General features: G+C 39.7%; 111 protein-coding genes and 1 pseudogene. 16 read left to right on the forward strand and 96 right to left on the reverse strand.

Going from position 1 to position 102,746, the window contains the following annotated elements:
* Positions 1 to 120: 120 nt before the first annotated feature.
* Positions 121 to 2,445 carry a formate C-acetyltransferase gene (gene pflB / locus N8M09_RS05260; RefSeq protein ID WP_261064285.1) on the reverse strand — a complete coding sequence of 775 codons (2,325 nt, stop codon included), beginning with the start codon at positions 2,443 to 2,445 and terminating at the stop codon, positions 121 to 123.
* Positions 2,446 to 2,682: 237 nt separating this feature from the next.
* Here pflB and dinB point away from each other — a divergent pair, with 237 nt between their 5' ends.
* Positions 2,683 to 3,744: a DNA polymerase IV gene (dinB, locus tag N8M09_RS05265; protein ID WP_261064287.1), complete on the forward strand. Its 1,062-nt coding sequence runs from the start codon at positions 2,683 to 2,685 to the stop codon at positions 3,742 to 3,744.
* 32 nt (positions 3,745 to 3,776) lie between these two features.
* Here the strand turns inward: dinB and N8M09_RS05270 are convergent, their stop codons facing one another.
* Complete coding sequence (locus N8M09_RS05270; protein ID WP_203175561.1) at positions 3,777 to 4,622, reverse strand: undecaprenyl-diphosphate phosphatase; 846 nt, start codon at positions 4,620 to 4,622, stop codon at positions 3,777 to 3,779.
* Positions 4,623 to 4,683: 61 nt separating this feature from the next.
* Complete coding sequence (locus N8M09_RS05275) at positions 4,684 to 6,573, reverse strand: DUF2207 family protein (RefSeq protein ID WP_261064290.1); 1,890 nt, start codon at positions 6,571 to 6,573, stop codon at positions 4,684 to 4,686.
* Positions 6,574 to 6,711: 138 nt separating this feature from the next.
* On the opposite strand from N8M09_RS05275, the gene N8M09_RS05280 reads away from it, so the two are divergent.
* On the forward strand, positions 6,712 to 8,277 hold the full coding sequence (locus tag N8M09_RS05280) for an ABC transporter substrate-binding protein/permease (protein WP_261064291.1): 1,566 nt from the start codon (positions 6,712 to 6,714) through the stop codon (positions 8,275 to 8,277).
* A complete protein-coding gene (locus N8M09_RS05285) occupies positions 8,277 to 9,017 on the forward strand; it encodes an amino acid ABC transporter ATP-binding protein (protein WP_261064293.1) in 741 nt (246 codons plus the stop codon). The genes N8M09_RS05280 and N8M09_RS05285 overlap by 1 nt, the downstream gene beginning before the upstream one ends.
* Positions 9,018 to 9,107: 90 nt before the next feature.
* On the opposite strand, the gene N8M09_RS05290 is transcribed toward N8M09_RS05285, so the two are convergent.
* From N8M09_RS05290 to N8M09_RS05600, 64 genes are all read right to left on the reverse strand, one after another.
* Complete coding sequence (locus N8M09_RS05290; protein WP_001130036.1) at positions 9,108 to 9,323, reverse strand: capsule biosynthesis transcriptional regulator; 216 nt, start codon at positions 9,321 to 9,323, stop codon at positions 9,108 to 9,110.
* Between the two features lie 830 nt (positions 9,324 to 10,153).
* Positions 10,154 to 11,404 carry a threonine ammonia-lyase IlvA gene (ilvA, locus tag N8M09_RS05295; RefSeq protein WP_000952970.1) on the reverse strand — a complete coding sequence of 417 codons (1,251 nt, stop codon included), beginning with the start codon at positions 11,402 to 11,404 and terminating at the stop codon, positions 10,154 to 10,156.
* A 114-nt stretch (positions 11,405 to 11,518) separates the two neighbouring features.
* Positions 11,519 to 12,541, reverse strand: coding sequence for a ketol-acid reductoisomerase (gene ilvC, locus N8M09_RS05300; RefSeq protein ID WP_000290683.1), 1,023 nt, complete (start codon positions 12,539 to 12,541; stop codon positions 11,519 to 11,521).
* Positions 12,542 to 12,606: 65 nt separating this feature from the next.
* A complete protein-coding gene (ilvN, locus tag N8M09_RS05305) occupies positions 12,607 to 13,083 on the reverse strand; it encodes an acetolactate synthase small subunit (protein WP_261064294.1) in 477 nt (158 codons plus the stop codon).
* Positions 13,076 to 14,776, reverse strand: a complete 1,701-nt coding sequence (locus N8M09_RS05310) for an acetolactate synthase large subunit (protein WP_000411736.1) — start codon at positions 14,774 to 14,776, stop codon at positions 13,076 to 13,078. Before N8M09_RS05310 ends, ilvN begins: the two co-directional genes overlap by 8 nt.
* A 199-nt stretch (positions 14,777 to 14,975) precedes the next feature.
* Positions 14,976 to 16,643, reverse strand: a complete 1,668-nt coding sequence (locus N8M09_RS05315) for a DAK2 domain-containing protein (RefSeq protein WP_261064295.1) — start codon at positions 16,641 to 16,643, stop codon at positions 14,976 to 14,978.
* A gap of 2 nt (positions 16,644 to 16,645) precedes the next feature.
* Positions 16,646 to 17,011, reverse strand: coding sequence for an Asp23/Gls24 family envelope stress response protein (locus N8M09_RS05320; RefSeq protein ID WP_033680760.1), 366 nt, complete (start codon positions 17,009 to 17,011; stop codon positions 16,646 to 16,648).
* A gap of 156 nt (positions 17,012 to 17,167) precedes the next feature.
* On the reverse strand, positions 17,168 to 17,356 hold the full coding sequence (rpmB, locus tag N8M09_RS05325; protein ID WP_001140948.1) for a 50S ribosomal protein L28: 189 nt from the start codon (positions 17,354 to 17,356) through the stop codon (positions 17,168 to 17,170).
* Positions 17,357 to 17,461: 105 nt separating this feature from the next.
* On the reverse strand, positions 17,462 to 18,136 hold the full coding sequence (locus N8M09_RS05330; protein WP_261064297.1) for a LiaF transmembrane domain-containing protein: 675 nt from the start codon (positions 18,134 to 18,136) through the stop codon (positions 17,462 to 17,464).
* Between the two features lie 4 nt (positions 18,137 to 18,140).
* Positions 18,141 to 18,587, reverse strand: a complete 447-nt coding sequence (locus N8M09_RS05335; protein ID WP_261064299.1) for a LytTR family DNA-binding domain-containing protein — start codon at positions 18,585 to 18,587, stop codon at positions 18,141 to 18,143.
* Positions 18,588 to 18,699: 112 nt separating this feature from the next.
* Positions 18,700 to 19,203, reverse strand: coding sequence for a phosphatase PAP2 family protein (locus N8M09_RS05340; RefSeq protein ID WP_261064300.1), 504 nt, complete (start codon positions 19,201 to 19,203; stop codon positions 18,700 to 18,702).
* Between the two features lie 95 nt (positions 19,204 to 19,298).
* Entirely contained in the window at positions 19,299 to 21,059 is a 1,761-nt protein-coding gene (locus N8M09_RS05345; protein ID WP_261064302.1) for an ABC transporter ATP-binding protein, read from the reverse strand.
* On the reverse strand, positions 21,049 to 22,818 hold the full coding sequence (locus tag N8M09_RS05350; RefSeq protein ID WP_261064304.1) for an ABC transporter ATP-binding protein: 1,770 nt from the start codon (positions 22,816 to 22,818) through the stop codon (positions 21,049 to 21,051). Before N8M09_RS05350 ends, N8M09_RS05345 begins: the two co-directional genes overlap by 11 nt.
* Complete coding sequence (locus N8M09_RS05355; protein WP_261064306.1) at positions 22,793 to 23,263, reverse strand: MarR family winged helix-turn-helix transcriptional regulator; 471 nt, start codon at positions 23,261 to 23,263, stop codon at positions 22,793 to 22,795. Before N8M09_RS05355 ends, N8M09_RS05350 begins: the two co-directional genes overlap by 26 nt.
* A 408-nt stretch (positions 23,264 to 23,671) precedes the next feature.
* Positions 23,672 to 24,700 (reverse strand): GH25 family lysozyme, encoded by a 1,029-nt coding sequence (locus tag N8M09_RS05360; protein WP_261064308.1) that lies wholly within the window; start codon positions 24,698 to 24,700, stop codon positions 23,672 to 23,674.
* Positions 24,701 to 24,709: 9 nt separating this feature from the next.
* Entirely contained in the window at positions 24,710 to 24,988 is a 279-nt protein-coding gene (locus tag N8M09_RS05365; protein WP_261064310.1) for a phage holin, read from the reverse strand.
* Between the two features lie 2 nt (positions 24,989 to 24,990).
* The gene (locus N8M09_RS05370) at positions 24,991 to 25,407 is read right to left on the reverse strand and encodes a phage holin family protein (protein WP_261064312.1); all 417 of its coding nucleotides are present in this window, start codon (positions 25,405 to 25,407) and stop codon (positions 24,991 to 24,993) included.
* A 9-nt stretch (positions 25,408 to 25,416) separates the two neighbouring features.
* Entirely contained in the window at positions 25,417 to 25,677 is a 261-nt protein-coding gene (locus tag N8M09_RS05375; protein WP_314726054.1) for a hypothetical protein, read from the reverse strand.
* 59 nt (positions 25,678 to 25,736) lie between these two features.
* Positions 25,737 to 27,785 (reverse strand): DUF859 domain-containing protein, encoded by a 2,049-nt coding sequence (locus N8M09_RS05380; RefSeq protein WP_261064314.1) that lies wholly within the window; start codon positions 27,783 to 27,785, stop codon positions 25,737 to 25,739.
* Entirely contained in the window at positions 27,785 to 30,403 is a 2,619-nt protein-coding gene (locus N8M09_RS05385; protein ID WP_261064315.1) for a phage tail spike protein, read from the reverse strand. The genes N8M09_RS05380 and N8M09_RS05385 overlap by 1 nt, the downstream gene beginning before the upstream one ends.
* 2 nt (positions 30,404 to 30,405) lie before the next feature.
* The gene (locus N8M09_RS05390) at positions 30,406 to 31,911 is read right to left on the reverse strand and encodes a distal tail protein Dit (protein ID WP_261064316.1); all 1,506 of its coding nucleotides are present in this window, start codon (positions 31,909 to 31,911) and stop codon (positions 30,406 to 30,408) included.
* On the reverse strand, positions 31,908 to 35,189 hold the full coding sequence (locus N8M09_RS05395; RefSeq protein ID WP_261064317.1) for a tape measure protein: 3,282 nt from the start codon (positions 35,187 to 35,189) through the stop codon (positions 31,908 to 31,910). Before N8M09_RS05395 ends, N8M09_RS05390 begins: the two co-directional genes overlap by 4 nt.
* Positions 35,182 to 35,751: a bacteriophage Gp15 family protein gene (locus N8M09_RS05400; protein ID WP_261064318.1), complete on the reverse strand. Its 570-nt coding sequence runs from the start codon at positions 35,749 to 35,751 to the stop codon at positions 35,182 to 35,184. Before N8M09_RS05400 ends, N8M09_RS05395 begins: the two co-directional genes overlap by 8 nt.
* Positions 35,752 to 35,764: 13 nt before the next feature.
* Positions 35,765 to 36,253, reverse strand: coding sequence for a hypothetical protein (locus N8M09_RS05405; RefSeq protein ID WP_261064319.1), 489 nt, complete (start codon positions 36,251 to 36,253; stop codon positions 35,765 to 35,767).
* 65 nt (positions 36,254 to 36,318) lie between these two features.
* Positions 36,319 to 36,768 (reverse strand): phage tail tube protein, encoded by a 450-nt coding sequence (locus N8M09_RS05410; protein WP_261064320.1) that lies wholly within the window; start codon positions 36,766 to 36,768, stop codon positions 36,319 to 36,321.
* On the reverse strand, positions 36,765 to 37,172 hold the full coding sequence (locus tag N8M09_RS05415; RefSeq protein WP_261064321.1) for a minor capsid protein: 408 nt from the start codon (positions 37,170 to 37,172) through the stop codon (positions 36,765 to 36,767). Before N8M09_RS05415 ends, N8M09_RS05410 begins: the two co-directional genes overlap by 4 nt.
* Positions 37,172 to 37,516 carry a minor capsid protein gene (locus N8M09_RS05420; protein ID WP_261064323.1) on the reverse strand — a complete coding sequence of 115 codons (345 nt, stop codon included), beginning with the start codon at positions 37,514 to 37,516 and terminating at the stop codon, positions 37,172 to 37,174. Before N8M09_RS05420 ends, N8M09_RS05415 begins: the two co-directional genes overlap by 1 nt.
* On the reverse strand, positions 37,516 to 37,887 hold the full coding sequence (locus N8M09_RS05425) for a minor capsid protein (protein ID WP_261064325.1): 372 nt from the start codon (positions 37,885 to 37,887) through the stop codon (positions 37,516 to 37,518). The genes N8M09_RS05420 and N8M09_RS05425 overlap by 1 nt, the downstream gene beginning before the upstream one ends.
* Positions 37,877 to 38,269 carry a hypothetical protein gene (locus N8M09_RS05430; RefSeq protein WP_261064328.1) on the reverse strand — a complete coding sequence of 131 codons (393 nt, stop codon included), beginning with the start codon at positions 38,267 to 38,269 and terminating at the stop codon, positions 37,877 to 37,879. Before N8M09_RS05430 ends, N8M09_RS05425 begins: the two co-directional genes overlap by 11 nt.
* A gap of 42 nt (positions 38,270 to 38,311) precedes the next feature.
* The gene (locus tag N8M09_RS05435; protein ID WP_050091520.1) at positions 38,312 to 38,506 is read right to left on the reverse strand and encodes a hypothetical protein; all 195 of its coding nucleotides are present in this window, start codon (positions 38,504 to 38,506) and stop codon (positions 38,312 to 38,314) included.
* Positions 38,506 to 38,658 carry a hypothetical protein gene (locus tag N8M09_RS05440; protein WP_174226583.1) on the reverse strand — a complete coding sequence of 51 codons (153 nt, stop codon included), beginning with the start codon at positions 38,656 to 38,658 and terminating at the stop codon, positions 38,506 to 38,508. Before N8M09_RS05440 ends, N8M09_RS05435 begins: the two co-directional genes overlap by 1 nt.
* A gap of 10 nt (positions 38,659 to 38,668) precedes the next feature.
* Positions 38,669 to 39,541 (reverse strand): hypothetical protein, encoded by an 873-nt coding sequence (locus N8M09_RS05445; RefSeq protein WP_261064332.1) that lies wholly within the window; start codon positions 39,539 to 39,541, stop codon positions 38,669 to 38,671.
* Between the two features lie 16 nt (positions 39,542 to 39,557).
* On the reverse strand, positions 39,558 to 40,118 hold the full coding sequence (locus N8M09_RS05450) for a phage scaffolding protein (RefSeq protein ID WP_261064333.1): 561 nt from the start codon (positions 40,116 to 40,118) through the stop codon (positions 39,558 to 39,560).
* 145 nt (positions 40,119 to 40,263) lie between these two features.
* A complete protein-coding gene (locus tag N8M09_RS05455; RefSeq protein ID WP_261064334.1) occupies positions 40,264 to 41,412 on the reverse strand; it encodes a phage minor capsid protein in 1,149 nt (382 codons plus the stop codon).
* A 41-nt stretch (positions 41,413 to 41,453) separates the two neighbouring features.
* Entirely contained in the window at positions 41,454 to 43,010 is a 1,557-nt protein-coding gene (locus tag N8M09_RS05460; protein ID WP_261064335.1) for a phage portal protein, read from the reverse strand.
* Between the two features lie 11 nt (positions 43,011 to 43,021).
* The gene (locus N8M09_RS05465) at positions 43,022 to 44,335 is read right to left on the reverse strand and encodes a PBSX family phage terminase large subunit (protein WP_261064443.1); all 1,314 of its coding nucleotides are present in this window, start codon (positions 44,333 to 44,335) and stop codon (positions 43,022 to 43,024) included.
* Entirely contained in the window at positions 44,322 to 44,801 is a 480-nt protein-coding gene (locus tag N8M09_RS05470; RefSeq protein WP_050091514.1) for a terminase small subunit, read from the reverse strand. Before N8M09_RS05470 ends, N8M09_RS05465 begins: the two co-directional genes overlap by 14 nt.
* Before the next feature lie 194 nt (positions 44,802 to 44,995).
* Positions 44,996 to 45,406 carry a hypothetical protein gene (locus N8M09_RS05475; RefSeq protein ID WP_261064339.1) on the reverse strand — a complete coding sequence of 137 codons (411 nt, stop codon included), beginning with the start codon at positions 45,404 to 45,406 and terminating at the stop codon, positions 44,996 to 44,998.
* Entirely contained in the window at positions 45,376 to 46,053 is a 678-nt protein-coding gene (locus tag N8M09_RS05480) for a DUF4417 domain-containing protein (RefSeq protein ID WP_261064341.1), read from the reverse strand. Before N8M09_RS05480 ends, N8M09_RS05475 begins: the two co-directional genes overlap by 31 nt.
* 66 nt (positions 46,054 to 46,119) lie before the next feature.
* A complete protein-coding gene (locus N8M09_RS05485; RefSeq protein WP_261064343.1) occupies positions 46,120 to 46,500 on the reverse strand; it encodes a hypothetical protein in 381 nt (126 codons plus the stop codon).
* A 19-nt stretch (positions 46,501 to 46,519) separates the two neighbouring features.
* Positions 46,520 to 46,804 (reverse strand): hypothetical protein, encoded by a 285-nt coding sequence (locus N8M09_RS05490; RefSeq protein WP_261064346.1) that lies wholly within the window; start codon positions 46,802 to 46,804, stop codon positions 46,520 to 46,522.
* A gap of 22 nt (positions 46,805 to 46,826) precedes the next feature.
* On the reverse strand, positions 46,827 to 47,198 hold the full coding sequence (locus tag N8M09_RS05495; RefSeq protein ID WP_261064348.1) for a hypothetical protein: 372 nt from the start codon (positions 47,196 to 47,198) through the stop codon (positions 46,827 to 46,829).
* Positions 47,188 to 47,607, reverse strand: a complete 420-nt coding sequence (locus N8M09_RS05500) for a YopX family protein (RefSeq protein WP_261064350.1) — start codon at positions 47,605 to 47,607, stop codon at positions 47,188 to 47,190. The genes N8M09_RS05495 and N8M09_RS05500 overlap by 11 nt, the downstream gene beginning before the upstream one ends.
* Before the next feature lie 20 nt (positions 47,608 to 47,627).
* Positions 47,628 to 47,834 (reverse strand): hypothetical protein, encoded by a 207-nt coding sequence (locus N8M09_RS05505; protein ID WP_261064352.1) that lies wholly within the window; start codon positions 47,832 to 47,834, stop codon positions 47,628 to 47,630.
* 1 nt (position 47,835) lies between these two features.
* Positions 47,836 to 48,237 carry a RusA family crossover junction endodeoxyribonuclease gene (locus N8M09_RS05510; RefSeq protein ID WP_000667209.1) on the reverse strand — a complete coding sequence of 134 codons (402 nt, stop codon included), beginning with the start codon at positions 48,235 to 48,237 and terminating at the stop codon, positions 47,836 to 47,838.
* Complete coding sequence (locus N8M09_RS05515; RefSeq protein ID WP_261064355.1) at positions 48,227 to 48,460, reverse strand: crAss001_48 related protein; 234 nt, start codon at positions 48,458 to 48,460, stop codon at positions 48,227 to 48,229. Before N8M09_RS05515 ends, N8M09_RS05510 begins: the two co-directional genes overlap by 11 nt.
* Positions 48,461 to 48,470: 10 nt before the next feature.
* Positions 48,471 to 48,803 carry a DUF1372 family protein gene (locus N8M09_RS05520; RefSeq protein WP_261064356.1) on the reverse strand — a complete coding sequence of 111 codons (333 nt, stop codon included), beginning with the start codon at positions 48,801 to 48,803 and terminating at the stop codon, positions 48,471 to 48,473.
* Position 48,804: 1 nt separating this feature from the next.
* The gene (locus N8M09_RS05525) at positions 48,805 to 48,981 is read right to left on the reverse strand and encodes a hypothetical protein (protein WP_261064357.1); all 177 of its coding nucleotides are present in this window, start codon (positions 48,979 to 48,981) and stop codon (positions 48,805 to 48,807) included.
* Positions 48,982 to 49,353, reverse strand: a complete 372-nt coding sequence (locus N8M09_RS05530; protein WP_261064358.1) for a hypothetical protein — start codon at positions 49,351 to 49,353, stop codon at positions 48,982 to 48,984.
* A gap of 14 nt (positions 49,354 to 49,367) precedes the next feature.
* Positions 49,368 to 50,105 (reverse strand): hypothetical protein, encoded by a 738-nt coding sequence (locus N8M09_RS05535; RefSeq protein WP_261064359.1) that lies wholly within the window; start codon positions 50,103 to 50,105, stop codon positions 49,368 to 49,370.
* Between the two features lies 1 nt (position 50,106).
* The gene (locus N8M09_RS05540) at positions 50,107 to 50,541 is read right to left on the reverse strand and encodes a hypothetical protein (protein WP_003039107.1); all 435 of its coding nucleotides are present in this window, start codon (positions 50,539 to 50,541) and stop codon (positions 50,107 to 50,109) included.
* A gap of 14 nt (positions 50,542 to 50,555) precedes the next feature.
* The gene (locus tag N8M09_RS05545; RefSeq protein ID WP_261064362.1) at positions 50,556 to 51,305 is read right to left on the reverse strand and encodes a DNA-methyltransferase; all 750 of its coding nucleotides are present in this window, start codon (positions 51,303 to 51,305) and stop codon (positions 50,556 to 50,558) included.
* A gap of 10 nt (positions 51,306 to 51,315) precedes the next feature.
* The gene (locus N8M09_RS05550) at positions 51,316 to 51,735 is read right to left on the reverse strand and encodes a helix-turn-helix domain-containing protein (protein WP_261064364.1); all 420 of its coding nucleotides are present in this window, start codon (positions 51,733 to 51,735) and stop codon (positions 51,316 to 51,318) included.
* A complete protein-coding gene (locus N8M09_RS05555) occupies positions 51,732 to 51,935 on the reverse strand; it encodes a hypothetical protein (protein ID WP_261064366.1) in 204 nt (67 codons plus the stop codon). Before N8M09_RS05555 ends, N8M09_RS05550 begins: the two co-directional genes overlap by 4 nt.
* 126 nt (positions 51,936 to 52,061) lie before the next feature.
* Entirely contained in the window at positions 52,062 to 52,607 is a 546-nt protein-coding gene (gene ssb / locus N8M09_RS05560; RefSeq protein WP_261064368.1) for a single-stranded DNA-binding protein, read from the reverse strand.
* Positions 52,608 to 52,609: 2 nt separating this feature from the next.
* Positions 52,610 to 53,257, reverse strand: coding sequence for a Gabija anti-defense Gad2 family protein (locus N8M09_RS05565; RefSeq protein ID WP_261064370.1), 648 nt, complete (start codon positions 53,255 to 53,257; stop codon positions 52,610 to 52,612).
* Positions 53,247 to 53,573, reverse strand: coding sequence for a hypothetical protein (locus tag N8M09_RS05570; protein ID WP_261064372.1), 327 nt, complete (start codon positions 53,571 to 53,573; stop codon positions 53,247 to 53,249). Before N8M09_RS05570 ends, N8M09_RS05565 begins: the two co-directional genes overlap by 11 nt.
* A gap of 2 nt (positions 53,574 to 53,575) precedes the next feature.
* On the reverse strand, positions 53,576 to 53,737 hold the full coding sequence (locus N8M09_RS05575) for a hypothetical protein (protein ID WP_261064374.1): 162 nt from the start codon (positions 53,735 to 53,737) through the stop codon (positions 53,576 to 53,578).
* 2 nt (positions 53,738 to 53,739) lie between these two features.
* Complete coding sequence (locus N8M09_RS11365; protein WP_474104143.1) at positions 53,740 to 53,853, reverse strand: nucleoside triphosphate pyrophosphohydrolase family protein; 114 nt, start codon at positions 53,851 to 53,853, stop codon at positions 53,740 to 53,742.
* Positions 53,850 to 54,011 carry a hypothetical protein gene (locus tag N8M09_RS05580; RefSeq protein ID WP_261064375.1) on the reverse strand — a complete coding sequence of 54 codons (162 nt, stop codon included), beginning with the start codon at positions 54,009 to 54,011 and terminating at the stop codon, positions 53,850 to 53,852. The genes N8M09_RS11365 and N8M09_RS05580 overlap by 4 nt, the downstream gene beginning before the upstream one ends.
* A complete protein-coding gene (locus tag N8M09_RS05585; protein WP_261064377.1) occupies positions 54,012 to 55,001 on the reverse strand; it encodes a DUF1351 domain-containing protein in 990 nt (329 codons plus the stop codon). It abuts the gene before it with no gap.
* Positions 55,002 to 55,003: 2 nt separating this feature from the next.
* Positions 55,004 to 55,702, reverse strand: coding sequence for an ERF family protein (locus tag N8M09_RS05590; protein WP_261064378.1), 699 nt, complete (start codon positions 55,700 to 55,702; stop codon positions 55,004 to 55,006).
* Between the two features lie 81 nt (positions 55,703 to 55,783).
* Positions 55,784 to 56,050: a hypothetical protein gene (locus N8M09_RS05595; RefSeq protein ID WP_261064444.1), complete on the reverse strand. Its 267-nt coding sequence runs from the start codon at positions 56,048 to 56,050 to the stop codon at positions 55,784 to 55,786.
* 73 nt (positions 56,051 to 56,123) lie between these two features.
* A complete protein-coding gene (locus tag N8M09_RS05600) occupies positions 56,124 to 56,342 on the reverse strand; it encodes a hypothetical protein (protein ID WP_261064380.1) in 219 nt (72 codons plus the stop codon).
* A gap of 65 nt (positions 56,343 to 56,407) precedes the next feature.
* Between N8M09_RS05600 and N8M09_RS05605 the strand changes: the two genes are divergently transcribed.
* Positions 56,408 to 56,593 (forward strand): hypothetical protein, encoded by a 186-nt coding sequence (locus N8M09_RS05605; RefSeq protein ID WP_261064382.1) that lies wholly within the window; start codon positions 56,408 to 56,410, stop codon positions 56,591 to 56,593.
* Here the strand turns inward: N8M09_RS05605 and N8M09_RS05610 are convergent.
* The 6 genes from N8M09_RS05610 to N8M09_RS05635 all read right to left on the reverse strand — a co-directional run bounded on the left by N8M09_RS05610 (position 56,586) and on the right by N8M09_RS05635 (position 59,254).
* Positions 56,586 to 57,089 carry a hypothetical protein gene (locus tag N8M09_RS05610; protein ID WP_261064384.1) on the reverse strand — a complete coding sequence of 168 codons (504 nt, stop codon included), beginning with the start codon at positions 57,087 to 57,089 and terminating at the stop codon, positions 56,586 to 56,588. The two genes, N8M09_RS05605 and N8M09_RS05610, sit on opposite strands and share 8 nt — an antisense overlap.
* Before the next feature lie 40 nt (positions 57,090 to 57,129).
* The gene (locus tag N8M09_RS05615; RefSeq protein ID WP_261064386.1) at positions 57,130 to 57,273 is read right to left on the reverse strand and encodes a hypothetical protein; all 144 of its coding nucleotides are present in this window, start codon (positions 57,271 to 57,273) and stop codon (positions 57,130 to 57,132) included.
* A 208-nt stretch (positions 57,274 to 57,481) separates the two neighbouring features.
* Positions 57,482 to 57,745 carry a helix-turn-helix domain-containing protein gene (locus tag N8M09_RS05620; RefSeq protein WP_125446959.1) on the reverse strand — a complete coding sequence of 88 codons (264 nt, stop codon included), beginning with the start codon at positions 57,743 to 57,745 and terminating at the stop codon, positions 57,482 to 57,484.
* A 409-nt stretch (positions 57,746 to 58,154) separates the two neighbouring features.
* On the reverse strand, positions 58,155 to 58,340 hold the full coding sequence (locus tag N8M09_RS05625) for a hypothetical protein (protein WP_125446780.1): 186 nt from the start codon (positions 58,338 to 58,340) through the stop codon (positions 58,155 to 58,157).
* Positions 58,341 to 58,614: 274 nt separating this feature from the next.
* Positions 58,615 to 58,881, reverse strand: a complete 267-nt coding sequence (locus N8M09_RS05630; protein WP_261064395.1) for an Rrf2 family transcriptional regulator — start codon at positions 58,879 to 58,881, stop codon at positions 58,615 to 58,617.
* A gap of 157 nt (positions 58,882 to 59,038) precedes the next feature.
* Positions 59,039 to 59,254 carry a helix-turn-helix transcriptional regulator gene (locus N8M09_RS05635; protein ID WP_261064396.1) on the reverse strand — a complete coding sequence of 72 codons (216 nt, stop codon included), beginning with the start codon at positions 59,252 to 59,254 and terminating at the stop codon, positions 59,039 to 59,041.
* A 57-nt stretch (positions 59,255 to 59,311) separates the two neighbouring features.
* Between N8M09_RS05635 and N8M09_RS05640 the strand changes: the two genes are divergently transcribed.
* Positions 59,312 to 60,019 carry a DUF4145 domain-containing protein gene (locus tag N8M09_RS05640; protein WP_261064397.1) on the forward strand — a complete coding sequence of 236 codons (708 nt, stop codon included), beginning with the start codon at positions 59,312 to 59,314 and terminating at the stop codon, positions 60,017 to 60,019.
* Here N8M09_RS05640 and N8M09_RS05645 read toward each other — a convergent pair.
* Positions 60,016 to 60,147 carry a hypothetical protein gene (locus N8M09_RS05645; protein ID WP_000446473.1) on the reverse strand — a complete coding sequence of 44 codons (132 nt, stop codon included), beginning with the start codon at positions 60,145 to 60,147 and terminating at the stop codon, positions 60,016 to 60,018. The two genes, N8M09_RS05640 and N8M09_RS05645, sit on opposite strands and share 4 nt — an antisense overlap.
* 175 nt (positions 60,148 to 60,322) lie before the next feature.
* Between N8M09_RS05645 and N8M09_RS05650 the strand changes: the two genes are divergently transcribed.
* The 3 genes from N8M09_RS05650 (at position 60,323) to N8M09_RS05660 (ending at position 62,600) form a co-directional block, all read left to right on the forward strand.
* Positions 60,323 to 61,117: a helix-turn-helix domain-containing protein gene (locus N8M09_RS05650; protein WP_261064398.1), complete on the forward strand. Its 795-nt coding sequence runs from the start codon at positions 60,323 to 60,325 to the stop codon at positions 61,115 to 61,117.
* A 1-nt stretch (position 61,118) separates the two neighbouring features.
* Positions 61,119 to 61,319 (forward strand): hypothetical protein, encoded by a 201-nt coding sequence (locus tag N8M09_RS05655; RefSeq protein WP_125446774.1) that lies wholly within the window; start codon positions 61,119 to 61,121, stop codon positions 61,317 to 61,319.
* Positions 61,320 to 61,472: 153 nt separating this feature from the next.
* Positions 61,473 to 62,600: a tyrosine-type recombinase/integrase gene (locus tag N8M09_RS05660; protein ID WP_261064399.1), complete on the forward strand. Its 1,128-nt coding sequence runs from the start codon at positions 61,473 to 61,475 to the stop codon at positions 62,598 to 62,600.
* Between the two features lie 86 nt (positions 62,601 to 62,686).
* Here the strand turns inward: N8M09_RS05660 and N8M09_RS05665 are convergent, their stop codons facing one another.
* From N8M09_RS05665 to N8M09_RS05705, 9 genes are all read right to left on the reverse strand, one after another.
* A complete protein-coding gene (locus N8M09_RS05665) occupies positions 62,687 to 63,403 on the reverse strand; it encodes a YebC/PmpR family DNA-binding transcriptional regulator (RefSeq protein ID WP_261064400.1) in 717 nt (238 codons plus the stop codon).
* 96 nt (positions 63,404 to 63,499) lie between these two features.
* Positions 63,500 to 64,870: an MATE family efflux transporter gene (locus N8M09_RS05670; RefSeq protein ID WP_261064401.1), complete on the reverse strand. Its 1,371-nt coding sequence runs from the start codon at positions 64,868 to 64,870 to the stop codon at positions 63,500 to 63,502.
* 114 nt (positions 64,871 to 64,984) lie between these two features.
* Positions 64,985 to 66,151 (reverse strand): recombinase RecA, encoded by a 1,167-nt coding sequence (gene recA, locus N8M09_RS05675; protein WP_261064403.1) that lies wholly within the window; start codon positions 66,149 to 66,151, stop codon positions 64,985 to 64,987.
* Between the two features lie 54 nt (positions 66,152 to 66,205).
* On the reverse strand, positions 66,206 to 67,462 hold the full coding sequence (locus N8M09_RS05680; protein ID WP_261064404.1) for a competence/damage-inducible protein A: 1,257 nt from the start codon (positions 67,460 to 67,462) through the stop codon (positions 66,206 to 66,208).
* Between the two features lie 86 nt (positions 67,463 to 67,548).
* Positions 67,549 to 68,565: a glycopolymer--peptidoglycan transferase LytR gene (gene lytR, locus N8M09_RS05685; protein ID WP_261044481.1), complete on the reverse strand. Its 1,017-nt coding sequence runs from the start codon at positions 68,563 to 68,565 to the stop codon at positions 67,549 to 67,551.
* A 7-nt stretch (positions 68,566 to 68,572) separates the two neighbouring features.
* Positions 68,573 to 69,091 (reverse strand): GNAT family N-acetyltransferase, encoded by a 519-nt coding sequence (locus tag N8M09_RS05690; RefSeq protein WP_261064405.1) that lies wholly within the window; start codon positions 69,089 to 69,091, stop codon positions 68,573 to 68,575.
* Entirely contained in the window at positions 69,081 to 69,524 is a 444-nt protein-coding gene (gene tsaE / locus N8M09_RS05695) for a tRNA (adenosine(37)-N6)-threonylcarbamoyltransferase complex ATPase subunit type 1 TsaE (protein WP_261064408.1), read from the reverse strand. The genes N8M09_RS05690 and tsaE overlap by 11 nt, the downstream gene beginning before the upstream one ends.
* Positions 69,525 to 69,608: 84 nt before the next feature.
* Positions 69,609 to 70,229 carry a hypothetical protein gene (locus N8M09_RS05700; RefSeq protein WP_261064409.1) on the reverse strand — a complete coding sequence of 207 codons (621 nt, stop codon included), beginning with the start codon at positions 70,227 to 70,229 and terminating at the stop codon, positions 69,609 to 69,611.
* A gap of 303 nt (positions 70,230 to 70,532) precedes the next feature.
* Positions 70,533 to 71,396, reverse strand: coding sequence for a helix-turn-helix domain-containing protein (locus tag N8M09_RS05705; RefSeq protein WP_001093626.1), 864 nt, complete (start codon positions 71,394 to 71,396; stop codon positions 70,533 to 70,535).
* 191 nt (positions 71,397 to 71,587) lie between these two features.
* On the opposite strand from N8M09_RS05705, the gene N8M09_RS05710 reads away from it, so the two are divergent.
* The 4 genes from N8M09_RS05710 (at position 71,588) to N8M09_RS05725 (ending at position 75,806) form a co-directional block, all read left to right on the forward strand.
* Complete coding sequence (locus N8M09_RS05710; protein ID WP_138030392.1) at positions 71,588 to 71,758, forward strand: PhrA family quorum-sensing system peptide; 171 nt, start codon at positions 71,588 to 71,590, stop codon at positions 71,756 to 71,758.
* A 49-nt stretch (positions 71,759 to 71,807) separates the two neighbouring features.
* Entirely contained in the window at positions 71,808 to 72,500 is a 693-nt protein-coding gene (locus N8M09_RS05715; RefSeq protein ID WP_261064417.1) for a hypothetical protein, read from the forward strand.
* 109 nt (positions 72,501 to 72,609) lie between these two features.
* The gene (locus N8M09_RS05720; RefSeq protein ID WP_261064419.1) at positions 72,610 to 74,385 is read left to right on the forward strand and encodes an ABC transporter ATP-binding protein; all 1,776 of its coding nucleotides are present in this window, start codon (positions 72,610 to 72,612) and stop codon (positions 74,383 to 74,385) included.
* Positions 74,386 to 74,420: 35 nt separating this feature from the next.
* Positions 74,421 to 75,806, forward strand: coding sequence for an ATP-binding cassette domain-containing protein (locus N8M09_RS05725; RefSeq protein ID WP_261064422.1), 1,386 nt, complete (start codon positions 74,421 to 74,423; stop codon positions 75,804 to 75,806).
* A gap of 271 nt (positions 75,807 to 76,077) precedes the next feature.
* Here N8M09_RS05725 and ndk read toward each other — a convergent pair whose 3' ends face one another.
* The 3 genes from ndk to rpoB all read right to left on the reverse strand — a co-directional run bounded on the left by ndk (position 76,078) and on the right by rpoB (position 84,027).
* On the reverse strand, positions 76,078 to 76,491 hold the full coding sequence (gene ndk / locus N8M09_RS05730) for a nucleoside-diphosphate kinase (protein WP_261064424.1): 414 nt from the start codon (positions 76,489 to 76,491) through the stop codon (positions 76,078 to 76,080).
* A gap of 214 nt (positions 76,492 to 76,705) precedes the next feature.
* Complete coding sequence (rpoC, locus tag N8M09_RS05735) at positions 76,706 to 80,383, reverse strand: DNA-directed RNA polymerase subunit beta' (protein WP_261064426.1); 3,678 nt, start codon at positions 80,381 to 80,383, stop codon at positions 76,706 to 76,708.
* Positions 80,384 to 80,415: 32 nt separating this feature from the next.
* Positions 80,416 to 84,027, reverse strand: a complete 3,612-nt coding sequence (gene rpoB, locus N8M09_RS05740) for a DNA-directed RNA polymerase subunit beta (RefSeq protein ID WP_261064428.1) — start codon at positions 84,025 to 84,027, stop codon at positions 80,416 to 80,418.
* 478 nt (positions 84,028 to 84,505) lie between these two features.
* On the opposite strand from rpoB, the gene N8M09_RS05745 reads away from it, so the two are divergent.
* Both N8M09_RS05745 and N8M09_RS05750 read left to right on the forward strand, forming a co-directional pair.
* Positions 84,506 to 85,984 (forward strand): AcpB/EbpR/MafR family transcriptional regulator, encoded by a 1,479-nt coding sequence (locus N8M09_RS05745; protein WP_261064432.1) that lies wholly within the window; start codon positions 84,506 to 84,508, stop codon positions 85,982 to 85,984.
* Between the two features lie 113 nt (positions 85,985 to 86,097).
* Entirely contained in the window at positions 86,098 to 89,991 is a 3,894-nt protein-coding gene (locus N8M09_RS05750) for a pullulanase (RefSeq protein ID WP_261064433.1), read from the forward strand.
* A gap of 99 nt (positions 89,992 to 90,090) precedes the next feature.
* On the opposite strand, the pseudogene N8M09_RS05755 reads toward N8M09_RS05750, so the two are convergent.
* From N8M09_RS05755 to ruvB, 9 genes and pseudogenes are all read right to left on the reverse strand, one after another.
* Positions 90,091 to 91,130, reverse strand: a pseudogene (locus N8M09_RS05755) (LLM class flavin-dependent oxidoreductase).
* A 118-nt stretch (positions 91,131 to 91,248) separates the two neighbouring features.
* The gene (gene glmS, locus N8M09_RS05760) at positions 91,249 to 93,057 is read right to left on the reverse strand and encodes a glutamine--fructose-6-phosphate transaminase (isomerizing) (protein WP_261064434.1); all 1,809 of its coding nucleotides are present in this window, start codon (positions 93,055 to 93,057) and stop codon (positions 91,249 to 91,251) included.
* 191 nt (positions 93,058 to 93,248) lie between these two features.
* Positions 93,249 to 94,628: a 6-phospho-beta-glucosidase gene (gene bglA, locus N8M09_RS05765; protein ID WP_261064435.1), complete on the reverse strand. Its 1,380-nt coding sequence runs from the start codon at positions 94,626 to 94,628 to the stop codon at positions 93,249 to 93,251.
* A gap of 98 nt (positions 94,629 to 94,726) precedes the next feature.
* Complete coding sequence (locus N8M09_RS05770; RefSeq protein WP_261064436.1) at positions 94,727 to 96,580, reverse strand: proline--tRNA ligase; 1,854 nt, start codon at positions 96,578 to 96,580, stop codon at positions 94,727 to 94,729.
* 12 nt (positions 96,581 to 96,592) lie between these two features.
* Positions 96,593 to 97,852, reverse strand: coding sequence for an RIP metalloprotease RseP (gene rseP / locus N8M09_RS05775; RefSeq protein WP_261064438.1), 1,260 nt, complete (start codon positions 97,850 to 97,852; stop codon positions 96,593 to 96,595).
* A 21-nt stretch (positions 97,853 to 97,873) separates the two neighbouring features.
* Positions 97,874 to 98,677 (reverse strand): phosphatidate cytidylyltransferase, encoded by an 804-nt coding sequence (locus N8M09_RS05780; protein ID WP_000189860.1) that lies wholly within the window; start codon positions 98,675 to 98,677, stop codon positions 97,874 to 97,876.
* A gap of 8 nt (positions 98,678 to 98,685) precedes the next feature.
* Entirely contained in the window at positions 98,686 to 99,444 is a 759-nt protein-coding gene (locus N8M09_RS05785) for an isoprenyl transferase (RefSeq protein ID WP_000466720.1), read from the reverse strand.
* Between the two features lie 345 nt (positions 99,445 to 99,789).
* Entirely contained in the window at positions 99,790 to 100,362 is a 573-nt protein-coding gene (locus N8M09_RS05790) for a nucleotidyltransferase family protein (RefSeq protein ID WP_261064440.1), read from the reverse strand.
* Positions 100,343 to 101,341, reverse strand: coding sequence for a Holliday junction branch migration DNA helicase RuvB (ruvB, locus tag N8M09_RS05795; protein WP_009014280.1), 999 nt, complete (start codon positions 101,339 to 101,341; stop codon positions 100,343 to 100,345). The genes N8M09_RS05790 and ruvB overlap by 20 nt, the downstream gene beginning before the upstream one ends.
* 133 nt (positions 101,342 to 101,474) lie before the next feature.
* On the opposite strand from ruvB, the gene N8M09_RS05800 reads away from it, so the two are divergent.
* Together N8M09_RS05800 and N8M09_RS05805 are read left to right on the forward strand one after the other, a co-directional pair.
* On the forward strand, positions 101,475 to 101,567 hold the full coding sequence (locus N8M09_RS05800; protein WP_000969509.1) for a type I toxin-antitoxin system Fst family toxin: 93 nt from the start codon (positions 101,475 to 101,477) through the stop codon (positions 101,565 to 101,567).
* A gap of 727 nt (positions 101,568 to 102,294) precedes the next feature.
* Positions 102,295 to 102,486 (forward strand): hypothetical protein, encoded by a 192-nt coding sequence (locus N8M09_RS05805; RefSeq protein ID WP_261064441.1) that lies wholly within the window; start codon positions 102,295 to 102,297, stop codon positions 102,484 to 102,486.
* 108 nt (positions 102,487 to 102,594) lie between these two features.
* Here N8M09_RS05805 and N8M09_RS05810 read toward each other — a convergent pair whose 3' ends face one another.
* Positions 102,595 to 102,729 carry a hypothetical protein gene (locus tag N8M09_RS05810; protein WP_261064446.1) on the reverse strand — a complete coding sequence of 45 codons (135 nt, stop codon included), beginning with the start codon at positions 102,727 to 102,729 and terminating at the stop codon, positions 102,595 to 102,597.
* Positions 102,730 to 102,746: the final 17 nt, after the last annotated feature.

The following is a 102,746-nucleotide window of genomic DNA, read 5'->3' on the forward strand; positions in this document are numbered from 1 at the left end:
TGATTATCAAGCATTATTTTACCTCATCTCTAGTATAACAAAAAAGCCATCAATTTGATGACTTTTTCAGTAGGCTCTCGACTGACAGAGGGTTCCTTATTTCATTACTTAAACACTTGATTAGCTCAATGCATCCAAGGCGTCATCCATTGAAAGAACTTCGTGGAAGACACGTTGTGTCAATTCAGTTTTTTGTTCTGGAGTGAGGTATTTAGTGTTTACACAGTATCCAGAGATACGTACGATAACATCTTCACCTGACATGATCTTTTCGTAAACATCGTTCAAGTCCATAACGTTCAAGTTAACGTGTTGTCCACCGTTTTCGAAGTAACCATCAAGGATTGTTACCAAGTTATCAACTTGTTCGTCACGAGTCTTACCAAGAGCACGAGGTGATACTTGTGTAGTCAATGAGATACCATCAGCTGCGTAACTAAAGTCAAGGCTAGAAAGTGAGTTCAAGTTTTGCAACCATCCACCTTTAGCTTTGTTAGATGGGTTAGCACCTGGTGAGAAGAATTCAAGTTTAGACAAGTTCACAGAACCATCTTCGTTGAGGTATACACCTTTGTGGACTGGTGAGTTACCAGTTTGTTTAGAGTAAGCAACGTTAGATGTGATTGTCAAAAGTGATACAGTAGCTTCTGCGTCTTTGTAAAGTTTGTGGCTACGTAGACGAGTTGTGTAAGCTTCAATCAACCATTCTGCCAATTCGTTTGAACGTGGGTCATCTTCACCCCAACGTGGGTATTCACCGATTGTTTCGTAATCGTAGATGTAGCCATTTTCGTCACGGATTGGTTTAACTGTAGCGTACTTAATAGCTGACAATGTGTCAACAGTGTTGGCAAATCCACAGATACCGAATCCCATGTTAGCGCGTTGTTTAGTTGGCAAGAAGGCCATTTGAACAGCTTCGTAGTTGTACTTATCAGTCATGTAGTGGATGATGTTCAAAGCATCTACATAAGTGTCAGTCAACCAGTCAAGAGATTTTTCAAAGTTAGATTTAACTGATTCAAATTCAAGAACTTCATCACGGATTGGTTCGATATCAAATACTTTGTAGTCTTTGTGTACATCATCGTAACCACCGTTCAAACCAGTAAGAAGGGCTTTCAATACGTTTACACGCGCACCGAAGTACTGGATGTTGTGGCGTTGTTCTTCATTTTCTGGGTCAAGTGGTGACACACAGCATGAGATACAGCTCATTTCACCATATCCGTCTTTAGCCATTGTTGTTACACCTTCGTATTGGATAGAAGAGTGTTTGTGGCTCATGTGCATACAGTAGCGACGGAAGTTGTATGGCAATTTATCAGTCCAAAGAACTGTCAAGTTTGGTTCTGGAGAGTTACCGATGTTGTCAAGTGTGTTCAAGAAACGGTAGTCCATCTTAGTAACACGGTGACGACCGTCGTTACCCATACCAGCCATAGAAGTTGTGATGAAAGTTGGGTCACCTGAGTACAATTGGTCGTAAGCTTTTGTACGAGCAAATTTAACTGTACGAAGTTTCATAACGAAATCATCAACGAATTCTTGGATTTCTGATTCAGTAAATGTACCACGAGCAAGGTCACGTTCTGCAAAGATGTCCAATACGATTGGCACACGTCCTAGAGATGTAGCAGCACCGTTGATAACACGGCAGACAGACATGAAGGCGATGTTAACCCATTGGATAGCTTCTTTAACGTTCATCGCTGGTTTGCGAACATCAACTCCGTAAAGGTCACCCAAGCGAACAACTTGTTGCAATGCTTGGTATTGAAGATTGATTTCTTCACGAAGACGGATTGTTTCTTCATCGATTTCTTCGATTGCATTCCAGTCGTTTACTTTTTCTTGCATCAAGTAGTCTGCACCGTAAAGAGCAAGACGTGCGTAAACACCGATGATACGTCCGCGTGAGTATGCATCTGGAAGACCAGTTACAGTGTGTGCGTGACGTGCGCGACGAATGTTTGAAGTGTAGGCACGGAAGATACCGTCGTTAACTGTTGTTACATATTTAGTGAAGATTTCGTGAACAGCTGGGTCTGGTTCGTATCCATTTTCTTTCAAAGTAGTTTCAGCCATACGGATACCACCTTTTGGCATGAAGTTCAATTTGAAGAGTTCATCGTTTTGGATACCGAAGATAACTTCGTTTTCTTTATCGATAAATCCTGCTGGGATATCAGCGATAGATGTTGGACGAGTGTCCATTGGGAAACGAGTTTCTTCGTAGTGAGCCTTAGTTTCTTCTACAATTTTTTTGATGTGAAGTGAACGTTCTGTTGGTCCTGCAAGGAAGCTTTCGTCTCCATCATAAGGTGTGTAGTTAGCTTGTACGAAGCGTGATACACTTGCTTTTTCTTTCCAATCTACTCCTTTGAAGCCTTCCCAAGCTTTGTCAAAAATATCTTGTGCTTCAACAACTGTTTTAACAACCATGTTAATGTCCTCTTTTTTCTTTCTAGTAACAACCATCTGTTACATTCATGAGACAAGTATACCATACAGTAATCGTTTTCAACAAGTAATAAATCCCTATTTTTACACTTTCTTTTCTAAAACAGTCTATATTTTGTTCCGAACTGTATTATATTTTTGAAAAAATAAAGTCCTTTTTTCTTTTTTTCAGAAAAAAGGGTATAATAAAATAAAATAAGCAGTAAAAAGGTGCTAGGCATGTTGATTTTTCCTTTGTTAAATGATTTGTCAAGAAAAATCATCCATATTGACATGGATGCCTTTTTTGCTGCGGTGGAAATCAGAGATAATCCTAAACTCAGAGGAAAACCTGTCATTATCGGAAGCGACCCTCGGCAAACAGGTGGACGGGGAGTCGTTTCTACCTGTAGCTATGAGGCACGAGTTTTTGGTGTCCATTCAGCCATGAGCTCAAAGGAAGCCTATGAGCGTTGTCCCCAAGCCGTCTTCATCTCAGGAAATTATGAGAAATACAAGGCTGTGGGACTCCAGATTCGAGCTATTTTTAAGCGCTATACAGATTTGATTGAGCCTATGAGCATTGACGAAGCCTATTTGGATGTGACAGAGAATAAACTCGGTATCAAGTCAGCGGTCAAAATCGCTCGCCTCATTCAAGAGGATATCTGGCAAGAACTCCATCTAACTGCTTCTGCTGGCGTTTCTTATAACAAATTCTTAGCTAAAATGGCCAGTGATTATCAAAAACCACATGGTCTGACAGTGATTCTACCTGAGCAAGCTGAGAACTTTCTCAAACAAATGGATATTTCCAAGTTTCATGGAGTAGGAAAAAAGACAGTGGAAAGACTTCATCAAATGGGTGTTTTTACCGGCGCTGATTTGCTTGAAGTTCCTGAAGTGACTCTGATAGACCGTTTTGGCAGACTGGGCTATGACCTGTATCGAAAGGCTCGAGGTATCCACAATTCCCCAGTCAAATCCAATCGCATCCGTAAATCAATTGGCAAGGAGAAAACCTATGGAAAGATTCTCCGTGCTGAGGAAGACATCAAAAAAGAGCTGACTCTTCTATCAGAAAGAGTCGCTCTCAGTCTCAATCAGCAAGAAAAAGCTGGAAAAATTGTCATTTTGAAAATCCGCTACGAAGACTTTTCAACTCTTACTAAACGAAAAAGTCTGCCTCAAAAAACACAGGATGCTAGTCAGATAAGCCAAATAGCCCTGCAACTCTACGAAGAATTAAGCGAGAAAGAAAGAGGTGTCCGCCTGCTGGGGATTACCGTGACTGGATTTTAAAACCTTGAAGAGCTCCCCCTTCAAGGTTTTTCTTATACAAATAAACGAACGAAGCTATAAAGTAGCAAAACACTACCAAGCACGATGCGGTATTTACCGAAAAGGGTAAAGTCGTGTTTTTTCACATAGCTGGTCAAAAAGCGAATAGCCACCATGCTGACTGCAAAAGCTACTCCCATCGCAACCAAGAGCAAGAACAATTGCCCAAAGCTCAAGAGCTGTCCTGCTTTCACAAATTTGAAAATCTTTAAGGCACTAGCTCCGAACATAACAGGAATTCCAAGATAGAAGGTAAATTCTGTCACAACAGAACGACTGGTTCCATTTAACAAACCACCGACAATCGTTGCCCCAGAACGACTGGTTCCTGGTAAAAGGGCAAGAACTTGGAAAAGTCCGATATAGAAAGCTGTCGTATAAGGAAGCTTGTCCAATTCTGTTACACTTGGCTCGATAGCACGCGCTTTATTTCGTTTTTCCAAATAGATAAAGGCAATCCCATAGATAATCAACATAAGAGCAACAGAAACCATATTATGGAAGTGGGTATCAAACCAATCATCAAATTTAAAGACGGCAAGCAAAGGTAAAGTGGCAACCAAGACCTTCAACCACAGTCTCCAAGTCTTACGAACTTCCTGCTTATCCTTTGTCGGTTTGAAAGGATTGAGCTTGTTAAAGTAAATAACCATGACCGCCAAAATCGCTCCCAGCTGAATTACAACATTAAACATGGACATAAAGGCTTCATTCTGATTTTGGTATTGGATAAATTCCTCTGCTAAAATCAAGTGACCTGTACTGGAAATCGGCAACCATTCCGTAATTCCTTCAACAATACCGAAGAAGATAGATTTTAAAATTTCAATAAGATACATAGATTACTCCTTTTTTCTATCTTCCATTATAGCATATTTTTTCAGTCTATGGCAGTTCTCTTTAAAAGGCACCGATACTGCCGCCACCTCCGCCTCCAGAGAAGCCACCGCCAGAACTTCCACTTCCAGAAGATACGGAGTAGGTACTTGCTGTATTTGCGACATTGGCATAATGGCTCATTTGTGCTGTTGAATGATAAAACATACTGTGCCAGCCATAAGCTACATAGAGATTGATATCTGGATTTTCCACTTGGATATGATGAACCTTCATCAAATGACTGACCTTGTCCGCATAGCCAAATAAGGTCGCATAAACCAAGAGGCGATTCCAGACCACAATACTTTCCAATTCAACCTGATCCAATCGTGCAATCTCACGCAACATATTTTCAAAACTGGTCCAGAGATAGTAGACCTCTGCTCCTGCTTCATTTAGGACGCCATCACGATTATCTAGTCGAAGCTTCCAATAATAGAAAACAGCCAAAACCAAACCTAGAAAACCAAGTATTGCCAAGGGGATGTAAAGATAGCCATGAACGTCTAAACTGTACAAGAACAAACCAAATCCGATAAATAATGGTAGGATAGTAGAAAGTCCCATCCCCACTTGCAAGGCCTTTTCTCCACCAGTCAAGGGACGATAATAATCCGGAAGCCCCCAGAAGGAAACTCGATTTCTCACTCCTTCTTGCATCTCTTTCAATACTTCTTCAAAAGAAGATTTGAGTTGAAGCCCTCTTGCTTGAATCCGTTTTTCATCAGAGACTTTTGCCCCACGATAAAGACTATCAGATACCTTGTAATCCGCAAACAAATTGGAAAGAGTTTCTTCTTTTTTGCCTGAAAAAGCCAGATTTAGGCAGTCTTTCTCAAAGCTTGACAAACCATCTTCTTTTACTAGCCTCAAACCAACTGCATCTCCTTCTGAAATGATAGAGACATTCCCACGGTCTATCACATCTAGCAAGGTAGCTTGAATAAGTTGATCAAAGGTGAATTTTCCAACTCCCTTGACCAAGGGACTCACTTCCTCCAAGGAGGTAGAGTAGACAGCCTCTGATAAAACCATAGGCTCTAATTCCATTGGTGGTTCATAGAGACGATGATTTTTGGCATATTTGACTGAAGGAGTGGTCTTTCTTCTATAGATAAAATAGAAGCAGACACTCAATAACAAGGAGATAGAAAGTATGGCAGGAAACACCCACGTAAGGAGTTGTTTACTTTTCTCTTTTTCTTTAACAATCGAGTCTTCTATCTTATTAAACTCGTCTAAACGATTCCCTTTCAAACCCTGATCCCTAGCGCTAGCAAAATCAGTTCGAGGCCAGTATGCATGCAATTCAACTCCACGCTTAGCTGGAAGATTGTCCAAACGAATAGTATAATCAAGGCTACTCTTTTCAATCGTTCCCTCTCTAAAAAGTTTGCCTGTATGGAAATAGAGTTTTTCCGCCCCCTTGTCTCCCCTTACATGAAATTCAAACTTTCCAATAGCCCCTGAACTATCTGTCAGAGGTTGCCAATTTAATTCAGCGATGTCATCATATAGGAAAAGCAAATTTTTTAAGTTCCATGTAAGGTCAACTTCAACTATGTCGCCCTCCTGACCCGGATTGTAGACTTTCACAGTATAACCATCTGCTCCTTCTGTCACTTCGCTAGTAACGTCTGCTAGCTCAGCACCGTTTTTCGCAGCCTGAACCTTTGGATGAGGGTCAATGTCAAATCCACTAGGCATCTTGCCAGCACGTCCAAGTCCCACGATTTGGCCCTTAAAGTCCTCCTCAAACTGGTAAACTATCTTCTGTCTAAATTCTGCTGTATTGTCTGCATGAATATACAAATCCCCTTGGTAAGAGTTTATCTTGAAATCAATGGCAAAAACAGAGAGTGGCAGAAAGCAAAACAAGCCTAACACCAGTAATAAAAAAATTTTTTTCATCAACTAAGCCCCCTTTTTATCTTTCTTATCATTATAGCATTTTTTCGTAAGTAAAGGCTTACTTATGTTGAAAAATTACGCATTTTTCGATAAAATAGGAGACAGTTATTTTTTAATAGATTAGAAATAGGAGAAATCATGAGAAAAATATACTTATCTATTTTCACAAGTCTCTTGCTGATGCTGGGACTTGTCAATGTTGCTCAAGCTGATGAATATTTACGCATCGGGATGGAAGCAGCATATGCTCCCTTTAACTGGACTCAGGATGATGATAGCAATGGGGCTGTCAAAATCGATGGGACCAACCAGTACGCTAATGGATACGATGTCCAAATCGCCAAGAAAATCGCTAAGGACTTAGGTAAAGAACCTTTGGTTGTTAAAACCAAGTGGGAAGGTCTAGTCCCTGCCCTTACTTCTGGTAAGATTGACATGATTATCGCAGGTATGAGTCCAACTGCCGAACGCAAACAAGAAATTGCATTTTCAAGCAGTTACTACACTAGCGAACCAGTTTTGCTTGTCAAAAAAGATTCTACTTATGCAAACGCAAAATCTTTGGATGACTTTAACGGTGCAAAAATCACTTCTCAACAAGGTGTCTATCTTTATGACTTGATTGGTCAAATCCCAGGTGCTAAAAAAGAAACTGCCATGGGAGACTTCGCTCAAATGCGCCAAGCTCTTGAGGCTGGTGTCATCGATGCCTATGTTTCTGAACGTCCAGAAGCTCTGACTGCCGAAGCTGCTAACTCTAAGTTCAAGATGGTTCAAGTAGAACCAGGTTTCAAAACTGGAGAAGAAGATACAGCTATCGCCATCGGACTTCGTAAAGATGACAACCGTATTAGCCAAATCAATGCCAGCATTGAAACCATTTCAAAAGACGATCAAGTTACCTTGATGGATCGTATGATCAAGGAACAACCTGCCGAAGCTACAACAACTGAAGAGACTAGCAGTAGTTTCTTTAGTCAAGTCGCTAAAATTCTTTCTGAAAACTGGCAACAACTCTTGCGTGGTGCTGGTGTCACTCTTTTAATCTCTATCGTCGGAACCATCACAGGTCTCATTATTGGACTTGCCATTGGTGTCTTCCGTACTGCTCCTCTATCTGAGAATAAGGCCATTTATGGCTTACAAAAACTAGTCGGCTGGATTCTCAATGTCTACATTGAAATTTTCCGTGGTACCCCAATGATCGTTCAATCGATGGTTATCTACTATGGAACTGCCCAAGCTTTCGGTATTAACCTTGACCGCACACTTGCTGCTATCTTCATCGTTTCGATCAACACTGGTGCCTACATGACTGAAATCGTTCGTGGTGGTATCCTAGCAGTTGACAAGGGACAATTTGAAGCTGCGACTGCTCTTGGTATGACTCATAACCAAACCATGCGTAAGATTGTCCTACCTCAGGTTGTCCGTAACATCCTACCAGCAACTGGTAATGAATTTGTCATCAATATCAAAGATACATCTGTATTGAACGTTATCTCTGTTGTCGAACTTTATTTCTCAGGAAATACAGTGGCAACACAAACCTATCAATACTTCCAGACATTTACAATCATCGCCGTGATTTACTTTGTCCTCACCTTCACCGTAACACGTATCCTACGCTTCATCGAACGCCGCATGGACATGGATACCTATACTACAGGTGCTAACCAAATGCAAACGGAGGATTTGAAATAATGACACAAGCAATCCTTGAAATTAAACACCTCAAAAAATCCTATGGACAAAACGAAGTGCTAAAAGACATTTCTCTGACTGTCCACAAGGGAGAAGTCATCTCTATCATCGGAAGCTCTGGAAGCGGAAAATCAACCTTCCTACGCTCCATTAACCTTCTTGAAACGCCAACTGATGGACAAATTCTTTATCATGGACAAAACGTCCTCGAAAAAGGCTATGATCTCACGCAATACCGTGAAAAGTTGGGGATGGTGTTCCAATCCTTTAACCTCTTTGAAAATCTCAACGTGCTTGAAAACACAATTGTCGCTCAGACAACTGTCCTTAAACGCGAACGTACAGAAGCTGAAAAGATTGCCAAAGAAAACCTGGAAAAGGTCGGCATGGGAGAACGCTACTGGCAAGCGAAACCAAAACAACTCTCAGGTGGTCAAAAACAACGTGTGGCCATCGCTCGTGCCCTTTCCATGAATCCTGACGCTATTCTCTTTGATGAACCAACATCAGCTCTCGATCCAGAAATGGTTGGAGAGGTCCTCAAAATCATGCAGGACCTGGCTCAGGAAGGCTTGACTATGATTGTCGTAACCCATGAAATGGAATTTGCCCGTGATGTCTCTCACCGTGTTATCTTCATGGATAAGGGTGTAATCGCTGAAGAAGGCAAACCAGAAGACCTCTTCACCAATCCTAAAGAAAACCGTACAAAAGAGTTCCTTCAACGCTATCTCAAATAAAAAGAAAAGGCTGCATCAATCGTGCAGTCTTTTTGCTGTCCTCAAAATGAAAAGGCAGACCCAATTCAAGAATCCGCCATTATTCAAAGATTAATCTTCAAATTTTTCATGATTTTTTTCATAGAAATCAATTAAACCTAGAGCTGTTTCAAATGAAATATTTTTTACTTTTGCACGACCCTGCGCTAGAGCAATGATAGACATTTCACGCGCATTCGTTTCTTTAGAGATACGGTAGCCTGTGATTTTCTTATCACGAACCCAGCCAACAACTGATTCTACTTTTTCAAAGTTTGACTTAGCCATGTTCTTCTCCTATTTTCTTCTTTACGTTATATTATTCTATACGTTTTTATGTCTTTTGTCAATAAAAAAACATATATTCAATAAAATAAATGATTCAGAATCTTCTTACTTCCTTTTTAAAGCCGATAATATATAGGTTTTTGCTTACTATGACCCATTAGTAAGCTCCTAAAGAATAATTGTATTATTAAGCTTTAAACTTGTAAAAATATTCATGTATACTGAATGCCAGTTTCTCAATAGGATAGACAGGATTTACTATTTCATTCTATATATTCCTTTTAAATCAACAAGTCCACTAAAGATAGTCTTTCACTCCACACTATCTCTAAACCATTCCGTTTTTCTTTCTCCTTCTTTGGTTCCTTTCCTGTCCTTATCTATATCTTATTTATTTCACAACCGGTACTACTTACTTTGTCAAATCTTGCACCTTCTGATTACATACCCGCTTTCCAGCTAGTCATTTGAAAACAGCAGCACTTGCCGTTTCGTGTCTAGCGCTATTGTTTATCTCACGAGTTTTTTCAGCCGACTCACCTAGCAACTATCTCACAAACATTGATTATTTTTTCTGATTCCTATTATATTTAGAGAAATTTCAAATTAGGGATATATACATTGGGGATTTCAAAAAATTTCCTTATATATAGTAAGTAATTCTATCGCCTTAATATAAACAGAATCAAAAATAATAGGTGCTATAGTGAGTTGTAGTAGAAATAGCACGATAGATTTCCTAAGTCCATAGGAATCGCCCCCTTTCTTCACCCTCATTATAACACCTATACATCAGTTGTGCAAATAATATGATATTTTTTTATTAGTCCTCAGACAAGCATATTATAGAGCGTTTCATTACCATTTAAGTTAATATAAGCTGGATCAAAACCTTCCATTCGACGAATCAATCCTGCATAATCATGCTTATCTGCTAAAGCGATCCCAATTAATACAGGCCCTGTCCCCTTGCTAGCTCGTTTGATATACTCAAAACGTGTGATATCATCATTTGGCCCCAATATATCATTTACAAACTCACGCAAAGCCCCCGGACGCTGTGGAAAATTAACCACAAAGTAATGCTTGATCCCATCATAAATCAAGGCACGTTCTTCCATTTCAGGCATACGGTTGATATCATTATTTCCTCCAGAAATGATACAACAAATGGTTTTCCCCTTGATATATTCAGCCAAAACCTCTAAAGAAGCGATACTAGCCGCTCCAGCAGGTTCTGCAACAATCCCTTGCTTAGAGTAAAGGTCAATCAAGGTTTCAGAAATCAATCCCTCATCGACACCTACCAAAGTTTGAACATGTTGACGAGTTGCTTCATAGGTCAACTGACCTACCTTTTGCACAGCAATCCCATCCGCAAATTTGTCAATTTCTTTAAGTTTGACTGGACCACCAGCTTCAAAGGCCGCCTTCATGGAACGCGCTCCATTCGCCTCTACTCCGATAACTTCAATCTCTGGACTTATTTCCTTGATATAGGTAGAAACCCCAGCAATGAGACCGCCACCACCAACAGGAACCAAGACAGCATCAAAATCAATCGATTCTTTTCGAGCTTCTTCTAAAATCTCATAAGCAACTGTCCCTTGACCAGCTTGAACATGGGCATCATCAAAAGGATCAATAAAGGTACGATTTTCAGAGACTGTAAATTCTTGAGCTGCTTTGGCTGAGGCATCAAAAGTATCTCCAACTAATTTAATAGTCACGAAGTCCCCACCAAAAAAGCGAACTTGACCAATTTTTTGTTGCGGAGTAGTAATGGGCATAAAAATAGTAGCAGGAATTTTCATCTCATTACAAGTATAGGCAACTCCCTGCGCATGATTTCCCGCAGAAGCACAGACTACCCCACGCTCACGCTCTTCCTTGCTGAGCTGAGAAATGGCATAATAGGCACCACGAATTTTAAAAGAGCGAACACGTTGAGCATTTTCCTTTTTCAAATAAATCTTAGCGCCATACTTCTCCGATAAATAATGGTCGTAATCCAGTGGGGTATTCACAACCACACCATTCAAGACCTTATGAGCCTTGATTATATCTTTTGAACTTAACATCATTTTCTCCTAGACTATTTCATACTTATCGCAATCCATCCTCTTAAAAGTGAGGTGAATTGATTATAAAAGCGAGTTAGTCCCCCAACTCGCCTTCACCTTAATTTCTATCAATTAGTTATAGATTTTAAATGCATCATCGTCGTTTTTACCAACGAATGGCATTGCTTTACGCAATTCTGCACCAACTTTTTCAATTTCAAGGTTAGCTGCTTGTTCACGGTAAGCAGTCAATTTTGGACGTCCAGCTTTATAGTCATTTACAAAGTCATTTGCAAATTTACCATTTTGGATGTCTGCCAAGACAGCTTTCATGTTTTCTTTAACTTGCTCAGTAATTACACGTGGACCTGATACATAGTCACCGTACTCAGCAGTATTTGAAATAGATTGACGCATTTTCTTGAATCCACCTTCGTAGATCAAGTCAACGATCAATTTCATTTCGTGAAGAACTTCAAAGTATGCCAATTCTGGAGCGTAACCTGCTTCTGTCAAGACTTCGAAACCTGCTTCGATAAGGGCGGTCAAACCACCACAAAGTACAGCTTGTTCACCAAACAAATCTTCTTCAGTTTCTTCTTTGTATGTTGTTTCAAGAAGACCTACACGTGCTGCTCCAACACCTTTACACCAGTCCATAGCAATGTTTTTCGCATTTCCTGTTGCATCTTGATATACTGCGTAAAGAGCTGGTACACCAAATCCTTCTTCGTAAGTACGGCGTACCAAGTGTCCTGGTCCTTTAGGTGCACACATGAAAACATCTACATCCGCAGGAACTTTGATAAATTCAAAGTGGATGTTGAAACCATGAGCAAATCCAACTGCATTTCCAGCTTCCAAGTTTGGAGCGATTTCTGCTTCGTACAATTCTTGTTGGATTTCGTCTGGTGCCAAAATCATGATAACGTCAGCCAATTTAGTTGCTTCTGCTACTGTGTAAGTGTCAAATCCATCTTCTTTTGCTTTGTCAAAAGATTTACCTGGACGTACACCGATGATAACATCGCGACCAGAATCACGCAAGTTTTGAGCATGCGCATGTCCTTGTGAACCATAACCGATAACGGCGATTTTTTTACCGTCAAGTGCTGCTACTTTAACATCTTTTTCATATTCCATTTGAACTGCCATAGTTTTTCTCTCTTTTCTATTATTTATTGCCTTTTAGGCTGGTTTAACAAATTTAAGTTGGATTTTTAGTCGCGGGTAAATCCAGTTGCACCCGTACGAGCGATATTGCGAATACCGTATGGTCGAATGACTCGCAATAGAGCTTCACTCTTTTCAGCATTTCCTGTCATTTGAATAGTAATCGAGCTTGGCGCTACGTCTACCACCGTTGCACGGAAAGGTTGAATAATAGCTAGAATCTCAGCTCGCTTCTCAGCTGGCGCTGCCATCTTAACCAAAATCACCTCGCGCTCCAAATGAGGCTTGTCTGTAATATCTCGAATGCGAATCACATCAATCTGACGATTAAGTTGCTTAATGATTTGCTCCACCTCATCATGTGAAGCAACATCAATAATAATGGTGATACGCGATACATTCGGATCTTCTGTTGCTCCAACAGAGATACTTTCGATATTAACCTGACGACGAGACAGAACGCCAGTAAAGCGATTGAGGACTCCTGAACGATTTTGTAGTTTTGCTGTTAACATTCTACGCATGGAACTTCACCCCTAACATCTCATGATTACTCTTACCAGCTGGTACCATTGGTAACACCTGTTCCTTACGAGAAATATCTACCTCGATTAGCATAGGAACATCCTCAGTGATGACTTCAAGGTCTTGATCCAAGGTCTCAGGATTGTCAAACTTATAGTTTTTAATACCGTAAGCTTGTGCCATCAATTGGAAATCAGGAAGAGTATCAAAGACCGACTCAGATGTTCTACCTTCATAGAAGGATTCTTGCCACTGGCGGACCATTCCAAGTGAGTGGTTGTTCAGCATAACCACCTTGATTGGCACCTTGTAAATGTTCAAAATAGCCAATTCCTGGTTAGTCATTTGGAAACCGCCATCCCCAACAAACAAGACTACTTCCTTATCTGGGTTAGCAATTTTAGCTCCAATTGCTGCTGGAATTCCAAATCCCATCGTTCCCAAACCACCTGAAGTCACTAACTGACGTTCGTTTTGGTAGGGATAATACTGAGCTGTCCACATTTGGTGTTGACCAACGTCTGTTACCACAATGGCATCTCCATTCGTCAATTCACCAATTCGTTCAATAACAGCTTGCGGCTGAACCACACGCTCTTTCTTATCATAAGAACGAACGCGGTTCTTGTCTTTAGTAACTTTTTCAATCCATTTTTCAGTATTGTTATGAACTGTTGGTTCTGCTAGCAACATTTGCAAGGCTTTCTTAGCATCTCCAACTACAGGAATATCTGCACTGATAATCTTGCCAATCTCGGCTGGGTCAATATCAATGTGGGCAACCTTAGCATTCTTAGCGAAGGTCTTAGGATTCCCCGTCAAGCGGTCATCGAAACGGCAACCAATACTAATCATAAAGTCCGCTTCCGTCATGGCAATATTAGCTGCGAATGACCCGTGCATGCCTCCCATTCCAAGGAAGAGTGGATGACTCGTTGCAATCGTTCCTTGTCCCAAAAGACTGGTGACCACTGGAATCTGATAGCGTTCTGCAAATTCGTTTAATTCTGCAGCTGCTTCAGCATAACTAATCCCCCCACCAGCTAACAAGACTGGCTTTTTAGCCTTGGATAATTGCTTCAAGATTTTCTTGATTTGCATATCATTTGGCTCAAGAGTTGGCTGATAGCTTGGTAGGTTCACTTCTGGTGAATAGATGAAGTCCGTTTCTAAAGCAGATACGTCTTTAGGTAGGTCAATTACTACTGGCCCTGGTCGACCTGTAGTTGCGATATGGACAGCTTCCGTAATGATACGCGGAATATCTGCCGTCTCACGAACTTGGTAATTGTACTTAGTGATTGGCATGGTAATTCCCACGATATCTGCCTCCTGAAAGGCATCTTTCCCAATCCCTGCCCGCGCCACCTGACCTGTAAAGACCAAAAGGGGAACGCTATCGCTCATGGCATCTGCAATCCCTGTAATGGCATTTGTTGCTCCCGGTCCGCTAGTGACGACGGCAACACCCAACTTTCCAGTTGATTTGGCATAACCTTCAGCTTCATGCAGACAACCTTGCTCATGGCGTCCTAGAATGTGGCGAATGCCTTTAAAATTATATATCGCATCATAAAAAGGCAAGACCGCACCACCAGGATAACCAAAGATGGTATCAATTCCTAAATCACGAAGTGTTTCCAAAACTAGGTCCGACCCCGTCTTAGGAGATTCTAAACTGATTTTCTCCATTGTTCCCCTTTCTTTCCTCTTAAAAATAACTTGTTACTATCATACCACTTTTTCAAAATTTTTCAAGACAAAAGAAGAAATTTTCTGAATTTTCTATTTTAACGTTTATTTATGAATGTTATTTTGGTTTTTATTTAAAAGATACCGATTTCATTGTTTAAAAAGAAAAAAGAACTGATTTCTCAGTCCTTCATTAATCTTATTCCACACTAAATAGGTATGGGTAAACAGGTTGTTGACCTTGGTGAATCTCGACTTCAACGTCTTCGAATTCTTCTGCGATTTCTTGAGCAATTTCATTGGCAAGTTCTTCGCTTCCGTCTTCACCGACATAGAAGGTTACGATTTCACTATCTTCATCCAACATATGTTTCAAGGTTTCTGTCAAGGTTTGATGCATATCAGGGTTTGACACGAGGATTTTCCCATCCACCATACCAAGATTATCGTTTTCATGGATTTCTAAACCATCAATGGTTGTATCACGCACAGCTGTTGTGACGCTTCCGCTAACGACATCGCTAAGAGCAGCAGTCATACGCTCTTGGTTTTCTTCGATGGACTTGCTTGGATCAAAGGCGAGAAGACTTGTCAAACCTTGTGGCAAAGTACGAGCTTCCACCACTACTGCTGGTTGCTCCAAAACTTCTGCTGCAGATTGAGCTGCCATAAAGATATTTTTGTTGTTTGGCAGGAAGATAATGTTACGAGCGTTGACCTGTTCAACAGCCTTGATAAAGTCTTCTGTTGAAGGGTTCATAGTTTGACCGCCTTCGATAACATAATCCACACCTTGAGAACGGAAGATATCTGCTAGACCTTTACCAGCCACCACAGCAATCAAAGCATATTCTTTTTCTTCAGCTGGTTTGCTAACTTGAGCAGCTTCTTTCTCAACCTGTGCTTCGTGTTGGTTACGCATATTGTCAACTTTTACCTTGATCAAGCTACCATATTTAAGACCTTCTTGCATAACAAGTCCTGGATCTTCTGTATGGACATGGACTTTAACAATTTCATCATCGTTAACAACGAGGAGAGAGTCTCCAAGCTCATTCAAGTAGTTACGGAATTCGTCGTATTCAAAATCTTTGGCATAAGTTGGACCTTGCTTGAGAGCTACCATGATTTCAGTACAGTAACCAAACGTGATGTCCTCAGTCGCTACATGACCAGCCACAGACTTATGATGCTCTGCATTGATCATCTCACTCATGTTAGCAGGTGTCGCTACAAAGTCCTCAGATGCAATATATTCACCAGTAAGAGCTGAAAGGAAACCTTCATAGATGAAGACTAGTCCTTGACCACCTGAATCTACAACGCCAACTTCTTTCAATACTGGAAGCATGTCTGGTGTTTTAGCTAGGGCTGTTTTAGCACCTTCCAAGGCTGCGCGCATGACTTCAACAGCGTCATCTGTTTGCTCAGCTTTTTTCTTAGCACCGATAGCAGCCCCACGAGAAACTGTCAAAATCGTTCCTTCAACTGGTTTCATAACTGCCTTATAGGCAACTTCCACACCTGATTGGAAGGCAAGGGCCAAGTCTTGACCTGTTAACTCGTCTTTATCCTTGATAGCTTGTGAAAATCCACGGAAAAGCTGAGAGGTAATAACACCTGAGTTCCCACGCGCACCCATCAAAAGACCTTTGGCAAGAATGCTCGCTACCTCGCCAACTGTAGAAGCTGGCTTGTCTGCAACTTCTTTAGCACCATTTTCAATGGTCATTCCCATGTTTGTTCCAGTATCTCCATCTGGAACTGGGAAGACGTTTAATGAATTGACATATTCAGCTTGCTTATTCAAGCGAGTTGATGCAGCTTGCACCATTTCTTGAAATAAGCTAGTAGTAATTTTTGACACGGTTATTCTCCTACAACTTTGATATTTTGAATGTAGACATTTACAGTCTGAGCAGTAATTCCAAGCTGGTTTTCCAAGCTAAAACGAACACGCTCTTGAATGTTTTTTGACACTTCGCTAATCTTTGTTCCGTAGCTCAACACGGTATATACATCAACTGCAATACTGCCATCTTCGGCCGCCTTTACGACAACACCTTTGGAATAATTTTCCTTACCTAGAAGGGCTTGGAAATTATCTTTGAGGGCATTTTTACTAGCCATACCGACCACACCAAAAATCTCAGTTGTTGCACCGCCTACGATAGTTGCAATCACTTCATCTGTTAGTTCGATTTGACCATCTTTTGTATTAATTTTTACAGTCATCCTTTTTACCTCAACTAGTTGATACTCTATTTTATCATATTTCAGCCCAAGTGTAAAAGCAGAATACTGTCTCAGCGGATATTTACTCTATTGTTCAAATGATGTTATACCCGTAATAAAAGAAAAAAGACCCTAAGGTCTTCTTTACTTTTATTATTAAACGCGTTCAACTTTACCTGATTTCAAAGCACGAGCTGAAGCCCAAACTTTTTTAGGTTTACCATCGATAAGAACAGTAACTTTTTGAAGGTTTGGTTTTACGGCACGTTTTGTTTGGTTCATCGCGTGTGAACGGTTGTTTCCTGATACAGTCTTACGACCTGTAAAGTAACATACTTTAGCCATTGTGTTTTCCTCCTATTAGATCTAATATAGCGGATGTGCTAGCACCACATACCGTACTATGTTATCACACTTTCTTCATTTTTGCAAGGGAATTGGAAGATTTTTTTATTTAACGTAGACAATTCCCAACTTTCCAAAAGCCACATCCCCACGGATAATCAAGGTTTTGCTGGTTGGGGCTAGAGAAGTATCTGCCTTGGCTACACCACAGAAAGTTTCCACCTTTAAATCAACTCTCCAATGTTGAGGAACATAGATAACTGCATTGCCAAAACCAACTTCCACTTTCAGTGTTGCGCTATCACCTAACATCTCTGCATTGTCATAATATATCTTGGCATTCCCAAAACCAACTTCAACTTGGTCTTCTACCAATTCTTGCTCTTGCTTGTAGAAAGTCCCAGTCCCAAAAGCAACTTCCTTATCTATAAGAATGTTTTTTTCACCATCATGCCACCATTTTTTCCCATTCCAAGTTCTGTTAGAATGAGTGAGCATGTTTACTCCTAGAACAATTAGAACTCCTGCCCAGATTAGTGTCTGGTTTGGAATTGGTAAAATGCCATAAAAGTGGTTGGCAATCATTAAGGCCACTAGGGCTGTAAAAGAGGCTGAAGTTAAGTGACGACGCAACAAAGCTCCAACTGATTGATAGGCAAAAAAGGCAATACCAATCAAGGGCCAAATTTGCCCACCAAATGAAGGGCTTCCAAAATTGCCCTGCAATAATACTAAAGCCGCCAATACTAGCAACACAATACCAAATGCTTTCTTTTTCATCTTGTTACCTCATGTTTCTTAGATTTTCTTTTAGGAGGGATTGGTAATGCCGTGAGACATGAACCTCCTTGTGGGTCTGATAAAAGGAAATGGTCCCCGTTCCCGAAAAGGACTTATCCACCGAATAGACTTGCCGAATATTAGCAATAGTTGACTTGGATACTCGACTGAAATAGCGAGGAAGAATAGCCTCTAACTCATAGAGTTTAAGCCGAACCTCGTAGGCATCTTTCTGGGTATGGGCATAAATCTTGCTACCTTCCGTCTCAAAGAAGAGAATTTCCGATAAGTCCAGATAATATTCACCTGTTCCCTTGTAAAAAATCAACCTCGGAGACTTGGACTCTTGCAAGAGGCGCTGTAAATCCGCAATCTCATCTGTCAAAGCCGTTGCCTTGATGACAATTTCAGTTTCCTCTAAATTGCTGTCAATTTCAATTCGTAACTTCATTACATCTCCTTTCTGACTCTACTATATCAAAGCCAAAATAAGAAAACAAGAGCAAAAAGCAAGTGGTTACTTTAACCCCGTAAGTGGTTGTAAGACCAACTTAACTTACAGGTCAACATAGAAAGAAAATCACACCCCACGCAAGACCACAAATATAACCAACCACTACATCCTTGGGATAATGCACGCCACCTGAGACTCTCACGAGACCGAGGAGGGCTGACAAGACCAACAAGATAACCCCTACAGATAAACTAGCATGCAAGCAAGTCATGGAGATAATGGTTGCTGAAAAGACATGACGACTGGGCATAGATTTACCAGGACTATCTCTGTCTAGTAGCGGGACAATTTCCCAAACTTCATAAGGCCTAGGGGCATTGATTTTCTTACGAAGAAAGGACAAAATCACAAAACCTGATGCAGGGATAAACAAATAGATTCCGACCTGTTTCCCAAGTCCTTGTTGGAGATAGATAGTTGCTAACAAGGTTAGATAAATTATAGGCATAACTACCGTCATGAAGCGATTGAAAGTTCTTAACAAGCTCAGAAGAAAGGGCCTATTTTCAATGTTAGCAGCAATGTAGTCATACCATTCTTGATAATTTTTCATATATTTTCTCATCACTTACTCAAATTTTGCTTACAGGGAAGCACTTGTCTTCTAGTATAGTGCAGAAAAAGAAGGCCGTCAAGCCTTCTTTCGATTTATTCTTCTGCTTCGTCTTCTGTAAACTGACTGTTGTAGAGGTCAGCGTAGAAGCCTGCTTGCGCCATTAGCTCCTCATGATTTCCTTGCTCGATGATATTGCCATCTTTCATAACCAGAATAAGATCAGCATTTCGGATAGTAGACAAGCGGTGGGCGATGACAAAGGAAGTTCTGCCCTCCATCAATCGGTCCATAGCTTTCTGGATTAATTCCTCTGTACGGGTATCAACCGAAGAGGTCGCCTCATCTAGGATCAGGAGTGGCGCATCTTTCAGCAAAGCGCGAGCAATGGTCAAGAGTTGTTTTTGCCCGACAGACAAGGTCACTGTATCATCTAAGACGGTATCGTAACCATCTGGTAGGGTCATGATAAAGTGGTGAACCCCCACAGCCTTGCTGGCTTCAATCACACGCTCATCACTAATACTTGTTTGGTTATAGATAAGATTGTCGCGAATAGTACCTTCAAAGAGCCAAGTATCCTGCAAGACCATTGAAAAGACATCGTGTACTTCCGAACGCTTCATATCCTTTGTATCTACACCATCGATGCGGATACTTCCCTTATCAATCTCATAGAACTTCATCAAAAGATTGACAATAGTTGTCTTACCAGCCCCAGTCGGTCCGACAATGGCAACCTTTTGACCTGCATGAGCCGTCGCAGAAAAGTCATGGATAATGGTTCGCTCTGGTGTATAACCAAAAGAAACTCGATCAAAGACCACTTGACCTTTCATATCGCTCAATTGTCTTTCTTTATGGGATTCGTCTTCCATTTCCTCTTCAGCCAGGAATTCGAAGACACGTCCCATGGCTGCACTAGCCTGCTGAAGACTGGTAATCCCTTGGGCGATTTGTGAAAGAGGTTGAGAAAAGATACGAACATAGGCCATAAAGGCAACAATAATCCCGATACTAATCTGCCCATTCAGAGCCAAGGCTGCACCAACAATAATCACCAAGGCATAGCTAAAGTTCCCAATAAACATCATAATCGGCATCATAATCCCTGAAATAAACTGAGATTTCCAGATACTATCATACAGACGATTGTTTAATTTCGCAAACTCTTCTTTCGTACTCTCGATAGCATTGTAACTGGTCACCACATTATGGCCAGAGTACATTTCCTCCACATAGCCATTGACAGCTGCCAAATCCTGTTGCTGACTCTTAAAGAAGCCCTGGGATTTGCCCATAAAGACAGACACGAAAGCAAAACCGATAAGGGTTGACACAACCGTCACCAAGGCTAAAATCCAGTTCATCCCAAACATGGTTACCAAGACTGCTAAGACCAGTAAACTAGATGAAAGAACTGTTCCCAGACTTTGATTAAGGGACTGGGCTGCAGTGTCAACGTCATTGGTTACACGAGACAAAGTATCCCCCTGAGAGTGTCCATCAAAATATCCTAATGGTAGGCTATTGATTTTCTCTGCAATAGCTCTTCTCAAACGCTCTGAAAAACGTTGAATAGCTGTTGTAAACAGAAAGGCCTGTAAATAATTTGATAGAAGTCCGATCACATAAATCACGGCCAAAAAACCACCAATAGCTGCAACCGCCGCGACATCCACACTTGTTTCCAGACCACTGGCAATAATATTAGTCATTTCCTTGATGCGGGTTGGACCATATACAGTAATGATATTGGATACGATTGTTGCTAGAAAGGCTATCAGAAGGGCAAACTGGAGGCCTGCAAGATAGGGTTTACTATGTTTCCAAAGAGACATTTTCTTATTTTCCATGTTCCAATTCCTCCTTCGATAGTTGTGAATAGGCAATTTCTTGGTAAACTTCGTTATTAGCTAGAAGTTCCTTGTGGGTGCCTTGCCCCACGACTTTCCCTTGATCCAAGACCAAAATCAAATCTGCATCCATAATCGTTGAAATACGCTGTGCAACGATAAGCTTGGTCATAGACTTGGTTTTCTCTGCTAGCTCTTGGCGTAGGACACGGTCTGTCTTGTAGTCCAAGGCTGAGAAGGAGTCATCAAAGATGAGGATTTCTGGCTTCCGAGCCAAGGCACGCGCAATTGCTAGACGCTGTCTTTGACCACCTGAGAAGTTAGTTCCTCCTTGGGCCACTTCTGACGCTAAGCCCGCTTCCTTGTCTTCGATAAAGTTCTTAGACTGGGCCAATTCCAAGGCTTGCCACATAGCTTGTTCATTAAGCGGTGTTTCTTGACTCTGTCCAAAGTCTAGATTGCCCTTGACATCACCTGAAAAGAGTACAGCTTTTTGTGGAATATACCCAACCTTGTTGCGCAAATCTTCCAAACCGTAATTTTGAACATTAACTCCGTCCACTAGAATTTCTCCTGCTGATACGTCATAAAAACGTGGAATCAGATTAACCAGAGTTGATTTACCAGAACCCGTTGAGCCGATAAAGGCCACTGTTTGACCAGCTTCTGCTTTAAAGCTAACATGCTCGATAACTGCCTCCGAATTTGCCGCATAGCGGAAAGTCACATCCTTAAATTCGACCTGACCTTTGAGATTTTCATCAGCCAACTGCACTTGAGCAGGATTTTGGATAGAAGAATGCAAATCTAGAACCTGATTAATCCGTTTGGCAGAGACCATGGTTCGAGGAAGAACGATGAAGAGAGCCCCCATGAGAAGGAAGCCCATAACAACCTGCATGGCATAAGACATGAAAACAACCATGTCACTAAAGAGAGGCAGACGAGCTGTCGGAGCAGCATCGTTAATCACATAGGCACCAATCCAGTAAATCGCCACACTCAAACCACTTGAAATCCCCATCATGATGGGATTCAAAATGGCCATTAGACGGTTTACAAACAAATTCAAACGGGTCAATTCATCATTTGCTGCTGCAAATTTTTCATCTTGGTACTTTTCAGCATTGTAGGCACGAACGACACGAATACCTGTTAAACTCTCACGAGTGATACTGTTCAGTTTATCTGTCAACCCCTGAATCAAGGACTGTTTTGGAAAGGCTAGCGTCATCAAAACAGTCGTCATCAGAACGTTGACAATCACTGCCACAAGTACGGCCCAGAGCCAGTATTCTGAATGGCCTAAAATCTTCCCGATAGCCCAGATAGCCATAATCGGACCACGCGTAACTACTTGCAAGCCCATGGTAATCAACATTTGAACTTGAGTAATATCATTGGTGGTACGCGTCAAGAGACTAGGAATAGAGAATTTCTTAATCTCTGGCTGTGAGTAATCCAAAACTCGGTTAAAAATATCACTTCTCAGTCTACTAGTATAAGAAGCCGCCACTCGGGATGCAAAAAATCCAACTGCAACTACGGACAAGAAGGCAAGAAAGGACATTCCCACCATCATACTTGCCGGCTGCCACAACTCATCTAAATTAGTTCCTTGACTACCTAGCAAATCCGTAATTTTAGAGATATAGGTCGGCACTTCCAACTCTAGATAGACCGAAAAGCAAGTAAAAAGAATGGCTAGTAAAATCATCCCCCATTCTTTTCTACTAATTCGTTTGGCTAATTTCTTCATTCTCTCCTCCTATTCCCTTGATATTTTCCTGTAGTTGACCGAGAACTTTCTCAAAAATCAGTAATTCATCTTCATCAATGCCTTCCATCAACTGCTTGTCTATGCGTTCAAAAAAAGCCTTAACCTGCTTCATTTGAGAACGCGATTTGTCTGTCAGACGAACAAACTTAGCCCGCTTATCGCTAGGACTCGCCTCCAATTCCACCAAACCATTTTGTACCATACGCTTGACCAAATTACTAGCAACAGACTTGGTAATATTGAGTTCCTGCTCGATATCTTTAATCAAGACCAAGTCTTGGTTTTTCTCACGATTATCCAAAAAACGCACAACCTGACCTTGAGGCCCACCCATAAATTCAATACCACAACGTTTGGCTTCCTTTTGCACCATGAGGTGAATCTGATGACCAAAACGCTTAAAGACTAACATCGGTTTATCCATACTAACTCCTTTCTAACTAACACATTTAGTTCTCCTAGGAACTAAATGAGTTTCCATGAGAACTATTTTATCATTTTCAGAAAAGATGTCAAGAAAAAAGTTTCCAAGAGAACTATCTTCTTGATCAAAAAAATCCCAAGTGAGCTTATCACTTAGGATCATGTTCTCTAGGTTAAATTAGAATCCGTCTACTTTTACAAATACCTTTACATTGTTTTGCTATATCTTACAATACCTTTTAAAACAGCTATATTTTGAGCTTTTAAATAAATGTTTTTACATCATTTTACAGAGGTTTACGACACTTTTGCCCCTTTTTTGCCCCTTGTAAAACACAAAACCGCAAGCCTGAGCCTGCGGTCTAGTGTACAATATTTTTGATTTTATACAGGTTTTTCAGTGAGTTTGTTAAGAAAGTAATTCGTTAACTCTATCTTGCACTGCTTGTGCGTCGTATCCCGCTCTTGTTAAGCTATCATAACGCTCTTGACCGTTACCCCAAAGGCCTTGAATGACCTCGTTTGCTACGGTATTAAGATCCACGGTGTCTTCGCCACCTAAAAGACTATTCACTTTATCTTGTACAGCTTGAGCGTCGTAACCGGCATTTTCTAGTTTATCGAAACGTTCTTGACCGTTACCCCACAAGCCTTGTAGCACTTCATTTGCTATAGTATCCAAGTCTTTACTAGTGTTTCCAGCATTTAAGAGGTCATTTACCTTAGCTTGCACGGCTTGAGCATTATATCCCGCATTTAATAGGTTGTCGAAACGCTCTTGTCCATTACCCCAAAGGCCTTGAATGACTTCACTGGCTACAGTATTAAGGCTTTTTAGAGCGTTTTTACTGGTTACATTATCCTCCTCGGCATCATCTAACAATACAATATTCTTGTCAAACGGATTTGAAGAATATTGCCACCAGCGGATCCCGTCCATAGATGGGAAATATTCAAAGTCAGCTGTACCATCATTCAAACCATAGCCTGCAATCCAAAGGCTAGTTGGAAATTTCGCAAGAATCTGCTCATAATAGATATTATTGAGCGTGAATGGCTTGTAGCTGTAATAGATTGGCTCATAGCCATTTTCTTTGAGGATTTCCATAAAGCGAATACATGCATCTGTATTTGCCTGTTTATCTCCGCTAGCGTGATCTTCGTAATCAAGACACAAGTATTTTACTTTTTGAGGTACATTATCAAGGAAGTAGCGTGCCTCTCGTTCAGCTTCTTCGATATCACCTCCAAACCATGCGAAATGATAAAATCCAACAGGATTGGATTGCTCAACTTGTGCGGATAAGCAAGGGTTGATATAGCTTGTACTTTCAGAAATTTTGATAATAGTATTCTGTGTACCCATGTCAGACAAAATACCTGTAATATCGTATCCATTGTGGCTAGATACGTCGATGAATAAGTCGTTTTTCTTCATTGTTTTCTCCTAATCTTCGCTTGGTTCTTTATAGTCAAGAGCACGTTTGCTATCAGAGATTCCTGATGTTGTTGGGTCTGGAATGATATTTAGAATATTTACAATCGTCAAACCAACAAGATAAGGGTTTGAGAAAAATTTTCCTAGCAAGTCAAAGATAACTCCCCAACTAACCAAATCTTCCATTTTGAGATTGAAATAGGCGAGAATTGGCAAAGCTATTGCGAATGCCACTCGCGATAAGAATGTTTTATTTTTAAAGTTAAATCGTACTTTCCAGTTAATCATGTTTATTCTCCTTTATTTTTATCTTCGTCTTTTTCAAGTAAGCGCTGAAACGCTTTTAAAATCGGCTGAAAAAGAGTGACATTTCCTTTTAATTTGCGGTAATTTTCAATGAGTGATTGAAAAGTAAATGCGATGTACCCGAGATAGATTGAGTACAAGAATGCAAAACCTGTCTTTTCAGGCAACAAAACAGACATCGGAATGAGAATCATCAGCAAGAGAACCCCTAAAATTTTGCGAAGTAGCCCATTGATGCCGATTTTGCTCTTGTACTCAATATCAGGATTGACAATAGCAGCAATAGTTCCTGTCACAAAATCAATAATTTCCATTGAAACAATTAGCGCTAGAGCATACAATACCAAACCATCTTCTGTTTGGATAAGGCTTCTAAAAAAATTGAAAAATTCAATATGCATATCCACCTACTACTCTTTATGTTCATCTGTTTCTAACTCTGCCAAAATAGCATCTTCAATCTTATAGCGCATTTCTCGCAACTCTTGTTCATGTTTACGCATGCTACTACGATTTTTAGCGTACAAATCCGGGTCATGCAGTGTTTCAGATGTTGTTGAAACAGCTTCATTGTCTGTGTTGACTACAGTAGTTTTGACCAATTTTTGTTGGTCGCCATCTTGTGCGAAAAATTCAGCTACTAGCTGACGTGTTTTAGTGACTTTTAGCATTGTCATTTCCTCCTTTATAAATTAATTATCCGTTAATAATTAGGGATTTTTTACGATTGTTATATTTTAAATGATACGTTATCAAAGTTGAGCCATGTAGCGTCAACGTTCTTTCTTACAACTATTTCTCCCGATGTTAAAATGCATAAAACCGCGACTGTAAAATCATCGTTGAGCGCAAAAACGTAAGTTGAATGTAACGGTCTAAATCCAGTTGGTAATTGAGCTATAACTGTCCCGTAAGATGTCTTTCCTTTCGTCGCAACTCCACGCAAGTACACCACTCCATCGAACGACTTTGAATATTGTACATCATTGTACTGCTGATGATGTTGCCACCCATTTTGTAGAGTTATGTTTCGCCAAGAAGTCGGATCGCTTTCTGATTTTAGCAGAGCTACATAATCAGAATTGTTAGTGGATTTTGATTGTTGCACTAGGTAGCGCCATGGCCTCCAGTTGTTATCAAAACCATTCTCCCTAACTGCCATATATCCTAAAGATGTTGTGAAGCGTTGGATACATTCCTGAGAGTTAGGGTTAGGTCTGAAGACCTCCAACATCCCCCAAGCCCCAAATGGATTATTTTGAGAGTTTCCGTCTATCCACCAAAAGCCAGTATTTTTCATGGAATTAAAATCCTGTTTGATGATCTTCCCACATCCATTATTGTCAGTGATTTGATACTGTTGGATAGGCTGATTATTAGCGTAGATGTCACCCTTAACATCAAGAGCGCCTTGCTCACGAATTTTATTGACGCCCACGCCAGAGCGGTCATAAGACAAAACCACGCTCTCTGTGGCCACATTGACCATGAAATCAGTCCGTGTGAATTTGTCCTCAAGCGTGCCGATCACAACCCAGGACTGATTTGCTAGATAGTTCCCAGCAAGGTTAGCTTGTGAATTGACTAGACTTGAGATACTTGTCCATGCTCCAGTAGCTTGTCCTGTATCCGCTTGAAAATTAGTAGTACCTAACCGAGCAACCTTGAATGTCAATCTCATTGAGTTTTTTTGACTTCCTGCCACTGTCAGAGGGGCGATTTTGGCATTTCTTGTAGCTGTTAGGGTGCTAGATGTTGAGCCTGTTCTTGCTATGCCAAAACTCAAAGCAGGAGCAAAATACTCAAGCACTGTTACAGATACCTCTCTAGTATCTGACCATCTGCCACGGCTATCAGAGACTCTTGCTCTGATTTTGATAGCTCCGTGGTAGTTCATAATGCCAAGACTGCCACCGTTTGAGCTTGTGGATTGGTTCTTGCCGACAATCTCAGCATAGTATCCAGTGATGGATGAGCCGTAAGAACCAACTGCACCATTAAACGCTACTTTGATGTTAGAGATTACCTGAATGAACATGTTACCGCTTGGGATAAGGTTCTGTGCTGCAGAGTTCAAATCTGACAATGTGATACCTGAAAATGTAGGCTTGAGATTATCTGGCACGCTTGCCGTGAATGTGGCTGACTGTGTGCCTGTCTTGGTAGAGCCTGAATACGTATCAACGTAGATAGTCCCTGTCCCACTCGCTGAGTTGGGGATGTCGTTTGCGAAGTCAAGAGGGATCATCCACGCTGTGGATGTGTCTACATTCGTCGCAATCGTTCCACTCTTACCAGCCCAGGCATAGCGCACTGTATGCTTAAAACTGGAACTTTGACGGTTAATGTTGATAGTAACCGCATTGCCAATGACCCCAGTGCTCACGCTCACAGAGCTAGATCTTGGGATTGTTGTCAAAGTAAACGAGTTACCATCAATATTTAGATCACCAGGAGACCATCCACCACTCCCTGAAAAGCTAGCGGACAAATTAAATGTCTTGGTTCCGTCTGCGTTATGGCCGACTGTGACAGTTCGGTCAATTAGCATGATTACCTGATTTTGACTAAGCATTGATGGACGTCCTGACCAGTTGATAATCTGTCCATCAATAGTCACCGAAGCAGTACAGTTGTATTCTGCGAAAGTCGTAAAAGTATTTAACAAGGCAAGTCTAACCCTGACTTGACTGCTATTGTCTTCAATGCTCTGCGAGGTTTGATCTATCCACAATCTTATACGATAACCTCTATTAGTATTTGACCAAAAATCAGCCATTAAGCACCTCCTGCATATCTAATTACGTTCATATCTGGGTTAATGTGATACTGCTCTTCTCTAAAGCGTCCTATCTGGATACTTTTAGAGAAAATACCGTTCTCGATGTGGATTACACCTTGAGAAATATACATAACCTCGACACCAGCGCTAAACATTGAGATACGGCCGTTAGGATTGAACATCATGCTAGAGCTACCGTCATTCTTACCAATCACAAGCCCCTCATTTGAGGAACTCATATAGGTATCAATGAAATTCCAGCGGTCAGACAATTCTCCCAAATCTTTGGCAATGTTTGAAACACGCTGACTAGCTGAAATCAAATCTTTCTCAGCCTGCGCTCTTGCGGTTTCATTCGCATTGACAAAGTCCTTATAAGCCTTTATCCAATTATCAAGTGTGTCAGCGCTAGCTTTAGCCTCAAGCTCAGCCTGGATAATTCCAGCTTTCTCATTGAGCGTATTGATTTGTTCCTGAGTCAGCCCTTGATCAGCTTTAGAGTCAATGTCTCTCTGAATATCTTCAGGAGATGGAGACCAGTCGGTAGGTACATTGCCTATCTCTAATTTAATTTTAGCGTCTTCGTAAGTTCTAGCAGATAGTCTAATAAATTTAGCAGTAGCTGGTACTGTAATATTATTGACTATATGCCACTTTTGAGCACGAACAGTATAACTGTCCTTACCTGTAAGTCGAGTTCCGATAGGTGATTTATTAGCATCGTAAAATTGCCAAACATGCCAAGGCATTCCTCCGTTAGGTGTAGTTACCCAAAGCTGATAGATGAGATTGGATGTTCCATTGATGTCAATAAAATCTGACGTCCTTTCTTTATTTACAGAATTAGCTGGAGAAATGATCCCAGCATTTGCTAAATACCCAGCAACTGAAGTATCTCGGACAAACCTGTTCTGTGAACCAACCTCAACTTTAGCCCAACGATCAGCCCATTTGTACTTCGTTTTATCTGAGCTATCAAGCTTCTCATAATCTGAATAATGACCAAAATAGCGCTGCCCATTATCTGTCATTGTCAAACCAGAACCATCCGCATTGTCAGAGTACGCAAAGTGAACATAAGGTGTTCTTCCATCTGCTCCAGCTTTACCTGGTAGTCCATCTGATACATTTACTAGAGAAATTTCATCTACTGCGACTTCTTCATTATCAATGTAAGCTGCAACCGTCAAAGTAACTGCAGTAGTAACATCTCGACCTCTTACTGTATAGGTCATACCAGTAGTGATGTTGCCATTCAAGCTCCATCTCCAGCTCACGCCAGCGGTTATTAATTTCCCACCCTTATATAGTGTAGGAGTGATAACACTTTCTCCAGTTTGATTTTTAAAGATGATGCCGTTATTAGTGGATAACTTGACAATATAAGGTTTAGATTGTTCAAATAAGCGCTCAAGTACCTCTTGTATGCCGTCTGATAACTGATTTTCAAGCGCTTTAAAATTTGAAAAGATTGTTTTGTTGCTTGCTGGGTTTGAAAAACTGATTTTTTGTTCAGAAACACGGGCTTGAACTATCAATAGTGGGTTGAATCCCTCATCATGAATTTTGACTGTATCGCCGATTTCAACATCGACAAAGCCATCGACTTCATAAGTGATTGCTGGATAACAATGTTTTTTTAGTTCATTATATGCTAGACGTCGCAATTCTTTTGGATCGTCGGTATCGTAACTAAAATCTTTTCTTGTGTACTGGTCTAGAATACCTGTTGAGTGCGTGAATGTTGATGGATATAGCTGCATAGAGATAGGTGCAACAAGGTGAGCCCCTAATTGATAAAATTCACAAATTCCATCCTTGTTGTACTTTTTCCACTCGTCAAGACCACTTATTGTAACAACTTCTTCAACTTCCTCACCTTTATTATTTTTAACTCGTCTTTTTCCTGTTGGTTTGATTGAGTTAAAAATGCCAGTCTTATCAACTTTTCTAGTGATAGAATTGATATTTTTGCCATATTTTAACTGTATATCATTTCTGATACGGCCTACGCCTTGATGATTGTCATCATTTTCATGATAGACATTGATAGAGAATTTCTTAATTGTACTGTCAGCATTTAACTGTGTATCAAATTCAATCTCTGCATCAAATCGTTTGGCTAGGCTTAATAGACGGGCCAGTTTGGTTTCTTGCCCCTCCCATTCCAGAGTACGCTTATAATCTGAAATTTCATTGATGCCGATGGATAGGTGAGTATAGTTTAACAAGCCCATAGCCTCACAATATTCAGCAAAGCTCATAGCCTTTGTAGCCTTGTAAGGGTTGGTTATCTCATTGATAAGCTCAAGATTGAGGTTTTCGCAATAACATTTAATTGTCTGCTCATTTTCTTCAACCTGCATAACGTTGAAAATAAAGCTCTTGTCATGATATTTGAAAGATACCCACGCCCGTTCATTCAGATAAGAATAGGCTTTTTGGGTTGGAGTGTCTGACTTAATAGACTTTTTAAATACAGTGAATTCAAAAGTGGATGATCCTGTTTGTAAACTTCTAGTCCATGTATCGTTGTAAAAGTTAAGTGTGCTTTGCTTGCTGTTATCAACAAAAGCGACTTTTTGTAAGTTTGCATCATGAATTGTTAAAAGCATGATTAGAGCCACCTTTCTTCAAATTCGATTGTCACGGTTGGTTTTTTCTTTATAAAACTTGAAAAATACATCTCAAGTTTAGAATTTCCAGGCGGTATAGATAGCCATTGTGAGCCATCGACAACCTCTTCAGCTTTAGCGATTCCGTCAATATAGACCGTATCATCTTCACTGTTAATTACAACATTTGAACCGATAGGATAGCGATTAGGAATGTCTCTTGATGCTTGCACAAAGTCCTTACGATACATCAACTCATCAAGATATAAGTGAGGGATGATTGGCTTTCCGTGAAAAGCGCCTATCGTGACATGGATTTTAGCTGACTTTTTGCCCCTGATTTCAGGGACGACAAAATTATAGTATGAACCGTTGTAGTAAACTTGGATTTTCTCATCATTTCGCTTAATTTCAAACTGTCCTCTTGATAATGTAAAAGGATTTCTATTGCTATCGCTAGATGAGTCAAAATCCAAAGTATTGAGAAAGTTATAATCTCCGTTATTATTAGTGGCAAAGACATTAAATCCACAATATAGACCGTTATATCTCTTGTAAGTTTCAACCCCATACAAAAACTGACCTGCTGTATCAGATACAGCCACCTTGATAAAGCCACATTGAGCTATTGACTCAAGTTGATAGACTAATTTACAAAAAATGTAATCATTTAGAGAGCCTTTTTGACCTGTTGAGTCAGCTGGTATCTCCCATGATAAGCCTGTTGAATAGCTTTTATTATATGTTCCGCTAAACTGTTCTCTTAATTTGACACGTTTCTTACTGCCTGTTGTAATTAGCTCCGATGTCCCAATTAAATTCTCTGAACCATTAGTCACTGAGCTATTTTTTACTGCTTGCGTCAACCCTTGAGCGATTTTGTCGCCTCGAAAGTCAAGCAAGACCTCAGAGCGCTTTACTGTTTCAGTATCAGCCTCCTCACGGTTTCCCATCTCAAAAGCCGTATTATTATTGACAAGACCTATATATCCATTTTCAGCATTATGCTTAACTCTGATAATTGGAAAGGCCTCAACCGTCCCATTGTTTACTAAGTCAAAAACCATTTTATCGGTTGTAGTCTGTGCGTTTGAATCACTATTGAAATTCTTATAAGCTGAGCTATGTGCTACACCGTCTGGAATTAGTATTTTTAACTCTGAGCGCTGGAACCATCTTGTCAAATTTTCTGGAGTAATCTCATCCACTGGTAATCCCATATAGTATTTGTCTGGCTCATCACCATAAGTAATCTTTACTGGCTCCAAAACGTTTAGCACGCCTGCCAAATCATGCTTTAATTGTTCCATTTCAATTGCATTTGTGGTTTTGATGTCAAATTTTATGATATGCTCTTTCTCGCCACGTTTCACTTGCTGAATATTAACCCCCAACAAAGGAGCGTTATCTGTTGATACGCTCCTTTTGTTTCCAATGGGGCGGATAATATCAGTTATTCGAAAAAACTTAGACATATCAACGCCGTTGAAAGTCATTATCTTTGTCATGTCAATATCCCTTTCATTCTGTTATCTCGTCTTAGTTGCTCAGATTGTTGTCTAGAGTACTTGTCACTTGTCTTAGCTACTAAAGTACCGTCATCAAGACACATGAATGACGGACGGTTTACAGCCGTTTCTGCGACATCTAGCGCTTTCTCCAACAATTCACTAGATTTGTCCATAGTGACCTTGATTTTTTCAGCTATTGTCTGCTTGCTACTTTGTTTAACAGTCACTTGAGCACCTAGTTTCTTGTTCAAACCAAGTGCAATTTCTGGTCTAGTATCAATCATCATGCTTTCTTTTAATCGCAACATTGATCTTTTAACAACGCCAGCATCCGCCTCGATACCAACAGCGATACCTTGAGGGATAAATCGCCCAACTTCATCACGCATAACACGAGATGGACTATGGATATCTAGTGCACTCTTGATGGTGTTTTTTACCCTTTCAGCAATTGAGTTAGCTGTTGCCATAACTGAACTAGAGCCACTCCAAAGCCCTGTATTAAGACCAGACATCGCCATTTCACCAATGTATGTGAAATCACTCTGCAAACTATCAAATGGTTTCTTAATCTGATTGGCTAAGTTAGTAACAGATGATACAGGTTGATTGGTACCTTTATCTAGCCCCTCAGCTAACCCAGTAGTGATAAAACCTCCATATTCGTTAAATACACGGGATGGAGAATGGATGTCCATTTCACTTGTAAAGGATTCTTTTATATCATTAGCCATGTTTTTAGAAGCTTCACTTGCAATTTCAGCTCCAGCTTTAATACCATCACCAACACCTTCAGGAATATTTTTCCCTTTTTCAGGGAAGTCAGCAGCTGCAATTTCCTCTTGCAAACTCGATACTTGACTTTGTACAATGCCCTTGATCTTGTCTGTGATACCCAAAGCACCAGTATCCATACCAGCAGTTAAGCCATTCATAGCTGACTCACCACCTCGAGTAAAGACTTCGTTCAATGTTGCCAATTTTTCATCTGATGCGTTGACAAGTTCTTGAACGTACAGCCCACCTTGAGGCCCCATCTGTTGCAATTTAGCCAAAATCCCCTCGTTTACCCCACGTTCGGCTAGTGTATTGAGGTTTGTTGCCCAATTATTAACCGCTTCTTGGTTTTTTTGGAGGTTGGCAATCATTTCATCGACACTAATAGCTGACTTCATTTGTATCTGATCAAACATGTTCGTTGTCGTTTCAAGCAACTCATTATATTTAGAGCGCATGTCATCAACCGCTTTTTGTTGCGCTTTTGACATACCTTCATATGATATAACTTGTCGATTAGACCCATTTTCAGCAGCTGTTGCCATTGCTTCAGATGCCGCCTGTTGAACTTGAGATGTTTTTTCGTACTCGGTTTGCAATTCTGTTTGAATATTTTTAAGCTCTGTTTCCTTGTCGTTGAGTTCTTGCAGTTTTTCTTTACGAACACTATCGCTAACATTGGATTCTTCATTCCATTTTTTGCGTTGTTCAGCAATCTGTTTTAGTTGTTCACCAATTTCAGCACGCTTTTGTTCGATATCAAGCAGATTTTTTTGAGATGTCTCCCATGTTGATTCTGCCTCCATCGCTGAGATACGAGCTTTGATTTGGTCGCTGTTATGAGACAAAGAATCGGTATTTTTGTCATAAACTAGATTCAAACCACTAACAGAGGCATTCAAAGCATCAATCTTTTTCTTGAGGTTTGTCTTTTCAGCTGCTGTCTTGTTTGTTTTCTGTGCAAGCTGGACAACTTCATCAGCTAGTTTTTGGTAAGATTCTGTATTTCCTTTTACAGACTCAAGATTTTTTTGACGTTCTTGTGCACTTTGTTTAACAGAATCCGTTAATTGATCCGTACTCTTTACTAACTCCTCTTGTTCTGATTTGAGGCGTTTTGTTTCTTCACTTTCAGCAGTCAGCCATTGCCATAACCCTACCAATGCACCAACGGCAAGACCTACACCAGCAACAATCCAACCAATCGGTCCGGTTAAAGCTGTCAGTGCTGCTTTAAATGCTGTTGTTGCAGCAGTCGCAGCGATAGTTGCAGCAGTTTGCAAACTAATAGCACCGGTCAATACACCATAAAGTAAATTAGACGCTGTCAAAGCTCCGTTATTTGCCAAGTTGGCGACCATTTGAGCTTTTGTTACCGAACCACAAGTTGCTTGTGCAGCAGTCATTAAGTTAATAATCTGTATTGCCCCTGCTGCTGTTGTTTTGAATGTTTCCCAGGTATTAATTAAGTTTTTTGTTGCAGTTATAGTGTCGTTAGCGACACGCATAGTTACTAATGCAACTGATAAACCATCCAAAACTGGCTTCAAAGATAAGATTACAGAAATCCCAGAACTCAAAACACTAAACAAGGTCTGAAAAATAGGTGTACTAGCCTTAATAACATTGACAATCACACCAAAAGCGGCATTGATGATTACTTTCAATGCATCGAAGTTCTCAGCAATCGTCTTACCTGTTGCTGCCTTTGTTAAATCGTCAAGAGCCTTGATAGTATTAGCTACACCTTTAACAACCGCATTCTTTAAGTTCCCAAAAGATGTCTGGATCCCTTTACTATTAGATTTAGCAAGTTCAGCAAAACCACCAACGCCACCATTCAATTCAACCAATTTGCTTGAAAATTGGTCGAAAGTGATACGCCCCTCTTTTAATGCAGAATAGAAATCATTCTGAGCAGATTGACCAGCAAAACCGAATGATTCAGCAGTCTTTTGCAAAGCATAGGGCATGGTTTCCTGTAATGTTTTCCAGCTTTGCATATCAACCTTACCAGCTGATAACATTTGGCTAAACTGTTGTAAACCACGACTTGCATCCGCACTAGATGATCCGGAGGCAAGAAATGCATTATTAAGAGCAAGTGTTAGATCTGTTGATTTGTTTATATCTCCAGTAATCGAGGTAAGGCGTTGAGCTGTACCTACCACTTCATTTAAAGTAGTAGGCAAGCCCTCAATCCCATTAGCAAGTTTCTTAGTTGAGCGTGTGACATCCTCTGTACTATGTCCCATTGCTTGCATCACTCTTGGATAACTTTCGAGGGTATCAAAACGCTGAATAGCACTTCCTAAAGCATCGCCCAAAAGTTCAGCACCTTTAGCGGCAAGCTGGAAAACTGCACTACCTACCGCAAATTTCTTTAGGGAGCTACTCCCTCTGTTACCTTTCTGTGCCGTTTTATCTAACTCATCGTTTAGAACCTTGACTTTATTACCATCAACGTCCACAACGATGGTAACTTTTCCATCAGCCATTATCTTCTCCCTCCTTTTCTAAACTATATTTAGCTTGTAATTTGCGCATTTTATTCTTATCCCCACCATGTTCTGGTTTCCAGGCACGAATTTCTATAATCTGTTGCATGATTGTGTTGTCCGGTAAAGCGTTCAAAAGCGCCTTAAATTCTGTCCATGTCAACTTATTTTGAACTTCTAAAAGATTGATGCCATAAGCTTGCAAAAAACTAGCGTAAAGGTATTCCGCATCTTGTTCAAAATCAATCAATTTTTCGTGTTCTTCTTCATCTTTTGCTGTTGGCATTGGATTTCCTAACAAATCATACTGAACGGTTTCTTTTTCAATTTCTAAAAAATGCTCTTTTATGTAAATCCAACAATCCACAACCTCTTTGATGTCGTATAATTCTTGGCCAGTTAGCAAATGGACAATCAACTGAGCTTGTTCTAGATGCGTCATTTCCTCCTCTTTCAAGATTTCAAAGACATCCAGAACCTTATTAAAAGACAAGTCTATGTCATACTCCTTATCAGCAATAGAAAAATTTGTGATTAAAGCATCATTTAATTTCATAGACATAATTTTTACCTAGCTATTTCTTTTTATTCTTTTTGTGTTTCTTGTTGTTCTTGACTGGAGTGACTTTTCCCTTGTTTAAATAGTGACTAGCACGCTCTTTCACTACTGTTTTGTGTTGCTCAGCAAGTTCTCCTAGCTTGTCATGCAACATGATTGAGGCTTGTTCTAGGGCGTTATTTAGGGCTTTATAGTCTGGATATACAGAATAAAGCTTGTCAAAAGTGCCATCCCCAAAAACAAGATCGTATTGAATTTCAAGCTGTTTCTTCTCTAGTTCAATAGCGCCAGCTACTACTTCTTTAGTTACTCCATCACGCTCAATTTTGTTATCGATATTTGCAGTTACCACATCCAATTCATATTGGACAAGGCGACGTTGGAGTTCTTCTTCCATGTCATAAAATCGCATTAAGCTCTCTTGGCTAGTATCAAACCATAGCTCTACTTCTCCAATCTTTACCGGAAATCCTGTACGTTTTAGTTCAATCTGAATATCTGTCATGTTTCTACTCCTTTTCCTGTTGTTAAAAAGGGCAAGGCTTAAATGCCCGCCCTTATCAAAAGCTATTACCCAATACCTGTCTCTTTTGGCGTCGAGTTGTAAGAAAGCTTACATCCAAACGCCTCATAGTCAGAGGCAGCGCCAGAACCTGCTTTGATTTCTGTTGCAGTTGCAGCTCCCACCCATTGTTTCTTCTTGTCAGAAGAAACAACCTTATGCCATAGCTTACGGTCATCCCCTGTCTTGTACTTCATCCCAGCAATAAGAGCCTGTGCCTTATCGTCTGGATCGTAAGTACCCTCAAAGGTATAAGCACCTTTTACACTGACCACGGTTGTTTCTTCAACTCCATCACCGTCATAGTATGCTTGATCATCTGTTTTCTCGTCTGTATCATCTGATACGTCTGAGATCCATTTAGCAAGTTCCAACCATGCATCTTCTGTTGATGGTTCAGTTCCTCCATTGTATGGAGCTACAAAATGGCCACGTAGGGCGTTTTTTTGTCTTGTCATTGTTTTTTCCTCTCTATTACGATTTTCGCCACAATTTCAATTGTGTAATAATAATAGCCTTGCTCATCCTTACCTTTCATGGCAGGCCTGCTGACTTCCATTCCCATATACTCATAAGAATTATTGTCACTTGGCAAAACTAAGTCTATCTTTGATAGTTCTGATGTGACTAACCAGATAGTGTCATTTGCTACTGAGTTCTTTTTTGCCTTTACAGCAATTTCAAACGGCAAAGAAATCTCTTGTGTGCCATCCATATAGCCTCTATCCACTTTTCCTCCTGGTATCTGATTGATAACAAGGTCATCTTTGTCATCCTCAAAATAATCAAAGCGTGGTTCAACTGGTAAATTTAAAGTCTTGATGTGCTTTAAAAGTACATTTTGAAAGTCATTCTCTCGCATCAAAGCCCCATCCCTTTCACAAATTCTCTAGCCCATTCTTCGGCATGATTGCGAGTAGCAACTTGATCCCATCGTTTTCCTGTCCCTGGAGTGGTATATCTCCTAAAGGTGACAATACCATTTGAACCGTAAAATTGTGCCCTAGCATAAACTGTGCCATAAACAACAGCATCACCCTGTCCAACGATTCGGCCAGAAACTCTCAACTTTCCACCTCTCAAGGGGATATATTGCTCATTGTCTAGCAAGATTTTGCTAGCGACTGCAACCTTTCCTCTTGTCATGGATTCGCTCGAAAGTTTCTGTTTGGCTTTTTGCAAGTCAACTTTAATAGCAATACTCATTAGATCACCTCAATTTCTTGACTGAATATCTCACCATCATAATAGTTAGTTTGATATCCATTAATTGTGTAATCTCTTATCCCATCGTTTACTTTTGCATCCATCCAATTATCATCGGCTGTCACAAAAGAAAGGGATGGATAGAGGTATATAACCCCTTGTTTTTGCCTTGATTTTGAATTCCCTGTACCAGATTTTGAGTTACGATTACCAGATGACCCCACTGATCTATCAAAACGTACATTTTTAATAGTCAACGGTTCTGAATATACTTCATCCCCATAATCGTTTTTATCAGCTACTTTTTTTATGGTTAGGACATCCTTTAACAAACGCTTGTCAATCCCTTTTAATAACCGCTTATCGATCATATGCAACTCCAACAACTAGGCTAAAGCCAGCTTGTCTCAAAGTATTTTCAGCATCCATAGACAAATTGAATTGCTGACCTGCTGATGTGCTTTGTGAGGTGCTATAAGAGATTGATGTACGGCCAATAGAGACACTATTGGCTAGCTGTTTGTCATCAGCTGACATAATACCAGAGGCATCGAGATAGGCGATTTGAAAACCCATAGCAAGCTTAACAGCATCTTTTCGATAGGCAATTTCTTTTTCAAAGTCAATGCCTTTCTGATAAAAACCGTTAGTGTATAGGTCAATCGCTATCTTTGCCCTACTTGCCAATTTTTCAAAGTTTGTAACCTCATCAAAACCTAGCTTAGTAAATTCATCTTGTGTTAAATAAGTCATGCGTAACCTCCCTTAAAAATAAAGGGTGTTGCCACCCCTTATTTATTCAGCCTGCTCAAATTGTGTGGGCACATCTTCTACAAGCTCTAAAACTGCATCGACATCTGGAAATGTTTGCTTGAGGTCTTTATTGACTTGATCGGCATAATTCGGTTCAAGCTCAACAAATTCTCCCTCTGTCACATAAATACCAGGTGTCTTTAAAATTAGGTTCTTAATTGCTTTATACTTAGCCATTATTCTTTACCTTTATCCTTAGTTTCCTTTGGTGTTTCAAGCTCGCCACCATCTTCCACCAATTCCTCAAAGCCATCTGCCATAAGTTGCACCTCAAGCTCACTACCCTCTTGCACGGTATAAACTTGATTTTCTTTGATGTATTTCTTCATCTTCTACCTCCTATGCTGATTTATGTGAAACGTAAATCCCATCTTCTTGAGATTTCAAGACAAACAAGTCATGGTACAAACGGTTTTGGTATAGGTAACCATCACCCTCTGTGTGTTGCCCAGGAGCAAAGAGATAGATAGAGTTAAATTTAGCTTTGGCAATGATAGCTGTCTTAGCCACGATCAAGAAATTGATATCTTTACCGCCACCAGCTTTCACAAATCCAGTTGTGAAATCAAATTGAGTTTTGAAACGTGCATCATCCCAAACCTCGATAAGTTGCACTCCATCTAGCGATGTTACACGTGTGTCAATTCCTTGAGGTGATGTAGTAGCGATTGCGCGTGTAAAGTCTTTAGCACGCTCTAGGGCATCCATTACCTCGCTAGATACATACATGACAAGGTTTGATGCTCCATATTTACGCATTGGCAAAATAGCAGCTTTCAAGATTCCATAGACATTCTCCGGTGTAATGCTATCTTCTTGTTTGAAATGATGACCATTAATTGCAGCTGTTGCAATTTTAGAAAAGCGGTAAGCATCAACTTCTGGTGTTGCATGTTCTGAAATGAATGTATTTGAGATGTTAGCAACTGAAAGCTCTTGGTTTGTTTCGTCAACATCTGCTGTATCAACAAAAAACTCAACATCTCGGTCAAATCCAAGAGTATAAACGTTTTTATCGTTTGATACTGTACCTGAGTTGTAACCCTTAGAGCGTGTATGTGCCTTATATCCTGTTACAGAGATTGTTGGCAATTCAAATGATTTTGCGCCGAGCCAATTTACTTTTGGCGTTTCAAGAATGGCAGTCAATGAGCCTTGCATGAGGCGTTTTTCAAACTGCCCCTCATGTTTTGTGATGTAATTGATTGACATCTACTATTCCTCCTTTTTATTCTGTTAGCCCTAATGCCTGTGCAAAGGCATCTGGTGCTGGGTCTGTTGCTGTTGGATTTCCAAACGCAACGATATTTGGGTTAGGCTTGCCATCTTCTTCTGCTTTAAAAAGATATGGGTCACTTTCCTTTAGACCATTGAGGATGTCATCTAGTTTAGGTTTGCCACTGTCATCTAGTTCAATGGCATCAACATCAATAAACTTCATCAAGGTTGATGGATTGTGTGCTGTGGTATCTTTCAAAGCAAGGTTGATAGCATTCACCTTATTTGTTTTTGCCAGTTCATCAGCAGCCTCTTGTTTATACTTGTCATAATCCGCTTGCAATTTATCAATCGCCTCTTTTTGTTCAGCGCTGATACTTTCAAGCGATTTCAAGTGTTCAACTTGCTCCTCTGCTTTTTCTAACTGGCCTTTCAAACTATCTCGCTCTTTGGTGATAGTTTCCAAGGCTGATTTGTCCTCGTTGAGCTCTTTTCCTCGCAAGGCAAAGACTGATTTAGCCTGTTCCTCTGTCAATCCAAGTTTGAGTAGTTCCTCTGTTGTAAATGCCATTTGTACCTCCTTAGTTCTTTTTAGGTGGACAACTCCCACCGAAAAGCAAAATATTATTTACTATTTCAGTTTACTTTGGATGGAATGGGATTTTTTACGGTTTTAGGCACAAAAAAAGAGGGTTGTTTAGTAACCCTCTTGATAATTAGATATATGCTCTTTCTCTACTGTAATCACGGCTTAAAAATTCGTGTTGTTCTACAAGAGCTCTTATTTTCCCTTGATAAGCTCTAACTTTTAGCCTCTCAGCTTGTATCAGATCATCATCACCCAATGTACTAGCATAGTGCAATCTTTCTTTATGATGCTTGATATTGCGCTCTAAGGCTCTTTGTTTAGCCTCGATGCGTGCATTTTCTTCTGCCTGTTCTGGCGTTAGGTCTTTCATATAGTCTGGCAAGTCTGGTATTTCATTTACTCCTACGATAAAAGGCGTAAGATAATGACCACAATGGACACCTAGACATCCCCCAGCAGTACCAAAACCATAATCTAGCAAACTATGAATAGTAAAGCCGTTTATTGTTCTGCCTTGACCTTTAGTGACAATCTTACCTTGCAATGGAGCACATGCAGCTCTAGCAGACGACTTGATAGAATAGTAAAAAGTATCTATCCCTAATTCCTCTGCAGGCCTCGTACGCATATCATTGTAAACCCTGTAAGTTGTCGTTTTGATAATTGCTCTGGCATAGCTATCTGCTCGCCACTCTCTCCCTGCGCTGTCAGTAAATCCAGTAAAGCCCTTTTTTTGCCACGACATGATAGTATCATTTAATGCTCTATCACTCGTTTTAGTACCTGCTACCACTTGTGCTACTGTCTGCTCTACAACCGATTTGAAAACAGTCTGTATGCTTGCTGGTAATGTTGAATTGATAAGATTAAGGTCACTTATAGCTTGTTGAGTATAGGACTCAAGAGCATCAATTACACCATTTCTAACTTTGCCACTAGATTCTCTTTTTAAATCTTCCTCCAGTTGCTCCTTTGTGTCCTTATAGACCTTTAACCCCTCATTAGCAATAACTTCTCTCAAAAGACTTTCAGCAATTCCTGTACGCTCAACAATAATCTTTAAGTTCTCCTCATTCAGCATGTACATATCATTGAGCTTTTCTAGTTGCCATATATACGGATTTTTTGCAAGATCAGCATTGCCACGCTCTTTTAGTCGCTTTATCATACTATCAAACAACTCAATTTGCATTTTAGAGTAAATATCACTCACGCCCTGCATGTGCAAAGAAAATCGCTGATCATTTAGAGTTGGCATCTTACGTTTATCAGTCATTCTCAACTCCTTATGTGTCGTTTATTGTAATTTATAGCAGTTTATAGCTCTCCCTCTTCTGCTTTCTTCTCTGTTTTTCCATACAAAGCCAGTTCTGCATCACTCTCTGGTGGTAACTCTCCATTGATTTCAGCAAGTTCTTTCTCTGCTTCTTCATTTGTGATGTTCAATACTTTAGCAATACCTCTTTTCTGTGTCGCAAATCCAGCTGCTACCATCTTCATCCAGTAATCAAGCTCTGCATGCCTATCAGTAAATACACCATCATCCAAATTAACTGAAATATCATCAAGCTCTGGAATTTCTCCGCTGTAAACCCCTACTGCTTTACCAAGTTCACACATTGAAACACAAAGCTCTTTGATAGCTTGCTCAACAAGTGCAACAATGCTATTTCGCATTTGATAGGTGTCTGAGTTCTCGCTGACGATTTCTGTTGCTGTCTTTACTCCTTGCCCATCAAAGGTAAACATGCCACTTGATACACCAATCTGCATTTCAAAGAGCTTCAAACCCTCTGAAATGGCTGAAATATAATCTGATGAGCGGATAGGAGTTGTAAGGTCAATAATGCTACCACTATCCATATTGCCTGCTCCTACTTGCATGTAAACATTTTGGTCAGTATCAAAACGTCGCTTAAATTTGATTTCACCGTGGATATCTTGTACTTTGAGTTGCGTTATTTGCTCAGGCACAATCACGCGCCTTTGACCCATTTTAATTTCCCACATAAATTCATCGTACGTGCGATTGATAAAATCAATAGTGGTCTTGGCGTTATCAAAGATAGATAAACCAAGAGGGCTGTTGATATCCTTGTTATTCATCCCTGGTGTCTTGAGATAAACAAACAATGGGCGTGATAGTCCTTGTATCGTTGTTACTGGTTGCAAGTCAGGATATAGCTCACTCAAATTTACACGATCACCCAGCGTGCCGTCTGATGTTGATTTGTAAAGCTCGTTAGTAATGCGGTATAGGTTCTTATCCTTTGTACTCCCTACCTCTTTGCCATCTTGAGTTACCCACTCATGAAACTCAACTAACGTATAATATACATTCTTTTTGCTCTCTGACTTAATTGTCTTTGTGAGGATTGCCGCACTTGATACATCCTGTGTATTGCTTTGTAATGGCAAAAATACTGGTGCTTGAATAAATGCCACTCTAACCTTATCTCCATCAATATAAGGTCTCATAGCAAGCCCACCCAAAGCCAGACAACTCTCTAAATATCGCTCAAAGTTTTTGTTAAAGCGATCATTGCCTAGCATATTATCAAGAAAATTATTTAGTGTCTCATCCTCTGCTGTAATTGCCGCTTGCTCGTTGTAAACAAGGCTGGCAATCTTTTTAGCTGCAGTTCGTGCAATCGGTAAGTGTTGTATCTTTCTACGCTTTCTGTCGCCATCGGTGTTGATGTACTCCACATCATCAAATTTAGATTGATAGTAAGCTAGATTGAGCTGTATCCTGTTAAATTCGGATTGTGTTACAGCTACCTTTGGGTGCTCCAAGATACTGTTTAGGTTCGATGTTTCCATGTTATACCTCCCACGGTTGAAAAAGTCTTTTACTTTTTGAATTAAGTTCATTGTTGCCCTCCTTATGAATTACCAACACGCAAACCAAGTATCTTAGAATTGTCTAGTATAAAATACTGGGCAACATCGCATGTATGGTCATCATCTTTGATGACATTTGGGCTATCAGACTGCAGTGTCTTTTCATCCCATCTGTACATCTTATGTTCTTCAATAAATACCTTGTTATTCTCTGTATCAAGATAATAAAAGCGACCTTGTGCTAATAATGATTGGAATGTATCAATCATTGTCACTTTCTTCAATTTAGCCACTGGATGCCATCTAATACCGAAATCAAGATACATCTGGTTTCTCAATGCTCCCTCTGCGCTATCAATCGTATATTGCAAAATAGGTACTCTGTACTTACTGACAACGGATTGTATAAAGCTGTTGATGTCCTGTGATAGTTGGCTAGGTGCTTTCTTTATCACTTGACCAGCTGGTGAATAATACCAGGTATCAAGTAAGATAACCTTACTTTTAGCAGTTATCCCAAAAGCACAACATGCAGTAGCTGACTGCTGATGCCCACCGTCCAATGCAAAAGATATACCTATCAGCCTATCATCACTAGGCAAAGCATCTAACGGGTGAAATGTACTCATGTTATAGATATTATTCCCTAAACCAACTGACTCACCTAGATAGACATACCTGTAATAATCATAGTCATTCTTTTTTATACGCTCGATATCAGCCAACATCTGATCATTTACAAATCCTAACTCATCATCAAGATAAGTGCTAGAATGGCATAAGTAATTATCTTGCGTATTCATTTCCTCATACCACTCATTTATCCAACTGTACGGATTGATAGGAGGGTTATATGACCAAAAGATTTTAACAAATTGAGCGCGTGGATGTTTTTGGCGCATAAATGTAATGTTGGTCTGGTCAAATTCTTCTGCGCTTGAAAATTCAGCAGCCTCTTCATACCAAACGGCAATAATATTCCCAATGTTGTTGGATTTCAACTTTTGGTAGTCATCGAGGCCGTAAAAATAAAATGTTGAGCCTGTCTTTTTGTGACTTATCTTAAATGGGCTGACTGTCATCTTAAAACGACTAGTTAGACCAAACAACGACAATCCCCATTGGATTTGATTATACACACTATCACGGATTGTATTAGCTACTTTACGGATAATGACAATATTGGCAGTTTCACCCCTTATGATGTACCAAGTCATCATGACAATCAGCTTTAAGGTAATAACTGATGATTTGAATGAGTTTCGCCCACCTTTCAAAATGTTGTAAGGTTTCTTAGATTTCCAAACACTCTTGAAATGAGGATTGACATTTTTTTGAATATCAATTATCTTCATCGTCACCCTCCCAACTATCAATAATTGTGATGGTGTCATCTTCCATTTGTGTATCTATCAACTGTGATTTTAATTTCTCAATCTCAAGCTCTAGTTTTTCAGATTGTTTAGCTGTTGGATATCGTTTCAAGATTTCAGTAATAGCTTTAATAACTGTTGCATTATCTGCTTTCTTAATATGTCTTTCTACTTTTCCTGTTGTTGGATTAAGTATCAAAACCTCCTCATCTCGTTTACCTCTAGCGATTTCAGAAAGGATATAGAGCGCCTCTGTCGCATCCATGATATTTGACTTATGCAGCTCTTGCATCTGCTTATTTATGTACTCTTTTATCCCAACATTTCCCAACAGTTCAGTAATACGATTATTGGCATAACTCTCACTATAACCAGCCTTAATTGCTGATTGATAGCCGTTTCCTGTCTTTATGTACTCATCTGCAAAGCGCCTCTGTCTTTCATTCATTCGCTACCTCCTTTCCAACAAAAAAATCACAAGTATTGCTACTCATGATTTCATTTTATATGCTAAAAGAGGGGATGTTTTACTGTTATTTTTGATTTAAGGCGCAAAAAAAGCCCCAATTAAGGGGCTAAGATGTAACGTAGTAGCCCGGATTCGAACCGGATTCTCCTCCATCAAGGCGTAATCCCTATATACTACTCCCTACGTTTCTTAGTGTAATTATACCACTCCTTTTTGACTTTTTCAACAAGTTTACGCTCTTTTGGCGTCAAATTGGTTGCGCCCTTTTTGCTTTTCTCATGTTCTGCATGATTATAGCCGTGATGAGCATGTGGTTTCATACCTTTATGCACATGATCTAAGTCAATTTGCTTATTACGCTTATTTTTTGTATCAAAATAAACAATACTCTTGGGTGTGTTTTTGTTCTTGTCAATAAGTACGTAAACTCTACCTTTTGTCATCGTTTCCATTGGAGTCTTTTGTGACCCTTGCTCGTTTTGAGTAACAAACTTTATATTGCCTACTTTATGTACAGTCTTATATTCTGTGCCATATTTCTTCTTTTTGTCGCTCATTCCAGAGCTTGCCCCTCTACCGCCCATTTATCCATCCTTTCTGTTGTGTCATTCCCAAAATAAACTACCTCGATACCTTTATAATCATAATCAACCTCACCACCATATACCAAAATACGCTTTGGCGCTATCTTTTTAATCATGGCATCTACTCCATCTTTCCACAATTCAAAGCGCTCTTTGCGTTGTTTTATGCCTACTGTACTGATGGCCACTGTGCTATGTTTCGGCAAACCATCAAAGCAAAACTCATAACTTTCTGGACTTGACCATGATACAGTAGGTATGACTGTATAACCCCAATTCTGCATCATTTGGCCTATCAATCTTGAGCGATAAGTATTCCAAAGTTGCATAGCTATTGGCATGTCTGTGTATAGGCTAAAATCTGGTGTAAGTACACAATCAAAATCAGCTAGTTTTTCTAAGTAAAAATCTGGGCGTTTCCAAATTCTTTCAAACTGATAATCATCTAAGAAAAAATGCACGGTAGCTGAATAGTCAGGTTTATTCAAAACATAGTTAAATCCCTGTAACTTTTTAGGAATATGATCAACTGGTTCAAGGATTGGCAAATTATATTTACCATCTGTGCGCGTGGCATCATAATCCAACAAATTATACTGGTTAATAGTATTCTGTCTGTGATATGGTTTTGTTGTCAGATTGTCCATATTATCCTCCTAATAAAAAACCTATGTACCTTGATTATAGATACATAGGATAGGGTATTTTTACGGTTATTTAGATAGGGGGATGTGTTTGTAAGTTGAAACAAAATACTGATCAAACCATTTGTTGATATATGTGTACGCCGGGCTAGGACTTAGATATAAAATTTTCTGACACGCGCCAATCACATTGATACTTTCAAATACATAGACTTCTTTTATCGTTTTTAACATTTTTCTATCTGACTTCTCGATATATTCATCTGTTACAGTTTTCAGATTTACCAAAAATACAGACTGCTCAATATTATTCTCTAAAAATGCCTCATGTATCTTTTGCTCAAGGATGGTTCTTTCCGGATTTTTCTTATCCCTCAAAAAATACCACTTGAGCCAATTGATTTCTCTCCTATGGATAACAGATAATCGCTCTATTTTTTTCTTCGTCATCCATTACCTCCAAATCTCACTAAATAAATAGACTGGCTAACCAAATTAAAAATGCACATGTAATGATTTTCGAAATACTGCTCTTTACAGCATACGAATAATCCTCTTCAGATTCTTTTTTACTGGATAATACAGGCCAGATGAAAGATAGTAGTGCATCCATCCCTAATGCTTGCCAAACTGTAATTTTACTGACTGGAATAATCGTTGTGATAATTTCATTCCAACCATACTGAACCACGAACGGTGATGCAACGATTACAAATAGCGCACCAATGATAATACCTGTTTTTTTAGATTTCATTTTTCTTCTCCTCATTAACTTTCTAACGCACAAATTCATTGACCAGATCGCTGATAAGAAACTTCCAATCAGATTCTCTAAAGGTCAAAAAACGATCTGCGGTCAAATTTCTAAGCCTTTTATAAAAGAGTATCTTTAGCTGGATTGATTCACCAACAGTAAGGAAGACACCAGGGAAACGATGTACTGAATGCACTCTATTCCCGTATCCAGAAATATCTAAATGTATTATCGTTTCTGGATATGAACGTCCAATCTTAACTTCAACTCCGAGTTCAACTTTGACCTCTTCCACAATTGGAACCTCGTTAAAAATTGGTCGTGCAGAAAATAATGGCGACGGGATTTTTTGCCTTTTCTTTCTTCCTAAATATGGATATTTTTTAGGTCTCATTTGCGTCCTCCAAAAGTTCCGGATTTTCGTAGATGTTGCCGATGATTTCCTCATCCTCAGTCCACGCATACCCACTTAGCAATCCCTTTAGATATATGGCAGGCATTCCGCCTATGGATGTGCCACCGTATTCTTTTTCTAGATATACTTCATGGAAACATCCTCTTGTACATTTAACGATATCACCGATAAATGCCTCTTTACCGTTCTTATCTTTGAGGCCTGTTGATTGCATGGATTCGATTTCGTCAAAGTCATAGCGATGTAAAACCCTACTATCTGGCAATCCGTCTACAAAATAGATTTCTTGCATAAAGATTTCCTTTTCTTCATAATTGATGCCGATAATGTCATCTGGTTCAAAAATCGCTTTAATTTTATTTACCCAAACTCTAAACTTTGGTATCATCCCAATTACTCCTTACTTTTTTAGATTTTGTCATCTTCTACAACCTCAAATTGTACACATTTAATAACTTTAGGATTTAATAGAATACTTCTATCTTCCCCTAAAATAACCACATGCCCATTATTCATTTGAGATATGATTGCATCTCTAATTTGTCCTAGTTTAGTATCATCTTGGTAAAGGACATGCGCTTTAAAATTATCGCATTTTATATTAACTTCAATCACTTTAAACCTCCTCTATATCAAACTCTAATCTATAATGCCCTTTTTCCTCGCTTAATCCGCCATAAACAAAGGATAACTTTTTGATAACTTTATGATTATCGTCCGTCCAAATACCCGCATCAGTCATGCCATCAATGATAGCCTTGACTGTTGGGTATAAGTTAGGCGGATCTAATTTAGACTTAGTAGGGCTGTAAATTGTAACTGTAACCTCACAAGGGTTAGAGGGGCTAAAAGCAGCCCTCCCTTTATCCTTGTTCATCGATGTATGCCAATAAGCAAAAGCTCTGATGCGCTTAGTAACTTTAGCTTTATCTGTTTGATGTTGCCTGTCATTACTATTGATAACCATATTTAGAGATTTTAGCTTAGTGTTTCGAGGTAAAGAAAATTCAAATTTCATTTTGATTACCTTGAAGCTCAATATTTTCAATTTCTGCGCGCTGTTCAAGGATTTTGAGATATGCACACATTGTATAATGTTGTGTTTCAAGTAACTCAATAGGACATTTTAGTTTAAAATCAAGCGTTCCTACGTAATAGTTACTAATCATCAAACTTAACTTGTTAGCGCGCTCTTTTAATTGTTTGTATTCATCGATCATCCGTTGTTTGTAATCACTCATCTTAATTTCCTCATTTCTTCAAATAGCCTGGGGCATCGTCGCCCACATTGATACTCTCATACTGTTCTTTCGTAACAAGAAACTTGCCATAAGCTCCAATTGTGACTGTATAATGCCCATCAACAATAGCTTTTTCTGTGACTGTTCCGATAAGCTCACCACCAGCATTGTCAACTTGATAAATAATGACTGGTTTTCTTTTTTTCAATTCATCCACTTGTTGCTCCAGCTTGACCACCTGCGGTTTATAGTGATTTTTAGAGATTATCAAACCTAGATTTAGCATTGATAGCGACAAAGCAACAAGTGCGCAAAACAGTCCAACTCGATTTTTATTTTTCATGTCATATCTCCAAAATCTTTATTACTGTATAAATCAAAGCGATAGCATAAACATCAAAGATAAACCAAACCACCTTGTCCGCTCTCCCCTCTTTGTAGGTTTTATGACCAGCAACGAAAATCAGAATAGCAAGGAGTAAGCAAGCGCTGATAACCATCAATTTCAGAAACAAGATCATCTAATTACCGCCTAACTCTTCAACCACTTTACTTACAGCTGCTAAAATCTGTTCTTTTACTTTGGTGTCCTTGATGTCATCAATCCCCTCAACTTTCCCAGTTTCTACATTGATAGCGATTGAACCAACAAAAGAGCTATCTTCCTCACCAGATTCATCAAGAATTTCTTTAGCACTCTTTCCGTCTAAGATATCTAGCAAATCATGACTAATATTATGCATAATATTAGCTATTTTAAATTTACTCGCATTCTTTGCTGAAAGATAGTAGAGCATTGCCTCTTTGCACTCATCGTGTAATGTCTCCGCAAATTCTTTCAAGTTCTCTACGATAGTTTCAGCTGATACTGCGTTTTTAGTTTCTTTAGTCATTGTTTTTTCCTCTCTTATGCTAATACTGTGATATGTTTTTGGTCTGCTAGTTGCTCTTTTAGATAGGCTGCAATGTTTCCTACCGCATCAGCTACCCAGCGCTTGCCATCTGCCTCAAATAAAGCCATATTGGCTTGCTTATCAATCCTAAAGACAAATAGGCTTGCTGGTTGTTCGACCTCGCCAAATGTACGATATGGGCGCAATGTAACTGGGTTAGGTGTTTTCCCTTTAGCAAGACTTGCCACTCCTGTTTTAACTGTTGCTACTTGATATACTCCGGTATCTTCAATTTCAGCCCCATTCTCAATTTTCAATGCGCTAGCAAATTCTAGCAATGTGCCACGATCATTATCGTCAATAAAGTTTGATTGCAACATGATATTGAACTGTTCTGATGATAGGAAACAGCTAAAAGATAACTCTGGGATGCGTGCCTTAACATCAACAAGTAATGTGCGACGTTCTAACTCATCATTTTCAGACCACACACAAACCTCATCATTTTTCTCAACTGCTACAATCAGGCGTTGGTTTTTCAAATTGTTGAGGTCTGTTTTGAGATAGTCAACTAGACTTGTTAAGGTTGATAGCTCCAAAGTTTTAGGATATCGTTTGGGGTCAAGTTCTTTGAGGTTGAATTTGTTGGCATCATAGTACTCTGTGCCATCTGCAGCTGTTAAAATTTCTAACCCACACTTATTTAGTTCTACTGCGTATTCCAATGCTGATTTAAGATTTTCTGTTGTCATATTAGTTACCTACTTTCTTTTTGTTGAAATCAATAATATCTGGTTTTGTTTCTGCTTGTTGTTCAATTTCTGCCACTGGTTGCCCAATGTCCGTCAAAATTTCTCCGTTTTCGTCAAAGTACATTTGACCAGGTACTGTACTTTTCAGCTCGTTAGCGTGTACTTGTCCTGTATCAAAATCACGCCCAACAAGAATTGTTGTAGCTACTCCATTTTGAGGCGCAAATTTTGATTTTACCTCCATGATAGTATCAACCACTGTACGCTCTTCATTAGCTGACATTGTAAGCGTGATTGTCACTTTTCGTTTTGCTTTCGCATCTGTATTTAGGTCAAGGATGTTGTCAAAGACTTTTTCAAGCTCTTTGTCTAGTTTCTCCTGTAATCCTCCATCTGCAATGTGGGTTAGGTCTAACCCGATAAGTTTTTTATCCATATTGTCCTCCTGCTTTAAATTAAGCTAATTTGAAATGACGATAGCATTTTCTCTTGTGCAGCCTTATAGAAATCTTTCTTAATTTCAAATCCATAGGCTGACCTATTCATCTCAATAGCAGCTCTTAGGGTTGAGCCAGAACCTGCTACGGGATCAATGACAACATCGCCCTCATCTGTAAAAATTTCAATCAATCGTTTCAAAACTGGTATCGGTTTTTGCGTGGGATGGATAACGGGGTAAGAGCTATCTTTTTCCCACGGAGCGTGATTGAGTATCATAGCCCCACCATTGTTAAATTTAGGGAGTTTGTCACGATATAATACCGTTGCCTCTTCAACTGCGCCAACAATTTTCATGTTTGCCTTTAGCACTTGTGGGCTTGATTTCTTTGTAAAATAGAGCGGATAAGCATTATTAAAACCATGCTTTTTGCCACATTCTATAATCATGTCTCGCTGTTGCCAGGCATGAAAGACAATCATGGCAGGTGCTTTGCCCTTTTCCTTGGGTTCTTTCTTCAATAACCGACTACAAAAATCAAAGAAATTATTGATTTTGAAATCATTATCTGTATCAAAAAATGATTTCCCTGCTAATCTGCTCTCTCCGTTTTTGTTATCACCATTCTCATACCATCTTGGATCAGAAGCATAAGCGTTATTTCCTAGATTGTAAGGAATATCAGCAATAATAAGTTGCGCCCTCGGTATGTTGTATCGCTTAGCATTTTCAAAGTGGTCATTGATAAGTTCAAATTTCATCACAAACTCCTTACTTCAAAAGTTTTTGTAACTGCTGTAAGCGATCTTGACTATCTAACAACTCCAGATATCTTTTATGGCTGATCAAGACATATCCTGCTAGGTCATGACCTAGTAAAGTATCATCAACAAATAGCTCCATTTGCTCAGTCGAGGTGTCAAAGTGAGACTCTGCATCAGTGTCCTTTTTCTTTTTGGTAAAGGTATTAGCAATAACCTCAATTTCTGACTCATTGCTTAAAAATGATGATACTTGAGTATTTAGAGCATCGGCAAATGCCTCAATTTCCTCAATCGTTGGAGTTGTAACATTTCTCTCAATGTCACTTACTCGATTTTGACTAATGCCAACCATAGGGGCAAGATCATACTGAGTAAGCTCTGCCTCTTTACGGATGGCACGCATTTTAGCGCCATCAAATACTTTCATCTAAACACCTCCCCTCCATTTTCAAAGAAACGCTGTTGTATTGCATTTTGTGCAATCTTTACTTGTATTTCTGGCTGTTGATAGTATTTGATTTGTTTTTTGTACTCAGAAACTGCAATTTTAGCAACAGCTGTAATAATACCAGCCCAGGTTGTTGTGATAATAGCGATTAGAATTAAGATAAAATCAAATTGTGTCATGTTGTTTTTCCTTTTCAAATTGGTTTAATATTGCTTGTAAAAGTAATTTCACCCTCTCATCTTATTTCTGATGGTGAAAGAGTGTTTAGGTGGTTCCCATCTATATCCAACCATACTTAGAACCTCCTAGAAAGGCAAATCATCATCACTGATATCCAATGGGTTTGTCGGTCTGCCAAATGGATTGTTATCACGGGTGAAATCAGGAACTGGATTTGTTGTGTTCCCCTCAAAGAAACTACCTTGTTGCCCGTAACTATTTCCATTTTGGAAAGAACTGCCTTGATTACTGTAGCCCTGCTGCTGATAACCACCATGATTGTCTTGATGGCCTTGATTATTTTGCTGACTGTTACGACTTTCTAGCAATTGGAAATTACTAGCAACAACCTCTGTGACATAAACACGTTGGCCTTGTTGATTATCATAGCTACGTGTTTGAATTACTCCTGTGATACCAATCAATGAGCCTTTTTTAGCCCAATTAGCAAGATTTTCAGCTGACTGTCTCCAGATAACGCAATTGATAAAATCAGCCTCACGCTCTCCAGCCTCATTCTTAAATGGACGATTTACAGCAAGAGTAAACGTAGCAACCGCAATATTAGATTGCGTGTATCTCAGTTCAGCATCTTTTGTAAGCCGCCCTACTAACACAACGTTATTTATCATTTTTAATCCATCCCTTCGTACAAACTTTTTCCAAGTTGTTCCCCAAAATCTTTTTCATCTTTGGGGTCTAATGCTGCCAACTCTGTGACAACTCTTATTTTCGTTTCTCTACACGGCTGATAGCCGTATTTGGCATACCTCAACATCCTATTAAATGTACTTACGGGATATGGCAAAACATTATCAACAACTAAACGTTTTGTGTGCAAATGCTCAAAGAAATCTTCATGAAATATGACTTCAAAAACAGCCATATAATCATCTTCATCCAAATTGTCATAATTTTTGTAATAAGCAAACTTCGTTATTGTGAAATCAAAATTTGAAATAACTTGTTTTGGATTTCCGTATGTGTTTCTGATGAGCTCTAAACGAACTTTATCTTTTATAGAATATATAGACCAGCAATTTTTGTTTTCGTACGAAAATTTCCAGTCATTTGGTTTCTCTTTTATAAGTTGTTTATAATATCTCTGAGCTTCGATAAAATCCTGGTTGTTTTCAAAGAATATGTCTAGGTCTTTAACTGGTTCGCCATTGAAAATATTCTTAAAGCAACCTCCAGCGATATATCCTTTATGTCCAACTAGAAATTTATCAAGCCACCAAAGTTGTCTATAATTAAGTAAATCACTCTTTCTAAAATTCATATTCCCCTCCTGGATTGTGCCACCAGACCATCAGGTCATCCTGATTGTCTCTGATGTACTGATCAAATCTTTCAAAGTGGTCGATAGCATGTTTTAAGCGTTGCATACCCTCTCCAGCTTTTGAGCAAAAGCCACAAACTTTAAAGACAGGCTCAATCATGTCAATAATTTCTACGACTTGGCCATCAAGGTTCCAGACGCTATCCTCTCCCACCTTAAAATCCAGGATAAACTCATCCCCTAGGTTGTGGATAACCTGCAATCTCTTGCCGTCCGAGTAGATGGCTACGCTGTCAGATACTTTTCTAATTTCCATGGTTACCTCCCCATTGACTCTGGAGAAATATCCCAAGATTTTTCTATCTCCAATTTCCTTTTTTCGCCATACAGAGTCGCTAATAGGTTCTCTATTTTGCCTATTAACTCATCAGGCACCCCATATTCAGCCAATTCTTCTGAAATTTTTTCAATTTCTGTCATATCTACCACCCACATTGATCATTGAGTTTGAGCATTTGAGATAATGGGCTTGCTTTGTCAAGCTCCTTAGCCGTTGACCAACCTTTTACATTTTCAATCAATTCATTAAATTTCATTGTGCATACCTCCTGCTGCAATATTCACGTTCTAAGCTATCTAGCCCCACTTTTAAATACTCGATAGAGTAAATAGCAAGGCTTTTCTTTTCAATTTGTGAGAGAGGCCTGTTAGCCTCCTCAAACTCTAAAATAAGTTGATACTTTCTAAATTCCACCTAACCCTCCAAAGTTTCAAAGCTGATAAAGTTATCCTCAAGCCATTCTTGCAACTGGTTAAGCTGAGATTTTCCGCCATGCAATGTCAAACGCAAGTCAATTGTTAAAGGTTCGCTAGGCTCGAATTTTGCCACCTCTCGCGCATTATTTTGAGGTTCTGGTGTAATTGTACCCTGTTCCAAAATCTCGCCTGTTTCAGCGTCATAAGCCTTGATGTTCGCATTAGCATTTTCCTTGGCCGATTGAGCAATTTCTTCAAGTCGTTCAGCTTTTGCTTTTTCTTGAGCCTCTTTCTGCTCTTTGCGTGCAATCTCAGCATCACGATCTGTTTTCATCATCTTGAAAACATCAACAAGGCTCTTACCATCTTCAAGATGTCTGATATAGCTATCAGCTGGCAAATCGTACTCTTGAGCTAGTTCTTGGATAGCTTGCTTGTTAGCCTTGTATTCTTCCAGGGCATCAAATTCTGAAAGCACCAAGGCATCCATTTCATCAAGTGTTGTCTTTTTCAGTTCGTACTTGCCTGTTTTAAAATATTTCTTGAGGCTGTACTCATCGTATTTGTCAGCGAATGTGGATTTTTCAATCCCTGCGACCATACACTTATCCTCAAAGGTAGTTCGGACAGCATCCACGCGCATCAATCGTTCATGTTCATCAATTGCATTAAGTCCTGCTGTGATGTTTGCAATGACATTATCCAATGGCTCAACTGTTTTCTTGTACCACTTCTCAAATTCCTTGTATGGATTATTGATATTGTTTTTGATTTCCTTACGCCGAGTTTCCAACGCCTCTTTTAATTTATTTAGGCGTGTACGCTCATCATAATCAATCTTGTAAGTGGATGCAGTCACCTCATAATTTGTGTACTGTGCAACGATTGCTGCAAGTTGTTTCTCAACGCTATCATAATCAACATTAATTACTGCAGGTTGAAAATCTACCTTAATTTCTGTCAAGCTATTAGTTACATCTTTTACCATGTTTAATTACCTCTCTTTGCTTTTGCCTTTGCTAGTTGTTCAGTTAAATAGTTTTTCAATGCCTCATAGTCACCAACTTGTACTCTATGAAAATCTTGTAAACCTTTTAATTTTTCAGATAGCACATAGTTAGCAAGCGCATCGAACGGCATCCCTTTAATTTTTGCAATATCATTTATAAGGTCGTTAATTTCTCGATACTGATCGTTGCCAATGTACCTTACTTGATTTTGTTCTTGGGCTTGCTGGTTGTTTGCTTTCTGTTGCTGATTAGTCTGTCCTTGTTCTTGGCTTTCTTCTACTGGATACTCATCAATATCTTTTTCACCAATCGCAAACAACCCCTGCAAGGCATATTTTCGAGCGTATGAGCTGACTGCACCTGTCCATTGCGGATCTTGCATTTGCTTAACCTGTCCTTTTTGAGTATTGAATACTGGAACTGTACTTAGTTCAGCAAATGAAGTTGATTGTTGCTTGATATTCCCCTCTTTATCTAGCGCAAATGCTGTTGATTGGATAAATACCCTACCAGCAACCTCAATTAGTTCATCAGATGCAATTACAGACCAGTCACTATTTAACTCCTTAAAAGCTGTGTAAATGTCTTCGGCATTTCTAAATGCATATTTGACATCTTTGGTTTTTCTCTTCTCCAATTGCATTTTTCTTTGCAATTCTGCAAATGTTAAATCTGCCATTTTCCTCCTCCTGTAAAAACTCTGTAATTCCTTTATTATCTATAAGTATGAGTTTGTTGTTTGTTAGTAGTTATTATTCTGCTATCGTGTCATCTTAACGATTTTAGCCATTTCTTTCTTCCATGACTGACTGCCTCGATATTGCAGATAAGCATCAAAACCTTTAATTGTGACAAGCTGTCCATCATTTCTGAGGTGTTTTTGTTGACTAGGTAGCTTCTTCATCTCGCGTCTCATGTCTCCCGCTTGTCGCTTTGAACATCCAAAGATGTGCTCTAGTTCTTCATCGTTTGCAGAAATCTTCTCGATGATCACATCTTTAATTCTCACGATTTGAACTGCTTCCATTTTTGCTCCTTTCGTGGTATAATTTTCTTGAATAATTTTGTCATGCGCCTGATTGCCGTCAGGTGTTTTTTGTTTAGTCATATACAGTTACTGTATAGACTGTCTTTCTTGCTCCATCGCTAGAATGTACGGTCGACTTCTCTACCGTTATATCTGTCGTATCGTTAGCCATTTTGAAGAACAAATACAACAAACATTCTCGTAAAATTTTTAATTTTAAAGGAACTGATAGAAATCGTTTAATTTCCAGTTCGATTTGACTAGGATTATTTGATAATACTAGTTCGTCCATTCTTTCCTCCTTTCTGTTTCTAATCCCCTTTTCTGCTATAATGTAAGCAGAAAGGAGATGATTTTATGCATGACCTAGTTATCAAGATGATTCTTGATGAGTACGGCATTGATAACTCTGAAAATTTGTCTAAAGCACTCGCCAAAGTCCTAGATGAATTTTCAAGAGATAGCCGTGTAGCTAGCAACCTGTCTAAGTCTATCAATGAGCATAATAGACTTACAGATAGAATGCATGGGATTATTAGATAATCCCCATCATCATCAGAGCGTGTTTGCGAAAGACATTGGTTTCACTGTCATCCAGTGTTATGTCTTTTGACAAATTACGCTCTTTTTCGTTCAGTTGGTGATCGTAAAGGCTGTTTAGCTCTTCCCATCTTTTTCGAGCCAAAGACTGTCTCAAGCCAATATAGAGTTCGATAATAGCCGGTGATTTTGCCACATCCTGCAGCTCCTGCTCAGATTGTTCTTGCTCATTTTGGATTTTAGCAGTAAAGTCTGAGTAAACTTGCTCAAACGTTTCTAAAACCTGAGGATCCACAACCACGCCATTAGTTTCAATAACATCTGGTGTAAATGTAACGGTGGCTTTTGGTTTTTTGTCTGCTGACATTTCTAATTTAAAATCAGTTACCCCTCTGCCAAGCTCCCAGTCATTGATTTTTACTGAATAACCTGACGAATTAAGAGATTGACCCTCAGTAGGTTCTTGCTTGGGTTTAATACTTAGTTTTAATTGTTTCATGTTTTCTCCTTTTCCCATTTTGTTATATAAACCACAGAAGCTAATCCATAGACTTCAGTAATTTATATGACTTCAATAACTCTGCAACAGCCATAATCGTTGCAGGGTCTTTTTTATCTGCTTCATCCAAAACAGCAACTACAAAATCAGTAGTTTGATCTAAAACCAATGAATGTTTTGACATATTTTCTCTCCTTTCAAACCAAAGTCCTAAATTAGAAATTTTTAAATTTCTCTCTTTTATTTATTTAGAGAAGTAGGACTTGTTGTTAGTTAATATTTATTGTTATTTAATACTTGTTGTTAGTTAATATTTATTAGTGCCTTATTTTACTGATTTGTAAAATACAGATTTGTAAAATACAGATTTGTAAAATAAGGAAATGTAACTGCTAATCTGTGGATAACTTTTGTAAAGCCTCCTCTAATCTCTGTAGCATAATTTCAAATTGAAAATCGGTAATTTTAACATCTGAGAAGAACCGAAAGACCTGAACTCCTTTTCCTCGTCCGAGACTTTTTTTAAAAGTTCTGAGATAACCAGCCTTCTCTATCTTCTTGAAATGTCTATCTACCATATCTCGACTAACACCTTTTCGTTTAGCTACTTCTTCTGGGTAGACTTGCCAGTTTGGGTGATTGGCCAAAATAACCATCATGATACCAACAGCTGTAAAATCCAGCGCAGGATCGTTGATAAAACTGTTACTAACAGCTGTGTAATCATCAGTTACATTCTTGAAAGATAAATTGGCAATCCAAATCTTTAAAGTTTTTCATAACTCCTCCTTTTAAATTTGCTATAATTGACTTATCCACAACGAAAGGAGGATAAGCGTATGGCTTTAATGACCACCGCTGAGTTGAAGTGCCTTCACTGTGGGAATACTTTCCCAATCAGTATGTACGACAAACCAAAGAGCATTAGTTGCATCTTCTGTCTCGCTAAAGTTGAAGATGATATGATTAACAAAATCTATAATGCTGCTTTAACGGTAGCTGACTTAAACTCTCATTTCATCAAATATCATGATGAAAGAAATGAAGATTTGTTTCAGCTACACCTTACAACTCAGGAAGTAGCCTTACGGCACTGTGATACTCTGTAATACTCACTAGTAAACTAGGTAACAATTTCTGAGTATCTACAATCTCATCTAAGGCTTTCATTGTTTCAGATAAGCGCTCCTCGCCTATTTGAGAAATAATGAAAGCTCTTTTTTTGTTCAAAAAGTTCAGTTTTTCCTCCATGTTTCTCCTTTATTCATTAGTTGAGGCTTTTGTTTTCCCACTGAATGGATATCTTTTAGGTTTCATTCTTTCCCCTTCCCATTTTACAAAGTCCTAAATTAGAAATTTTAAACTTCTCTCTTTTATTTATTAAGAGAAGTAGGACTTGTTTTCTTTTAATATTTATTGTTATTTAATACTTGTTGTTAGTTAATAATTGTTAGTGTGAAAAAATTTACATGTATTATTTTTACATGTATTATTTTTACATGTATTATTTTTACATGTATTATTTTTACACTTGCAAACCTTGCGATCTCAATTCAGCAAAAAGTCTCTCTTTCATTATTTGAAAACTAAACTCTGATATTTTTCTATCAGAGAAAAATCTAAATATTCGCGAACCAGTCCCGCGCCCAAAAGATACCTTAATTTCCCGCAAATAGCCCGCTTGTTTCAATTTTTCAAAGTGCTTTAAAACAGTTCTATAATTCAATCCCGCTCGTTTTGCTATCTCCTCAGGATAGACTTGCCAGGTAGATATATTGCTCAAAACAATCATCAGTACTCCTATTTCAGCTGCTCCAAGCGCAGGATCGTTGATAAAATCATTACTAACAGCAGTATAGTCGTTAGTTGGATTCTTGAAAGATGAAATCCACTTTTAAGTTATAAAGTTTTTTCTTATCCATGCGAGCTCCTTTCTTAAGTTTCTGTTTTTAGTTATTTACGAAATTTTCGTATTTTTTACCCAAAAAAATATCATCGAACTTCACATTGAAAAAAAGCATGTATTTTTTCAATAGTTGATAACCGATATCCGAGCTATCCTTTTCTAATCGGGCAATTGTTTGACTTGACACTTCAAATCTCTCTGCTAACTCTGCTTGAGTAAGTCCTTTGTTAATTCGCATAGCCTCTAAAGTCCACTGCACGTTCCTACCTCCTTTCTAAATTTGGTATAATAGAATAAAAACGATTGGAGAAATAATATGTCATTTGATCTTTCTAAATTAAGCCTAGGCGGTGGCTTCGCAGGCAATTCAAAAGCCTTTCAATGCCCTGTATGTTCAGGTTTCTCTTCCCATTTATGGACTTATAATCCTATTGATATCAATGGAGATTACAACGAATCTATCAAATTTATTATAATTGCACAATGTCAGGCTTGTAATCAATTTTCTATTTGGATAACAAATGAAATCCAAATAAGTAGCTCTGGGCTCGTATTATACACAAGCAGTGCAACCTTGACATTAATTTTCCCAAATGTTGCCGAAGGAATACCTGAACCTAATAGTGATATGCCTGATGATGTGAAAGAAATCTATATTGAAGCTGGCGAAGTTCTAAATATATCACCCAGAGCTTCTGCAGCTCTATCTCGCCTAGCTATTGAAAAGCTTGTTGCTCATTTAAACGCACAAGGTAAAGATTTAAATACCCAAATTGGAAGTCTTGTCTCTAAAGGAATGCCAATAGAAATCCAACAAATGCTAGACAGTGTTAGAGTAATAGGGAATAACGCCGTACATCCAGGCCAAATAGATATAAAAGATAACAAAGAGTTAGCTTTATTATTGTTAAGTTTTATCAACTTGATTGTAGATAATCGAATCACCCAACCTAAAAAAATTCTAGACACATATAACCTATTACCGGAATCCTACCGAAATTCTATTGAAAGAAGAGACAATTAATCTTTCTCAAAGATTAATACATTTTCTTTGTCCCAGTACTGAGTTACAACTCTAACCGGGTCATCTTCTGTTCCTTTCCCTCGTTTAAATGTAATTTTTATCAATTCAACAATTTCAACACTTTCCACCTCTCTTCCTCCTTTCGTTTTATTTGCTTATTTCTAAGCTTGATTATAGTATAATACGATTTTTTCGTATTGTCAATAGTTTTTATCAAAAAAATAGGATTTTTTCGTATTTTTGATTGTCTATCAATAAAAAATGATATATAATAGAATTATAAAAAATACGAGGTAATCGTAAATGGATGAAAAAAAACGAATGAAAATTATTGCTGAAAATATTACACACTTTAGAAAACAACGTGGTATTACCCAAAAAGAATTGGCTAAAGAAGTTGGAATTACAGCAAGTACTATGACAGACTATATGAAGTTAAGAAGCGCTCCTTCTTTTGGTGTTATCCAAAAACTAGCTGATTATTTCGGTGTTAAAAAATCAGATATAGATACCACTTTTAAAGAAGAATCCCCCTCCCTCCCAGACGCTTCAGATTTGCTCACACAGCAGATAACAGACAAGGTGGTACAATTAACCCCAGATAATAAAAAAATCGTCCTACGGACTTCTGAGGAGCTTCTGGAGAGACAAAAAGCAAACGGCGAGATGTACACAGAGCAAAACGAAGAAGAAACGAAGATAAACGAAGTATCGGAGGTCATTCAGTTATATAGCTACGACTACTACGACCATGCTGCTTCTGCAGGTACTGGGCAGTATTTGAATGATGTACGAGTTGAACAGATAGAGTTGCCAGTAGATATTGATGCCGACTTTGTTATTCCGATTAAAGGTGATTCCATGGAGCCAGACTATCACGATGGCGACCTAGTATTTATCCAGACAAGCGTAGAGCTAAATGACGGTGTTATCGGTGTGTTTAACTACAATGGAGAAGCGTATATCAAGCGACTTGTTATTGATAAAGACCAAGCTTACCTACATAGTTTGAACCCAGCGTACAAAGATATGCCAATCACACCAGACACCGACTTCCGAATTATCGGCGAAGTTGTGGATATATATCAGGAGGGATAACATGAGTAGCGAAAGCAGACCAATGGAAGTGATTAAACACAACCTAGATTGCAAATGCCACAGACGGAGAGAATGGATTAGAGTCAATGATAAGTGGCATGCTATCGAGTTTTCGGTAGACGATCCAAACGAACCTCCTATGACCGAAAAAGAAAAAGCCAATGTGGCCTTAATTCTTCAACAACACTTACCGAAAGAGTAAAGCCAACTATTTCAAAAATGGAAATAGTTCAAATAAAAAAGCCCCACGCTCTCAAACTTTGGCGAGTCTGAGCGTGAGGCAATCAGTATAGTAAAAGGCATTAAAAAGCCCTCTTTACTATACCCATTTTATCAAAAAAGTGAGGTAAAATCAATGTGGATGGAAGAGTTGCCAAATGGCAAATATAAATTTTTTGAGCGATATAAAGATCCATATACTGAGAAATTGAAAAAAGTGTCAGTCACGATGGAGAAGAAAACACCTCAAGCAAGAAATCAAGCTGCTATCTTACTGCAAGAGAAGATAAATAAAAAACTCAGTACAAAACAAGTAGAAAGCATTACATTTGAAGAAATCTATAACCTTTTTTATAAATCATGGGCGCAAACAGTAAAGGCATCTACAAAACACAATTATACTTTTGTTGATGCAACTATGAAAAAAGAAATACCATCTGACACTTTACTAGCTAATATCGATAGACGATATATCCAGAGCAAGATTGAAAATATTATTGATAGCAATGGCTATCATACAGCTTATAGAGTCCGCAGCAGACTCAAAAGCATCTTCGATTATGCAGTTCAATACTCCTATATCGAAAATAACGAGGTTAATTACACGGTTATTCCTAAAAAGCCGGAAACTTTAGAAGATATTGAAAAAAAGCGCAACAAGTTTTTGACTATGCAAGAAATCAAAACATTAATAGACGCACTAAACAGTCAACCGTATCAACAAAAATATGCCGATATGGTAACGGTTCTTGCTCTTACTGGTATGAGATATGGAGAGTTGACCGCATTACAACTCAAAAATATAGACTTCCAAAATAAAAAAATTGAGATTACAGGTAATTTTGATTCAGTAAACAAAATAAAAACATTGCCAAAAACCGCAAAATCTATTAGAACAATATTGGTATCAGATGCGGTTATAGAGGCCATACAACGTCAAGTGATCCGCCTCACTGAACGCTATCAGATGCTAAAAGATGATGATTATATCTTTTGCTTAGAGGTATGGAATAGCCCAATAACATTACCATCTTTCATTCAAATTATAAAAAAATACGGTGCGAAAGCTGGAATAGAAAAAAATTTATCTAGTCATATTTTCAGACATTCTCACATTTCGTTTTTAGCAGAATCTGGATTGCCTATCAAATCAATAATGGATCGTGTTGGTCACTCAAACGCAAAAATGACTTTAGAAATATACTCCCACACTACACAAGATATGGAGGGTAAACTCGTAGAAACGTTAGATAGTATTTTTTAATTCTGCCCCTTTTTTGCCCCTTTCATTCGCACAAAATAATAATAACCCTTGAAAATTCAGTATTTCCAAGGGTTATATTTTTGTCATTAGAATCCGTCTACGTTTGTGTAGATCTTTTGTACGTCTTCGTCGTCTTCAAGAACGCTGTAAAGTTTTTCAAAGATTTCAAGGTCATCGCCTGACAATTCCACTTCTGACTGAGGAATCATTTCCAATTCAGTCACTTGAAATTCTTCGATACCTGACTCACGAAGGGCAACAATAGCCTTATGAAGGTCAGTTGGAGCTGTGTAAACTGTGATTGTACCTTCTTCTGATTCTACATCATCCACATCCACATCTGCTTCAAGCAATTGCTCAAAGACTGCATCGGCATCTTCACCTGCAAATACGATAACACCCTTGTTGTCGAAGAGATAAGAAACCGAACCTGAAGCGCCCATGTTCCCGCCGTTTTTACCAAAGGCTGCACGGACATTGGCCGCTGTACGGTTGACATTTGAAGTCAAAGTATCAACAATCAGCATAGAACCATTTGGTCCAAAACCTTCGTAACGTCCTTCTGTAAAGGTTTCGTCTGTGTTTCCTTTAGCCTTGTCCAAAGCTTTATCGATAACGTGTTTTGGCACTTGGGCTTGTTTAGCACGGTCGATAACGAATTTCAAAGCTGAGTTTGATTCTGGATCTGGATCACCTTTTTTAGCTGCTACATAGATTTCTACACCAAATTTTGCATATACTTTAGAGTTAGCTCCATCTTTAGCCGTTTTCTTGGCTACGATATTGGCCCATTTACGTCCCATTAGGAATCTCCTTTTTTCACATTTTAATCTTTCTTATTATAACACAAGTTTTTTCGATTTTCACTAGAGGAAATAGATTTTATTCAGTAAATCCAACTAGGATTGCACTTTAGTTGCCAAGATTTCCTTTCCTTCTTTTATCAAGGGGTGACGAAAGAGTGAGAAGTAGAGTTGAATGGTCATAGCAACCCAGATAAGAGGTTCACAGAGGATAACTCCTCTATAGCCCGCCCAAGGGATAATCAAGACCACAAAAGCGATTTTCCCGATTAGTTCGATAAAGCTAGAAATCAGCGGAAGGATCTTTTGTCCCAATCCCTGCAAGCAATTGCGATAAATCAATAAAAGACTCAAAATAGGATAAAAAGCTGAGCTGATTTGCAAGTACAGACTGCCATTTTCTACCAAGTAGCTATCCGTCGAACTAGCCAAGAAGGAAACCAAGGCTGGACTGGCAAAAAAGAGGAAGACACAAACAAAAACTGCCCAGGATATACTTAAACGACTGCCGATTCGAAGACCTTGAACAATGCGGTCTGGTCGCTTAGCTCCTAGATTCTGAGAAGCAAAGGTCGTCATCGAGGCAGAAATAGCGGTCATCGGAAGAAGGGCGAAGGCCATAATGCGTCGAGCTGCCGTCTGGGCACTGATAATTACGGCACCAAAAGTATTAACAGAAGACTGTAAAATCACACTGCCGATGGACACAATTGAACTCATCAAGCCCATAGCCAAACCTTGCTCCAAGAGATCAGCGTACAAGGCCTTGTCCCATTTGAAATGCTTGAGTTGAGGCAAAAGTTTTGGCACGCTCTTACGAATATAGTAAAAGCAGAGAATCGCTGATAAGCCCTGCGAAATGATGGTAGCAAGTCCTGCGGATTGAACTCCCAGATGCAATTGCGTAATGAAATACAAATCCAAAATCACATTGACCAAGGCAGAAAAAATCAAAAATCCAAGGGCAGCTAGACTGTCCCCAATAGACCGCAACAAGCCTGCAAAAAGATTATAAGCAAAGCTGACACCGACACAGGTCACAATCATAGAAATATATTGATAAGACTGAGGGAGGATTTCAGCAGGGGTATCTAAATATTGCAAGAGTGGATACAGACCGACAAAGCCCAGCAACATAACTACAATACTCAAAAGTGCACCTAAAATCCAGGTGGCTGCTACTGCTTCCTTGATTTTAGTGAAATTCCGAGCTCCATAATAACGGGCAATGACAATTCCCATGCCATTGCCAACACCAAGAGTAAAACCTACAATCAGGTCAAAAATTGCTGTCGTCGCTCCTACTGCAGCCAAGGATTCTTGACCAAGAAAACGCCCAACAATCAAGACATCAGCCGTATTATAGAGCTGTTGAAAAATATTTGATAGCAAGATTGGGAAGGCAAAACTCAAAAGCGAGGGAAGAATCGGACCATGTATCAGGTCCACTGTTCGTTTTTTATTCATAAGGCTATTATATCAGCTTTCGAAAGGAGCGACAAGAAACAGTAAACTATAGATGATCTGAAAACTTGAATCAAAAATCGAAAAAGTAGCGGATTTCTCCACTACTTTAACAGCTTATTCTTCAATTTCGATTTCAAGTTCATCGCCTAGGTCAAGTGTAACTTCTTCATTCACAGAATCTGCTTGAACTGCTTCATCTTTTTTGTTTTCAGTATCTTGTTCTGAAACTTCTTCTCCATCAATCAAGCCAAATTTAGAACGGACTTGCTTATCAATTTCATCAAAGATTTCTGGGTGCTCTGCCAAGTATTTCTTAGCATTCTCAGAACCTTGCCCAATTTTTTCATCTTTGTAAGAATACCAAGCTCCTGCTTTTTTGATGATATCCAAATCGCTTGCAATCTTCAAGAGTTCACCAGTCTTAGAAATTCCTTCTCCGTACATAATTTCAACTACGGCTTCCTTAAACGGTGGAGCTACCTTATTTTTTACAACCTTAATCTTAGTTTCTTTACCAACATTGGTTTCTTTTTGGTCACCAGTTCCCTTAATTTGTGTATTACCACGAACATCCAAACGCACTGAAGCATAGAATTTCAGAGCACGTCCACCAGGTGTTGTTTCTGGATTTCCAAACATGACCCCAACTTTTTCACGCAATTGGTTGATAAAGATGGCAATTGTTTTGGTTTTATTGATAGAAGCACCAAGTTTACGCATAGCCTGGCTCATCATACGAGCCTGCAAACCAACGTGGCTATCTCCGATATCTCCATCAATTTCAGCACGAGGTACAAGAGCAGCAACTGAGTCGACCACGACAAGGTCAACTGCACCTGAGTCAATCAATTTTCCTGCAATCTCAAGACCTTGCTCTCCTGAGTCTGGTTGTGACAAGAGCAATTCGTCAATGTTAACACCAAGAGCCGCAGCATAAGCTGGATCGAGGGCATGTTCCGCATCGATAAAGGCTGCAATACCACCTTCTTTTTGTGCTTGCGCAACTGCATGAAGGGCAACCGTTGTCTTACCAGATGACTCTGGTCCGTAGATTTCAATGATACGTCCCTTAGGATAACCACCTGAACCAAGGGCAATGTCAAGAGCCAAAGAACCTGAGCTCATCACTTGCACCTTTTGCTCGGCACGTTCACCCAAACGCATGATTGAACCCTTACCAAAGTCTTTCTCAATCAATTTAAGAGCATCATTCAAGGCTTTTTCACGTTCAGCCCCGAATTTTTTTGAAATTTCATCTAATTTTTTTGGTTTTTTCGCCATTCTATTCTCCTACATTCTAATGGTCCTCAGACCTATCTACTATTATATCAAAAGTTAGTCACTTAATAAAGCCTTGCGAACTAGGTTAAAGGCATGCATAACCGCAATGTGACGTACATCTGCTCGACTTCTGCCTCCAATATTCACCTTGATAACCTCAGTTCCTTGCTCCTGTGCCAAGCCTATGAAGACTGTCCCAGCTGGGTGCCCTTCTAGGCTATCTGGTCCTGCCACTCCAGTCAAACTAAGGCCAAAATCTGACTGAGTCTTGATTCGTGCCTGCTCAGCCATCTTCTGAGCTGTAAATTCAGATACCACACCATGGTCTTCCAAATCCTTGGCAGGAATATCCAACATCTTTGATTTTTCCTCCAAGCTATAGGTTACAAAACCACCCTTAAATATACTTGAAGCACCTGAAAAATCCGCTACATTGGCTTGGAAAAGCCCTGCCGTCAAACTCTCTGCAGCCGTGATGGTTTTCGCCTGTTTTTTCAGTTCCTCTACCACAATGCTGGCTAAACTAGTTTCTTCCCCATACCCATAACAAAGGTCTCGTAAAGAAAGTCCTTCAAAAGTCTGTCGATCCAAGATTTGGTTTTCCAAGATACCCAGCGCATGATTCGCCTCTTCTTGACTGCTAGCCTTTGTTGACAGACGCAGAGTTACCTCCCCTGTCTTGGCATAAGGTGCCAAGGTCGGATCTGTTTGATTATCAATCAAATCAGCCAAAATCGTCACCAACTGGCTCTCGCCAATCCCAAAGAAACGAAGAACTCGGGAATACAGCTTGCTTCCTGTCATTAACTTGGGTAGAAGTTGGTTTAAGACCATGGGTTTCAATTCACTTGGTGGACCTGGAAGGACGACGTAGGTCACTCCGTCTACTTCTAATATCCCTCCCACAGCCAACCCTGTTTCGTTTGGCAGTGGAGTCGCTCCTTCTACAATTTGAGCTTGTCTTTCGTTATTCGGTGTTCGGGCATAGTCTGGTCTCTGAGCAAAAAAGATATCCAACTTCTCCTGCGCCTGAGGGTCAAAGACTAATTCTTTCCCTAAAAATTTAGCTAGAGTTTGTTTGGTCAAATCGTCCTCAGTCGGCCCCAAACCACCTGTCAAAATCACCAGACTGCTACGTTGACTGGCAATCTCAAGCAGAGATAAGAGACGGGCTTCGTTGTCTCCTACAGCCGTCTGAAAATATACATCTACCCCAATTTCTGCTAGTTTTTCCGACAAAAACTGAGCATTGGTATTAACAATCTGTCCTGTCAAAATCTCTGTTCCAACAGCAATGATTTCTGCTTTCATGTTTCCTCCTACCTATCTATTCGTATTTTTTTGAAAAAATCGCAGGAAATTTCCCACGATTGATTTTTTTATTTATAGTAAAAAAGTTAATTGTCTTCGTCACCAACAGGTGTTCGTCCAAATAAATCTTCAAATAAGACAACATTTGTTTCAAGCTGAGTGACTTCTTCTTGTCCCAAAGAACGTCTCAAAAGATTCTGCATTTCCAACATGTGGTTTCTCGTAACAATTTGATAAGAAACGCCTTGTAGCATCTCCCCTTCACCCTTCAACTGTTGTGTTTCAATAGTTTTAAATGAATCTTTATAGCCCAACAAGCTTGGAATACTTTTCGCAGATAAATCGATATTAGTCTGCATATTAGTACTTAGGGCTTTTAAGATAGACTGATAGTGGCTGACACTATTCAAACTAAGAACTTTTTCAACAACTTTTTGAATGACTTCACGCTGACGCTTTTGACGTCCGTAGTCTCCTTCTGGGTCTTGATAACGCATGCGTGAATAAACAAGCGCTTCTTCTCCATTTATTGTCTGCTCTCCAACACCGATAGAAATGGTATTAAATTCTTCTTGGTCACTGATAGAAATCGGGAAACCTAGTGTATTATTGACCGTAATACCTCCCACTGCATCGACCAATTGTTGCAATCCTTGCATATTAACCATAATGTAGCGATCGATATGGATATTCATCATCTTTTGAATTGTTTCTATAGCAAGTTCTGCACCGCCACCAGCATAGGCAGCGTTTAACTTCGCTTCTTCAATACTACCATCTTTATGTTGAATTTTAGTCAGGATATCACGCTCCAAACTCATCATCGTCGTTTTCTTTGTGTGAGGATTGACAGTCAGCAAAATCATACTGTCACTATTTCCAGCCCATTGATCTGTACGCTCTACATTCCCAGTATCAACCCCCATTAACAGAATGGTCAAAGGCTCTGTTGCTTCAATAACCTTGGTTTCTTCTCCGATTTTTTTATAGGTCTTTGATAAGGTTTGTGTGCCTTGCTGATAAATAGTATAAGCAAAAACACCGACACCCAAAACTGTCACAGCTAGAAAAGCTAGCACCATTCCAATAATTTTTTTAACCATATTTCTACTAATCTATCAGTTTACCCATCAAGTAAACATCGATAAATTTCCCTTCTTCTATATATGCTCCACGCTCTTGGCGACCTTCAATTACAAAGCCATGCTTTTGATAAAGATGAACTGCTGCTTGATTACGAGTTTGGACAGTCAGTTGGAGACGACGCAGAATGCCACTTGCTTGTGCCCACTCTATCGCTTCCTCTAGCAACAAACTTCCCAATCTATTATTCCAATATCTTTTTCCAATCACAATGAAGAGATCTCCAATATGACGGACTCTCTTGCGCTGGTCAGCTGTAATATTTACAATACCAGCAATTTTATCATTTAAGAATGCAAGTAAGGTTATCTGATTGTCCGAACTAGCTTGCTTGTTGAGGAATATTTCCATCTCCTCACTGGTCAAGAGAATACCATCTCCGTCTAAGCTGGTAAAATCTGTTTCTACACTGACACGATTTAAAAATGTCACTAACTCAACAGCATCACCAGGTTCTGCTTCTCTAATGAGCAATTCATACTCCATGTTGAAGCTCCTCTAAGAGTTTTTCTGCACGCAAACCCTTTGCTTGGAAATGTAATCTGCGGCCGTCTTCTTCTTTTAGAATTTCCAACTCTAAATAAGTATCTGGCAAGGCATCTCCTAAGAGATTGCCCCACTCAATAACAGTCACTCCACCACCAAAGAGAAACTCATCCAAGTCGATAGAATCCGCATCTCCTTCAATTCGATAAACATCTAGATGATAAAGTGACAGTCTGCCTTCATACTCTCTTACGATAGTATAGGTTGGACTTTTAATCATTTGAGAAATCTGTAAACCTTTAGCAAGTCCTTTAGTAAAGGTCGTTTTACCTGCGCCCAGTTCTCCAGTTAAGATTAAAACATCATTCTTTTCTAATAAATGGCCCAAACGCTCCCCTAAGGCTTGTAGCTCTTCTTCATTTTTTGTGTACATATTCTTATTATACCAAAAACTTTTCTTTTGTGTCTATTTTCCTGCTAAACTTACCATCATAACATCCATAAAAACAAGCTTTCTCTAAAAGAAAATGAGCGTAGCAATGACCAATACAAGATCTCGGAAAACATGACCATAAAAGGAAACTTCCTTTTTAACAGAATTTGGGACAAGATAGGCTGCAAAAAACAAACCCAGTCCAATATAAATCAAAAGAGAGACAATGGTCATTGGATTTCTTAAGAAGAGAAGTGTTGCTAAAATAGTCACCAACACTGTCTTTTTTCTATCTAGCATAGCAAGCAAATCACGCATGTATTTTTTCAAGGGTAAAAAAATCAGCAAATCTAGTCCAAATAGGAAAAAGAAGGATGGCAATAAAAAGTCAACTAATTCTTGCTGCAACGTATTTTTGATGAACAAGTTATCTGACAAGACAAGAACAGCTCCTAACAAATTAATTAAGAGTAACATACTGTAAAAAAGCTTCACCGACTTCTTACTGGCTAGGACACTATGGACTTCTTGCTTACGGGTATAAAGATAATTTACTCCAGCACAGATTCCTGAAACGAAGACCATACTTCCGATGAAAAAACCTGTACTTTGTTTAAAGGACAAGATGCATTCTTTCCATAGGAAACAGCTACTCAAACTGATTTGAATTAAAGCTAACAAAAATAAGATTCTCATTGATTTCATCTTTTCTCTCCCTTCCTACCAATCATTATACTAGGAGAAAAGAGAGAACTGTTTCTAATCTTCTCAAATGTCTTTTTAAGACGCTAAACAAACATGAGAGACTAATACTCAATGAAAATCAAAGAGCAAACTAGGAAGCTAGCCACAGGTTGCTCAAAACACTGTTTTGAGATTGCAGATAGAACTGACGTGGTTTGAAGAGATTTTGGAAGAATATAAATTGAAATAAGACTGATAGTATTCATTTCACTATCAGCCTTACAGGTTATTTAACGTTTCAGAAAAACTATAATGAAAGATTAACTAAACAGTATCTAATTCCTTCAAATAATTTTCTATCTTCATCAACATTAAAGGATTGTTATAAATCTTACATAATTCTCTTGCTTCTATATAATAATTTTTGACTTGTTCTTTGTCTAGAAATTTGGCTCCAGCATTTCCTACAAGAATAAGTAAGGGAGCCAGTTGGTAGCTTGTCTGTCTTTGTTTACAGAGTTCAATCGTCTCAAGAGCTTCTTGGATGGCTTCATTATATTTTTCCTTTGATACTAGGTAGTGAGCGTAGTTGTAACGAACTCTGATGTAGCCAAATAAAAACTCTTGATGCTCAAAATTTTTTGTCTGATATAACTCCATCAAATGAGAGTAGTTTGCTTCATAATCTTCTTCACGACCCACTAAGGAATAGAAATTAGATAGAGTATTCAATGCCTTTAAATAAATCAGAGTATTTGAGGAGACTTTTAATAATATATTTTCCAATGAAGAAATTGCCTCACACTTACTGTCATATTGATAGAAGTCAATAATAGCTTTAATCCATTCAAGGTAAGTTCGGTCTTCTAGTGTTAGAAAAGTACTTCGTTCAATCTCTATTCTATAAATATATTCCAAATTGTCATAATTTCTGTCATCTAATAGTCGAGCAGATAATTGCTTGAAATTAGAGAGATTAGATTTAATTTCAATTTGTTCATTAAAAAAATAATCTAATGGCACTTCAAGTCGTTGTGAGAGTTTGAACAAAAGGTCTGCGGAGGGAATGAAATGCCCTCTCTCAATTTTACTAATCTGGCTTTGTTCACAAATTCCTTCTGCAAGAGTTTGTTGGGAGAGTCTCAACTCTTTTCTTTTCAATCTGAATTTCTCTGCGAGTGTATTCATTAAAGATAATAATCCTTCCTATTTGCTTAATTTCATTATAAAATTTTTAGTTCAAAATAGCAAGTTAAAGGAGTAGATAATTCTCTATGGTAATAAATCTAAAAAAAAGTTCAAAATTTAATAAAAATAATTGACTGAATAAAATATATCTGTTAGAATAAAAACAAGGAAAAAGAAAGGGGTTTCATTGTATGAGAAAAAAACGTGGAATTAAAAAATTAGTTACATTTGCATTGCTAGGTGTTTTTATGTTTAGTAATACAATTCCTTACCAATTGTTTATTCAGAAGAATAAACAATTGGAGATTCGAGTGCAATCGCAAAAGAAGTCCAATGGTCTTGATGTTGGGAAGGCAGATTAATTATTTGGGATAGGAGTGCATACATTTTTACATATTAGGAGGGATTATAATGAATAATATTGTTGGTTTATATACTACTATTGATGATATCGGAAATCATGAGCGTCACTATACAAAACTTGGTGATTTCCAAAAAGGAAACAATCCTTGTATTGTAAGGTATATCTCAGGCAGTGATGCAACTGTGAGATATCAAGATGAGGTTTATTCGCTTGAAGCAGGGATGATTCTTGGTGCGGATGCCCTAGTTGATACAAATAATTCATTTGTTGAGATTACTGACTCATATGAAAATATTTATAGACTTGCACCTGAAAGTCAATTCTGTTTAGAAATGACAGTTAAGGGAGTAATTCCAGTTCATTTTGGACATGTTCATGTTATTCCTTCTTATCAGACAATTGAAGCAGGAGCTAAATATAGAACAAGTTGTTATACAGGTCGTAATCAAGTTACTATTGAAATGGTTGCGAATAATATAGATGTATATTATTCATATGATAAACCCGTTGAAGTATTTGAGTTTGATGAGTTAGGAAATAAATTTACTTTGTTTACGTTGGCACCGTATCAGAAATGTATTCTTCAAGACCAAGGTGGTAGTATGCGAGATAGATACCATGTTTTAGAACAATCTAACTTGGAAAATAGTGAAGTCATAAGATTGTATGAAACTTATTGTATGCCATTTAATTGGAGATTACAAGCTGAAGAGGTGCAACTAAGTGCACAGGCTAATTAGTATTGTGTTGTTGTATTCTGGCTAAACACTTAGAAATTAAAGTATGCACTTATATAATTTGGGCTAGAGTTTATTCTAGCCTAAAATTTTATTAAAAGGTAGATTGAACATGGAAAAAATATTTAACTATTTAAATTTATATCTAAAAAGTTTGAATTTTGTGTGGAAAACATCAAAGTCTATAATGTTGTGGATGATTTTAATGGTTCCTATACAATCTATTCTTCCTTCTATCAGTATTTTTATTACTAACATAGTTGTCAATAAAATATCCTCTTTGAATTCCATAAATCTTACTATGCTTATTGCGGTTTGGGGGGTATCTTTCTTTCTTAACAATCTAATATCCCCACTGCTCGTGATGATACAAGGTCGCATGACTGATTTATTGACGTATCAATTAAATACGGAGTTGATGCGTAAATCAGAGAGATTACAGAATATTAGTTATTTTGAAGATAGCGAATTCTATAACGATATACAGTTGCTTAGTTCAGAAGCAAGTTGGCGTCCAGTAAATTTATTAGTATTTGGAACTAGCCTTATCTCCAACGCAATTGTATTTGCTTCTATGCTGTTAATGGTTAGCTCTGTGAATATACTAGTAAGTTTACTACTGTTTGTTGTATTGATTCCACAAGGTATCATAGCTTATAGAATCCAGCAACAGGCATTTGAAACACTTGTGTCTAATAGTGAAGAATCTCGTAAGTTAGATTATTATAGTCAGGTTCTTTTGAGTAACAATCACATTAAAGATATTCGGCTTTATAATTTATATTTCTTTTTTATTACAAAATATACAGATGTATTTACATCAATAACTGACAAGCTCCAAGTTGATCGGAGAAAAAAATTTACCAATTCAGCTTTATTTATAACTCTTAATAGTATCGTCATAATTTTAATGTTTGGATATGTTATTATTCAAATCAAAAAAGGTGTTTTAGATTTAGGTGTTATTTTTGTGTTTTCTACTAGTATTATCTACTCAATAAATAGTATGGCTAGACTTGTAGAAGATAGTTCACTCCTCTATGACACTCTCCTCTACATGGAAAACTTTTTTAAGTTTATTGAAATTGAAGATGAGCTAAGTACAGAAGTACCAATTACTAAAACTGAAAATAATTTTGGTGATGATATCATAGAATTTAGAAATGTTAACTTTTCTTATTCAAACAATTCTGATTTGGTATTAAGTAACGTTAGCTTTAAAATAGCTGAGGGAGAGAAAATTGCAATAGTTGGGGAAAATGGAGCTGGAAAAACGACTCTAGTCAAATTGCTATGTGCTTTCTATCCTAACTATTCGGGTGATATAATAGTAAACAATAAGTCACTTAGAGAATATGAATTGACAGATTATAGAAAGCAGATTACTTCAATTTTCCAAGATTTTTCTAAATTTGACATTTCATTAAGAGAGAATGTTGCACTGTCCGATTTATCTAGGATATTTAAAAATGAAGATATAACTAAAGCGCTTGATAAAGGTCGGTTTAATATAAAAGATATGTCATTAGACCAAGTTTTGGGAAGAAAATTTGATGGTGGGAAAGAATTATCTGGCGGGGAGTGGCAGAAAGTTGCACTGTCAAGAGCGTTTTTTTCAAATGCACCAATCTTAATATTAGATGAGCCGACGGCATCAATTGATGCCAAAGCAGAATATGAATTATTTCAAGATTTTCTGCAATTGACACAAGGAAAAACTGTTTTCTATATTACTCACAGACTTGCGAGTGTAAAATTTGCTGATAAAATTTTGGTGTTAAAATCCGGAGAAATTCATTCATTCGGAACTCATAATGAGTTAATGAATAAGGATGAGTATTATAGAAAATTGTATAAAATGCAATCGTCAATGTACGCTGAAGAATAGTTTGAAATATAGGAGCTGATATGGAAGTTCTCCGCATGAAAAATATCGAAAAACAAATTAATTCACGACATATCCTTCAAATACCTGAGTTAATTCTTCATCATGGTGAACGGATAGGAATTGTAGGGAGTAATGGTGTAGGAAAAACAACTTTGCTAAGAATGATTATCCAGGAAGATATTGATTACAAAGGTATGATAACAGTGAATGGAGATATTGCTTATGTTCCTCAAGTTAAGGAGATTAGAGATGGATCAGGAGGAGAGATTTCTTTAAAGTTATTAAAGGAGGCCTTTTCTTCAAGACCCTCTATACTAATTTTAGATGAGCCGACATCTCATTTGGATCAGCATAATGTTCAATGGTTAATCCATAGAATATCGAAATTTGATGGTACAATAATTTTGGTTAGCCACGATCGTTTTTTACTAGACAATATTATAGAAAAAATTGTTTTCATTGAAAGGAGTCAAATAGGAGTTTTCAAAGGAAATTTTACGGAATTTGAAAATGAAAGAAATCAAATAGAAGAGCAATGTTGGAAAAATATTGCTCAATATAACAATGAAGTGGCTAGGTTAACTAAAGAATTAGAAAATAAAAAGATAAGATCAAAAAAAATTAGTAAGAAAAGTTCTAATAGAATCAGCAACTCAGACTGGAAAGCGCGTTCAAAATTGGGGAGCTACGATAGTCAAGAAAAAGCCATGGCCAAATCAGCCAAAGCTATTGAAAAAAGATTAAGTAGATTGACTGCACCTTCCCGACCTTCACCTAAAACACAAATTAAGTTTAAAACAATAAGCTCCACATTAGAGTATTCTTCTAATACAATGATCGAATTAAAAGAAAGCAAGATAAGTACAAATTTTATAGATCTTTATATACCTCAAATAAAAATGAGGTTTGGAGAAAAATGGTTGTTAACTGGAAGAAATAAATCTGGAAAGACTACATTATTAAAAAGTATAGTAAATCAAGAAATAGATGGATATTTTTCAAAAGGTTTAAAAATTGGGTATTTTAGTCAAGAATTAAATACACTAGACCAAGATAAAACACTCTTTGATAATATATATGAAACAAGTAGTCATAATAAACAATTAATTATAAACTTTCTTGCAATGCTAGATTTAAAATTTGATAAAATATTTGTTCCGTTTGGCAAGCTCTCTGGGGGTGAGCAAGTTAAAGGCCAACTTGCATCAGTCCTTCTGAGCGATTCAAATTTTCTTATTTTAGATGAACCAACAAACTTTCTTGATATTACCTCACTTAATGCACTAGAAAAATTCTTATTAAGTTATCCAGGTTCGATACTTTTGGTTTGTCATGACACATATTTTCAAGAAAGATTACATTTTAAAAAGTTATGCATTCTAAATAACAACTTGCTTCTAGAGGATTACTTTGAAGATTGATTGACTAAGCTAAATAGGTGAACCATTTTATTTTTTTGATAGCTAATCAATATCCATGATGTAAAAAGCAGCGTAAAATCGACGCACACCCGCATAGCGGGTGTTTTTTTGTCTCGCACCTAACGGAGCGAGACGGACTAATAGTCACATAATCAAAAAACGCACCATATCAAAAACTAAAAAGTTTGATATCATGCGTCATGTCTTAAAATACTTGACTATACTTTCTATTCAAATGAGCTTTTAACCAATTGATTGAGCCAATCCACTCTTAAAACCAAAGAGCAATTTCTCTCTTAGCTGACTCTTCTGAATCTGAACCATGTACAACATTTTGAATAGCTTGGTTTTCTCCAGCAGCTCTTGCAAAATCACCTCGAATAGTTCCTGGTAAAGCTTCTTCTGGACGAGTTGCACCCATCATGGTCCGCCAAGTTTCGATTACTTTGGGACCAGAAATGACACCCACAAGAACCGGTCCTGAAGTCATAAATTCACGAATCGGTGGGTAAAAACTCTGACCAACCAAGTCCTGATAGTGCTGGTCAATCAACTCTTCTGAAACCTTTGTACGCAACTCCAATTTTTCGATTGTCAATCCACGTTGTTCGATGCGTTTCAACACCTCACCCACTAATCCTCTTTTTACACCGTCTGGTTTAATGATAAAAAATGTTTGTTCCATACTTGTCTCCTTTGTCAGCTTCTTTCTTTTATACTCTTCGAAAATCAAATTCAAACCACGTCAACTTCGCCTTGCCGTACTCAAGTACAGCCTGCGGCTAGTTTTCTAGTTTGCTCTTTGATTTTCATTGAGTATTATTTTACCACATTTTATGGAAAAATGGAGAAAGTTTTCAGAAAAGAGAAAGAGAACCCGAAGGCTCTCTCATCTGCTTTTATTCTACTGTTTCTTCCACAGTTTCAACGGCAGTATCCACAACTACTTCTGTTGTTTCTTCATTTCCTTCTTCCTCTACTGGAGGATTAAGGTATTCTTCTTCGTTGATAGCATGTGGTTCAAGGTTACGATAGCGAGCCATACCAGTACCTGCTGGGATGATCTTACCGATGATAACATTTTCCTTGAGTCCAAGAAGATGGTCTTTCTTACCACGGATAGCCGCATCTGTAAGGACACGAGTTGTTTCCTGGAAGGAAGCCGCTGACAAGAAACTGTTGGTTTCAAGTGAGGCTTTGGTAATTCCCATAAGGACTGGACGACCTGTCGCTGGAACTCCACCTGCGATAAGGACATCTTTGTTAGCATCTGTAAAGTCATTGATATCCATGAGGGTACCCATGAGAAGATCTGTGTCACCTGGATCCATGACACGTACTTTACGGATCATTTGACGAACCATTACCTCGATGTGTTTGTCACCGATTTCTACCCCTTGGCTACGGTAAACTTTTTGTACTTCACCAAGAAGGTAAGTTTCTACTGACAAGACATCGCGAACTGCAAGGAGACGTTTTGGTTGGATAGAACCTTCTGTAAGAGCAGCACCACGCGCTACTTGGTCCCCAACTTCGACACGCATACGAGCTGTAAATGGAACGACATATTCACCTTCGCCAGTTTCACCCTTAACAAAGACTTTCTTAGTACGAGTTGATGCATCTTCTTCGATAGCCGTAACTTGTCCTTTAACCTCTGTGATAACCGCTTCCCCTTTAGGATTACGGGCTTCAAAGATTTCTTGGACACGAGGAAGACCCTGAGTGATATCGGTATTTGAGGCAACCCCACCCGTGTGGAAGGTACGCATTGTAAGCTGTGTACCAGGTTCCCCGATAGATTGGGCAGCGATTGTACCAACTGCTTCACCAACTTCAACTGCATCACCAGTCGCCAAGTTGATACCGTAACAGTGACGGCAAACACCATGACGAGTGTTACATGTAAATACAGAGCGGATAGTCACTTCTTCCACACCAGCGTTGACAATTTCACGCGCCTTGTCTTCTGTAATCAACTCATTTGGACCGATAATCACTGCACCAGTTTCTGGATGTTTAACAGTTTTCTTAGTGTAACGACCATTGAGACGCTCTTCGAGTGACTCGATCATTTCTTTTCCTTCTGCGATAGAGCGGATCAAGAGACCACGATCTGTTCCACAGTCGTCCTCACGGATGATAACGTCTTGGGCAACGTCAACCAAACGACGAGTCAAGTAACCTGAGTCGGCTGTCTTAAGGGCCGTATCGGTCATACCTTTACGGGCACCGTGAGTTGAAAAGAACATTTCGAGTACTGACAAACCTTCGCGGAAGTTTGAAAGGATTGGCAATTCCATGATACGTCCGTTCGGAGCCGCCATCAGACCACGCATACCGGCAAGCTGTGAGAAGTTTGAGATGTTACCACGGGCTCCAGAGTCCATCATCATAACGATTGGGTTCTTAGGATCTTGGTTGGCAATCAAACGTTTCTCTAGTTTTTCACGGGCAGCACGCCATTCAGCTGTAACAGCATTGTAACGCTCGTCGTCTGTGATCATACCACGACGGAATTGTTTTGTGATTTGTTCTACACGTTTGTGTGATTCTTCAATGATTTCAGCCTTGTCATCAACGACTGGGATATCGGCAATACCCACTGTCAATCCTGCAAGAGTTGAGTGGTGGTAACCGAGGTTCTTCATGCGGTCAAGTAGGGCAGAAGTTTCTGTCGTACGGAAACGTTTGAAGATTTCAGCGATGATATTTCCAAGGTTTTTCTTCTTGAATGGAGGGTTGAGTTCAAGATTGCTGATAGCTTCCTTGATATTTCCACCAAGTGGCAAGAAGTATTTAGCTGGAACGCCTTCTGTCAAGTTGGCATTATTTGGTTCTTGCAAGTATGGTAGCCCCTCTGGCATGATGTCGTTGAAGAGGATTTTACCAACTGTTGTGAGCAAGACCTTATGTTTTTGCTCTTCTGTCCAAGGCTTGTTGAGGCTGTCTGTTGCGATACCAACACGTGAGTGGAGGTGAACATAACCATTACGGTAAGCCATAACCGCTTCGTCACGGTCTTTGAAGACCATTCCTTCACCTTCACGACCAGCTTCTTCCATAGTCAAGTAGTAGTTACCCAAAACCATGTCCTGAGACGGAGTAACAACTGGTTTACCATCTTTCGGGTTCAAGATGTGCTCAGCAGCTAGCATCAAGATACGAGCTTCTGCTTGGGCTTCTTCTGAAAGCGGTACGTGGATGGCCATTTGGTCCCCGTCAAAGTCGGCATTGTAGGCTTCACAGACAAGCGGGTGCAAGCGAAGGGCCTTACCATCAATCAAGACTGGCTCGAAGGCTTGGATACCCAAACGGTGAAGGGTCGGTGCGCGGTTCAAAAGCACTGGGTGTTCTTTAATCACTTCTTCAAGAATATCCCAGATACGCTCATCTCCGCGTTCCACCAAGCGTTTAGCTGCTTTGACGTTTTGCACGATATCACGGGCAACGATTTCACGCATCACGAATGGTTTAAAGAGTTCGATAGCCATTTCACGTGGCACACCACATTGGTACATCTTAAGCGTTGGACCAACGGCGATAACGGAACGTCCTGAGAAGTCAACACGTTTACCGAGCAAGTTTTGACGGAAGCGTCCTTGTTTACCTTTAAGCATGTGACTCAATGATTTCAGTGGACGGCTACCTGGTCCTGTGATTGGACGACCACGACGACCATTGTCAATCAAAGCGTCAACTGCTTCTTGAAGCATACGCTTCTCATTTTGAACGATAATACCTGGTGCATTCAACTCAAGCAAACGAGCCAAACGGTTGTTACGGTTGATAACACGGCGGTAAAGGTCATTCAAGTCAGATGAGGCAAAACGGCCACCATCCAACTGCAACATTGGACGAAGATCTGGTGGAATAACCGGAAGGATGTTAAGAATCATCCATTCAGGTTTGTTTCCAGACTTGTAAAAGGCATCCAAAACATCCAAACGACGGATTGCTTTGACACGTTTTTGTCCAGTAGCTGTTTTCAACTCTTCTTTGAGTTCAGCAATTTCTTTTTCAAGATCTACTTGTTTTAAAAGGTCTTGGATAGCTTCGGCACCCATCTTGGCAACGAATGATCCATAACCGTATTCACGCAAGCGCTCACGGTATTCGCGCTCTGTCATGATAGACTTGTGCTCAAGTGGTGTATCCTTAGGATCAATCACCACATAAGCCGCAAAGTAGATAACTTCCTCGAGGGCACGAGGGCTCATATCAAGGGTCAAGCCCATACGGCTGGGAATCCCCTTGAAGTACCAGATGTGAGATACAGGAGCTTTCAATTCGATATGTCCCATACGCTCACGACGAACTTTCGTACGCGTTACTTCAACCCCACAACGGTCACAAACAATTCCTCTATAACGAATGCGTTTGTACTTACCACAAGCACATTCCCAGTCTTTTGTAGGTCCAAAGATAACTTCATCAAAGAGACCTTCACGTTCTGGTTTCAAGGTACGGTAATTGATTGTTTCAGGTTTTTTGACTTCTCCATAAGACCATGAACGGACTTTACTTGGAGAAGCTAGGGTGATTTGCATACTTTTAAAACGATTTACATCAACCACTATTTCTTCCCTTTCTATTCTAAGTGAACTGCTTATTCTTCTTCAGCAGCTTCTTCTGTTGCTTCCGCTTTTGTTGCTTTTTCAGCTTCTTCAGCTTCAAAGGCTGCTTTAGCCTCTTGTGCTGCTTTTTCGCGGGCTTTTTCAAGGTCATCTACGTGGATGACATCTTCGTCCATTCCTTCATCCAAGTCACGAAGTTCCACTTCTTGGTCATCTTCATCTAGGACACGCATGTCAAGACCAAGAGATTGCAATTCTTTGACAAGAACTCGGAAGGATTCTGGAACACCTGGTTTTGGAATTGGTTTTCCTTTTGTAATAGCTTCATAAGCTTTCAAACGTCCATTGATATCGTCAGACTTGTAAGTCAAGATTTCTTGAAGAACATTTGACGCACCATAGGCTTCAAGAGCCCAAACCTCCATCTCACCGAAACGTTGTCCACCAAACTGAGCTTTACCTCCGAGTGGTTGTTGGGTAACAGTTGAGTAAGGTCCGACTGAACGCGCGTGCAATTTATCGTCAACCATGTGGTGGAGTTTGATCATGTACATGACACCAACAGAAACACGGTTATCAAATGGTTCACCAGTACGTCCATCGTAAAGGATTGTTTTGGCATCGCTATCCATGCCAGCTTCTTTAACAGTTGACCAAAGGTCTTCAGAACTTGCTCCGTCAAAGACTGGTGTTGCGATGTGGATTCCAAGAGTACGAGCCGCCATACCAAGGTGGAGCTCCATAACCTGACCGATATTCATACGTGATGGCACCCCAAGTGGGTTCAACATGATATCGACTGGAGTTCCGTCTGGAAGGTAAGGCATGTCTTCTACAGGAACGATACGAGAGACAACCCCTTTGTTTCCGTGACGTCCGGCCATCTTATCTCCGACCTTAATCTTACGTTTTTGAGCGATGTAGACGCGAACCAGCATGTTAACACCTGATTGCAACTCATCTCCATTTGCACGTGTAAAGATCTTAACATCACGAACGACACCATCGGCACCGTGTGGTACACGAAGAGAAGTATCACGCACTTCACGAGATTTATCTCCGAAGATAGCGTGCAGGAGACGTTCTTCAGCTGAGAGGTCTTTCTCACCCTTAGGTGTTACTTTACCTACAAGGATATCACCTTCTTTAACCTCAGCACCGATACGGATAATACCCATTTCGTCAAGGTCTTTAAGGGCATCTTCACCAACGTTTGGAATTTCACGAGTAATTTCTTCAGGCCCAAGCTTTGTATCGCGTGTTTCTGATTCGTATTCTTCAAGGTGGACAGATGTGTAGACATCGTCTTTCACCAAGCGTTCGCTCATGATAACGGCATCCTCGAAGTTGTAACCTTCCCAAGTCATGTAGGCAACGATTGGGTTTTGTCCAAGCGCCATTTCTCCATTTTCCATGGAAGGTCCGTCAGCAATGAAATCGCCTTTTTCAACGACATCGCCAACTTTTACGAGAGTGCGTTGGTTGTAAGCAGTACCTGAGTTTGAACGACGGAATTTTTGGATGTGGTAAACGTCCAATGAACCATCTTCACGACGAACTTCTACCTTGTCAGCATCTGCGTAAGTAACTTTACCATCATACTGAGCAATCACAGCCGCTCCAGAGTCGTGGGCTGCTTGGTATTCCATACCAGTACCAACGTAAGGTGCCTGAGGATTGATCAATGGCACAGCCTGACGTTGCATGTTGGCTCCCATGAGGGCACGGTTGGAGTCATCGTTTTCCAAGAAAGGAATACATGCCGTCGCAACGGCAACTACCTGTTTTGGTGATACGTCCATATAGTCAACAACATTAGCTGGATACTCTTGGTTGACCCCTTGGTGACGTCCCATGACAACTTTTTCAGCAAAGGTTCCATCTTCGTTAAGACGAGAGTTGGCCTGCGCTACAGTGAATTCATCTTCTTCATCGGCTGTCAACCAAACGATTTCGTTCGTAACAACACCTGTTTCACGGTCAACTTTACGGTATGGTGTTTGAACAAAACCATATTTGTTCAAGTGTCCGTAAGATGACAAGTTATTGATCAAACCGATGTTAGGTCCTTCAGGTGTCTCGATTGGACACATACGACCATAGTGAGTGTAGTGCACGTCACGTACTTCATATCCAGCACGGTCACGCGTCAAACCACCAGGTCCTAAGGCTGATAAACGGCGTTTGTGAGACAACTCAGAAAGTGGGTTGTGTTGGTCCATGAACTGTGACAACTGTGATGAACCAAAGAATTCTTTAACCGCAGCTGTTACAGGACGGATATTGATAATTTGTTGTGGTGTCAAGACTTCATTGTCCTGAACAGACATACGTTCACGGACATTACGTTCCATACGAGAAAGTCCAAGGCGTACTTGGTTGGCAAGCAATTCACCAACCGCACGGATACGACGGTTTCCAAGGTGGTCGATATCATCTACACGGCCAAGTCCTTCAGCCAAGTTGAGGAAGTAACTCATCTCAGCAAGGATATCTGCAGGAGTGACGATACGAACCTTGTCATCTGGATTGGCATTACCAATAATTGTTACGACACGGTCTGGGTCAGTTGGTGCAACAACCTTGAATTTTTGAAGAACAACTGGCTCAGTCACAACGGCTGCATCATTTGGAATGTAAACAATCTTGTTCAAGTCGCCATCCAAATAGCTTTCAATACTTTCAATCACGCTACGAGTCATGATTGTTCCAGCTTCTACCAAGATTTCTCCTGTTTCAGGGTCTACCAATGGCTCTGCAATGGTTTGGTTGAGCAAGCGTGTTTTAACATTGAGTTTTTTATTGATCTTGTAACGACCAACTGCTGCCAAGTCATAGCGACGTGGGTCAAAGAAACGAGCTACAAGCAAGCTACGTGAGCTTTCAGCAGTCTTAGGCTCACCTGGACGAAGGCGTTCGTAAATTTCTTTCAAAGCTTCGTCTGTACGAGAGTCCATTGGGTTCTTATGGATATCTTTTTCAACAGTGTTGCGAACCAATTCGCTATCACCAAAGATATCAAAGATTTCATCATCACCTGAGAAACCAAGCGCACGAACCAAGGTTGTAAATGGAATCTTACGAGTACGGTCGATACGAGTGTAGGCGATGTCTTTTGAGTCGCTTTCAAGCTCCAACCAAGCTCCACGGTTAGGGATAACCGTTGAACCATAGCCTACTTTACCGTTTTTATCAACTTTATCGTTAAAGTAAACACCTGGTGAGCGGACCAACTGAGATACGATGATACGTTCACCACCATTGATGATAAAAGTACCCATTTCTGTCATGATTGGGAAATCACCAAAGAAAACTTCTTGGGTCTTGATTTCGCCTGTTTCTTTATTGATCAAGCGGAAGGTTACAAAAATTGGTGCTGAGTAGCTAGCATCGTGAATACGAGCTTCTTCTAGCGTGTATTTTGGTTCCTTGATTTCATATCCAACAAATTCCAACTCCATTGTGTCTGTGAAGTTTGAAATTGGCAATACATCTTCAAATACTTCCTTAAGACCGTGGTCTAGGAAAGCTTTGAATGAATCAGTTTGAATTTCAATCAAATTTGGTAAGTCAAGAACTTCTTTGATTCTTGAAAAACTACGACGGGTACGATGTTTCCCGTATTGAACGTCATGTCCTGCCAAGATGATTCTCCTTTGTAAATAAGTTCCAAGCCTTATCAATCAGGCTTTCTAATCGTCATATGGTTGTAAAACCCCTATCACCGTGTCCCTTTGATAAATTTTCAGAATCTTTAAATCTTTGTTACAAGTACTCAAAATCCTGAAAAAAAGCACAAAAAGAGCAGCTAAATCTGACTTTTTCAGAAGATTTAACTGCTGTGAGCCTTGTCTGGACAATATTTCAGACAAAACCTACGACAAATGATTACTCATATTATACCCTATTTAGCTAGATTTTTCAAGGGATTCTGTGGATTTTTGGTAAATTTTTTTCCTATAAAAAATTGAATTCAACTATTGCTTTACGAAGTTCATTTTCAGCCTAATTACCCAAAAGAATATAGTAAATTGGTTATCCTATTTTATCTTAGCCCATTTTCCTTGACTTTACTTGCCTTTTCTTTTAATATATATGTATAAATATATAAGGAGGTTTATTATGGATATTTTGCTTTCTGAAACAGAACAGAATTTGCTAATGTTACTGGAAGAACTAACCAAACACCAGGATTGGATACAAGATTCATCTTTGTCAGAAAATCTGAATCTGTCAGCAGAAGAATTGCAAGAACTCCTTTTTAAACTTGAGCAATTATTTCCTAACCTCCTTATTCGATCAACAAAAGAAGGTATTCAGTTGCGGTTTGAAGACCGAAACTCTTTAGACCCTAGGATTGCCATCTTTGAACAATCTACAACCTACTCTTTTTTGAACCGTCTCTTTTTCAAAGAGGGACAATCACTTGACCAAATAGGTCAGGAACTTATGATTGGCTACGAACAAGTTCAGGAAATCATCCAGCATCTAAATACTAAACTCCCGCAACATTATGGCATCAGCATACAACTTTCCCCTTTAGTCATGGAGGGAACAGAAGAGAACATTCGCGCCTTTTATCTAGACTATTTTAGCCAAAGTTACAGTTTTCTTGATTGGCCCTTTCCGTCTATTTCTGAAGAATCACTCACTCACTTGATTCAGCTATTTTTGAACGCCCAACAAGTTTCACTCACCCTCAGCAGTCTACGGCAAATCAAATATACCCTAGCTATCAATCTAGAGCGGTTTAATATGAGTCATTTGATTGAAGATCCTACTCCCCTTTTAACCAGTCACTACAGCTCTCTCATGCAAATTCCGCAGTTTGAACAAGATATCAAAAAGCTGGCTAAAAAACTCCATTTTGAACCTACAAAGGAAACAATGGAACAGCTATTTTCAACACCAGCAAAGTCGCCTCAAATCACAAATAAACCTTGTAATGAAGCGATAGGAGACATTCATCAGATTCAAAAATCCTATCGTTTATTGAGTCAAATTTTAGAAGAATTGGCTAAAGAATTTCACCTACAAATTGCAAATCGAGAAGAATTGATTTGGCTCCTCCACTACACTGCCCAAGCTGATTTTCTACACCCACTTAGCAACAAGTCTCTTGAAAAACAGAAGTCTCTACTTTTAACCAATTATCAAAAAGAATTTCCAAAACTATTTGAAGTAAGTAAAAGTAAATTTCAGACGTATCTAGCTGAGATTGGTCTAGAGAGTCACCCAAGTAAGCTACAAGAGCTAGTTTATGCCTTTTCTATCCAAGGACAACGCATTTTAGTCCAATTACTTCAAAAGCTTCCCAAAATTCGTGTTTTGGTCATTAGTCATCTAGATAGTGAGCATGCACAAAACCTAATTGACACCCTTTCCCACTACGGTAACAATCTCTATCTATTTGACCCTTGGGAAAAGTCCAGTATCTCTTCCTCAATCTTCCATCAAATTCCACACGATATTGTTATCACTACCTTCCCTGTTTCCAACTGTCCGAAACCCATTATTTGTAGTCGGAATCTTCCTACTGCAGAACTATTTCACCACCTCCACCTTTTGGGTTCACAAATTCATAAAGAAAGACTAGCTTAGTCGTAACAGAAAACCTGTTGCGATTTTCTTTTAGTTCAATTTCAAGAAAACGCTTGCATATTATTTTACTAAGTGCTATACTGATATAGAAATTTATTGATTGGAGAATCATTATGAGAAAAACACCATCTCACACTGAGAAAAAAATGGTTTACAGCATCCGTTCCCTCAAGAATGGAACTGGTTCTGTCCTTATTGGAGCAAGCCTTGTTCTGCTTGCCATGGCTACACCAACTATCTCAGCCAACGAAAATACTACAAGCAATAAGGGAACTAGTAATGAAACTACTACTGTCCTTGCCCAACCTCTTACTGATACAGCAGTTAACTCTGATAAGAACGAAAGTGATATTTCTTCACCTAAAAATGCAAACGCTTCCCTAGCGAAAACAGAAGAAAAACCTGCAACAGAGGCAACCACTCCTGCTGCTGCAACTCCAGCCGATTCAGCACCACAAACTGGGCAAGATCGTTCAAATGAGCCAACTACTTCTACTAGTCCAGTAGCAACTGAAACTAAGGCAGAAGAGCCAATCGAAGACAACTATTTCCGTATCCACGTCAAAAAGCTTCCTGAAGAAAACAAGGATGCTCAAGGACTATGGACTTGGGACGATGTTGAAAAACCTTCTGAAAATTGGCCTAACGGAGCCCTGTCCTTTAAGGATGCCAAAAAAGATGACTATGGCTACTACCTAGATGTCAAATTAAAGGGAGAACAAGCCAAGAAAATTAGCTTCCTCATCAATAATACAGCTGGAAAAAATCTAACTGGCGATAAATCGGTAGAAAAACTGGCGCCAAAGATGAATGAGGCTTGGTTGGACCAAGATCACAAGGTTTTCTCTTACGAGCCACAACCTGCAGGAACTATTCGTGTCAACTACTACCGCACAGATGGCAACTATGACAAGAAAGCTCTCTGGTACTGGGGAGATGTGAAAAATCCAAGTAGTGGTGAATGGCCTAACGGAACAGACTTTACGGCTACAGGCAAATATGGTCGCTATATCGATATTCCACTCAAAGATGCAGCTAAAGATCTTGGATTTTTATTACTAGACAGAAAGAAACAAGGAGACGATGTGAAAATCCGTAAAGAAGATTATAAGTTCACAGATTTGAAAAATCATAGCCAAATTTTCCTAAAAGATGATGACGAAACCATCTACACCAACCCCTACTATGTGCACGATATCCGCATGACAGGAGCTCAACACGTAGGAACTTCTAGCATTGAAAGTAGTTTTTCAACACTTGTCGGTGCTAAAAAAGAAGATATCCTCAAACACTCCAACATCACTAATCACCTAGGAAACAAAGTAACTATCACTGATGTTGCAATCGATGAGGCTGGTAAGAAAGTGACCTACAGCGGAGATTTCTCTGACACAAAACATCCTTATACCGTTAGCTACAACTCTGACAAATTCACTACCAAAACAAGCTGGCGTCTGAAAGATGAGACTTACAGTTATGATGGCAAACTTGGAGCTGACCTAAAAGAAGAAGGAAAACAAGTTGATTTAACTCTTTGGTCACCAAGTGCTGATAAGGTTTCTGTCGTTGTCTACGACAAGAATGACCCTGAAAAAGTGGTTGGAACTGTCGCTCTTGAAAAAGGGGAAAGAGGAACCTGGAAACAAACTCTAGATAGCACAAACAAACTAGGCATCACTGATTTCACTGGCTACTATTATCAATACCAAATCGAGCGTCAGGGTAAAACTGTTCTTGCACTCGATCCTTACGCTAAATCCCTCGCTGCTTGGAACAGCGATCTTGCAAAAACAGACGCTTCCCATAAAGTGGCTAAAGCCGCCTTTGTAAATCCAGCTAAACTAGGACCTCAAGACTTGACTTATGGTAAAATTCATAACTTCAAGACTCGTGAAGATGCCGTTATCTATGAAGCTCATGTGCGTGACTTCACTTCAGATCCTGCCATCGCAAAAGATTTGACTAAGCCATTTGGTACCTTTGAAGCCTTTATCGAAAAACTAGACTACCTCAAAAACTTGGGTGTAACCCACATCCAGCTCCTTCCAGTCTTGTCTTACTACTTTGTCAATGAATTGAAAAACCACGAACGCTTATCTGACTATGCTTCAAGCAACAGCAACTACAACTGGGGATATGACCCTCAAAACTACTTCTCCTTGACTGGTATGTACTCAAGCGATCCTAAAAATCCAGAAAAACGAATCGCAGAATTTAAAAACCTCATCAACGAGATCCACAAACGTGGCATGGGAGCTATCCTGGACGTAGTGTATAACCATACAGCCAAAGTCGATATCTTTGAAGACCTAGAACCAAACTACTACCACTTTATGGATGCTGACGGAACACCTCGCACTAGCTTTGGTGGTGGACGTTTGGGGACAACCCACCATATGACCAAACGTCTCCTAGTTGACTCTATCAAATACCTAGTTGATACCTACAAAGTAGATGGATTCCGCTTCGATATGATGGGAGACCATGATGCAGCTTCTATCGAAGAAGCTTACAAGGCCGCACGCGCCCTCAATCCAAACCTCATCATGCTGGGTGAAGGTTGGAGAACCTATGCTGGCGATGAAAACATGCCTACTAAAGCTGCTGACCAAGATTGGATGAAACATACCGATACTGTCGCTGTCTTCTCAGATGACATCCGTAACAACCTCAAGTCTGGTTATCCAAACGAAGGTCAACCTGCCTTTATCACAGGTGGCAAGCGTGATATCAACACTGTCTTTAAAAATCTCATTGCTCAACCAACCAACTTTGAAGCAGACAGCCCTGGAGATGTTATCCAATACATCGCAGCCCATGATAACTTGACCCTCTTTGACATCATTGCCCAGTCTATCAAAAAAGACCCAAGCAAGACTGAGAACTATGCTGAAATTCATCGTCGTTTGCGACTTGGAAATCTCATGGTCTTGACGGCTCAAGGAACTCCATTTATCCACTCTGGTCAGGAATACGGACGTACTAAACAATTCCGTGACCCAGCCTACAGAACTCCTGTAGCAGAGGACAAAAAACCAAACAAATCTCACTTGTTGCGTGATAAGGACGGCAACCCATTTGACTATCCTTACTTCATCCATGATTCTTACGATTCTAGCGATGCAGTTAACAAGTTTGACTGGACTAAGGCTACAGATGGAAAAGCTTATCCTGAAAATGTCAAGAGCCGTGACTACATGAAAGGTCTGATTGCCCTTCGTCAATCTACAGATGCCTTCCGACTTAAGAGTCTCCAAGATATCAAAGACCGTGTACACCTCATCACTGTCCCAGGTCAAAATGGTGTAGAAAAAGAGGATGTAGTAATTGGCTACCAAATCACTGCTCCAAACGGTGATATCTACGCAGTCTTTGTCAATGCGGATGAAAAAGCTCGCGAATTTAATTTGGGAACTGCCTTTGCCCACCTCAGAAATGCTGAAGTTTTGGCAGATGAAAACCAAGCAGGACCAGTAGGAATTGCCAACCCGAAAGGACTTGAGTGGACTGAAAAAGGCTTGAAATTGAATGCCCTTACAGCTACTGTTCTTCGAGTCTCTCAAAGCCGTCCAGCTATGAAAGATAAACCAGAATTTGACCTTTCAAATTCTAGACAAGAACAAGGTCAAGAGCACAGTACAAGCGATATTCCAAATCGATTAAACAAACCTGAACATCAAAATACAGATCCAGCTCCACAAGCTAAACCTGATTCTACTAAACCAGATACAAAAGTAGCTGATGCAGAAAATAAACCTAGCCAAGCTACAACTGATTCACAAGCTGAACAACCAGCACAAGAAGCACAAGCATCATCTGTAAGTGAAGCTGTTCGAAACGAATCGGTAGATAACTCTAACAAGGAAAATATATCTGCAACTCCAGCTAAACAAGCTGAACTTCCAAATACAGGAACCAAAAACGATAACAAACTCCTGTTTGCAGGAATTAGTCTCCTCGCCCTTCTAGGTCTCGGGTTCTTGCTAAAAAACAAAAAAGAGAACTAAACTAGCCCTCCTATAGAAAAATCCCCCGAGCTATAATGCTTGGGGGATTGATTTTTGTACAATATTTGTTGTCCTAATAAACTCGATTAGGATTTTTTATTAAGCCTCTTTCATGGCAAAATAAGCCCGTACTTTTGGAGCCACTTGCGTTCCGAAAAGTTTAATAGCTCTTAGAACTTGATCATGAGGCATGGAGCCAAGCGGTAAAAGCGGTCCAAACCTAAATCCTTAATCATGCGAATCAATTTTTCCGCCACCTGATCTGGATTGCCCACAAACATAGCACCATTTGGCCCAACTTGCTCCAAATATTGCTCATAACGCAATTCCTGCCAGTGCGGACGGTCTTTGGAAATAGCATCCACCACTTGCTTGGTCGGATGGAAATAATCTTTTACAGCCTGCTCACCATCCTCAGCAATCCAACCCCAAGAATGGGCTCCAACCTTTAGTTCCTGACTGGCATGACCCGCTTCGCTCCCAATCTCACGATAAGCCTGAATCAACTTTTTAAAATAACGCGGATTGCCACCAATAATGGCATAGACAATCGGTAGGCCTACCTGAGCAATCTTCACTGTTGATTCGACATGACCACCTGTCGCTATCCACAAGGGTAATTTGTCCTGAACTGGACGAGGATAAACTTCTTTGCCAGAGATTGTTTGGGTCAAGCGACCTTGCCAGTCTAGCTTGGTCTTTTCATTAACTAACTGAAGCAAGTCTAATTTCTCATCAAAAAGGGCTTCGTAGTCTTTCAAATCATAGCCAAACAAGGGGAAAGATTCCGTGAAAGAACCCCTTCCAGCCATAATCTCCGCACGTCCATTTGACAAAGCATCAATAGTGGCATATTGTTGGAACAAACGAATCGGGTCCATACTTGAGAGAATGCTGACTGCACTGGTCAAACGGATTTTCTTGGTATTGACTGCTCCAGCTGCCAGAACAATCTCTGGGGCTGATACTGCAAAATCCGCTCGATGGTGCTCACCAATTCCATACACGTCCAAATCAACCTTATCAGCCAGTTCAATCTCCGCCACCAACTGACGAATGCGTTCGGCATGGCTGTAAGTTTGCCCAGTCCCTTCAAGCTCCGTTGTTTCCCCAAATGTTGAAATTCCCAATTCTACCATTGTGATTCTCCCCGTCTATTTCTTTCCTGCAATTTGAAAAATTATTCTAACACGAATCTTGACTACAAGCAACCAATCTGTTCACAAGAAAAAGCCTAGATAACTAGACTTTTTTAGCTTATTCTACCGTTACTGACTTAGCAAGGTTACGTGGTTTGTCCACATCAAGTCCACGGTGGAGTGTTGCAAAGTAAGCGACTAATTGCGTTGGCACAACCATTGAAATTGGTGAGAGGTAAGGGTGCACAGTTGTAAGGACGATATCGTCTGTATCTTTGGCTACATTTTCTTCTGCGATAGTAAGCACCTTGGCACCACGGGCTGCGACCTCTTGGATATTTCCACGAGTATGGTTGGCAAGAACTGGGTCAGACAAGAGGGCCAAGACTGGCGTTCCTTCTTCAATCAAGGCAATGGTTCCGTGCTTGAGTTCTCCTGCCGCAAAGCCTTCACACTGGATGTAAGAAATCTCTTTGAGTTTGAGACTGGCTTCCATGGCTACGTAGTAATCTTGACCACGTCCGATGTAAAAAGCGTTACGAGTCGTTTCAAGAAGCTCACGAACCTTGGCTTCAATGGTTTCTTTCTCTGAAAGAGTTGATTCGATAGACTGAGCTACGATTGACAATTCATGAACTAGGTCAAAGGCTTGCGCTTTAGCATTGCCGTTCGCTTCACCGACTGCTTTTGCAAGAAAGGCAAGGGCTGCAATTTGCGCTGTATAGGCCTTGGTTGAGGCCACGGCAATTTCAGGTCCTGCGTGAAGGAGCATGGTATGGTTAGCTTCACGTGAAAGGGTTGAACCTGGAACATTTGTCACTGTTAAGCTTGGAATTCCCATTTCATTAGCCTTGACCAAAACCTGACGGCTATCTGCTGTTTCACCAGACTGGCTGATAAAGATGAAGAGTGGTTTTTTGCTGAGAAGTGGCATACCGTAACCCCACTCAGATGAGATACCAAGTTCAACTGGTGTATCTGTCAATTCTTCCAGCATCTTCTTAGAAGCAAATCCTGCGTGGTAAGATGTTCCAGCTGCAAGGATGTAGATGCGGTCTGCGTCTTGAACGGCCTTAATGATAGCTGGGTCAACCACTACTTGACCTGCCTCATCTGTGTAGGCTTGGATGAGTTTACGCATCACCGTTGGTTGCTCATCGATTTCCTTGAGCATGTAGTAAGGATAAGTCCCCTTACCGATATCTGACAAGTCTAGCTCAGCAGTGTAGCTAGCACGCTCACGGCGATTACCATCATAGTCTTGAACTTCAACACTATCAGCCTTGACGATGACCAACTCTTGGTCATGGATTTCCATGTATTGGCTGGTTTCACGAATCATAGCCATAGCATCTGAGCAGACCATGTTATAGCCTTCTCCAAGACCAATCAAAAGTGGTGATTTATTCTTAGCCACATAGATCACTTCAGGATTTTGTGAGTCAACCAAGGCAAAGGCATAAGAACCACGGATGATGTGAAGAGCTTTTTTGAAGGCTTCAAGAACTGAGAGCCCTTCTTCTTCCGCAAATTTTCCAATCAAGTGAACGGCGATTTCCGTATCTGTTTGCCCCTTGAAGTGGTGACCAGCAAGGTATTCTTCCTTGATTTCCAGATAGTTCTCAATCACACCATTGTGAACCAAGACAAATCGCTCAGTCTCAGAGCGGTGTGGGTGAGCATTGTCTTCCGTTGGTTTCCCGTGAGTCGCCCAACGAGTATGCCCGATACCAGTTGTACCCTCAACACCAGCTGTCTTAGCAGATAATTCTGCGATACGACCGACAGCCTTGACTAGGTGATTTTCAGCACCACCTAGGACAAAAATCCCCGCAGAATCATAGCCACGGTATTCGAGCTTTTCAAGCCCTTGAATCAAAATATCAGTTGCATTTGTGTTTCCAACAACACCAACAATTCCACACATAGTATATACGACACAGACCAGCTGTGCTTTCTCCTTAAAATTGGTATAGTCTAATTCCTCTTTTGTAGAATCAGCAAAAACAGTATATACTTGTTTCTTTCACTTGTCAAGAGTAAAAATTGGTATAGTTCAAATTAAGCTCTTGTAAGCCAAAAACTCTGACCAATTAGGACAATCAGTCAGAGTCTTTCTTAAAATCCATTATTGTCGCTTAGTTCCTTGAACCAGTGCCCTGATTTTTTCAGACGACGTTCTTGCGTTTCCAAGTCTAATTCGACCAAACCATAGCGATTTTTATAGCTGTTGAGCCATGACCAGCAATCGATAAAGGTCCAAATCAAGTAGCCCTTACAATTGGCTCCGTCTTCAATGGCACGGTGCAGTTCACGCAGATGAGCTTTTACAAAGTCAATACGGTAATCATCTTGAATCATTCCATCTTGACGGAATTTTTCTTCCCCTTCAACACCCATACCATTCTCTGTCAACATCCACTCGATATTGCCATAATTTTTCTTGATATTTTGGGCGATGTCATAAATCCCTTGCTCATAAATCTCCCAGCCACGGTGAGGATTGATTTTACGTCCAGGCATCACATAAGGCTCATAAAAATGTTCTGGTAAGAGTGGACTCTCTGGGTGCTTAGCAAATCGAGGAGCCATAACACGCAAAGGTTGATAGTAGTTGACACCAAGGAAGTCCACTGTATTGTCACGAATGAGCTTCAACTCCTCCTCTGTAGCATCAGGCAAGAGACCGTATTCATGTAAGATTTCTACCAACTCCTGTGGATAAGTCCCTAAAACAGACGGATCTAAGAAAGATTGGGCCTGAAAAAGGTCCGCAATACTAGCAGCCTTGACATCAGCAGGATGCTGGCTACGTGGATAAGCCGGTGTCAAGTTGAGGACAATCCCAATCTTGGAATCTGGCAAAAGTTCATGACAAGCCTTAACCGCCCGACTGCTGGCCAATTGTGTATGATATGCTACTTTAACGGCTGCCTCTGCATCCACCTTATGTGGATAATGGGCATCGTAAAAATAGCCAAATTCTACTGGAACGATGGGCTCGTTAAAGGTAATCCATTGATCCACTAAATCTCCATAAGTCTCAAAACAAAAACGGGCATAGTCTTCATAAGCTGAAACTGTCGCCTTATTTTCCCAACCATCACCAGCTTCTTGAAGAGCAAAAGGCAAATCAAAGTGGTAGAGATTGACTAAAAGACGAATCCCCTTAGCCTTAATAGCCTCAAAAACTTTACGATAGAAATCCACACCTTGAGGATTGACTTTTCCACATCCTTGTGGAAAAATCCGTGACCACTGAATAGAAGTCCGAAAGGCCGTGTGACCAGTTTCTAACAAGAGATCGATATCCTTTTCCCAGTTTTCATAAAAGGTTGATGTTTTATCTGGACCAATCCCATTATAGTAACGATTTGGCTCCACTTGGTACCAATAATCCCAGAGATTATCTCCCTTACCGTCACCAGCTACACGTCCTTCTGTTTGTGGTCCAGAAGTAGAGGATCCCCAGACAAAATCCTTCGGAAATCTTAGCATACATTTACCTCTTTATCTACTCATTTTTCCCATTATACAGAAAAAACAAGGTAAAAACTAGTTACATTTTTTCCTTGTTTTTCTTCTGATTATAGTTTTTATTTCTTGCTGAGGATTTCAAGCGTTTCGAGCACGTTATCTGCATGAACTTCGATAGTGTCACCAGTCGCTTTAATCTTAACTTCTACGATGCCATCAGCCGCTTTCTTCCCAACAGTGATACGAATCGGCAATCCAATCAAGTCGCTATCACTGAATTTGACTCCGACACGTTCGTTACGGTCATCCGTCAAGACTTCGTAACCAGCTCCCATCAAGCTTGCTTCAAGTTTTTCTGTCAGAGCTTGTGCTTCTTCGTCCTTGACATTGACAGTGATCAAGTGAACATCAAATGGCGCCAATTCTTTAGGGAAGTTGATTCCCCAAGCGTAACGGTATTCACCTTTTGGCGTTTTGTTGACAAAGAGGCGAGCGTGTTGCTCCATCACTGCTGAAAGGAGACGGCTGACACCGATACCGTAACATCCCATGATAATTGGCACAGCACGGCCATTTTCATCCAAGACATCTGCCCCCATGCTTGCTGAGTAGCGAGTACCGAGTTTGAAGATGTGCCCAATTTCGATACCACGCGCAAAGTTAAGGACACCTTGTCCGTCTGGAGAAATTTCACCCTCACGAACTTCACGGATATCCACATATTCTGCAGTAAAATCACGACCTGGATTCACACCAGTCAAGTGGTAGCCATCTTCGTTAGCACCCACAACTGCATTGCGAACATCTTGCACCTTACGATCTGCAATAATTTTAATATTCTCTGGCAAACCAACTGGTCCAAGTGAACCGAACCCTGCTTGAACAACACTTGCTACTTCTTCTTCGCTAGCAACGTCAAAGAAATCTGCTCCCAAATGGTTTTTCAACTTAACTTCGTTGAGTTGATCATTTCCAACTAGAAGGGCCGCAACAAGCTCACCATCTGCCATGTAGAAGAGAGTTTTAATCGTTTGTTCTTCTAGAACGTTGAGGAAGGCTGCAACTTCATCGATTGATTTAACATCTGGAGTTGCAACACGAGTCACTTCTTCTTCAGCGACAACACGGTTGCTTGGTTTGTACTCGTTTGTTGCCATTTCTAAGTTAGCTGCATAGCTAGATTCACTTGAGTAGGCAATGGTATCTTCACCAGAGACCATCCATTTGAGCAATTCTGCCTTGATTTCTTCTTGCACATCTGCAGGAATTTCATCAAATGAGGCAACTGACTTGTCCAAGACAACCCAGCGGTCAAGGTCTGTACGAGCAGGTGTAATGGCCATAAATTCTTGGCTGTCCTTACCACCCATGGCTCCACCGTCACCGATGATAGCCTTGAAGTCTAAGCCACTACGAGTGAAAATACGCTCATAAGCAGCCTTGTACTCATCATAAACACTGTCCAAACTATCATAGTTAGCGTGAAAGCTGTAAGCATCCTTCATGATAAACTCACGTGTACGAAGAAGTCCATTACGTGGGCGTTTTTCATCACGATACTTAGGCTGGATTTGGTAAAGGTTAAGTGGCAATTGCTTGTAAGACTTAACAGAATCACGGACAATAGCTGTAAAGGTTTCTTCGTGAGTTGGACCTAGGATAAAGTCTGATTTTTCACGGTTTTTTAGTTTGTAAAGGTCTTCACCATAAGTTTCGTAACGACCTGATTCGCGCCACAATTCTGCACTAAGAAGGGCAGGAGCCAACATCTCAACGGCACCAATCTTATCAAATTCTTGGCGCATGATATTTTTCGCTTTTTCAATCACACGGTTGGCAAGTGGTAGATAAGAATAAACACCTGCTGAGACTTGACGAACATAACCAGCACGCAACATAAGAGCATGGCTGATAACTTGAGCATCGCTTGGCATTTCGCGAAGCGTTGGGATAGGCATTTTACTTTGTTTCATAATTTTCCTCGATTATCTAAAAAAGAGTCGCATGATGTCATTCCAGGTCACAGCAATCATCAAGACAACCATGATGACCACTCCGGCCAAGGTGACATAAGTTTCAATTTCTTGTTTTAATGGTTTGCGGCGAATGGCTTCCAGGATATTGAGCACAATCTTACCACCATCCAGAGCTGGAATCGGAATAAGATTAAAAACCCCGATATTGATGGAAATCATTGCCAAGAAGTACAAGACATTCTCAATTCCATTTTTAGCAGCATCACTACTTGCCTTAAAGATAGCAACAGGTCCACCTAGCTTGTTCAAATCCGGTTGGAAAATCAGATTTTTCAGTTCTGAGAGAATTCGGAGAGCAGAGTCGGCTGCAGTTGTAAACCCACCTACAAACATAGATACAAAATCTGACTTAATCCCCGGTTGAACACCTAGAAGGTAACGGCCTTGACTTTCTTCCGGAGTAACAGTGACTTGTTTGTCACTCCCCTTTTCAGAAATAGTAACATCCAAAGTCGGGGCCGTCTTATCTTTGGTTTCTGTTTCCACAGCCTGGATCAAACTTTCCCAGTTGCTAACCTCATGTGAGCCGATCTTGGTAATCTGAGCTGTTTCTGGCACTCCCACCTTGGCCAAAGCCCCTTGGGGCATGACATGGAACTGGTTAGTATCAACATCTCTGACGCCACCCTGCATGAAGATTAAAATCCAAAAAACAACGACACCCAAGATAAAGTTATTCATAGGGCCTGCAAAGTTGGTAATCAGTTTCCCCCAGATAGTTGCATTTTGATATTGAACATCCAAGGGAGCAATCCGAACCTCAGTACCATCTGCTTCCACAACCGTTGCATCGTGATCCACTGCAAATGTTTTTTCTTCTTCCAGAACCAAGCCCTTGATAAAGAGCTTGTCTTCAAAATCAAACTGGGTCACTTGCATAGGGAGGGCTGTTTGATCCAATTTTTTACCTGAAAGATTGATGCGTTTAACCTTACCATCATCAGTAAGCGTCAAACTGACAGGAGTTCCTGTCTTGATTTCAGTTGTATCATCACCCCAACCGGCCATGCGAACATAGCCCCCCAGAGGCAAGATTCGAATGGTATAGGCCGTTCCATCCTTGCCAATATGAGCAAAGATCTTGGGTCCCATGCCAATGGCAAATTCACGCACTAGAATCCCTGATTTCTTGGCAAAGTAGAAGTGTCCGAACTCGTGCACCACCACAATAATCCCAAAAACCAGAATAAAGGTTAAAATTCCGAGCATAGTATTTCCTCCGTCTTTTGATTAAAAGAGTCCAAACAAGTGCATGATTGGAAATACAAGCAACATACTATCGAAACGATCCAAAACACCACCATGTCCAGGGATAAATTTCCCAGAATCCTTGACACCAAAGTGACGCTTGATCGAACTTTCTAGTAAATCACCAAATTGTCCAGCAATGCTAAAGAAAATAGCAAAGACTGACATCTTGTAAATTCCATACGGAAGAGCAACTGTGCTGTCAACTATCATAAAGATGATGGTTACTAAAATCGCGCCTAAAATACCACCCAAGGCACCCTCAAAGGTTTTATTTGGAGAAACTGTCGGAGCTAATTTTCGTTTACCATAGTTCATCCCAACAAGATAGGCACCACTGTCTGTCGCCCAGACGATACACAAGGCCAATAGAGCCTTATCTAAACCTGCAACGCGAGCATCTAGTAAAGCATTAAATCCAAAACCAACATAGAAACTCATAGCAAGAGGGAAAACAGCGTCCTCAATCGTATAAGACTTGCTAAAAACGGTCGTTCCTAACATGATTGAAATCAAAACACTATAGGCAACCACATTCCCATCAACTGGCAAAAAAGTCAGGTAATTCTCCAAGGGAATGGTCAAAGCAAAGGTTGCAAAGAGGGTCAAGAGGCCCTCCATGGTCATGGTCTCTAGACCTCTCATCTTCAAAAGTTCATGCATGGCTAGCATGGCTATGATTCCAATTGCTATCTGAAGCAAGAGTCCCCCAATCATTAAAATCGGTAGGAAAATAGCCAGGGCAATCCCTGCAAACAAGGTTCTTTTCTGTAAATCCTGTGTCATATTTCCTCCTAAACTCCTCCAAATCGGCGATGACGACGATTGTAGGCAAGAATGGCTTCCTGCAAGGCTACTTCGTCAAAATCAGGCCATAAGGTATCTGTAAAATAGAGCTCACTATAGGCTCCCTGCCATGGAAGGAAATTACTCAAACGCAATTCTCCACTAGTACGGATAATCAAGTCTGGGTCTCGTAAGTCCTTAGGCAAATGCTGGGTAAAGAGATAGTTGCCAATCAATTCCTCTGTGATGTCACCTGGGTTGATTTTGGCATCTAAAACATCCTGGGAAATCAACTTAAGCGCCTGTGTAATCTCAGCACGTCCACCATAGTTGAGGGCAAAGTTAAGAATCAATCCTGTGTTATTCTTAGTCAATTCCTCAGCCTTTGTTAAAGCTTCAAAGGTTTGCTTAGGCAGGCGGTCCGTCTCCCCAATCATTTGAATCTTAACATTATTCGCATGCAATTCCGGGACATAATTGTCATAAAACTCTACTGGCAAGTTCATGATAAACTTGACTTCCTGATCTGGGCGGGTCCAGTTTTCCGTAGAAAAAGCATAAACCGTAATAACCTTAACACCCAGTTTGTTGGCTGCCTTGGTCACAGTTTGTAATGCTTCCATGCCCGCCTTGTGTCCGAAGACTCGCGGTTGCATACGTTTTTTAGCCCAACGGCCATTTCCATCCATGATGATGCCGATATGAGCAGGAACCTGTGTCGGAACCTCTACTTCCACAGCCTTATCTTTCTTAAAAAATCCAAACATGATCTTATTCCTATTCAAAAATCTATCGTTTCATTATACCATATTTCCCTATTTTCTTCTATCACTAAGCTATTTATACTCTTCGAAAATCAAATTCAAACCACGTCAGCTCTATCTGCAACCTCAAAACAGTGTTTTGAGCAACCTGCGGCTAGCTTCCTAGTTTGCTCTTTGATTTTCATTGAGTATTATTCTCAGACACAAAGCCCATTTTTCAAAAAAATAAGCCGCCTGATTGGGCGACTTTATTTTTATAGGGAGATTATTATGAAAAAGTTTTAGGAGTTTAAGTTAAGGTTTTCTTAACTTATGAACTTAGTATACACTTCCTAGCTTAAAGTTTCCTTAAGTATTTTTAAAAATCAAATTTTTCCATTTCTCCTGCCAATTTTTCTTAGATAGACGTGTTCGATAAAGTTCCATTCGGTCTTCATTCTCTAAAAAATGAGGAGTTGGACGAACTTGAAAATTCAAAATATCCTCCAAACCATAAGGTGCATAGAGTTCAAAATCGGATTCTTCATTCAAGCGCAGTCCAACTGCCGTACACCGTTCTGGATACTTACTCATGGCATCACGGGAACTGATATAGGGAGCAGTATGAGGGCTGTGCTGGTGCATATAGACTTGATTTTTCAATTCCCACTGGTACTGAGGAAAATCCTCTAGCAGTTTTTTCTCTAGGGACAGGGTTTCCTCATAAGAAATATCTGGATCAAAGAAAATCACATCTACATCTGTTTCACAGTCAAAAGGGGATTTGTCTGACAAGAGATTCCAGATAAAATTTCTGACAGAACCTGCTGCCAACCAGGAGTCTTTTAAGTCAAGGTTTCGGATGATCGTCAGAATAGCCATCATATCTGGATTTTCTCTAAAAGTCTCTAGGATTTCTTGCTTATTTTTCATTGTATTCATACCCCAAATGCTCATATGCCTTAGCAGTCGCCACCCGTCCAGAACGTGTTCGCATGATAAAGCCTTTTTGAATCAAGTAAGGCTCATACATGTCTTCGACAGTCTCGCGCTCCTCGGCAATATTAACAGAAAGAGTTCCTAGACCAACAGGACCACCACCGTACATCTCAATCATGGTGCGAAGGATTTTCTGATCCACATAGTCCAAACCTTCATGGTCAACATCCAGCATAGTTAAAGCCTTATCGGTAATAACATCATCGATAACCCCATTCCCCATAATCTGGGCAAAATCGCGCACGCGCTTGAGGAGACGATTGGCAATACGAGGGGTCCCACGACTACGTAGGGCCAACTCAGACGCTGCCTCATGAGTGATTTCCATCTCAAAAATATCTGCCGTCCGCTCAACAATTTCCGTCAAGTCAGCATGAGCATAATACTCCATATGACCTGTAATCCCAAAACGTGCCCGTAGCGGATTTGAGAGCATACCAGCCCGAGTCGTCGCACCAATCAAGGTAAAAGGTGGCAACTCCAAATGAACACTACGACTACCCTCACCAGCCCCAATCATGATATCAATGTAGAAGTCCTCCATGGCACTATAAAGCACCTCTTCCACAGACATGGGCAAGCGATGAATCTCATCAATAAAAAGGACATCCCCAGGCTCTAAGTCATTCAAAATCGCTACCAAATCACCAGCCTTTTCAATGACAGGCCCAGACGTCTGCTTGAGATTGACACCCAGCTCGTTGGCAATAACAAAAGCCATGGTCGTTTTTCCCAAGCCTGGAGGGCCAAATAAGAGCACATGATCCAGCGCTTCATCTCTCATTTTAGCAGCTTCGATAAAGATTTGGAGCTGGTCCTTGACCTTGTCCTGCCCAATATATTCACGTAAATACTGAGGACGGAGTGTGCGTTCTACTAACTCCTCATCCCCCATTATCTCATTATCTAAAATTCTACTCATGGCTCTATTATATCAAAAATCCAAGCCACAAACAAAAAAGCCACCCAATTGGGTGACTCCCGACTTTAGCACTTATGTGGTATAATATTGTTCGCCACTGCTACACCGCCTACGAAAGGAGGTGAGATAGCCCATGATGGATACAATACTTAAAACTATCATCGGACCAATTGTGGTCGGTGTCGTTCTTCGCTTAGTCGATAAATGGCTAAACAAGGACAAATAGTGTCAAAAAGACCCCAAGCTTATTTGGTCGTGAGCTTGGGGTCTTTTCTAGCCTATGATATAGACACAATACTTAATTCCCTTTTATTATCCCATAGTTCACAAAATTTGTCAAAGGTTTATATTCTCTTGAACCTCTGTACTACAAGACGTTCAAGATTGCGAAAGTTATCGGAAAATGATGTTTAGAAAACTCCCCAAAAGCCTGAAATAGAGCCAAAAAACTCCACCTGATTGGGTGGAGTTAAGGGAGATTATTATGAAAAAGGTAAAATAAAATCTTATTAAATCAACACTCTTGGAGGGTGTCCCCTCCAACTCCCCGACCTCTGGACAAGGTCTATTTTTTTTGAAAAAAATTATCAAAACCATTGACTTTCTACAACTAAAGTTGTATAATAGATACATAAGGTTAAGGAGGAAACCTTAGACAAGGAAACTAGTAGAAAGGAACATGAAATGTTTAAGTTCAAAAAGAAGCCACTCAAGGCAAAAACAAATAAGCTAGTCATCAAAATAAACTTATTTATAATCAGCTTTGAATGGCACATCGAATTTGGATAGTGAGAAATCACTATCCACCCCTTCGGGGGTGTACTTAAATTATAACAGGAAAAATAATGAAAGTAAATCTAAAAATTAGAAAAACTACCAAGCGTGAAAAAGTTGAATTTATTATTGGACTTCTTCTACTCCTATTTGCAGTTTGGTATTTTACGAGGTAATATATGTCAGTAGATATTGAAGCTATCCGCTGGCTTTTAGACAACGCCACAGCCTATGCTATTAGCAAAAACTGTGGCGTATCTATTCAGGCCGTAGATAAGTATAAAAACGGTGTATCAGATATTATGAACATGCGTTTAAAACACGCTATCAGCATGACTTCTTACGCCCATACACTACAAGAAAAACAGTGAGTACCATCACTGTTTTTTCTATTTTGAGCAAACAAAAAAACCGCAAGCCTGAGCCTGCGGTCTAGTGTACAATATTTTTGATTTTATACAGGTTTTTCAGTGAGTTTGTTAAGAAAGCAATTCGTTTACTCTATCTTGCACGGCTTGTGCGTCATAACCAGCGCTCGATAAATTATCATATCTTTCTTGTCCATTGCCCCAAAGGCCTTGAATGACCTCGTTTGCTACGGTATTAAGATCCACGGTGTCTTCGCCACCTA

Origin of the sequence: Streptococcus mitis (assembly GCF_946190375.1) — a bacterium.
GTDB lineage: Bacteria > Bacillota > Bacilli > Lactobacillales > Streptococcaceae > Streptococcus > Streptococcus mitis_CJ.

Excerpts from the sequence above, each read along its gene's own strand:
- pflB (WP_261064285.1), bottom strand. The coding sequence starts at position 2,445 with ATGGTTGTTAAAACAGTTGTTGAAGCACAAGATATTTTTGACAAAGCT.
- dinB (WP_261064287.1), top strand. The coding sequence starts at position 2,683 with ATGTTGATTTTTCCTTTGTTAAATGATTTGTCAAGAAAAATCATCCAT.
- N8M09_RS05270 (WP_203175561.1), bottom strand. The coding sequence starts at position 4,622 with ATGTATCTTATTGAAATTTTAAAATCTATCTTCTTCGGTATTGTTGAA.
- N8M09_RS05275 (WP_261064290.1), bottom strand. The coding sequence starts at position 6,573 with ATGAAAAAAATTTTTTTATTACTGGTGTTAGGCTTGTTTTGCTTTCTG.
- N8M09_RS05280 (WP_261064291.1), top strand. The coding sequence starts at position 6,712 with ATGAGAAAAATATACTTATCTATTTTCACAAGTCTCTTGCTGATGCTG.
- N8M09_RS05285 (WP_261064293.1), top strand. The coding sequence starts at position 8,277 with ATGACACAAGCAATCCTTGAAATTAAACACCTCAAAAAATCCTATGGA.
- N8M09_RS05290 (WP_001130036.1), bottom strand. The coding sequence starts at position 9,323 with ATGGCTAAGTCAAACTTTGAAAAAGTAGAATCAGTTGTTGGCTGGGTT.
- ilvA (WP_000952970.1), bottom strand. The coding sequence starts at position 11,404 with ATGTTAAGTTCAAAAGATATAATCAAGGCTCATAAGGTCTTGAATGGT.
- ilvC (WP_000290683.1), bottom strand. The coding sequence starts at position 12,541 with ATGGCAGTTCAAATGGAATATGAAAAAGATGTTAAAGTAGCAGCACTT.
- ilvN (WP_261064294.1), bottom strand. The coding sequence starts at position 13,083 with ATGCGTAGAATGTTAACAGCAAAACTACAAAATCGTTCAGGAGTCCTC.
- N8M09_RS05310 (WP_000411736.1), bottom strand. The coding sequence starts at position 14,776 with ATGGAGAAAATCAGTTTAGAATCTCCTAAGACGGGGTCGGACCTAGTT.
- N8M09_RS05320 (WP_033680760.1), bottom strand. The coding sequence starts at position 17,011 with ATGACTGTAAAAATTAATACAAAAGATGGTCAAATCGAACTAACAGAT.
- rpmB (WP_001140948.1), bottom strand. The coding sequence starts at position 17,356 with ATGGCTAAAGTATGTTACTTTACAGGTCGTAAGACTGTATCAGGAAAC.
- N8M09_RS05330 (WP_261064297.1), bottom strand. The coding sequence starts at position 18,136 with ATGAAAAAGAAAGCATTTGGTATTGTGTTGCTAGTATTGGCGGCTTTA.
- N8M09_RS05335 (WP_261064299.1), bottom strand. The coding sequence starts at position 18,587 with ATGAAGTTACGAATTGAAATTGACAGCAATTTAGAGGAAACTGAAATT.
- N8M09_RS05340 (WP_261064300.1), bottom strand. The coding sequence starts at position 19,203 with ATGAAAAATTATCAAGAATGGTATGACTACATTGCTGCTAACATTGAA.
- N8M09_RS05345 (WP_261064302.1), bottom strand. The coding sequence starts at position 21,059 with ATGGAAAATAAGAAAATGTCTCTTTGGAAACATAGTAAACCCTATCTT.
- N8M09_RS05350 (WP_261064304.1), bottom strand. The coding sequence starts at position 22,818 with ATGAAGAAATTAGCCAAACGAATTAGTAGAAAAGAATGGGGGATGATT.
- N8M09_RS05355 (WP_261064306.1), bottom strand. The coding sequence starts at position 23,263 with ATGGATAAACCGATGTTAGTCTTTAAGCGTTTTGGTCATCAGATTCAC.
- N8M09_RS05360 (WP_261064308.1), bottom strand. The coding sequence starts at position 24,700 with ATGAAGAAAAACGACTTATTCATCGACGTATCTAGCCACAATGGATAC.
- N8M09_RS05365 (WP_261064310.1), bottom strand. The coding sequence starts at position 24,988 with ATGATTAACTGGAAAGTACGATTTAACTTTAAAAATAAAACATTCTTA.
- N8M09_RS05370 (WP_261064312.1), bottom strand. The coding sequence starts at position 25,407 with ATGCATATTGAATTTTTCAATTTTTTTAGAAGCCTTATCCAAACAGAA.
- N8M09_RS05375 (WP_314726054.1), bottom strand. The coding sequence starts at position 25,677 with ATGCTAAAAGTCACTAAAACACGTCAGCTAGTAGCTGAATTTTTCGCA.
- N8M09_RS05380 (WP_261064314.1), bottom strand. The coding sequence starts at position 27,785 with ATGGCTGATTTTTGGTCAAATACTAATAGAGGTTATCGTATAAGATTG.
- N8M09_RS05385 (WP_261064315.1), bottom strand. The coding sequence starts at position 30,403 with ATGCTTTTAACAATTCATGATGCAAACTTACAAAAAGTCGCTTTTGTT.
- N8M09_RS05390 (WP_261064316.1), bottom strand. The coding sequence starts at position 31,911 with ATGACAAAGATAATGACTTTCAACGGCGTTGATATGTCTAAGTTTTTT.
- N8M09_RS05395 (WP_261064317.1), bottom strand. The coding sequence starts at position 35,189 with ATGGCTGATGGAAAAGTTACCATCGTTGTGGACGTTGATGGTAATAAA.
- N8M09_RS05400 (WP_261064318.1), bottom strand. The coding sequence starts at position 35,751 with ATGTCTATGAAATTAAATGATGCTTTAATCACAAATTTTTCTATTGCT.
- N8M09_RS05405 (WP_261064319.1), bottom strand. The coding sequence starts at position 36,253 with ATGACAGATATTCAGATTGAACTAAAACGTACAGGATTTCCGGTAAAG.
- N8M09_RS05410 (WP_261064320.1), bottom strand. The coding sequence starts at position 36,768 with ATGACAAGACAAAAAAACGCCCTACGTGGCCATTTTGTAGCTCCATAC.
- N8M09_RS05415 (WP_261064321.1), bottom strand. The coding sequence starts at position 37,172 with ATGCGAGAGAATGACTTTCAAAATGTACTTTTAAAGCACATCAAGACT.
- N8M09_RS05420 (WP_261064323.1), bottom strand. The coding sequence starts at position 37,516 with ATGAGTATTGCTATTAAAGTTGACTTGCAAAAAGCCAAACAGAAACTT.
- N8M09_RS05425 (WP_261064325.1), bottom strand. The coding sequence starts at position 37,887 with ATGATCGATAAGCGGTTATTAAAAGGGATTGACAAGCGTTTGTTAAAG.
- N8M09_RS05430 (WP_261064328.1), bottom strand. The coding sequence starts at position 38,269 with ATGACTTATTTAACACAAGATGAATTTACTAAGCTAGGTTTTGATGAG.
- N8M09_RS05435 (WP_050091520.1), bottom strand. The coding sequence starts at position 38,506 with ATGGCTAAGTATAAAGCAATTAAGAACCTAATTTTAAAGACACCTGGT.
- N8M09_RS05440 (WP_174226583.1), bottom strand. The coding sequence starts at position 38,658 with ATGAAGAAATACATCAAAGAAAATCAAGTTTATACCGTGCAAGAGGGT.
- N8M09_RS05445 (WP_261064332.1), bottom strand. The coding sequence starts at position 39,541 with ATGTCAATCAATTACATCACAAAACATGAGGGGCAGTTTGAAAAACGC.
- N8M09_RS05450 (WP_261064333.1), bottom strand. The coding sequence starts at position 40,118 with ATGGCATTTACAACAGAGGAACTACTCAAACTTGGATTGACAGAGGAA.
- N8M09_RS05455 (WP_261064334.1), bottom strand. The coding sequence starts at position 41,412 with ATGACTGATAAACGTAAGATGCCAACTCTAAATGATCAGCGATTTTCT.
- N8M09_RS05460 (WP_261064335.1), bottom strand. The coding sequence starts at position 43,010 with ATGAACTTAATTCAAAAAGTAAAAGACTTTTTCAACCGTGGGAGGTAT.
- N8M09_RS05465 (WP_261064443.1), bottom strand. The coding sequence starts at position 44,335 with ATGAAGATAATTGATATTCAAAAAAATGTCAATCCTCATTTCAAGAGT.
- N8M09_RS05470 (WP_050091514.1), bottom strand. The coding sequence starts at position 44,801 with ATGAATGAAAGACAGAGGCGCTTTGCAGATGAGTACATAAAGACAGGA.
- N8M09_RS05475 (WP_261064339.1), bottom strand. The coding sequence starts at position 45,406 with ATGGGCGGTAGAGGGGCAAGCTCTGGAATGAGCGACAAAAAGAAGAAA.
- N8M09_RS05480 (WP_261064341.1), bottom strand. The coding sequence starts at position 46,053 with ATGGACAATCTGACAACAAAACCATATCACAGACAGAATACTATTAAC.
- N8M09_RS05485 (WP_261064343.1), bottom strand. The coding sequence starts at position 46,500 with ATGACGAAGAAAAAAATAGAGCGATTATCTGTTATCCATAGGAGAGAA.
- N8M09_RS05490 (WP_261064346.1), bottom strand. The coding sequence starts at position 46,804 with ATGAAATCTAAAAAAACAGGTATTATCATTGGTGCGCTATTTGTAATC.
- N8M09_RS05495 (WP_261064348.1), bottom strand. The coding sequence starts at position 47,198 with ATGAGACCTAAAAAATATCCATATTTAGGAAGAAAGAAAAGGCAAAAA.
- N8M09_RS05500 (WP_261064350.1), bottom strand. The coding sequence starts at position 47,607 with ATGATACCAAAGTTTAGAGTTTGGGTAAATAAAATTAAAGCGATTTTT.
- N8M09_RS05510 (WP_000667209.1), bottom strand. The coding sequence starts at position 48,237 with ATGAAATTTGAATTTTCTTTACCTCGAAACACTAAGCTAAAATCTCTA.
- N8M09_RS05515 (WP_261064355.1), bottom strand. The coding sequence starts at position 48,460 with ATGAGTGATTACAAACAACGGATGATCGATGAATACAAACAATTAAAA.
- N8M09_RS05520 (WP_261064356.1), bottom strand. The coding sequence starts at position 48,803 with ATGAAAAATAAAAATCGAGTTGGACTGTTTTGCGCACTTGTTGCTTTG.
- N8M09_RS05525 (WP_261064357.1), bottom strand. The coding sequence starts at position 48,981 with ATGATCTTGTTTCTGAAATTGATGGTTATCAGCGCTTGCTTACTCCTT.
- N8M09_RS05530 (WP_261064358.1), bottom strand. The coding sequence starts at position 49,353 with ATGACTAAAGAAACTAAAAACGCAGTATCAGCTGAAACTATCGTAGAG.
- N8M09_RS05535 (WP_261064359.1), bottom strand. The coding sequence starts at position 50,105 with ATGACAACAGAAAATCTTAAATCAGCATTGGAATACGCAGTAGAACTA.
- N8M09_RS05540 (WP_003039107.1), bottom strand. The coding sequence starts at position 50,541 with ATGGATAAAAAACTTATCGGGTTAGACCTAACCCACATTGCAGATGGA.
- N8M09_RS05545 (WP_261064362.1), bottom strand. The coding sequence starts at position 51,305 with ATGAAATTTGAACTTATCAATGACCACTTTGAAAATGCTAAGCGATAC.
- N8M09_RS05550 (WP_261064364.1), bottom strand. The coding sequence starts at position 51,735 with ATGAAAGTATTTGATGGCGCTAAAATGCGTGCCATCCGTAAAGAGGCA.
- N8M09_RS05555 (WP_261064366.1), bottom strand. The coding sequence starts at position 51,935 with ATGACACAATTTGATTTTATCTTAATTCTAATCGCTATTATCACAACA.
- ssb (WP_261064368.1), bottom strand. The coding sequence starts at position 52,607 with ATGATAAATAACGTTGTGTTAGTAGGGCGGCTTACAAAAGATGCTGAA.
- N8M09_RS05565 (WP_261064370.1), bottom strand. The coding sequence starts at position 53,257 with ATGAATTTTAGAAAGAGTGATTTACTTAATTATAGACAACTTTGGTGG.
- N8M09_RS05570 (WP_261064372.1), bottom strand. The coding sequence starts at position 53,573 with ATGGAAATTAGAAAAGTATCTGACAGCGTAGCCATCTACTCGGACGGC.
- N8M09_RS05575 (WP_261064374.1), bottom strand. The coding sequence starts at position 53,737 with ATGACAGAAATTGAAAAAATTTCAGAAGAATTGGCTGAATATGGGGTG.
- N8M09_RS11365 (WP_474104143.1), bottom strand. The coding sequence starts at position 53,853 with ATGAAATTTAATGAATTGATTGAAAATGTAAAAGGTTGGTCAACGGCT.
- N8M09_RS05585 (WP_261064377.1), bottom strand. The coding sequence starts at position 55,001 with ATGGTAAAAGATGTAACTAATAGCTTGACAGAAATTAAGGTAGATTTT.
- N8M09_RS05590 (WP_261064378.1), bottom strand. The coding sequence starts at position 55,702 with ATGGCAGATTTAACATTTGCAGAATTGCAAAGAAAAATGCAATTGGAG.
- N8M09_RS05595 (WP_261064444.1), bottom strand. The coding sequence starts at position 56,050 with ATGGAAGCAGTTCAAATCGTGAGAATTAAAGATGTGATCATCGAGAAG.
- N8M09_RS05600 (WP_261064380.1), bottom strand. The coding sequence starts at position 56,342 with ATGGACGAACTAGTATTATCAAATAATCCTAGTCAAATCGAACTGGAA.
- N8M09_RS05605 (WP_261064382.1), top strand. The coding sequence starts at position 56,408 with ATGCATGACCTAGTTATCAAGATGATTCTTGATGAGTACGGCATTGAT.
- N8M09_RS05610 (WP_261064384.1), bottom strand. The coding sequence starts at position 57,089 with ATGAAACAATTAAAACTAAGTATTAAACCCAAGCAAGAACCTACTGAG.
- N8M09_RS05615 (WP_261064386.1), bottom strand. The coding sequence starts at position 57,273 with ATGTCAAAACATTCATTGGTTTTAGATCAAACTACTGATTTTGTAGTT.
- N8M09_RS05620 (WP_125446959.1), bottom strand. The coding sequence starts at position 57,745 with ATGGTTATTTTGGCCAATCACCCAAACTGGCAAGTCTACCCAGAAGAA.
- N8M09_RS05625 (WP_125446780.1), bottom strand. The coding sequence starts at position 58,340 with ATGGAGGAAAAACTGAACTTTTTGAACAAAAAAAGAGCTTTCATTATT.
- N8M09_RS05630 (WP_261064395.1), bottom strand. The coding sequence starts at position 58,881 with ATGATTGTTTTGAGCAATATATCTACCTGGCAAGTCTATCCTGAGGAG.
- N8M09_RS05640 (WP_261064397.1), top strand. The coding sequence starts at position 59,312 with ATGTCATTTGATCTTTCTAAATTAAGCCTAGGCGGTGGCTTCGCAGGC.
- N8M09_RS05650 (WP_261064398.1), top strand. The coding sequence starts at position 60,323 with ATGGATGAAAAAAAACGAATGAAAATTATTGCTGAAAATATTACACAC.
- N8M09_RS05655 (WP_125446774.1), top strand. The coding sequence starts at position 61,119 with ATGAGTAGCGAAAGCAGACCAATGGAAGTGATTAAACACAACCTAGAT.
- N8M09_RS05660 (WP_261064399.1), top strand. The coding sequence starts at position 61,473 with ATGTGGATGGAAGAGTTGCCAAATGGCAAATATAAATTTTTTGAGCGA.
- N8M09_RS05665 (WP_261064400.1), bottom strand. The coding sequence starts at position 63,403 with ATGGGACGTAAATGGGCCAATATCGTAGCCAAGAAAACGGCTAAAGAT.
- N8M09_RS05670 (WP_261064401.1), bottom strand. The coding sequence starts at position 64,870 with ATGAATAAAAAACGAACAGTGGACCTGATACATGGTCCGATTCTTCCC.
- recA (WP_261064403.1), bottom strand. The coding sequence starts at position 66,151 with ATGGCGAAAAAACCAAAAAAATTAGATGAAATTTCAAAAAAATTCGGG.
- N8M09_RS05680 (WP_261064404.1), bottom strand. The coding sequence starts at position 67,462 with ATGAAAGCAGAAATCATTGCTGTTGGAACAGAGATTTTGACAGGACAG.
- lytR (WP_261044481.1), bottom strand. The coding sequence starts at position 68,565 with ATGGTTAAAAAAATTATTGGAATGGTGCTAGCTTTTCTAGCTGTGACA.
- N8M09_RS05690 (WP_261064405.1), bottom strand. The coding sequence starts at position 69,091 with ATGGAGTATGAATTGCTCATTAGAGAAGCAGAACCTGGTGATGCTGTT.
- tsaE (WP_261064408.1), bottom strand. The coding sequence starts at position 69,524 with ATGTACACAAAAAATGAAGAAGAGCTACAAGCCTTAGGGGAGCGTTTG.
- N8M09_RS05700 (WP_261064409.1), bottom strand. The coding sequence starts at position 70,229 with ATGAAATCAATGAGAATCTTATTTTTGTTAGCTTTAATTCAAATCAGT.
- N8M09_RS05705 (WP_001093626.1), bottom strand. The coding sequence starts at position 71,396 with ATGAATACACTCGCAGAGAAATTCAGATTGAAAAGAAAAGAGTTGAGA.
- N8M09_RS05710 (WP_138030392.1), top strand. The coding sequence starts at position 71,588 with ATGAGAAAAAAACGTGGAATTAAAAAATTAGTTACATTTGCATTGCTA.
- N8M09_RS05715 (WP_261064417.1), top strand. The coding sequence starts at position 71,808 with ATGAATAATATTGTTGGTTTATATACTACTATTGATGATATCGGAAAT.
- N8M09_RS05720 (WP_261064419.1), top strand. The coding sequence starts at position 72,610 with ATGGAAAAAATATTTAACTATTTAAATTTATATCTAAAAAGTTTGAAT.
- N8M09_RS05725 (WP_261064422.1), top strand. The coding sequence starts at position 74,421 with ATGAAAAATATCGAAAAACAAATTAATTCACGACATATCCTTCAAATA.
- ndk (WP_261064424.1), bottom strand. The coding sequence starts at position 76,491 with ATGGAACAAACATTTTTTATCATTAAACCAGACGGTGTAAAAAGAGGA.
- N8M09_RS05745 (WP_261064432.1), top strand. The coding sequence starts at position 84,506 with ATGGATATTTTGCTTTCTGAAACAGAACAGAATTTGCTAATGTTACTG.
- N8M09_RS05750 (WP_261064433.1), top strand. The coding sequence starts at position 86,098 with ATGAGAAAAACACCATCTCACACTGAGAAAAAAATGGTTTACAGCATC.
- glmS (WP_261064434.1), bottom strand. The coding sequence starts at position 93,057 with ATGTGTGGAATTGTTGGTGTTGTTGGAAACACAAATGCAACTGATATT.
- bglA (WP_261064435.1), bottom strand. The coding sequence starts at position 94,628 with ATGCTAAGATTTCCGAAGGATTTTGTCTGGGGATCCTCTACTTCTGGA.
- N8M09_RS05770 (WP_261064436.1), bottom strand. The coding sequence starts at position 96,580 with ATGAAACAAAGTAAAATGCCTATCCCAACGCTTCGCGAAATGCCAAGC.
- rseP (WP_261064438.1), bottom strand. The coding sequence starts at position 97,852 with ATGCTCGGAATTTTAACCTTTATTCTGGTTTTTGGGATTATTGTGGTG.
- N8M09_RS05780 (WP_000189860.1), bottom strand. The coding sequence starts at position 98,677 with ATGACACAGGATTTACAGAAAAGAACCTTGTTTGCAGGGATTGCCCTG.
- N8M09_RS05785 (WP_000466720.1), bottom strand. The coding sequence starts at position 99,444 with ATGTTTGGATTTTTTAAGAAAGATAAGGCTGTGGAAGTAGAGGTTCCG.
- N8M09_RS05790 (WP_261064440.1), bottom strand. The coding sequence starts at position 100,362 with ATGAATACAATGAAAAATAAGCAAGAAATCCTAGAGACTTTTAGAGAA.
- ruvB (WP_009014280.1), bottom strand. The coding sequence starts at position 101,341 with ATGAGTAGAATTTTAGATAATGAGATAATGGGGGATGAGGAGTTAGTA.
- N8M09_RS05800 (WP_000969509.1), top strand. The coding sequence starts at position 101,475 with ATGATGGATACAATACTTAAAACTATCATCGGACCAATTGTGGTCGGT.
- N8M09_RS05805 (WP_261064441.1), top strand. The coding sequence starts at position 102,295 with ATGTCAGTAGATATTGAAGCTATCCGCTGGCTTTTAGACAACGCCACA.